Annotated in this window: 62 protein-coding genes; 37 read left to right on the top strand and 25 right to left on the bottom strand. The window is 33.6% G+C overall.

Annotation, left to right across the window (positions count from 1 at the left end; genetic code table 11):
* Window positions 1-432: DUF2520 domain-containing protein (locus NTX22_15115; protein MCX6151853.1), on the top strand; the 432-nt coding region annotated here is incomplete at its 5' end.
* Here NTX22_15115 and NTX22_15110 read toward each other — a convergent pair.
* From NTX22_15110 to NTX22_15095, 4 genes are all read right to left on the bottom strand, one after another.
* Window positions 406-1,080, bottom strand: a complete 675-nt coding sequence (locus NTX22_15110) for an esterase (GenBank protein MCX6151852.1) — start codon at window positions 1,078-1,080, stop codon at window positions 406-408. The two genes, NTX22_15115 and NTX22_15110, sit on opposite strands and share 27 nt — an antisense overlap.
* A 226-nt stretch (window positions 1,081-1,306) precedes the next feature.
* Window positions 1,307-2,452 (bottom strand): PEGA domain-containing protein, encoded by a 1,146-nt coding sequence (locus NTX22_15105; GenBank protein ID MCX6151851.1) that lies wholly within the window; start codon window positions 2,450-2,452, stop codon window positions 1,307-1,309.
* A 65-nt stretch (window positions 2,453-2,517) separates the two neighbouring features.
* Window positions 2,518-3,273 (bottom strand): PEGA domain-containing protein, encoded by a 756-nt coding sequence (locus NTX22_15100; GenBank protein MCX6151850.1) that lies wholly within the window; start codon window positions 3,271-3,273, stop codon window positions 2,518-2,520.
* Between the two features lie 24 nt (window positions 3,274-3,297).
* Window positions 3,298-3,777, bottom strand: coding sequence for a hypothetical protein (locus NTX22_15095; GenBank protein MCX6151849.1), 480 nt, complete (start codon window positions 3,775-3,777; stop codon window positions 3,298-3,300).
* Between the two features lie 198 nt (window positions 3,778-3,975).
* Between NTX22_15095 and NTX22_15090 the strand changes: the two genes are divergently transcribed.
* Both NTX22_15090 and NTX22_15085 read left to right on the top strand, forming a co-directional pair.
* The gene (locus tag NTX22_15090) at window positions 3,976-5,499 is read left to right on the top strand and encodes a glycine--tRNA ligase (protein ID MCX6151848.1); all 1,524 of its coding nucleotides are present in this window, start codon (window positions 3,976-3,978) and stop codon (window positions 5,497-5,499) included.
* Between the two features lie 110 nt (window positions 5,500-5,609).
* The gene (locus tag NTX22_15085) at window positions 5,610-6,749 is read left to right on the top strand and encodes a hypothetical protein (GenBank protein MCX6151847.1); all 1,140 of its coding nucleotides are present in this window, start codon (window positions 5,610-5,612) and stop codon (window positions 6,747-6,749) included.
* 78 nt (window positions 6,750-6,827) lie between these two features.
* Here the strand turns inward: NTX22_15085 and porQ are convergent, their stop codons facing one another.
* On the bottom strand, window positions 6,828-7,766 hold the full coding sequence (gene porQ / locus NTX22_15080; GenBank protein MCX6151846.1) for a type IX secretion system protein PorQ: 939 nt from the start codon (window positions 7,764-7,766) through the stop codon (window positions 6,828-6,830).
* Window positions 7,767-7,944: 178 nt separating this feature from the next.
* On the opposite strand from porQ, the gene htpX reads away from it, so the two are divergent.
* From htpX to NTX22_15010, 14 genes are all read left to right on the top strand, one after another.
* Window positions 7,945-8,793 carry a zinc metalloprotease HtpX gene (gene htpX / locus NTX22_15075; protein MCX6151845.1) on the top strand — a complete coding sequence of 283 codons (849 nt, stop codon included), beginning with the start codon at window positions 7,945-7,947 and terminating at the stop codon, window positions 8,791-8,793.
* 255 nt (window positions 8,794-9,048) lie between these two features.
* Window positions 9,049-10,329, top strand: coding sequence for a Glu/Leu/Phe/Val dehydrogenase (locus tag NTX22_15070; GenBank protein ID MCX6151844.1), 1,281 nt, complete (start codon window positions 9,049-9,051; stop codon window positions 10,327-10,329).
* Window positions 10,322-11,068, top strand: a complete 747-nt coding sequence (locus NTX22_15065; protein ID MCX6151843.1) for a hypothetical protein — start codon at window positions 10,322-10,324, stop codon at window positions 11,066-11,068. The genes NTX22_15070 and NTX22_15065 overlap by 8 nt, the downstream gene beginning before the upstream one ends.
* 192 nt (window positions 11,069-11,260) lie before the next feature.
* Window positions 11,261-12,031, top strand: coding sequence for an outer membrane protein assembly factor BamD (gene bamD, locus NTX22_15060; GenBank protein MCX6151842.1), 771 nt, complete (start codon window positions 11,261-11,263; stop codon window positions 12,029-12,031).
* A complete protein-coding gene (locus NTX22_15055) occupies window positions 12,012-12,494 on the top strand; it encodes an acyl-CoA thioesterase (protein MCX6151841.1) in 483 nt (160 codons plus the stop codon). Before bamD ends, NTX22_15055 begins: the two co-directional genes overlap by 20 nt.
* Window positions 12,495-12,526: 32 nt before the next feature.
* On the top strand, window positions 12,527-14,671 hold the full coding sequence (locus tag NTX22_15050) for a VCBS repeat-containing protein (GenBank protein ID MCX6151840.1): 2,145 nt from the start codon (window positions 12,527-12,529) through the stop codon (window positions 14,669-14,671).
* Window positions 14,668-16,365, top strand: a complete 1,698-nt coding sequence (locus NTX22_15045) for a hypothetical protein (protein MCX6151839.1) — start codon at window positions 14,668-14,670, stop codon at window positions 16,363-16,365. The genes NTX22_15050 and NTX22_15045 overlap by 4 nt, the downstream gene beginning before the upstream one ends.
* Window positions 16,358-16,987, top strand: coding sequence for an ABC transporter ATP-binding protein (locus tag NTX22_15040; GenBank protein ID MCX6151838.1), 630 nt, complete (start codon window positions 16,358-16,360; stop codon window positions 16,985-16,987). The genes NTX22_15045 and NTX22_15040 overlap by 8 nt, the downstream gene beginning before the upstream one ends.
* Before the next feature lie 91 nt (window positions 16,988-17,078).
* Window positions 17,079-17,738, top strand: coding sequence for a heme exporter protein CcmB (locus NTX22_15035; protein ID MCX6151837.1), 660 nt, complete (start codon window positions 17,079-17,081; stop codon window positions 17,736-17,738).
* 34 nt (window positions 17,739-17,772) lie between these two features.
* Window positions 17,773-18,498, top strand: a complete 726-nt coding sequence (gene ccsA, locus NTX22_15030) for a cytochrome c biogenesis protein CcsA (GenBank protein MCX6151836.1) — start codon at window positions 17,773-17,775, stop codon at window positions 18,496-18,498.
* A 138-nt stretch (window positions 18,499-18,636) separates the two neighbouring features.
* Window positions 18,637-18,789, top strand: a complete 153-nt coding sequence (locus NTX22_15025; GenBank protein ID MCX6151835.1) for a CcmD family protein — start codon at window positions 18,637-18,639, stop codon at window positions 18,787-18,789.
* Window positions 18,789-19,181 (top strand): cytochrome c maturation protein CcmE, encoded by a 393-nt coding sequence (locus NTX22_15020; protein MCX6151834.1) that lies wholly within the window; start codon window positions 18,789-18,791, stop codon window positions 19,179-19,181. The genes NTX22_15025 and NTX22_15020 overlap by 1 nt, the downstream gene beginning before the upstream one ends.
* A 14-nt stretch (window positions 19,182-19,195) precedes the next feature.
* Window positions 19,196-21,592 carry a cytochrome c biogenesis protein CcsA gene (ccsA, locus tag NTX22_15015; protein MCX6151833.1) on the top strand — a complete coding sequence of 799 codons (2,397 nt, stop codon included), beginning with the start codon at window positions 19,196-19,198 and terminating at the stop codon, window positions 21,590-21,592.
* A 171-nt stretch (window positions 21,593-21,763) separates the two neighbouring features.
* On the top strand, window positions 21,764-24,199 hold the full coding sequence (locus tag NTX22_15010) for a phosphodiester glycosidase family protein (protein ID MCX6151832.1): 2,436 nt from the start codon (window positions 21,764-21,766) through the stop codon (window positions 24,197-24,199).
* 78 nt (window positions 24,200-24,277) lie between these two features.
* Here the strand turns inward: NTX22_15010 and NTX22_15005 are convergent, their stop codons facing one another.
* Window positions 24,278-24,859, bottom strand: a complete 582-nt coding sequence (locus NTX22_15005; protein ID MCX6151831.1) for a DJ-1/PfpI family protein — start codon at window positions 24,857-24,859, stop codon at window positions 24,278-24,280.
* A gap of 182 nt (window positions 24,860-25,041) precedes the next feature.
* On the bottom strand, window positions 25,042-26,415 hold the full coding sequence (locus tag NTX22_15000; GenBank protein MCX6151830.1) for a tryptophanase: 1,374 nt from the start codon (window positions 26,413-26,415) through the stop codon (window positions 25,042-25,044).
* Between the two features lie 181 nt (window positions 26,416-26,596).
* Here NTX22_15000 and NTX22_14995 point away from each other — a divergent pair, with 181 nt between their 5' ends.
* Window positions 26,597-27,424 carry a YIP1 family protein gene (locus tag NTX22_14995; GenBank protein MCX6151829.1) on the top strand — a complete coding sequence of 276 codons (828 nt, stop codon included), beginning with the start codon at window positions 26,597-26,599 and terminating at the stop codon, window positions 27,422-27,424.
* A 405-nt stretch (window positions 27,425-27,829) separates the two neighbouring features.
* Here the strand turns inward: NTX22_14995 and priA are convergent, their stop codons facing one another.
* From priA to lysA, 4 genes are all read right to left on the bottom strand, one after another.
* Window positions 27,830-30,295 (bottom strand): primosomal protein N', encoded by a 2,466-nt coding sequence (priA, locus tag NTX22_14990; GenBank protein MCX6151828.1) that lies wholly within the window; start codon window positions 30,293-30,295, stop codon window positions 27,830-27,832.
* A gap of 136 nt (window positions 30,296-30,431) precedes the next feature.
* Window positions 30,432-30,977, bottom strand: a complete 546-nt coding sequence (locus NTX22_14985; protein ID MCX6151827.1) for a hypothetical protein — start codon at window positions 30,975-30,977, stop codon at window positions 30,432-30,434.
* A gap of 111 nt (window positions 30,978-31,088) precedes the next feature.
* Window positions 31,089-32,141, bottom strand: coding sequence for an LD-carboxypeptidase (locus tag NTX22_14980; GenBank protein ID MCX6151826.1), 1,053 nt, complete (start codon window positions 32,139-32,141; stop codon window positions 31,089-31,091).
* A gap of 79 nt (window positions 32,142-32,220) precedes the next feature.
* Entirely contained in the window at window positions 32,221-33,495 is a 1,275-nt protein-coding gene (gene lysA, locus NTX22_14975) for a diaminopimelate decarboxylase (GenBank protein ID MCX6151825.1), read from the bottom strand.
* 304 nt (window positions 33,496-33,799) lie between these two features.
* Between lysA and leuS the strand changes: the two genes are divergently transcribed.
* The 5 genes from leuS to fbp all read left to right on the top strand — a co-directional run bounded on the left by leuS (window position 33,800) and on the right by fbp (window position 42,544).
* A complete protein-coding gene (gene leuS / locus NTX22_14970) occupies window positions 33,800-36,268 on the top strand; it encodes a leucine--tRNA ligase (protein MCX6151824.1) in 2,469 nt (822 codons plus the stop codon).
* 71 nt (window positions 36,269-36,339) lie between these two features.
* On the top strand, window positions 36,340-37,617 hold the full coding sequence (gene serS, locus NTX22_14965; protein MCX6151823.1) for a serine--tRNA ligase: 1,278 nt from the start codon (window positions 36,340-36,342) through the stop codon (window positions 37,615-37,617).
* Window positions 37,618-37,761: 144 nt separating this feature from the next.
* A complete protein-coding gene (locus NTX22_14960; GenBank protein MCX6151822.1) occupies window positions 37,762-39,510 on the top strand; it encodes an ABC transporter ATP-binding protein in 1,749 nt (582 codons plus the stop codon).
* 133 nt (window positions 39,511-39,643) lie between these two features.
* The gene (locus tag NTX22_14955; protein MCX6151821.1) at window positions 39,644-41,437 is read left to right on the top strand and encodes an ABC transporter ATP-binding protein; all 1,794 of its coding nucleotides are present in this window, start codon (window positions 39,644-39,646) and stop codon (window positions 41,435-41,437) included.
* Between the two features lie 105 nt (window positions 41,438-41,542).
* On the top strand, window positions 41,543-42,544 hold the full coding sequence (gene fbp / locus NTX22_14950) for a class 1 fructose-bisphosphatase (protein ID MCX6151820.1): 1,002 nt from the start codon (window positions 41,543-41,545) through the stop codon (window positions 42,542-42,544).
* 43 nt (window positions 42,545-42,587) lie between these two features.
* Here fbp and NTX22_14945 read toward each other — a convergent pair whose 3' ends face one another.
* Window positions 42,588-42,863 (bottom strand): hypothetical protein, encoded by a 276-nt coding sequence (locus NTX22_14945; protein MCX6151819.1) that lies wholly within the window; start codon window positions 42,861-42,863, stop codon window positions 42,588-42,590.
* A 207-nt stretch (window positions 42,864-43,070) separates the two neighbouring features.
* Here NTX22_14945 and NTX22_14940 point away from each other — a divergent pair, with 207 nt between their 5' ends.
* The 5 genes from NTX22_14940 (at window position 43,071) to NTX22_14920 (ending at window position 49,623) form a co-directional block, all read left to right on the top strand.
* Window positions 43,071-44,051, top strand: a complete 981-nt coding sequence (locus tag NTX22_14940; GenBank protein ID MCX6151818.1) for a glycosyltransferase family 9 protein — start codon at window positions 43,071-43,073, stop codon at window positions 44,049-44,051.
* Window positions 44,048-45,325, top strand: a complete 1,278-nt coding sequence (locus NTX22_14935) for a 3-deoxy-D-manno-octulosonic acid transferase (GenBank protein ID MCX6151817.1) — start codon at window positions 44,048-44,050, stop codon at window positions 45,323-45,325. The genes NTX22_14940 and NTX22_14935 overlap by 4 nt, the downstream gene beginning before the upstream one ends.
* 216 nt (window positions 45,326-45,541) lie before the next feature.
* Window positions 45,542-48,397, top strand: coding sequence for a PAS domain-containing protein (locus tag NTX22_14930; GenBank protein MCX6151816.1), 2,856 nt, complete (start codon window positions 45,542-45,544; stop codon window positions 48,395-48,397).
* The gene (locus NTX22_14925; GenBank protein ID MCX6151815.1) at window positions 48,394-49,023 is read left to right on the top strand and encodes a response regulator transcription factor; all 630 of its coding nucleotides are present in this window, start codon (window positions 48,394-48,396) and stop codon (window positions 49,021-49,023) included. Before NTX22_14930 ends, NTX22_14925 begins: the two co-directional genes overlap by 4 nt.
* 246 nt (window positions 49,024-49,269) lie before the next feature.
* Window positions 49,270-49,623: a response regulator transcription factor gene (locus tag NTX22_14920; GenBank protein ID MCX6151814.1), complete on the top strand. Its 354-nt coding sequence runs from the start codon at window positions 49,270-49,272 to the stop codon at window positions 49,621-49,623.
* 13 nt (window positions 49,624-49,636) lie between these two features.
* Here the strand turns inward: NTX22_14920 and NTX22_14915 are convergent, their stop codons facing one another.
* The 4 genes from NTX22_14915 to NTX22_14900 all read right to left on the bottom strand — a co-directional run bounded on the left by NTX22_14915 (window position 49,637) and on the right by NTX22_14900 (window position 56,155).
* Window positions 49,637-51,094 (bottom strand): PEGA domain-containing protein, encoded by a 1,458-nt coding sequence (locus tag NTX22_14915; GenBank protein MCX6151813.1) that lies wholly within the window; start codon window positions 51,092-51,094, stop codon window positions 49,637-49,639.
* 69 nt (window positions 51,095-51,163) lie between these two features.
* Entirely contained in the window at window positions 51,164-52,408 is a 1,245-nt protein-coding gene (locus tag NTX22_14910) for a DUF4249 family protein (protein ID MCX6151812.1), read from the bottom strand.
* Window positions 52,405-54,630 carry a TonB-dependent receptor gene (locus NTX22_14905; GenBank protein MCX6151811.1) on the bottom strand — a complete coding sequence of 742 codons (2,226 nt, stop codon included), beginning with the start codon at window positions 54,628-54,630 and terminating at the stop codon, window positions 52,405-52,407. Before NTX22_14905 ends, NTX22_14910 begins: the two co-directional genes overlap by 4 nt.
* Window positions 54,631-54,703: 73 nt before the next feature.
* Window positions 54,704-56,155, bottom strand: coding sequence for a PEGA domain-containing protein (locus tag NTX22_14900; GenBank protein MCX6151810.1), 1,452 nt, complete (start codon window positions 56,153-56,155; stop codon window positions 54,704-54,706).
* 242 nt (window positions 56,156-56,397) lie between these two features.
* On the opposite strand from NTX22_14900, the gene NTX22_14895 reads away from it, so the two are divergent.
* Entirely contained in the window at window positions 56,398-57,405 is a 1,008-nt protein-coding gene (locus tag NTX22_14895; protein ID MCX6151809.1) for a DUF4249 family protein, read from the top strand.
* A 114-nt stretch (window positions 57,406-57,519) separates the two neighbouring features.
* Here NTX22_14895 and NTX22_14890 read toward each other — a convergent pair whose 3' ends face one another.
* Together NTX22_14890 and NTX22_14885 are read right to left on the bottom strand one after the other, a co-directional pair.
* Window positions 57,520-59,022 (bottom strand): PEGA domain-containing protein, encoded by a 1,503-nt coding sequence (locus NTX22_14890; GenBank protein ID MCX6151808.1) that lies wholly within the window; start codon window positions 59,020-59,022, stop codon window positions 57,520-57,522.
* Window positions 59,023-59,119: 97 nt separating this feature from the next.
* Window positions 59,120-61,405, bottom strand: coding sequence for a M20/M25/M40 family metallo-hydrolase (locus tag NTX22_14885; protein ID MCX6151807.1), 2,286 nt, complete (start codon window positions 61,403-61,405; stop codon window positions 59,120-59,122).
* A gap of 488 nt (window positions 61,406-61,893) precedes the next feature.
* On the opposite strand from NTX22_14885, the gene NTX22_14880 reads away from it, so the two are divergent.
* The gene (locus NTX22_14880; protein MCX6151806.1) at window positions 61,894-65,283 is read left to right on the top strand and encodes a PAS domain S-box protein; all 3,390 of its coding nucleotides are present in this window, start codon (window positions 61,894-61,896) and stop codon (window positions 65,281-65,283) included.
* Window positions 65,284-65,373: 90 nt separating this feature from the next.
* On the opposite strand, the gene NTX22_14875 is transcribed toward NTX22_14880, so the two are convergent.
* The 4 genes from NTX22_14875 to NTX22_14860 form a co-directional block, all read right to left on the bottom strand.
* Window positions 65,374-65,973: a M15 family metallopeptidase gene (locus NTX22_14875; protein ID MCX6151805.1), complete on the bottom strand. Its 600-nt coding sequence runs from the start codon at window positions 65,971-65,973 to the stop codon at window positions 65,374-65,376.
* An 89-nt stretch (window positions 65,974-66,062) separates the two neighbouring features.
* The gene (locus NTX22_14870; protein MCX6151804.1) at window positions 66,063-68,168 is read right to left on the bottom strand and encodes an alpha-amylase family glycosyl hydrolase; all 2,106 of its coding nucleotides are present in this window, start codon (window positions 68,166-68,168) and stop codon (window positions 66,063-66,065) included.
* 335 nt (window positions 68,169-68,503) lie between these two features.
* Window positions 68,504-70,507: a M1 family metallopeptidase gene (locus NTX22_14865; protein MCX6151803.1), complete on the bottom strand. Its 2,004-nt coding sequence runs from the start codon at window positions 70,505-70,507 to the stop codon at window positions 68,504-68,506.
* A 19-nt stretch (window positions 70,508-70,526) separates the two neighbouring features.
* Window positions 70,527-71,180: a class I SAM-dependent methyltransferase gene (locus tag NTX22_14860; GenBank protein ID MCX6151802.1), complete on the bottom strand. Its 654-nt coding sequence runs from the start codon at window positions 71,178-71,180 to the stop codon at window positions 70,527-70,529.
* Between the two features lie 245 nt (window positions 71,181-71,425).
* On the opposite strand from NTX22_14860, the gene NTX22_14855 reads away from it, so the two are divergent.
* From NTX22_14855 to NTX22_14830, 6 genes are all read left to right on the top strand, one after another.
* Entirely contained in the window at window positions 71,426-72,547 is a 1,122-nt protein-coding gene (locus NTX22_14855; GenBank protein MCX6151801.1) for a sodium ion-translocating decarboxylase subunit beta, read from the top strand.
* A 127-nt stretch (window positions 72,548-72,674) separates the two neighbouring features.
* Entirely contained in the window at window positions 72,675-72,830 is a 156-nt protein-coding gene (locus NTX22_14850) for an OadG-related small transporter subunit (protein MCX6151800.1), read from the top strand.
* Window positions 72,831-73,020: 190 nt separating this feature from the next.
* Window positions 73,021-73,293, top strand: coding sequence for a type II toxin-antitoxin system Phd/YefM family antitoxin (locus NTX22_14845; GenBank protein MCX6151799.1), 273 nt, complete (start codon window positions 73,021-73,023; stop codon window positions 73,291-73,293).
* 2 nt (window positions 73,294-73,295) lie between these two features.
* Window positions 73,296-73,619 (top strand): type II toxin-antitoxin system RelE/ParE family toxin, encoded by a 324-nt coding sequence (locus NTX22_14840; GenBank protein ID MCX6151798.1) that lies wholly within the window; start codon window positions 73,296-73,298, stop codon window positions 73,617-73,619.
* 271 nt (window positions 73,620-73,890) lie between these two features.
* On the top strand, window positions 73,891-74,715 hold the full coding sequence (locus NTX22_14835; protein ID MCX6151797.1) for a polysaccharide deacetylase family protein: 825 nt from the start codon (window positions 73,891-73,893) through the stop codon (window positions 74,713-74,715).
* Window positions 74,716-75,167: 452 nt separating this feature from the next.
* Entirely contained in the window at window positions 75,168-77,171 is a 2,004-nt protein-coding gene (locus NTX22_14830) for an amidohydrolase family protein (GenBank protein ID MCX6151796.1), read from the top strand.
* Window positions 77,172-77,260: 89 nt separating this feature from the next.
* Here NTX22_14830 and malQ read toward each other — a convergent pair whose 3' ends face one another.
* Entirely contained in the window at window positions 77,261-78,793 is a 1,533-nt protein-coding gene (malQ, locus tag NTX22_14825) for a 4-alpha-glucanotransferase (protein ID MCX6151795.1), read from the bottom strand.
* 386 nt (window positions 78,794-79,179) lie between these two features.
* Here malQ and NTX22_14820 point away from each other — a divergent pair, with 386 nt between their 5' ends.
* Window positions 79,180-82,755, top strand: a complete 3,576-nt coding sequence (locus NTX22_14820; GenBank protein ID MCX6151794.1) for a vitamin B12-dependent ribonucleotide reductase — start codon at window positions 79,180-79,182, stop codon at window positions 82,753-82,755.
* 53 nt (window positions 82,756-82,808) lie between these two features.
* Here NTX22_14820 and NTX22_14815 read toward each other — a convergent pair whose 3' ends face one another.
* Complete coding sequence (locus NTX22_14815) at window positions 82,809-84,632, bottom strand: long-chain fatty acid--CoA ligase (GenBank protein ID MCX6151793.1); 1,824 nt, start codon at window positions 84,630-84,632, stop codon at window positions 82,809-82,811.
* A 305-nt stretch (window positions 84,633-84,937) separates the two neighbouring features.
* A complete protein-coding gene (locus NTX22_14810) occupies window positions 84,938-86,377 on the bottom strand; it encodes an FAD-binding oxidoreductase (GenBank protein ID MCX6151792.1) in 1,440 nt (479 codons plus the stop codon).
* Between the last annotated feature and the right edge of the window lie 290 nt (window positions 86,378-86,667).

Raw genomic sequence — 86,667 nt, 5'->3', positions numbered from 1 at the left:
CCAACTTATTTAATTCTTTTTCATCCAATTTTAATCGTGGACGACTACTTTTTCTGGACATATTTACTCCTTTTCTTTTCAGAAGTAAATATAACTCTTTTATTTCTATTTGTAAAGCTATTTGTGAAACGTTATACTAGTTTTGAATTGATGAAACCAATAATTGAAACCACAGTTAGAAATGCAGGTAAGAATGGAGTGGCAAAATCATTATCGGGTCCAATTGACCGCGGCGATATTGAAACAATTAAACAGCACATTAACGCTTTGAAAAAATTTAAAGGTAATAAATTATTGCTGCCAAATTATATTTATCAATCTTTAATGCTTTTAAATGTTGCGGAAGAAAAATATGGAAAGTTAAATCCTGAGCAAGTAAAAATAAAAAGTCTGCTAATCAAGCAGTTAAATCTTTTCTTTCATCCTTTCTAAATAAAACAGAAACATTTGTTTCCACCAATGCCAATCACCACCGGTTTGTAGACGAACATCCAACCAATGTGGAATCTCCTTTTCTTTAAGAATGCCAGATAGGCGATAGTTTTCATTTAAATTTTCATCCCACTCACCAGTACCAAGGATAATTTCCATATTTTTAATTTTATCGAGGTTCCAAGGATCATTCAAGTTGGGTAAATAGTCGGGTGGATTATTGAAATAGCAATTTTCATCATAGTAACCAAAAATAAATTGTTTTATATCGAATGAACTTCCGATGCAAACAAGAGAATTAACCAAATCAGGATGGCGGAATGCGATATTTGCCGCATGGTAACCACCAAATCCGCAACCGGCAAGCAAAACTTTTTTGTAACCGGTTTCATGCTCCGCAAAAGCAATTACATCATAAAGAATTAAATTCTCGTAACCATTATGGGTTTTAACTCTATCGGATGGATGAATAGAATGGTTGAACCAACTATCACTATCAATTCCATCTGGGCAATAAATCTTAAATACACCTGCGTCTATCAGAAGAGAGATTGAATCAATCAAACCAAAGTCTTTGTTTTGATAATATCTTCCTTTTGCCGATGGGAATAAAATTACAGGAAATCCTCCATACCCAAATACAAGCATTTCGAAATCCCTGCTTAAGTACATTGAATTCCATTTATAGTATTCTTCTTTCAATGTTAACCTTGTATTAATAGCAGTTGAATGAACACTGGAAAATTACTAGTCTTCAAATCTTGAGATTAATATAAAGATTTTTTAGTGGATTTCAATCTTCAACATATCTTCATCAACTAAACAAAAAAGGCTGCCCGATTGGACAGCCTTAATTAAAATATCAAAAATAATTTTAGAAACGTTTATCATCAACAGTCTTGTTGTAAATCCCTTGAATTTCAATCCATGCCGGTGACTCGACAATACTACTTACTGCAACAATTTTTATCTTGGAATAATGATGGTCAGCATCATATACAAAGACATAATTAGTTTCTGTATCTGTCATAGTAGTACTCCAGTTACCATCTTTGGTTGAAGAACTAACATTATCAGTCAAATTAGTGTTTGCCCCAACTTTGAAAAATGTATTACGTGTAGCAGAACTTCTAACTTCGTGCACAGAAAAAGTTGAATTGGTATAATAGAAAATATCTATTATCGCACTTGAGCTGGAAGCTGTTGCTCCGGTTGATAGTTGTAATCCACTTGGTTTGTCTGCACCTGTACCATATGTTTCCCAAAGTCTAACGGGACCAAATGAAACCGTTACAAGACTTATTGTTAATACAACATTTTTAGTTGCTTTTTGCCCGGCAATAACTGTTACAGAAACTATAGTATCTTTATAACCATCAAGTTTTAAAGTTACTTGATATGAACCGGCTGTTAAACTAACTACGCTATCCGGGGTATTCCCTTTGTTTTGATTGTTGATCCAAATTTGAGCGCCTGCAGGAATAGAAGTAACATAAATGCTACTTGGTAAAAAATTAAAGTAGATGTTTGTTATTTTATTTCTATTTACATCTACAAAACGTGAAAAATCATGTTGTCCTTGAAGTTTTAGAGTAACTTTGTAATTCCCCTCAATTAAATAATTAAGAGTATCAGGGGTTACTTTACCAGTCGTACTGTCATTTAATAATATTTCTGCTCCCAATGGATCAGAATTGACAAAGATTTTACCCAAATCCGAATTAAAATCAACATAGGCTGTTGACTTTAAACCCGCTTTTACACTTACAGATAAATTCATTTCTAGATTTTTATATTTAAATTTTACGTCATAAGAATCTGGCGATAAGTTTGTGATACTATCAGGGGTTACTTTACTAGTAAATGTGTCTTGCAAAAATATTTGAGTTCCTTGAGGTCTTGAATCAAAAAAAATAGAACCATTCGGTAAAGCTTCATGTACCTCAATAACTTTTTCTTTACAACTTATTATCAAAAAGGATAATGAAAGTATTGAAACGTAAATTATTAGTTTCATCATTCTTGAACACCAGTTGAAATGTAAGCCGTGAATCTCTTCACGGCTTATAAATTTATCTATAAATTTTAAAATCTTTTATCATCAACGGTTTGGTTATATATCCACTGAACTTCTACCCAAGCAGGAACGCCAATAGTTCCACCTCCAATAGAAGTAATTATTATTTTGGAATAATGTTTATCTTGATCATATAAAAACACGTAATTCCCAAGTAAGTCAGACATTTTATTATCCCAAGTTCCATCTTTCGCAGGTGATGCAAGTTTATCGTTCAAGTTTGTTGAATTACCCAATTTAAAGTAAGTACTGCGAGTTAAACTAGTACCATTATTAGCACTTCTCAATTCGTGAACGGTAAATGAAGAATTGGTGTAATAATACAAATCAACTTTATCTTTATTAGTACTACTTATGCCAAATGCTTCACCTGTTGATAATACTAAACCGCTTGGTTGGTTGGCGTTGGTACCTGTTGTTTCCCAAATTCTAACGGGACCAAATGAAACCGTTACAAGACTTATTGTTAATACAACATTTTTAGTTGCTTTTTGCCCGGCAATAACTGTTACAGAAACTGTAGTATCTTTATAACCATCAAGTTTTAAAGTTACTTGATATAAACCGGCTGTTAAACTAACTACGCTATCCGGAGTATTCCCCTTGTTTTGATTGTTGATCCAAATTTGAGCGCCTGTAGGAATTGAAGTAACGTAAATACTGCCAGTAGTTGGTGTTTCCGGATTGTTTGTTGTAGTATCCGTACATGAATAGAACAGAAATCCAACAAGTAAAATTATTGGAATTAATATTTGCTTTTTCATATTTAACCTTTTTTGTTAGTAATTTTATTTCTTTGTTAAACTAAAAGAATAATTCTTTTTGTCAGCATTCATAGTAAATGTACCGGTAAGCTTTTTAAAGTCCTCTGATACTTTAGCTGAGTATACACCCATATATCTACTGTGTAGCAGATCTTTCATTGAGACTTTCATCTTCTCTAGATTCAATTTACCATTTAATTCTTGGTTGATTATTTCTTTATATCTGATAGTAATCTTTCCACTAAATTCAACGCTATCCTGTTTTATTATCTCCAATGTAGTAGCCCGGCTATCAAAAACTCCGGTCCACTTTCCAACTAAATCAGGGTAAACAACTTTTGGTTCTTCAACTGGTTTTGGTTCTTCTACAACAGGTGCTACCTGCGTTGGTTTTTCCACTGGCTTCTCAGGTTCTTTTTTACACCCCAAAAAGGTAGTAAGATAAATACCAACTACTAGTACAAATAAAAACTTGAATACCTTGCTATAAATATTTTTTTGCATATGTTCCCTCTTAATAGATTTTATAATGATTGGTTGTGTAAAATATAAACTTTTTTTAGCTAACATTCTATAAAAAGTATCTCTTCAATTTGAAAGAATTAGTCAATCCTGTTAAATAGATTTGGTTGCTTAACCTTATGGCAATGTTAAAAGTTCAAAACATAAAAATTATTTTTGTTATATTTATTCCACTAAATTATGGAGGATTTTAAAATCGAAAAGCAGAACAAATCAAAGAATGATGTTCTTGATAAAATAGTTTCTCTTGCAAAACGGAAAGGATTTGTTTTCCAATCAAGCGAGATTTATGGAGGATTAAACGGTTGTTGGGATTACGGTCCTTTGGGTGTGGAATTGCTGAAAAATATTAAAGAAGAATGGTGGAAAGCAATGACATACCGTGAGGATGTGGAAGGAATTGATGCATCCATTCTTATGCACCCGCGTGTTTGGGAAGCTTCTGGGCATGTTGAAAACTTTACAGATCCGATGGTAGATTGCAAACAGTGCAAAGCCCGCTTCCGTCTTGATACTTTAGCTGAAGGAATAGCCGATAAGAAAAAAGAAAAAGTAATTAAAGAATTATCTGATGCTTTAAAAGATGATCAAAATCTTGCAGGAGAGTTAAACCACTTTTTAGTTGATGATTCACTTTCGTTGAATGAAAAATTCAATTCAATTTTAGAGGATAAAGAATTAACTACAACAATGCTTTCTAAATTAAACTGCCCACAATGTGGCAATGCTGGCACCTTTACATCTGCACGTCAATTCAATTTAATGTTTAAGACCTTCATCGGTCCGGTTGAAGAAAGTGGATCTGTTGTTTATCTTCGTCCTGAAACTGCGCAGGGAATTTTTGTGAACTTTTTGAATGTTCAGGGTTCAAGCAGGCAAAAACTTCCTTTCGGAATTGCACAAATTGGTAAAGCGTTCAGGAATGAAATTAACACAAAGAATTTCCTTTTCCGTACACGCGAGTTTGAACAAATGGAAATGCAGTTTTTTGTTAAACCTGTTGATGATAAAAAGTGGTATGATCAATGGAAAGAAACAAGAATCAGTTGGTTTAAATCACTTGGAATGAATCCTGAAAAACTTCGTTTTCACGATCATCCAAAAGATAAGCTTGCGCATTATGCAAAAGAAGCAACTGACATTGAATATCTCTTTCCTTTTGGCTGGGGTGAGATTGAGGGAATTCATAACCGGACTGATTTTGACCTGAGCAGACACCAGGAATTTTCCGGTAAATCATTAAAATATTTTGATGAAGAAGCAAAAGAAAAGTTCATCCCATTTATTATAGAAACATCTGCGGGCGCAAGCCGTTCATTTATGGCGTTTTTGGTTGATGCTTATTATGAAGAAATGGTAAATGATGAAATGCGATCAGTTTTAAAATTTCATCCACGGTTAGCACCAATAAAAACTGCAATCCTTCCATTAGTTAACAAAGATGGGATGCCGGAGATAGCACATAAAATTGAAGCCGATCTGCGTCCATTCTTAAGAGTTTTTTATGATGATAAAGGAGCGATTGGAAGAAGATACAGAAGGATGGATGAAGTAGGAACTCCGTTTGCTATTACGATTGATACGCAAACACTTGAAGATCAAACCGTAACTATCAGAGAACGAGATACTATGCTGCAGGAAAGAATTGCAATCAATTCACTCTTGAATTACTTGCTTGAAAAATTAAAATATAAATCACTTTAAAGTGGCAAGAAAAAACTTAACCGCAAAGTACGCTGAGTTAGCGCAGAGATCGCAAAGAAAAATAAACCTGGTTTTTTTACACAAATCAGGTTTTTTATTTTGGAGAAAGATTGAGAAATAAATTCACATACTTTTTTTTGATAATAGCTTTCACAAGTTCTTTTGCTCAGTCAAAACAATTCGATTCCATTGTGGATAAAGGGATTAAGGAAATTTACAACATCAATTTTGATGAAGCAGATAAAACTTTTAAAGAACTTATCGCAGATTATCCCCAACACCCTGCTGGGAAATTTTTCCTTGCAATGATAGATTGGTGGAAAATTCTTCTTGATCTTAATAACGAAAGTTATGATGACATTTTCTTTGCAAAACTTGAAGATGAAATCTTCTTATGTGATGAAATTCTAAAGAAGTATCCGGACAATGTTGATGCCCTGTTTTTCAAAGGGGGTTCAATTGGTTTTAGAGGGCGACTGCGTGCAATAAGAGAAAGCTGGATTAAGGCAGCCGATGATGGACGCGAAGCAATTCCGATTGTGCAAAGAGCATCCAAACTTGATCCAAATAATATTGATGTGCAGCTTGGTTTTGGTATTTATAATTATTACGCGGCAGTTATTCCGGAAGATTTTCCAATCATCAAACCATTGATGATCTTTTTTCCTAAAGGTGATAAAGAAAAAGGGATAAAAGAATTGACTCTTGTAGCCGAGAAAGGAAAGTATGCAAGGATTGAATCCAAATATTTTCTAATGACTCTTTATTATCATTATGAAAACGATAACCAAAAAGCTTTGGAATATGCGAACCAATTGTCGAGCGAGTTTCCGGATAATCCTCTGTTCAAACGTTATGTTGGAAGAATTTCTGTACGATTAGGCGATTACACAAAAGCCAACCAAATTTTTTCTGATGTTTATGATAAATGCGTTAAAAAATATTTTGGTTATAATGATCTTTCAAAAAGAGAAGCAACTTATTATCTTGGCTACTACAAAAAAATGGTTGGAAATACAGATTCAGCAATAGTTTTTTTTAAAGAATGCGCAGACATTTCGAAAAAAATAGACAAAGACGAGGAATCGGGATTTAGAATAAACGCAACTTTATATTTGGGAATGCTCAATGATCAAATCGGGCAACGTGATAAAGCAGTTTCATATTACAATGAATGCTTAGAAATGCGCGACTATTCGAGTTCACATGACAGTGCAAAAAGATATTTAGAAAAACCTTTTGGAAAATGAAGTTAATTGTTGAAAAAAAAATGAATTTAAGAATATAGAATATTTTTCCATCAACCATCAAACATCAATTATTTTACACTAAAAAACAGTTGTAATTCCAACTCTATTAAGTGAACCTACTGGACCAAGTGAAGAATAAGAATAATCAAAATTGTAACCGCTGATAACTGCTCCAACTCCAACATGAAAACCTGCTAAACCGGCAGTTGTACCAATCTTAAGATCTTTTCTTTTTTCATTATCAAAACCTAAACGCAAACGTAATACTTTGCTTAAATTAAACTCAGTGCCAATTGTAAATGCTTTAAATCTATCAAAAAATTTATCCTGATCGTCATTCAACCTGTTGATGCTTAAATACAACCTTACTGGTAGCCTTTCTAATCTTTTCGATACACCTACTCTTATATCAAGCGGTAAATTCTCTTTTGCATTAATATAAGAAGTTAGTTGCGATCCAATATTAAGAATTGAAAATCCAAAGTTTAATAATTGGTTAGGAATTATATATTGTAAACCAACATCAACTCCAATTGCGGTGGAATAATACTTTTCGATTCCCGAATAAATAAATTTTGCATTAGCACCATAATAGAAATTTTCATCTAACTTATTTCCATAACCCAAAACAAAAGCTACTTCACCAGCGCCAAATTCGTTTGTCTTAACTGCATCTTCTGTATAACCCTGGAAGGAGCCATAGCTGATATATTCAATCCCTGCAGAAAATCTACCAAGCCCTTCAATTTCCCTGGAGAGTGCAAGACTTGCAAGATTAATATCCAATAAGTGTTTTACAAAAGAAAATGAAACCGGCATTCCCTCTAAAGAGTTTATTCCCGCAGGATTGTAGAACATTACATTAGGATCATCCGAATTAGAAACAAAGCTTCCGGCTAATGCAGCAGCACGCGGACTCATATCCATTCTTAAAAACTCAAAAGTATTTTGGCTGAAAATTTTACCCGTAAAGAGAATTAAAATTAAGACTAAACTAATGCACCGGTATTTTTTCATTATTCTCCTCAATTTTGGTGTTCATTTTAAGTATTAAAAGGAATAAGCGCAAGGCTAAATATTATTCCGGTTCTGGAAACAAATATAAATAATTTTGTGTTAAATAAATCGAATGCGGGAATATTGACCGCTGATAATTAAATAATTATGTTTATGTGCAACAAATTATGGATTTAAGATGAACACTTTTAGAACAGTATTTTTAATGACGTTAATGATGGTGCTCCTTCTTTTTGTTGGAGAATTGCTTGGTGGAAGTTCAGGAATGATGATTGCTTTTCTAATATCTCTTGTAATGAATTTTGGCTCCTACTGGTTTTCTGATAAAATTGTTTTGATGATGTATCATGCAAAACAAGTAAATGAAAGTGAGTTTCCTAAACTTTACAGCACTGTTAGAAGGCTTAGCCAGTTTGCACAATTACCAATGCCAAAAGTTTATGTAATGGAAAATCCTGCTCCAAACGCATTTGCAACTGGCAGAAATCCAGAGCATGCTGCAGTTGCAGTTACAACTGGTATACTAAATATTTTAAGTGAAGATGAGCTATCAGGTGTGCTTGCTCATGAATTAGCTCATGTAAAGCATCGTGACATTTTGCTTGGAACAATAACAGCTACACTGGTTGGCACAATTACGTATGTAGCACATATGGCACAATGGGCAGCAATATTTGGTGGTGGAAGAGATAGAGATAACGGCAGTGGTTTAGGGGATTTAGCTTTGATTATTGTTGCTCCTATTGCAGCAATGTTAATTCAACTTTCAATTTCACGTTCAAGGGAATTTGCGGCTGACGCTGGTGGAGCTGCAATATCCGGTCAACCTTTATCACTGGCTTCTGCTTTAAACAAGCTTTCTAAAGTAAATGAACGATTACCAATGAAAAATGCCGAACCAGCAACTGCTCATATGTTTATTGTCAGTCCATTTTCCAGAAAATCTTTATTTAGGATATTTTCAACTCATCCTCCAATTGAAGAAAGAATTAAACGGTTGCAGGAAATTGCTTCTGGTTCAATGTAATTCTTAAATGAGTTTTTGTAGAAGCGGGAATAGTTCAAAATTCCTGCTTTTATTTTGTATCACACTGAATTGTTTATGTGGAATTTTATTTTATTTTTAATAATAGGTTTATAATTTAATTTTTCTTAACCGATAAACAGTAACCTTAAAATATGATTCAAAAATTGAATCAATACTTCGCAATATCAGACTTTAATTTGCATGCCAAACGGTTAACCCGCTTATCATCCCAAAATAATTTGAAAGTTATATTTTATGATAAACAATTATAAAGAACCTGCACCAATAACAGATAAAGAAAATCCATTCGAATCAATGATGGAACGGTTTGAGTTAGCCGCAAAAATCATTGGTCTGGATGATGGCTCGTATCAATATCTGAAGACACCAACTAAACAAATCATTATTTCCATCCCCACAATAATGGATAGTGGAAAGCTGAAAGTTTTTGAAGGTTATCGTGTTATTCATAATGATATTCTTGGTCCTTCAAAAGGTGGAATACGATATGCGCCGGATGTAAACCTGAATGAAATTAAAGCACTTGCAGCCTGGATGACCTGGAAATGTGCTATTGCAAATATTCCATTTGGAGGAGCAAAAGGTGGCATTATTTGCGATCCAGGTAAATTAAGCAACGGCGAGTTGGAAAGACTTACAAGAAGATTTACAGCCAGTTTGCTGGATGTATTCGGTCCAGACAAAGATATCCCTGCTCCTGATATGAACACGAATGAACAAATTATGGCGTGGATAATGGATACTTACAGCATGCACGCTAAGAGCACTTCTACTGCTGTTGTTACAGGTAAACCACTAATCCTTGGTGGCTCATTAGGGCGAAGAGAAGCCACTGGTAGAGGTGTTATGATTGTTTCTATGGCAGCTTTAAAAAAATTAAATATCGATCCCCAAAATGCCTCTGCAGTTATACAAGGATTTGGAAACGTAGGTTCTGTTTCTGCTGATCTTATGGCAGAAAAAGGAATTAAAATTATTGGAATAAGTGATATAGATGGCGGAATATTTAATCCGAGCGGGTTAGATGTTAAGAAAGTTTTAGTTCACTATAACAACAACAAAACACTTAAAGATTTTCCGGATTCTGACTCTATTGGTAATGATGAACTTCTTGAACTAAAATGTGATGTTTTAGTTCCGGCAGCTAAAGAAGATCAAATAACCAAAAACAATGCTTCTAAACTAAACTGTAAAATTATTTCCGAAGGTGCCAACGGACCAACTACTGCCAAGGCAGATCCAATCCTGCAAGATAAAGGGATTTTAGTAATCCCGGATATTTTAGCTAATGCAGGCGGAGTAACTGTTTCTTATTTTGAGTGGGTGCAGGATAGAAGTGGTTATTTCTGGTCGCTGGATAAAGTAAACCAAAGATTAGAAAGATTAATGCACGAAGCTTTTGATAACGTTTATTATCATGCGGAAAAATATCATGAATCTTTACGGATTGGGGCTTACATTCTTGCAATTGACAAAGTAGCAAAAACATTAAAAATTCGTGGAATATATGCTTGATCATTTAATTAAAAATTACACTTCAGGTAATGAAGGCAACGGAGAACTTGTCTGCCGACAGGCAAGAACGGAGAACTTGTCTGCCGACAGGCAAGAACGGAAAACTTGTCTGCTGACAAGCAAGATCGGAAACTCTTTAAAATCACACGTTCATTTATTTTTATTGTTTGCTCTGTTAATTCCAAACTTATCTATTGCGCAGGTTAAAGATAACTTATTCATTTTTTACAGTCTGATTGATTCGTCAGTAAATAGAGTTGTAAACTCACTTCCACTTGATTCAAGGGAAATCTTTATTAAAACAAATTTGCAAAACAACTACTCTGTTTTTGCCGGCAGTATCCTAACTGGTTTTAAAAATAGTGATAGAATTATTTCGCTTGAAGACGATAAACAAAAAACAAGCGTGCAATACACTATTGATAATGCAAAAGTAACCTACCCGGAAATCTTTCGGGAAAGCTTTTTAGGGAGTTTTATGGTTGTAAGAAAAATCTCCCTTAATGGAAATTATTTTATAGGAAAATCTGGCGTTTTGCAAAAATCAGAATCCTTTTCCTTTACAAGTATTGATAGTGTGGATTACGACAGTTTTGGAAATATTGAATCGCAGAATATTCCATTTACTCAAGGTGAAAAGCCAGGTGAACCATTTTTCTCTAGCCTTTGGGAACCCGTGGTTGCAATTGGGGCAGCGGCAGCAATTATTTATCTTTTCTTTTCCATAAGAAGTAAATAGAACAAATCTTATTTACTGGTGTATAAGAAATTCATTTACAAAATTGGTTGAAGTAAAGTTGAAAATTTGTGAATTGTAGAATCAGCTTTTTAAACTTCAAAAAATTTCCAATTGATAAACTATTGCCTTTGATGATGAAGTGAATTTCTTTAATTTTAACAAGAATTTTTAAGTAAACTAACTAAATAAAATATGAAAAAAATCCTGATTCCTTTTTTATTTTCTATTATACTCTGGGGCTGCTCCTCAAGTATTAACACAACAAATCTTACGGCAGATGAATATTTCAAATACGCCAAAACTCTTTTTGATGATGAGGATTACCTGCAATGCGTCCAGGAATTTCAATCAATCTTGCTGCAATTTCCAGGTAATGCCATAGCAGATGATGCACAATATTATCTGGCTGAAAGCCACTTTAAAAAAGGAGAATATATTTTAGCCGCTTATGAATATAGCCGACTGATTAAAGATATGCCGGCAAGTGAATATTTACCACAAGCTCAGTTTATGTTGGCTCAGTCTTATTTTGAATTATCACCACGTTACCAGCTTGATCAACGATATACTAAAAAAGCGATTGAGGAATTTCAGGCGTTTATTGATTTCTTTCCTACAAATGCAAAAGTAGCAGAAGCTGAAAAAATGATAAAAGACTTGAATGATAAATTAGCCGAGAAAGAATTTAATACAGCAGTAATTTATGAAAAGTTAGAGTACTGGAAAGCTTCCATTTACTATTACACTGTTGTTACAGAAACTTATCACGACTCTAAATATTGTTCCCAAGCGATGTATAATAAGATTAAATTGTTTGCAAATTTAAATGATAATATGAATGCTTTGAAAGAAATTTCCGCTTTTATTCAAAAATTTCCTACTGACTCAAAAGCTGAGGAGATAAAAAAACTTCAGGAAGCGCTAACAAAAAGTACAGTATCGAATGACACCATTAAAGGGTAAAAAAGTAAAAGATTCGATTGTAACGATGACAGAATTAGTTTTGCCTAATCACACAAATCAATTAGGTAATTTATTGGGCGGACAGTTGATGCACTGGATTGATATATGCGCCGCACTTTGTGCCGCCAAACAGAATAACAGGATTTGCGTTACGGCTTCTGTTGATAAAATAGATTTTCATCATCCAATAAAACTTGGTGATGCAGTTACCTTAGTTGGCTCGGTTAATCGTGTATTTAATACTTCGATGGAAATTGGAGTAAAAGTATTTGCAGAATGCTTTAGAAAAGGAACAAGAGTTCATACAAATACAGCTTACTTAACTTTTGTTTCGGTTGATGAAAATGGTAATCCAGTGAAAGCAATCCCGGCTATTCCATCAACAAAAGATGAAAAGAGACGATTCCAGGAAGCCATGAACCGTAGAAATCTGAGACTAAAAATTTTAAAAGGTAAAAAATAATTTTCTTCTTTACTCTTATTTGAAATAACAAATTGTTTAAATTGTTCAAAGTAAAAATTAAAAATCTAATAAAATATTTTACCTTATTTACTTTTCTATTAACATTACCCGGTTTTATCTTCCCGCAGATTCCAATAAACGGATTTTGCAAATATGAAAGTTTTAATGCCGATACAAGTTATAAGGGAATTTTTTCACTCAACTTCAATAATGATTCTTACAGCGACCTGGTTCTTTTTGGATCGGGGAATAATATTATAACTTACCATGGAGATCCAAAACTCAAATTTGCAAAACCAAAAGCATCCTCAATTCCAATAGAAATATCTGCAATAAAATCCATCAATAGAAAATTGATTGGTAATTTATTCGTTTCAATCTCTAGAAAAAACAGAAGAATTGCTTTAATGGAGTTTTCGGCTGCTGCAAATGCCCGGATTTTAAATGAAAAAAAACTGGAGTCCTACCCAGAAAATATCAGCGTGGCAGATGTAAATAAAAACGGCATAGAAGAAATTTTAGTAAGTGGTAGTTCGTTTGAGGGATTATCCCTCTTTAAATTATCTGAAAACAAATTAATTGAAAAAAAAATCGTTAATAAAGGATTATTCACTTCGGCAAATTTTGTTGATCTGAACAATGATGGTTATTTCGATATAGCAGCGGTAGATTTGCTTGCAAATTCATTAAAGTTCTATTTTAATATTGGTTCAAGCGGATTTAAGGAAATTAGAACAATTAAAATTACAGGAAAAATTTCTGCGCTTCAATCAACTGATTTTAATCTGGATGGTTACCAGGATTTAATTGTTACTACCGTAAACGAAATCCAAATATTACTTGGCGATGCATATTCATCATATAATAAAATAATTTATGTCCCAACTTCTAAACCAGCAAATAAAATTTTAACTGCTGATTTTAACGGTGATGGTTTTATTGATATTGCTTATTTGAATGTTACCAATTCCGTTGTTTCGATTTTATTTGCCAAAGACCATGAATTATTTTTTCCAGAATTAACTTATTTAAAGAAAAATTATTTAGTTGATATTATCCCTTTTTACAGCAGGTTTGTTAATGGAATTCTTGCTTACAGCAGTTTGGGAAAATTATATCTGTTAGATAGAATGAAAATAATTTCCGACAGCACTCAAATTGCTTTAGGTTCTTCAATTTATGGAATAAACTATTTTGACAGTGGTAACGACAAGATTTTTGATTTATGTTATTTTGATAAAGACAATATTACTTTGAATCTTTTAATCAGAAATTCATCAGGCATACCTGCAAAAGCATTGATTATAAAGCTACAAGAAAATTTTAAAAATCTTGTAATTGATGATGTTGACGCACTAAGAAAAACGTTTTATTGTTTTACTAAAGGAAAAAGATTTATAGAAATTTTCTCTGTTGATTTCAGATCTAATTTAGTTATTGAAGATAAAATTTATACGATTGGACCAATAAACGATTTAACGATTCAAAAAAACGATGGCGAAGAAAAAGCCAGTATATTTGTCCTGTCAAATCGGGATGGCGAACTTGGGCTTTCAATTTTAACTTATAAAGATTTCCGATACTCTTCTTCAAATTCCACTAAACTTGCTTTTAATGTTATTGATGCCAAATTAGTACTCGAAAATCCATTGGCAATTTTTTATTGGGAAAAAGGACAAAAGTCAATTACTTTTAGCAAGCTGATTATAAACAATGATTTAAAACCCGAATCCTTTGCATTTAAGTTCTCCATACCGGATATTGATTTTAAGAATATTACACTTTTAACCGGAGATATTTTTAATCGGGATAAAATTGACGCAATAAGTTTTATAACAAAAAAATCGGGCAAAGTTGGTGTATTGTCTTTTGGTAATTCAACTTACAAAATAAATTTGGATAAGCAATTCTCCGATTTGCATATTGAAGATGAGTCCAGCGTTAGACTTGGCGAAATTAGATATAATGGATTGAACAAACTTACAGCATTTAATGATAAGCAAGAATTTGTTACCAAGATAGACATCATTTACAAGAAACGGCTTCTTTTACCATCAAAGCTGGTAAGCATTAAAAATTTGGAAAGTTTTTTTATAAAGAATATGAATTTAAAAAAATATCACCTGGTTTATATTGACAATTCTGAAAATTGTATAACCATTAAAGAGCTTACGTGAAAAAAGTTTTTTTAACAATAATTATTCTTTTTATTAGTTTTGAAATTATTTTCTCACAAAGTAAAATTCAATCCAACCTGGATTCAGTCTTTTCAAAATATATAAGTCAAAGAACTAAAATTCACGAAATAAAAAGACCAATTTTAGAAAGTTCAGTAGAAGAAACTAACAAATGTGGTACAGGATTAGTTAATGAATTAAGGTTCAACTTTCATAATTTATCCGAAAACCAAAGAGCCATTTTACGCCCACTTATTGTAAGACAGAATTTACAGCAAAGTATAATATCAGCTTCCGGTTTTTTCCGAATCCATTTCGATACAATAGGTTTGAATACCCCCAAATATTTTACTAATCTATCACCTTATGAAAATGCAAAACAAATTGCTATAGCTTTTGATTCATCTTATTCTTTTGAAGTTGGATATTTACAGTATCCTCCTCCTCCTAAAGATAATGGTGAAGGCGGTGATGATTTATTTGATATTTATATTATCGAATATAATGGTTATGGTGAAACAGATTTTGAAAATGCTATTGGTAAAAGCATTTTTACTTCATATATACTAATAGATAATGATTTTTCTAATTCAGATCCTGTCGTTACTTATGGTATTAATGGAGCTCTTGTTACAGCAGCACATGAACTTCACCATGCTATTCAGGGGGGAAACTATAAATTTGATCTCCAGGATAGATATTTTCATGAAATGACCTCTACTTCAATGGAAGAATTTGTATTTGATAGTGTAAATGATTATTACCAATATCTCAGAGTATATTTTAATAATCCGCAAAGATCATTTTCACAACCGAAGGATGACGGTTACAGTTTAGCGATTTGGAATATTTATCTAAAAGAAAAGTTTGGTGACATAGGTTTTGAAATAATAAAACACCAGTGGGAGTTATATAAACAAGACCGGGCACTAACAGCAATAAATCAAAGTCTGGCAGAACATCAAACTTCATTTAAACATGAACTTAATACATTTGGAATCTGGTGCTACTTTACAAAAAAAAGAAAAATTGATGGAAAATATTTTAAGGAAGGAGCAAGTTATGGCCCTATTAGCTCTACCTATAAAATAAACTTTCCTTCATCACAGCCACCATGGACAGTAACCACTAAACCGCTTTCTAATAATTATCTTGAAATACTTTGTAACAATGGTACTTATATCGACACGATTTATTCATTGATTACAAATGGTGATTTTACATCCGGATTAAATTCACCGGGCAGCGATTTCCAATCAAAATTTTGGATTTATAACTTTAATGCCGATGGAAGTAAACATATTGCGAATAGTTATTATTCCAAATTTGAAGCAGACAATAAAGATGATTATACCGAGACAAACATATTTAATAATTTTCTAACTGATACCACATATTATTACGATGTTATCGATTTTGCATTCCCTAATCCTTTCAGTTACAGAAAATACTCCATGATAAATTTACCTGTTGAAAATAATATAGATAATATGGCAAATTATTACATTTACTCTATAGATATGAATCTTGTATATAAAAATACAGGTACGATAATGAAAATACGAGATAAATTCGTTATGCAATGGACTGGGCTTGATAATAAGAATAAAAGGCTCCCTTCCGGTGTCTATATTTATGTTACTGATTCCGTAGACAAAATCAAAAAAGGTAAATTAGTAATCTTTAATGAATAATTATTTTCTAACTGGCGAAAACATTACCAAAACATTTGGAAGACGAATCGTTTTTAAGAACGTGAATTTTTCTTATTCTACCAATGGCATATGGGGAATTGCAGGCAAAAATGGTTCAGGAAAATCTACCCTGGTTAAAATTATAGCTGGAATAATCTCCCCAACCAAAGGAAAGATTACTCATAAAGTAAACGAAAAAGAAATTGAAAGTGAAGCGATGCACGATTATATTGGATTTGTTTCTCCTTATCTTGTTTTGTATGATGAGTTCACAGCCCAGGAAAATTTGGAATATTCTGCAAAAATAAGAGGGATAAATTTTAATAAGGAAAAAGTTGATTCATTGCTTAATGAATTTCTGCTTTATGACAGGCGGAATGATTTATTAAAAGGTTATTCATCTGGAATGAAACAACGCATCAAATTTATTTTTGCACTTATGCACTCACCACCATTATTAGTGCTGGATGAGCCGACATCGAACCTGGATATACCAGGAAAAGAATCTGTGTATAAAATAATTAAAGCTGAATCCGAAACTTCAATTGTTATTATTGCATCAAATGAGGAAAGCGATTTGGCACTTTGCAATGATAAAATTCAATTAGAAGATTATAAATAATTGTTTCATTGTTAAATTGCTAAATTGTTATTGATAAACACTTAGCAACATTATTGTGTTACACAATTTCAAATGAAGCTAACAAGTTAATATGAAAGCATACGCACTTTTTAAAAAAGATTTTCATTCGGAAGTTAGAACACGCTACGCAATTAATGCTTTGGCAATGTTCATATTGGTTACCATAAGCGTTATTCTTTTTTCAATAGGAACTGAAAAAATATCCGAATATCTTACCGGCGGATTGCTTTGGGTGGTAATTTTCTTTTCTGCAATGTCTGGTCTTTCCCGTGCTTTTGTTTCAGAGGAAGAAAGAGGAACAACGTTAACTCTCCAGCTAATTGCATCACCAAATACAGTTTATTCCGGTAAACTGCTTTTCAATCTAATTCTTGTTTTTGCAATGAACATCGTGATTGCCATTTTGTACTCGCTTCTATTCGAGGCATTTATAATAAAAAATCTAACTTTATTTTTATTTGCTTTTGTACTCGGTAATTTTGGGATAGCGGCTGCATCAACAATTATTGCAGCAATTATAGCAAAAGCTGGTTCCAAGGGAACTTTATACCCGGTTTTATCATTTCCAATTCTATTACCATTAATTTTAATTCTTCTTGAGCTAACAAAATTTTCAATGGATGGTAATTCAGTAGGCGATTCAATGGTAGAGCTGGCAGTGTTATTTTGTTATGATGTTGTAATTCTCACTGCTTCATTTTTACTATTCGATTTTATTTGGAAAGATTAGTATCTTATAATCAAATTAACATTAGAAAAACAATATGATCTGGAAAATAATCTTATTTGTATTGATGGTGTTTGTTGCAATAGCTGGAATATCTTTCCCGATTGTTGAACATCCAACAGCATGGTATCAATTCCCTATCATCCCGGGTTTAGAGGAAAAGGCAAAAATAATTTTCTTTCACGTTCCTACAGCCTGGCTTACGGTGGTAGCATTTTTTGTTTCACTCATTTATGGAATCCGTTATTTAAAAAATAGAAATATGGATGACGATGCCAAAGCTTATGCGGCAGCACAAATTGGAATTATATTTTGCATCCTTGCTACAGTTACCGGTTCAATTTGGGCAAAATTTAACTGGGGCACATTCTGGAATTGGGATCCTCGCGAAACAAGCATTTTCATTTTACTTTTAATATATGGCGCTTTTTTCGCTCTGCGGTCTGCAATCGAGCAGGAAGATAAGAAAGCTACTTTGTCATCAGTTTATTTAATTATTTCTTTTTTAACAGTGCCATTTTTCATTTTTATTATGCCAAGGATAATGATTGGATTGCATCCCGGTTCTTTAGAAATTGATGCAGCCACAGGTAAAATTGTTAAAAGCGCAAGTCCAGTTGTGGATTTTAAGATGAATGCGAATATGCGTCTGGTTTTTTTTACATCACTTTTTGCTTTCACAATTTTGTTTTTCTGGATGTGGGTACTTAACTACAAATCGATCATCTTTAAAGATAAACTTGAACAAAAAGCGGTAGGATGAGAAAAGATGGAAGATGTATGATGGAAGATGGAAATAAACAATAGAAATTTTGAACACGAGTCAACAATTTCTAATCTCCAGTTATAAAAATATTATTCAATTATAAATTATCAATTATAAATTAACAACGGTGTTACCTTGGAAGGATTAGTTAGCTTTTTAGAAAAAAATTCAATCTACATTGTCCTTTTTATTGTCCTTGTAGTTTGGACAGGAATATTCATATTTTTACTCAGTCTTGATAAGCGAATTAAGCATGTTGAGAAGGAAATTAAAGGAGAAAAACAGTAATGAAAAATAAATATATCTTCGGGGGAATAATTATAGTTGTCTTTCTTTCACTTATGGTGTATTTGTTTACCCAAACTAATATTGAATACGAAAGCAATTTCAGTGTAGTTCAAGCTAAAGGAAAAACATTCAAAGCTACCGGAAGCTGGGTTCGTGAAAGAAATTATGAACTCGATCATGCAAAGAAAACTTTCACCTTCTATATGAAAGATGCCCAGGGAAAGGAAATGAAAGTTATTTACAATGGCTCTATTCCTAATAATTTTGAAACAGCTACAAGCGTGGTTGTTACCGGTAAATATAAAGATGGTTGTTTCCACGCAACAGATGTTTTAACTAAATGTCCATCCAAATACGAGGGGAAGCCCCAAATTAAAACCAGCAGCTTATAGCGAAAGGAGCTTTTATGGTTGGAAGTATTTTACTTACTCTGGCATTAATTGCTAGTGTATTATCTTCTGTTATGTATTTTCTTAATTACCGTGGGTATAATAACACACTAAATATTGCCAGAATCAGTTATCATGCAATGGCAATTTTTGTAATTGTTGCGGCAACTCTTTTACTACATGCAGTTTTAACTCACCAGTACCAATATAAATATGTTTATGATTATAGCGGAAGCGGTCTTCCACTTGGATTGCTGATTTCTACTTTCTATGCTGGGCAGGAAGGAAGTTTTTTTCTTTGGACTTTATTTACCGTAATTGTTGGCGTTGTACTTCAACAATACTCTTCTAAACGCAGCGATTTAGAACCAAGATTGATGGCAGTCTTTACTCTGTCAGCAGCATTCCTTTTAACTATGATTTCTCCATTGTTAAAAAATCCATTTGCTTACATTTGGATGGAAGAAAGTTTTATCAGCACAAAAAATATAAGCCCATCAATTTTAAGTTTACCATTCATACAAAGTTTTTTGTTTACAGATAACACGAATGGACAGGCTTTTGTTAAAATGGGACCACAACTGCATGCTATTTTAGTTAACAGCGGAATCGCAATAAAAGATTTTATAATCCAGGGGAAAGGATTAAATCCTTTATTACAGAATTTCTGGATGCAAATTCATCCACCGATGTTATTTACTGGTTTTTCAATGTCAACAGTTCCCTTTGCTTTTGCAATTGCAGCATTAATGAAAAACGATTATAAGGAATGGGTTAAGCAAGCAATGCCGTGGGTGCTCTCTGGAACAATGATCCTTGGATTTGCAATAATGCTTGGTGGTTATTGGGCGTATGGAGTTTTAGGTTGGGGTGGTTACTGGGGCTGGGATCCTGTGGAAAACTCAAGTCTGGTTCCCTGGCTTGTTGGTGTTGCATCTGTTCATACTTTGCTGGTTCAGAAAAAAAGTTTAAGCAAAACTGGTAATGACGGAATTGGTGAATTCGCTAAAACTAATTTGCTGCTTTGTATTTTAACTTATGTTCTCGTTCTTTACAGCACATTCCTTACAAGAAGCGGAATTCTTGGTGATGCTTCTGTTCATTCATTTACAGATCCTGGTTACACAGTTTATTTATTTCTCATAATTTTCATCAGCACATTTACCTTAATTGGAATTGCAATGATGATTTACCGATGGAAATTTTTAAGCAAGCAAACTGAGCAATATAAAAATCTTCTTAACCGCGAACTTGCTTTGTTTACCGGTGCCGTAACCATAATGGCTTCAGCATTAATTGTTTTGGTTGGTACCTCGGCTCCAATCTTTGGAAGTGCAGTAGAAACAAAATTTTATAATGAACTTAATCTGCCTATTGCAATTATTATTGGAATTCTAAATGGCTTCAGTCTTCTTTTAAAATGGAAATTTACTGATGGAAAAGATATACTTAAGAAATCAGTTTTTTCTGTATCGGCTGCTGTTATTCTTACACTTCTAATTATTATTATTGGCGGCATTAACGGCGTTATGATGTTCATCTTAACGCTTACAACATCATTCGCTCTTTTTGTAAATCTGGAAATTGCATATAAAATTGTCCGTGGTAATATCAGAATGATTGGACCTTATGTTGCGCACATTGGAATTGCTGTTTTTTTGCTTGGAATTGTTGGAACTGCACACTTTTCTGAAAAGGTTGCAGTTAAGTTACCAAAAGGTCAGCCGCAGGAAGCTTTTGGTTACACTCTTACATTCAATGGATATGAGCCTTTTGATGAAGGACAAAAATATAAATTCAATATTGAAGTTAAAAAAGGGAACTCTTCATCTGTTGTTTCGCCGGTTATGTTTGTAAGCGCATTTAACAACAGTCTTATGCGCGAGCCTGATATACTAAAAAAATTAACAAAGGATTTGTATATCGAACCAACAAGTTTTGAAGACGGGACTGAATCCAAGGGCAGCCCGATTACTTTAGAAAAAGGTGGTTCAACAACATTTGAAGGAAGTAAAATTTCCTTTGAAAGTTTTGATTTTCCGAAAGAAGCTATGAGCACAATGATGGCTGGCGGCGATTTTCAAATAGGTGCAAAATTGAAGGTTGAGTTCAATAACCAATCTAAAGATATTGAAGTATTTATGAAAAGCACTAAGGGTCAAAGAGAATTCATTCCTATAGAAATTGCAGAAGCTAATTTGAAAGTTGATATGACAAACTTAGAAGCGGGCGGTAAAGTTAGTCTTATTTTATCCAAGTTAAATGGTGAACAAACAAACGTAACACCAAATGAAACTTTAATGGTTGAAGCAAGCGTAAAACCTTTTATAAACTTGGTTTGGCTTGGAGTTATTTTTACTGCCATGGGATTTTTTATTTCTGCGATTAGAAGAGCAAAAGAATCAAATCAATAATGATCATTTTCTATAAAAAGCGGAGTAGATTTACTCCGCTTTCATTTCCAGCTCATAAATTGTTTTTATTTTAGTTTTTATTACCACAATAACCGAATAATTATTATTTTTCACAGCGGTTTACATTAACAGTAGATCATTCTTGTATTTACAATTATTTGGAGTTATGCAATGTTCAAATTTAACCTCAAACTTCTTTTTCTTTTATCTTCAATTTTCTGCTTCCAGTATAATATTTTTGCTCAGGATAGTACTATTGTTGGTCCTGGTGTAATCTATTATCACGATCAGATTATTGAAGGTGGACCATGGAATTTTGATATTTTAAAAATTGATTTAAAAAATCCCTTTTTAAAACTTGAATCTGTTAAAGCCAAGGATAATCTTTTTTCTTTTGAAACAATGTCCTCTGCATCTAAAAGATATGACAAAGAAGGACATAAAATTGTTGGAGCAATTAACGGAGATTTTTACAATACCGCTACCGGAGAACCAACAAACATCCAAATAATTGATGGGCAGTTGATTTATAAACCTATAAACCGCGTGGCATTTGCAATGGATGAATTCAAACATCCTTTGCTGGAAACATTTAACTATAGCGCTTCCCTATTAGTCACTAAAGATTCTTCTGTAAGCATTGCTAACTTAAATCAACTTTTTGAATCCGGCAAAGCAACCCTGTATAATTCTTTTTTCGGAAGTTCAACACATTCACCAAAAGGCACAAATGAAATAACAATTCAGCCAATAAATGGTTGGGTTGTTAATGATACAATGGAATGTATTGTAACCAAGGCAGATACAAATGGTAATTCGTCAATTCAAAAAACATATTCGGTTATTTCCGGAAGCGGACAAGCTGGTAAATATTTAGCCAAAGCAAATGTCGGCGACACGCTAAAATTAATCATTCTAATTAAACCTGCTCTATATAAACTTATGCAAGCTGTTGGTGGAAATGTAAAATTAGTTACTAATGGTATTCCAAACAGTGAAAATGGAGACAGGCATCCCAGAACAGCAGTTGGCTTTTCTAAAGATTCTCTTACAATTTATTTTATTACTGTTGATGGACGACAGCCCGGTTGGTCAGTTGGAATGTCTTACTATGAACTTGGGAAATATATGAAAGATAAATGGAATGTTTACCAGGGAATAAATTTGGATGGCGGAGGTTCTACAACAATGGTGGTTCGAGGTGCACTCAAAAATAAACCATCAGATGGAGGTGGTGAAAGAACGGTTGCTAATGGAGTTTTTATTGTTAGCACAGCACCAACCGGTCCCCTTGCACATGTTGTAATATCTCCAAAAAAAGTTTTTGTTATAAAAGGGGGAAACATAAAATTTTCTGCTTCAGCATACGATGAATATTATAATCCATTAAGTACATCAGGTAGTTCAATTACCTGGAGTTGCGATCATCAACTTGGTTCAATTGATGCTACGGGAAATTTATCCACAACGGATTCCTCCGCTAATGGCTATGTTTTTGTCCAACTTAATTCAATTAAAGATTCAGTATTAGTTCATATCTCATCTATAACAAAAATTATTTTAACGCCAGATCCGGTTGTTCTTCAAATCGGACAGGTTCAGGAAATGCTCCCAAGTGCGTTCGATTCATATGGCAACAGTGTGCAAATTTCAAAAGCAAATTATGAATGGACATTAACTGGAGATATAGGAACAATTACAAACAGCGGGATTTTTACTGCAGAAAAAACAGGCGAAGGAAAAATTATTGCGAAATACGAGGAAGCTGCTGATACTGTAGATGTAAAGATTGGTGTTGAACAATATTTTATTCTAGATGACTTTTCGGGCGCAAGAACTTATACAATTTCCGGGACCAAAATAAATTTAAGCGAATGTTCATTTAGTTTTGATAACAGCAAATATGTTTCTGTTCCAATGAGCGGTAAATTAGAATATTCCCTGGCAACCGGCGGAACAACTAATTTAAACCTGGGCTGTGATATTCCAATCTCCGGAACCCCGGAAGCAATTGGTATTAATGTTTATGGTGATGGAAAAGGTCATTGGCTTAGATGTGAACTAAAGGATAAGAATAATAATAAATTCTTGTTGGATTTAACTTCTGCAACGCCCGGAATTGATTGGACTGATAGATGGGAATATTTGGAAGTACCACTTGATAAGGCGATTCCAAGCTGGGCTAACCCAAGTGCAACTTTAACTTTCCCAATTTCGGTTCTCCGCATCTATCTTGCAGAAACCAGCGATCTTAAGAAAGATAAAGGAACTCTCTTTTTTGATGATTTGAAAGTTCATTTTATTTCAACTGATGTTAAAGGTGATAAAGACAACTTGCTTCCTGAAAAATTCGGACTGAAACAGAATTACCCAAATCCTTTTAACCCGAATACAATAATTGAATACTCCGTTCCACAATATGCTGAAGTGGAGCTTGCCGTTTATGATATTCTTGGTAAGAAGGTTGAATCTCTTATTAAGAAAGAACATTCACCTGGAATTTATAAAATTGAATGGGATGCATCCAAGCATTCATCCGGAGTTTACCTGTACAAATTAATTGCAGGTGATTTATCATTCTCTAAAAAAATGCAATTAGTAAAATGAATATCTGATGTGAATCCATCTTTGGATAAATAAAAATTAATAATTTCCCCCTCCAATAAGGAGGAGGAAATTATTTTCTTACAACTCTATCTTTGTTCCAAGTACTTCTAAGAATTTGGCAATCCAGTCCGGATGCGCTGGCCAGGCTGGTGCGGTTACAAGATTACCATCCACAAATGCTTTATCAACTGGAATGTTTTGAAATTTCCCACCAGCTTCAGTAACTTCTGGTCCAACTGCCGGATAAGCTGAGCAGCTTTTACCAGATAATACTCCCGCTGCAGCAAGAATTTGAGGACCATGACAAATTGCCGCAATCGGTTTTTTAGCGTTTGCAAAATGCTTTACTATATCTAACACTTTGGTATTCAATCGAAGATACTCTGGTGCGCGTCCACCAGGAATTACCAATGCATCATAATCTTCTGCTTTAACTGATTCAAAGGTTGCGTTTAAAACAAAATTGTGCCCCGGTTTTTCACTGTATGTCTGGTCTCCTTCAAAATCGTGAATTGCAGTTCTAACTTTGTCACCAGCTTTTTTATCCGGACAAACAGCATCTACTTTGTGCCCAACCATAAGTAACATTTGAAAAGGAACCATAACTTCGTAGTCCTCTACAAAGTCGCCAACCAACATTAAGATTTTCTTTGCGCCCATAATGAACTCCTTTTTTGTTTGTAATTCAATAATTTATACCAAAGAAATTATAACTTGTTGCAATCTTGGTTACTAATCTGCTTAGAAAATTAAAAAGATTTTAATCAAACGCAAGGTATGGTGTTAACTAAATTTTTTCTTCTTCCGACTTTTTACTTTCAACTTTTTACCTTTTAATCTACTCACTTTACCATCTCAAACTTTGCTGTAAAGTGCCGGAGCATCGGAGCTTCATAAATAATTTTGTAGCCTTTTAGTCTTGCTCTTTTCTTGTAAACATCAATTACAACTTCCGAAACATAATCAATATGACTCTGAGTATAAACGCGGCGAGGAATTGCTAACCGCACCAATTCCATTGCTGGAGGAATTAACTTTCCGTTTTGATCATACTTACCAAACATTACGCTTCCAATTTCAACTGAACGAATTCCTCCTTCAATATAAAGCTCGCTAACAATTGCCTGACCGGGAAATTTTTCGGGTGGTACATTAGGTAAAAATCTTTTTGCATCAATATAAATTGCATGTCCGCCCGGTGGTTCGATGATAGGCACACCAGCATTCACTAATTTATCACCAAGATATTCTACACTACGAACCCGGTATTGAAGATAGTTCTCATCGAGCACTTCCTCCAAACCCTGAGCTATAGCTTCCAGATCTCTCCCCGCTAATCCACCATATGTTGGAAAGCCTTCGGTTACAATTAAAAGATTTCTGCAGCTCATTGCAAGAGAATCATCATTCATTGCAAGGAAACCGCCTATATTTGCCAATCCATCTTTCTTTGCGCTCATTGTTACGCCATCAGCATAAGAAAAAATTTCCTGGGCAATTTCTAAAATTGATTTATCCTTATAACCAGTTTCCCTCTTTTTTATAAAGTAAGCATTCTCAGCAAACCTGCAGGCATCTATAAAAAGCGGAATACCATATTTATTACAAACATCTTTTACTTCTTTTATATTTTGAATGGAGACTGGCTGCCCGCCACCGGAATTGTTTGTAATTGTAATCATACAAAGAGGAATGTTATCTCTTCCCTTTTCAACAATAAATTTTTCAAGTGCAACAGTATCCATGTTTCCCTTAAAATCAGCCCGTATTTCCGGATGTTTGCCAACTTCAACAATAAAATCATCTGCTTCTGCTCCGGTGAATTCTATATTCGCTCTCGTAGTATCAAAGTGTGTATTGTTTGGAAAGTATTTACCCGGTTTTCCAACAATAGAAAACAATATTTTTTCAGCTGCTCTTCCCTGGTGTGTTGGAATTACAAATTTCATCCCTGTAATTTTTTTTACCATTGCTTCAAAGCGGTAAAAACTTTTTGAACCAGCATATGCTTCATCGCCCTCCATAATCCCGCTCCACTGCTTCGCACTCATAGCAGAAGTGCCACTGTCTGTTAGCAAATCAATCAAAACATCATCGGCGTGAATAAGGAATGGATTATAGCCAGCTTCTTTTATAATTACTTCTCGTTCTGCTTTGGTCGTAAATCTAATTGGTTCAACCGATTTAATTTTGAACGGCTCAATTATTGTCTTCATATCTTTCCTAAATTGTTTACAAGAAAATTACTCGTTTACATTTTGATTGGCAAGCTGGGTCTATTTGACAAAAAAATATTATTAATTTTAATTCCCAAAGATGAAATAAATTCTTATTTTGCTTCACGAGTAATTCATCTTCATAAAAAAAATCTTTTTAATAACATAAGTGGAGATTAAAATGGACGAAAATTACAATCCGGAGATTCCTACTTCAGCACCAGATGAGCAGGAAGAACAGGAATTAAGCCACACAGATAAGATGACTGGCATTTTTACAGAGCCGTCAAAAACTTTTGAAAAGGTTGCCAAATTCCCACCGAGAACTAAAGACTGGTTTATTCCAGTAATGTTAATGGTAGTTATTGCAATCCTTGCCAACTTTTTTATGATGAGCAATCCTGCCATCAAACAAGAAGCTATGGATAAGCAGATTAAAACAGTTGAAAAAAGTTTTGATGATGCTGTAGCTAAAGGGCAAATGACCCAAGAACAAGCTGATGAACAAATGGAGAATGTAAGGAATCGAATGGAAGGTGGCACGGGTGCAGCGATGATGGCAATTCAAGCTGTTTCTACAATTGTTATTTTGTTCATTGTTTTCTTTATTGTTTCACTTATCTATTTGCTGGTTGGTAAGTCTGTCTTAAAAGGAGAAGGTGCATATGCTTCGGCAATGGTAGCAAACGCTTTACCTTATTATATAAGTATAATTACAATTATTATCACAACTATAATTTCATTTCTTATGAACAAATTAGTTGTTGGATTAAGCATTGCTTCAATAATGGGAATGGACAAATCAACATACACTGGATTTCTTTTAGGAAAAGTTGATCCATTAACAATTTGGGCATTATATGTTACTGGTGTTGGTATTGCAAAGATGTTTAATTCGCAAGATGTAAAAAAGAGTTTGATTACTGTTTACTCAATTTGGATAGTTTGGGGATTGATTACTTTCTTTATTGCTAAAGCAGTACCGTTTTTAAGTTTTCTAAACATGTAAATATTAAAAAATGCGACTCTCTTTTAGAGAGTCGCACTAATTTCAATCAGATTGTGGAGTTAAAAATATATAGTTCTTCCCCTCTTAGAATCGTTATACTAAACGAAACAACCTTTAGAAGAAATAATATTTTGAAATTTAATTGAATGGCTGCTCAATTTACACTTTCAGTAGGAAAGCTATTGGTACAATTTTGTAGCCTTTCTAATTTAAATATATAATCGAATGTTGTTGAAATAAGTTTAGATCAAGTTTTTAAGCACCAAATTCCAAATAACAAACAAATAACAATTTTCAAACATCAAACTCCTTAAAGAGGTTGCTTGGATATTAGTATTACTTGTTTAAAATTTATTTGGGAATTGGGATTTGGAAATTGGAAATTGGAAATTATTATTTGGTTTTTCAAACAATACTTTGCGGATCAATATCAAAATACAACTTTACATTTCTGTAACGGGATTTTTGTTTATACTGAATAAAAGAATTTAGAACAGCATTCCGAAGATAAGCTCCACCGGGATCTATTTTTCTATCACTCTTAATCAAAATATGAAAGCGATAATTCTTCTTCAGCTTTGCAATTATTGCTGGTAATGGTGAGGTTATTCGTAATCCTTTTTTATATTGAAGGAGATGATTATAGAAATCATTTATGGCACCTTTTGCATTGTCTTCATTTTCATCTTTAGATTCAATTAAGCAAATTCTTGTAAATGGTGGATAACCCATTTGCTCTCTTAACAAAATTTCTTTTTGATAGAATCCTTCATAATCATTAGCTAAAACTTTTTGAAGAACAAAATGTTTTTCATTTTGCGTTTGGATTAAGACTTCACCTGCTGTTTTACTTCTACCGGATCTTCCTGCAACTTGAGTAAGCAGTTGAAAAGTTCTTTCATCTGCCCGAAAATCAGGCATCCATAAACTTGTTTCGGCAGAAATTACACCAACCAAAGTTACGTTCGAAAAATCAAGTCCCTTAGAAACCATTTGCGTTCCCACAAGAATATCAATTTCACCTTTGCGGAATCGGTTCAGTATCAATCCAAGCTCTCCTTTTTTTGAAATTGAATCAGAATCGATTCTTTCTATCCGCGCATCTGGAAAATAGAAATCTAATTCATCTTCTACGCGCTGAGTTCCAATTCCAAAATATCTTATACTTAACGAACCGCAATTTGTACAAGCGTTAGGTACTGGTTTTATAAAGCCGCAATAGTGGCATTGCAATGTATTTTTGTTTATGTGAAAAACCATAGGAACTGAACAATCTTTGCAGGTTTCAATCTCACCGCAATCCTCGCAATACACATTGGTTGCAAATCCCCTTCTGTTTTGAAGAATGATTACTCCTTCTTTCTTTTTCAATCGCAATGCAATTTCATCAAGCAAAAGTTTGGAAAAAATATTCTCCATCCGTTTCTTTTTCTTCTCGATAAGAACATTAACTAATTTTATTACCGGCAGATTTGCATCATCTACCCGTTCCTTTAACTCAAGAATTTTATATTTCCCAGTTCTTACGTTGTACATACTTTCTACTGACGGTGTAGCAGAACCCAGAACGATTGGGCAATTAGAAATTTTTGCCCTTACAACAGCAGCATCCCGTGCCTGGTATTTTGGTACAAGATCATATTGCTTGTAACTTGAGTCGTGCTCTTCATCCACTACAATAAGACCAATATTTTCCAATGGGGCAAATAATGCTGAGCGAGCGCCAACAACAATTTTGTATTCACCAGAAATTATTTTTCTCCAGGTGTCATATCTTTCACCATAAGACATGCGGCTGTGAACAACTGCGATTTGATTTCCAAAACTGTTATAAAGCCGGGATGTAATTTGTGGCGTAAGAGATATTTCCGGAACAAGGATCAAAACATTTTTTCCTAATGCCAAAGTTTTTTTTGCAAGTTCGATATAAACCTGGGTTTTACCACTGCCGGTTATGCCGTGTAGTAAGTAAGGGGCAAACGTACTTGGATTTATATTAACAGTAACTTCATCAATTATTTTTTGCTGCTGGGTTGTCAGATTGAAATTCTTAAAATCTTCCGAATAAGTTTCTTCAAATTTCCTATCGATTTCTTTGTCAAAAACTTCAACTAATTCTTTCTGAACAAGGCTATCAACAGAAGATTGTGAAGCTTTAGTTTTTTTCAGAAGTTCACTTAATGCAATCGCCTCACTTTTTTTTGAAATCAATTCGAGAAGAACGACAACTTGCTTAGGTGAGCGCCCTTCGATTTCGGGGATGAATTCATAAACTTCATCTAAAGTTTTTGCAAGTTTTACATATTTAACTTTCTTAATTCCAACTTTAGCTTTAGCCAATTCACTAAGGATTGTAAGTGTTCCTTGCTTTTCTAATTCCCGTAAAGCGGAATAAATATTTTTTTTCTTAATCACTTTTTGCAGATAATCTAAATTAACAACTTCCCTTTCTGCAAGTACAGAAAGTATTTTTGCTTTTATTGATTTTTGATTTTTTTCCAACAGAAGTAATTCCTGGCAAATAATTTTATCGCCAACAATTTTTTTCTTTGTCTCTACTTCTATTCCATACGGAACCGCATTTCTTAAAGCTTCGCCCAATGAGCTCAGATAATAATCTGATACCCATTCGTAGAATTTAAGTGAATCCTTTGTAAAGATTTCAGTTGTATCAAGAATATCCTGAATCGGTTTAATAATTTCTTTAACATCAGTAGTTGGAGAAAGATTGATTATAAATCCGGTTAGAATCCGTTTGCCAAATGGCGCAACTGCCCGAACACCAACCTTTGCAAGATCAATCAGGTCATCAGGAATGGAATACGTGAATGTATTTCTAAATGGAAGAGGGAAAACAATTTCTGCGTACATTTTAAAAAAAAGTCCGGTTATCCGGGAATGAAATAAGTAGAAAAATAATTTTTTATCATCGCTCTTAAATTTTAATGAGAGAAGTATATTGGAAAACCTTGCCTTTTACTTCGACCTAAACAGTTCGAAGAAACAATTAATCATTTCCTTTAGAATAAAACTCAGCTAATGATTTTGTCTTTGTTCCTTCTGTTGGTTCAATCAGGATTTCAAACTTCAATGGATTAATTGACTCATCCCAAAGAATTCTTTTGTATTTAGCCGATTTAATAACTTCTCCATTTGTTGCAACAACGCTGTCATCAAGAGCAAGTGTTAAATAGTAAAATCCTTCTTCATAGGATAAATTTTCCACATCGCTAAGTTTAGTAAAATAGTAAACAGCTTTTCCATTCAACTGTTCTTTTTCCATAATCAATTCTCTGGATGTGATAGTCTTGCCTTCTGCTTTCATATCTTTTATAAATTTATCACTCTTTAGCATATAATCGAAAAGATTATTCTTATCTTCCTCAAATTCCTGGTCATTAGTGGCATCAGATCGGATATTATTATACCAGACAGTAGCTGTGCCTGGACCAGATTTGTTCACATCTACAATGTAAACTATTTTGTGCCCGATTAAACAACCGGATAAAGTCGCGAATAAAACAAACAAAGAGAAGACCGATAAAATTTTCATAACTTCCCCGCTAATTTAAATTTTACTTAAAAACTAAAAGAAGTTTAACAAATTTATTTTTGGCAAACAAGACTTTTAATTACGGATTGCAGTTTTCCAATTGCTAACTTTCTAATGAACTGCTGTTTCAAGCAACGTAAGAGTCTGATCATCAACATTTAGTTGGGCAGTAACTCCTAATGGTAATGTAAATTTATTAGTTATGTGTCCAAAAGACATTCCGTAAAGAACTGGAATTCCAAGATTAAAGAGTCTATCAAACAAAACTTCCGTTAATGAAAAAGAAGAATTAAATTCCGCATTTTTTTCTTTTGGTTCGCACTTTTCAAATACACCAAGAGCTATTCCCGCAGCTTTAGAAAATTTTCCTGCTTGAATCATTTGTGTTAGCATCCTATCTACCCGGTATGGTTCTTCCCCTACTTCCTCAAGAAAAATTATTTTACCAGAAGTATCGATATCATACTCAGTTCCGATCATTGATACTACGATAGATAAATTACCACCAACCATTTTACCAGTGGCTTTTCCGCTCCTTATTACTGCAGATTTTCTGCTAATGTTATTCTCATTTTCATCTTTGGCATTCCAAAGAATTAATTCTGAAGAAGGATTTAATAACACATCAGCAAAATTTTGTTTGGAAAAATTGTTGAAGGTGGAAATTCCTACAGGTCCATGAAAAGTTACCAAACCTGTTTTCTGAAAAATCGCATACAACAAAGCGGTTATATCACTATAACCAATAATTATTTTCGGATTCTGTTTGATCGTTTGATAATCAATTAGATGAAGAATTCTTGCACAGCCATATCCTCCGCGTGCACAAATAATTCCGCTTACATCCTTACGATTGAACATTTCATTTATTTCAGATGCTCTCCTCTCATCAGTGCCGGCAAGGTAGCCGTGCTTTGCTAAAATATCATTCCGATAAACGACTTTGAATCCAAGTGCTTCCAGATTCTTAACAGATTCATTTAACTCATCCTCTGTTATATTGCTTCCCGGTGCTATTAGTCCAACAGTATCACCAAATTTTAATTTTGGGGGTTTGATGATATTTTCGTTTGGATTAACAAATGAATTTGCAAATGCTTCTTTGTACAAAAAAGGAAATGTTGAGGCAATTGAAACTGCCGTTAAAAATTTTCTACGATGCATAATGGTAAATTTCAATTATTGAATGATCAGGAAAACCTATTACATTATTCCAATATTCCATTTCTATTATAAAATTAAATTATGTATGAAGCTCATCAATAATTTTTTCATCCCAAAGCAAATGTTCAAAAGATTCTCTGCTTCTGGAAATAAAAAATCTGTCACCATCTACAATTACTTCTGGTGGTCTCCTTCGTGCATTATAATTTGACGACATAACCATCCCATAAGCCCCGGCAGACAGCACGGCAAGTTTCTCTCCTTCGATGCATTCGGTTATTGTTCTATCCTTTGCCAAAAAATCGCCGCTCTCACAGACTGGTCCGACCACATCCACGATAATATCTTTTCTGTCGTTTATCTTAACAGGTTGAATATGATGATATGCGCCGTACAAAGTTGGTCTTAATAATTCGGTCATCGCAGCATCAACTATAAAGAAAATTTTATTTCTGTTTTGTTTTATATACTGAATTTCAGCCACAAGAATTCCAGCATTTGCCGTTAAAAAACGTCCTGGTTCAAATAGTATTTCGCAATCAAGTTGAAGCAGGATTTCTTTAACTCTTTCGCTTAGCTTAAAAAGTGAAAAGAAATTTTCTTCCTTATACATAACGCCCATTCCACCACCAATATCAAAATGCTGTAATGGAATTCCGGACAATTTCAATTTCTTAAAAAGTTCCGCCATCTTTTCAATTGCTTCTACAAATGGTTCGATGGATGTAATCTGTGAACCAATGTGCATATCAATTCCGCAAAGGCGAATGTTTTTGAGTTTTGAACATTCAAGAAATATTTCTTCTGCTTTTGATGAATCGATCCCGAATTTATTTTCTGCCAATCCTGTAGAGATATAAGGATGAGTCTTTGCATCAACATTGGGATTTATCCGGATAGCAACTGGAGCGGTTTTTTTCATCTCACCGGCAATCTTGTCAATCAAATTCGTTTCACTTAATGATTCAGCTTTAATTAATTTAACCCCGTGTTGCAATGCCATCTTAATTTCTTCAGCAGTTTTTCCAACACCCGAGAATAAAATCTTATTTGGAGTTGCACCAGCTTTTAATGCTCTGTATAATTCGCCGCCAGAATTAACATCAACTCCAGAACCTTGATCGAGAAGTATTTTAATAACATTGAGATTAAAATTTGATTTTATCGCAAAGAAAATGTTATGATTAATCCCTACAAATGCTTTATCAAATTCTTTGTATTGGTTAACCAGATAATTCTTGCTGTAAATAAAAACCGGAGTTCCAACAGTTTCAGCAATTTCTTCAACTGATTTTTGTTCACAGTAAAGTTTTTTTTCTTTATAGTGAAATGAGCCTAATTCCAATAAATTCATTTTATATCAAACAGTTTGTGATAGAAAGTTTTGTGTAAAAATAGAGTAATTGTGTAAGAAAATAAAGCTCATCAACACTTTATTTTAAGATAAGGGTAAATGAAAGAAATTGATTGAAGGAAAGTTGCTGTAATTCACTCTTAAGAAAAAGAGATTATGGCAATCCAATAAAATAGTTTTGTACATTTCTCAATTTTCAATTCGGAAATTTTGCCGGGTAACTGCTAAAACCGATCCTGGCTTGATAAACCAATCCTTTTTCGATAAGTTTAAACCTAATTTTTCACAAAATGATTGTAAATTTATGCGTTATCCTCACCACGAAATTGAAAAGAAATGGCAAGCTTACTGGACTTACAATAATGTTCACAAAACTGATCTGACTAAGTTAGAGAAAAAACTTTACTGCCTTGTAATGTTCATATATCCTTCAGGAGCAAAGCTTCACATTGGACATTGGTATAATTACGGTCCAACGGATTCCTGGGCACGTTTTAAAAAATTAAAAGGTTATAACGTATTTGAACCTATGGGTTATGATGCTTTCGGTTTGCCGGCAGAAAACTATGCAATAAAAACCGGCGTTCATCCTTACGATAGTACAATGAAAAATATTGAAGACATCCACGTTCAACTAAAACATATGGGTTGTATGTATGATTGGGATGCTGAATTGATGACCTGCCTACCTGAATATTACAAATGGAACCAGTGGCTATTTCTTCAGATGTATAAAAAAGGATTAGCTTACAGAAAAAAAGCACCGGTAAATTGGTGTCCTTCCTGCCAAACTGTTTTGGCTAACGAACAGGTACTTGCAAATGGTACCTGCGAACGATGCGGAACTTTAGTTATTCAAAAAAATCTTACCCAGTGGTTCTTTAAAATAACAGATTATGCAGATGAGCTTTTACGGGATTTAGATAAAATTGATTGGCCCGAGAAAACCAAATTAATGCAGAAGAACTGGATTGGTAGAAGCGTTGGAACAAATGTTAAATTTAAGATTGATGGTTTTGATGATGAGATTACTGTTTTTACAACCAGACCGGACACTCTCTACGGTGTAACTTATGTTGTACTTGCACCGGAACATCCACTTGTAGATAAACTTACTGCCCCAGCAAATAAAAAATTAGTTGATGAATACAAAGAATCGATTAAATCTTTAACAGAAATAGAAAGAACATCAACTGTAAAAGAAAAAACCGGAGTGCCAATAGGTGTAAACGCTATTAATCCTGTTAATGGCGAAAGTGTGCCGATCTGGATTGCAGATTATGCACTTGCTACTTACGGTACCGGCTGCGTTATGGCTGTTCCTGCACACGATGAACGTGATTTTGAATTTGCCAAAAAATTTAATTTGCCAATACGAAAAGTAATTTTAGAAAAAGGTAAAAATCCCGAAGAAGAATTAACTGAAGCTTTTGTTGAAGCAGGTGCAATGATAAACTCAGGAAGTTTTAACGGATTAAACTCTGATGATGGAATTGAAAAAATTTCCGATTATCTTGAACAAAATAATTTAGGAAAGCGGAAAGTAAATTATCGTTTACGCGATTGGCTAATTTCGCGTCAGCGTTATTGGGGAACACCTATTCCGATTATCCATTGTGAAAAGTGTGGTGAAGTTCCGGTAAGTGAAAACGAATTACCTGTTGAACTTCCATACCAGGTTGAATTTAAGCGAGAAGGACAATCGCCTTTAACTACGAATAAAAGTTTTATGGATGTAAAATGTCCAAAGTGCGGTGGTGAAGCGCATAGAGATCCGGATACGATGGATACATTTGTCGATTCTTCCTGGTACTATTTCCGTTACTTAAATCCAAACTTCAAAGAAAAGATGTTCGACGTGGATTTAGGTAACCAATGGATTCCGGTTGATATGTATGTTGGCGGTGCAGAACATGCAACCATGCACTTGCTTTATGCCAGATTCATCCACAAATTTCTCCGCGACATTGGAATGACGAACAGCAATGAGCCATTTTCCACCTTGATACACCAGGGCACAATTACAAATCAAGGCGCAAAGATGTCAAAATCGAAAGGTAATGTTGTTAACCCTGATATATTTATTGAGAAATATGGAGCTGATGTTTTTCGTCTTTATATGATGTTTATGGGTCCATACGATCTTGGCGGCGATTGGAACGATCATGGCATTGTTGGTATTGATCGTTTTGTTCAACGCTCCTTTGATTTATTTACTAAGTTTGAAGGAATAATAAAGAATAATTTTGTCTTAGAAAAATTTGAAATTGCTGCTTTGAATGAAGATGAAAAACTCGTCTACAGAAAAATAAATCAAACCATCCGCAAGTTTGATGAAGAGATTGATAACTTCAGATTTAACACAGCAGTTGCTTCTTTAATGGAATTAATGAACGAGCTGCTAAAGAATCTTGAAAAATGCAATCCATCTTTACAGGCGTACACATTGGAAAGATTTGCTGCAATGCTTGCACCAATTGCGCCGCATCTTGGCGAAGAATGCTGGAAATTAATTGGAAATGACAAATCAATCTTTGAAGCACCAAAAAGTTTTCAACCTGATGAAGCAGCATTGGTTGAAGATAAAGTTACTATTGCAGTCCAGATTAATGGAAAACTACGGGCGACGCTTGAAGTACCGAATAACAGTGAGCAATCGTTCGTTAAGGAAATTGCCTTTAATGAAGAATCAGTTAAACGCCACACAGATGGAAAAACAGTTGTTAAAGAAATCTTTGTAAAGAATAAGATTTATAATATTGTAGTAAAGTAGAATTCAGAATACAGAAAACAGAATTCAGAATTGAAAGCTCTGATTTCTATCATTATAAATAGAAGGAATTTATGTTAGACTTAAAACTCATTCGTGAAAATCCGGAACTTGCTAAGCAAGGAATAGAAAATAAAAATGAAAAGAATAGAATTGATGAAGTTGTAGCTTTAGATGAGAAACGCAGACAACTAATAATTCAAACCGATGAATTAAAAGCGAAGAGAAATCAAGTTTCGCAACAAGTTGGGCAGATGAAAAAATCTGGTCAGGATGCTTCCGCTGTTATTGCTGAGATGAAGTTGGTTGGTGATAAAATTTCAGAATTCGATTCTCAGTTAAAAAATGTTGAAGAAGAGTTGACCAACATTTTGATGTACCTCCCAAACCTCCCTCATTCTTCTGTTCCCGTTGGAAAAACAGCGGAACAAAATGTTGAAGTAAGACGATGGATGCCGGAAGGATTCTCTTTTGAAAATATTGAGAAGAAACAAGATCATGTAACTCTTGGTAAAAAATTAAATATTTTAGATTTCGAACGCGGAGCTAAAATTACCGGAAGTGGTTTTCCTGTTTACAAAGGAAAAGGTGCTACATTGGAACGTTCATTAATTAATTTTATGCTCGATTATCATATCAAGAAACATGGCTATACAGAAATTTTTCCTCCATTCCTTGTAAACCGCGCTTCAATGGAAGGTACGGGACAATTGCCCAAAATGGCTGATGATATGTACACAATTGGGCTGGATGATCTCTTCCCTATTCCAACTGCAGAAGTACCCATTACAAACTTGCATCGCAATGAAATACTTGAAGAGAAAGATTTACCGGTTTGTTACGTTGGCTATTCTGCGTGCTTTAGAAGAGAAGCTGGTTCTTATGGTAAAGAGTCTAAAGGATTTCTGCGCGTTCATCAATTTAATAAAGTTGAGATGGTAAAATTTGTAAAACCAGAAACCTCTTTTGATGAATTGGAAAAATTAGTAAACGATGCAGAGGATATTCTAAAAGCATTGCAGATTCCTTATAGAATATTATTGCTTTGCACCGGCGATCTAAGTTTTTCTGCAGCAAAATGTTATGATATTGAAACCTGGTCGCCAGCAGAGAATCGATGGCTGGAAGCTTCTTCTTGCAGTAACTTTGAGAATTTTCAGGCAAGACGTGCAAATATCCGCTACAGAAGAGAAGACACAAAGAAACCCGAATTCGTTCACACACTCAATGGCTCTGGTTTAGCTACCAGCAGACTGATGGTTTCATTGTTAGAAAATTACCAGACTTTAGATGGAAAAATTACTGTACCAAAGGTTCTCCAAAAATACACGGAATTTAATTTTATAGATTAAAAGTGAATTTAATCTTCGCTTAACTGGGCTTTAATCAAGTCCAGTTTTAGTTTTAAAGATATATTTCTTATTATTTTATTACATACGCAACTTTTAACTATCTTTTTTAGTTTTAATTTTGATAAATATTTATATCTTTAATATATGAGCAGTCTTCTTTCATTAAAAAAATATTTCATTCGATACAAAAAGAAACTCCTGTGGGGTTTTCTATTTATTCTTATTTCAAATCTAACAGCAGTTTATGTTCCATTGCTGTTAAAAGACAGCATAAATGCACTTCAGCAAAAAGTGGAAAATTCTGTCTTAGTAAGATATGCTTTACTGATTGTTGCAACATCGTTGATAAGTGGAATATTCAGATATCTAATTCGCCAGACAATTATAGTTGTTTCCCGCGAGATGGAATTTGATATACGACAGGATTTCTGGGAGCATATTCAAAAACTTCCAATGCGCTATTTCCAGAATACTTCCACTGGAAACATTATGGCGCATGCTACAAATGATATAAATGCTATAAGAATGTTTATTGGACCAGCTGTTATGTATTCAATAGACACTGGGATAAGATTAGTAATCGTTTTATTCATTATGTTTTCACTAAGCACAAGCTTAACTCTTTATTCCCTTGTTCCCCTTCCGATGCTTTCTTACCTGGTTTATAAACTTGGGAATCAAATTCATATTAAGTTTAATGCTATACAGGCAAAGTTTGCTGACTTAACGACAAAAGCTCAGGAAAATTTTTCCGGAATTAGAGTAATCAAATCGTATGTACGTGAAGAAAATGAAATAAAAGAATTTAAAAGTGAAAGCCTGGATTATCTTAAAAAGAATATGGAAATGGTTAAAATTCAAGCGCTGTTTCAACCAGCATTGTTTTTAGTAACTGGTACTTCAATTATTCTTGTAATCTGGTTAGGCGGTATAAAGGTAATTAATGGTGAACTTCGGCTTGGAGACATTTCAGCATTTGTAATTTATCTTAGTATGCTTATCTGGCCAATGATTGCTGTTGGATGGGTAACAAATATTATTCAGCAAGCCGCAGCAAGTATGAAAAGATTGAATAATATACTAAATGAGAAATATGAAATTGATGACACAGAAAGAACTGATTCTGATTTAAAAAGTATTAAAGGAAAAATTGAATTCAGGAATGTTTCATTCAAATATCTTCCGCATCTTCCAAACGTTCTTAATAATATTAGTTTTGAAATTCCTGAGGGCAGCACTGTAGCATTAGTTGGACAAACAGGTGTTGGTAAAACATCGCTTATAAATTTAATTCCACGATTGTATGATGTTACTGAAGGTGAAATTTTTATAGATGGGAGAAATGTTAAAGAAATTCCGCTTGATGTTTTAAGAAAACAAATTGGTATTGTTCCGCAGGAAACATTTTTATTCTCAGATACTTTGGCAAACAACATTGCATACGGATTGAATGAAACAAAAATGGAATTAGTTGAGAGTGTTTCCAAAATAGCACAATTAAATAAAGATGTTGATTCCTTTCCTAAAAAATACGAGACGATCCTTGGTGAGCGAGGCATTACTCTTTCTGGCGGACAAAAGCAAAGAACATCACTGGCAAGAGCATTGGCAATAGATCCAGCTATTTTAATTCTTGATGATTCATTTTCTGCTGTTGATACTCATACTGAGGAAGAAATCTTAAATATGCTCCACGCTTTTATGAAGGATAGAACAAGCATAATTATTAGCCATAGAATTTCCACCGTAAAAGATGCTGATAGGATTTTTGTGCTTGAAGATGGAATGATTGCTGAACAAGGCACTCACTCAGAATTGGTTGAACAAAACGGAATTTATGCCGATTTGCATTACAAACAATTACTCGAAAAGGAACTGGAAGAAATCAATTGATGGTTGATGTAAGATGGTTGAAGGATGCTGGAAAAATGAGGATTGATATTTTAAGATTTGCATTTTTCGTTTGACTTTTGACGTTTGACAATTGTTTTTTAATGAATGATAATTTTATAAAAATAATATAAATATGTCCCAAGATTATAAAACTGACGATGAGATTTTAGGTAAAGCATACGATTCCAAGTTGATGAAAAGACTTTTAAGTTATGTTAGACCTTACAAAAAGTATGTAATCCTTGCTATACTGTTAAATGTTGTTGTTGCAGCGCTTGGACCACTTAGACCTTACTTAACAAAAATAGCCATTGATGACAGCATTAAGAATAAAGATTATCATGGTTTGCTTTTAATAACTCTTGGTTTAATTGGTTCACTCGTTCTTCAGTCTATAATCCAGTACTACCTTACATATTACACTGAATATATGGGGCAAAAAATAATTTATGATTTGCGGACTAAAATATTTGCTCATATTCAAAAACTTTCACTCAAATTCTTTGATAAAACACCAATCGGAAGATTAGTAACCAGAGTTACAAACGATGTGGAATCATTAAATGAAATGTTTTCTTCCGGTATCGTTATGGTCTTTAGTGATTTGTTCATTATAGTATGGATTTTTGGTTTTATGTTTTTTATGGATTGGCAGTTAGCTTTAGTTACATTATCAGTATTGCCAGTTCTGTTTTATGGTACATTCCTTTTCAGAAAAAAAGTAAGAGATACCTATCGCGATGTAAGATTTCACCTTGCCAGGTTAAACTCATATATGCAGGAACATGTTACCGGAATGAACGTTGTTCAGATTTTTAATAAACAAAAGGATGAGCTTCAAAAATTCTCTTCGATTAATAATGATCATACTCAGGCTAACATAAAATCAATTTTTTATTATGCTGTTTTCTTTCCGGGAGTTGAATTTCTAAGTTCTATCGCATTTGCTCTGATCATTTGGTATGGCGGCGGTCAAATTGTTCAGGGATATATGACAATTGGAGTTTTATTTGCATTCATACAATACACAGAAATGTTTTTCAGACCAATCCGGGATCTTTCTGAAAAATATAATATAATGCAAACAGCAATGGCTTCTTCAGAAAGAATTTTTAAATTGTTAGACAATAATACTTTTGTACTTAATCCTGAAACTCCGGTTCAAATTAAAAAAGTAACTGGTGAGGTGGAATTTAAGAATGTTTGGTTTGCATATAATTCAGAAAACTATATTTTAAAAAATGTTTCTTTCAAAATAAATCCAGGTGAAACAATAGCAATTGTAGGCGCCACAGGTGCTGGCAAAACAAGCCTAATAAATATTCTAACCCGATTTTATGACATCAACAAAGGACAAATACTTGTTGATGGAGTTGACATTAAGACAGTTGATAAAAGAGAACTCAGGAAATATATATCTATCGTTTTACAGGATGTTTTTCTTTTTTCCGGTACAATTAAATCCAACATTAGCTTGAACAATCCTGACATTACTGAAGAAACAATTATTGAAGCAGCAAAAAATGTTGGCGCTCATAAATTCATAATGTCCTTGCCAGATCAATACAACGAAGTTGTAAAAGAAAAAGGTGCGACTTTAAGTGTGGGACAAAAGCAGTTACTTTCATTTGCAAGAGCGCTTGCTTATAATCCGCAAATTCTTATTCTTGATGAAGCAACTTCAAGCGTGGATACTGAAACTGAAATTTTAATTCAACAGGCAATTGAAAAACTTTTGGTGGGAAGAACGGCAATTGTAATTGCCCACCGGTTATCAACCATCCAGAATGCTGATAATATAATTGTAATGCACAAAGGTGAATTGCGTGAAATGGGTAATCATCAGGAATTACTTGCTAAGAAAGGTATTTACTATAAATTGTATCAACTTCAGTATAAAGATCAGGAAATTTCAAAAACAGCATAATTACTTTTTATATTTTTGTAGGGGTTCATCTGAAAACTAATCAAACCAAATTTGGAATAAAATTACATCGTTAAATTTAATTAGAGCGAATATATCATGAGATTTATGACATTGGAACGTCATATTTTGGAACAGCAGAAGTTGCATCCCAAAGCAACTGGAGAGCTTTCAGCATTGCTTTCCGATTTAATTCTTGCAGCAAAAGTTATTTCACTGGAAGTTAATAAAGCCGGATTGGTAAATATTCTTGGTTACACTGGTAACAGTAATATCCATGGCGAACAAGTTAAAAAATTAGATATCTTTGCCCACGACATGCTTTATAAAGCGATGGATCACGGTGGACATTTATGCGTAATGGCTTCGGAAGAAGAAGAAAATATTATCCACATTCCACCAAAATTTAAACGAGGAAAATACTTAATGCTTTTCGATCCGCTGGATGGATCATCAAATATTGATGCAAACATTAGCATCGGAACTATATTTTCTGTTTATAAAAGAATTACACCGGATGACGGAAATGCCGGAACAATTGAAGACTGTCTTCAAAGCGGATTTAAGCAAGAAGTTGCTGGTTACATTCTTTATGGCTCAAGCACAATTTTGGTGTACACCGCTGGTCACAGAGTGCATGGATTTACTTTGGACCCTGCTGTTGGAGAATTTCTGCTTTCACATGAAAATATTCAAATTCCTAAGAAAGGGAAAATTTATTCAATCAATGAAGGAAATTACAAATACTGGCATCCGGGTTTGAAAATATATATCAAGTACCTGCAGGAAGAAGACAAAGAAACTGAAAGACCTTATGCCTCACGTTATATCGGTTCAATGTGTGCAGACATTCATCGCAATCTTCTTTATGGTGGAATCTTTATGTATCCAGCGGATTCCAGAAATCCAAAAGGGAAATTGCGTTTAATGTATGAATGCAACCCAATGGCATTTATTGTTGAGAATGCTGGCGGCAAAGCTTCGGATGGTTGTAAGAGAATCTTAGATATTCAACCAAAATCACTGCATGAAAGAACCCCGATTTTTATAGGAAGTGAATTTGATGTTAAAATGGTAGAAAAATTTCTGGCAATGGGCGAATCAAAATAAAAATAGAAATACCTTTATTTTATATAAGCACTACTGGATAGTTTTATTTTTCCACGAGTTTTGCATTAACTAATTCTTCATTTAATTTTTGGGCAAGTTCCTTTGGAGAAACTTCTACAATTTTAATCTTAGTAGATTTAACAAGAATCTCAGGATTATCCCCTTCCCCTTTTACAAATTTATAAAGGCAATAACCTAACCGGTTTCTGTCATTTGGAACAGGAATGTTTCCAGATAATTTTTCAACAATATTATATACTTTTTTTTCAGTTGTATCTTCTGAAAATTTCTTAGTTGATGGAGGTGGTAATGATGTCATTTAATTTCCTTTCACTTTAAAATTGCTTCCTAAAAATAATTAACTGTTGCTTAAACTACAATTAACTTTTATTGGAAGGACAATTCTTATTTAACTAAATTTACCGTTGAAATAAATGTTGAAAGTTGAAATGAAGTCAGAAAAGCAAAGATTCAGTCACATTATTCTCATTCGCACATTTCTTTAGAACAGGTTTTGGAAATTAAATTGAATAAACCGAAAAGAATTTTAATTATTCGTTTAAGCTCACTTGGTGATATTCTATTATCAACTCCGTTGGTACGATCATTAAAAAATCAATGGAATACAGAGATTGATTTTTTGCTGCGCATGGAATACCGGGATGTTTATTCTAATAGTCCGCACATTTCAGATCTCTTCCTTTATGAAAATCAAAATGATGAAAGATTGGTGAAAGAACTGAAAAGTAAAAAATATGATTTAATTATTGATCTTCAGAACAATTTGCGCAGTAATAAAATTGTAAGAACTCTTGGAATTGAATCAGTGCGATTCCACAAAAAAACAATTGATAAATTTCTTCTGGTTAAGTTTAAAATAAACAGGATGACGGATTTGCCTCCGATACCCATCCGATATGCTAATACAGTATCTCAATTTGAATTAGATGATTTAGGACTTGAAATATTTCTTCCAAATAATCTTCCGCAAAAAATAAGAAAGAAAGATAATTATATTGGTCTCTGTCCTGGATCTAAACATTTTACAAAAATGTGGCCTGCGGAATATTTTATTCAATTGGGAATTGCACTTTCAAAAAATGGATATAAAATAGCATTGTTTGGTGGCAAAGATGACAAAGTAATTTGTGAAAAAATCGCAAAAAAAATTCCTTCTTCAATTAATTTAAGCAATGAAAACCATTTGCTTCAAACAGCAACAGAGATGAAAAATTGCAAAGCGGTTATATGTAACGATTCCGGTCTTACACATCTGGCTTGCGCTCTTAAAGTTCCGGTTGTAATGATAATGGGATCCACAGTTAAAGAATTTGGTTTCATTCCATATAAAAACAAAAATTTAATTTTAGAGAACAATTCATTATCTTGCAGACCTTGTTCTCATATAGGAAGAAAAGATTGCCCGAAGAAACATTTTAAATGTATGATTGATCTTACACCAGAATACACTTTAAAAATGATTAATGATTTTTTAATTACAATATGAAAAAAATTTGGTTTTTAATATATAACGGAATATTTATTCCTCTGCTTTTTGTAGGACTTCAAATTGGTTCCTTGTTTAATCCCAAAATAAGGAAAGGAATTAGAGATAGGAAAAGATTGTATGAAGATTTGGTTCTTGCATTAATTGCCTTGGATAAAAAAAAGAAACTTATATGGTTCCATTCATCTTCGATGGGAGAATTTGAGCAGGCGAAACCAATAATCCAGCAGCTTAAGGCTGAAAGAGAAGTAAATATTTTAGCTACATTTTTTTCACCTTCGGGATATGAAAACTCTAAGAATTACCCTTTTGCAGATGTTGTTTCTTACATTCCATTTGATACTCCTTCTCTGGCAAAAAGATTTATTAAGACTGTCCAACCCGATTTAGCAATTATAATGCGTTATGATATCTGGCCAAATTTTATTTGGGCAATGAAAGAAAGCAATATTCCCTGTCTTTTAGTCGATGCAACTATGCGAAGCGATTCAAGCCGGAAACTCCCAATTTCTAAAAGTTTTCACAAATCTCTTTACAAGGATTTAACTAAAATCCTAACTGTATCAGAAACTGATTTAAATAATTTTAAAGATTTTAATATTCCAGATAATAAAATCAGTTCTGTTGGAGATACGCGGTTTGACCGGGTATTTCAAAAAAGTATTGCCGCAAAAGAAAAAAAATTATTTAAGGAAGAATTGTTTAAAGGTAAAAAAATATTTGTTATGGGCAGTTCCTGGGAATCAGATGAAGAAATTTTTATCCCCGCCTTTCTTAAATTGATAGAATACCAAACAGATATTGTTTTGTTCTTAGTCCCTCACGAACCAACGATTCAACGTTTGGAAAAATTGGAGAACCAGTTTGCAGGAAAAATTTTATCAATAAGATTTTCTTATTTGAACGAATACATAAATGAAAAAATAGTTATCATCGATTCTATTGGCATATTATTGACTCTTTACTATTATGCGCAAGTTGCGTTTGTTGGAGGTAGTTTTAAGCAAGGTATTCACAATGTTCTGGAACCAGCAGTTTATGGTATTCCGGTTCTGTTTGGCCCAAAAATAGAAAATTCGCAGGAAGCACAAAAGCTGGTTGCGTTGGGTGGAGCAAAAACTATCAAAACTAAAAGTCAGGCTTACCGTACACTAAGAAATCTTTTTAGTAATAATGATATGCGCAAGGAAATGGGCTGTGTTGCTTATCGATATGTAAATGACAATACTGGAGCAACAAATAAGATTCTGAAAGAAATCTATAAGTTCTTTTAATACCAGAAAAAATAATCTTCTTAAACTTTTCTTCTTTCTTTCTTGTTTGAATAATATTCTAATGACTTATTTCAAATCATATTCAACAATTAATAATTTTAATCAGGATGATTATTACTCTTAATTTGATTAAAATTCAGGTAAACAGTTTGTTTAATTAAGTAAAAGGAAAAATCAATTAAAAAATCTCTAAATCCTTCAAAAGATAAATTGAAATTGAAAAAGAATTTTTTCAATTCAAATAAAAATATCGATTTCGATATTCTAAAAGACAGATTCTTTTCTGTTTCTCACGAGTTATTCTTGATATCCGGATTCGATGGGTCAATTAAATTAATTAACGATGAAGTAGAATCTATTCTTGGTTATTCTACTGAAGAAATAATTAAAATTCATTATCAGGATTTGATTCATCCTGAAGATTTAACATCAGCAAATAAAGCGCTTAAGAATTTAGGAATTGGAAAAGCAACTGAAGGACAAGAATTTAGGATAAAATGTAAAAATGGTAAATATAAATGGATATATTGGAATGCAACAGTTTATGCCGAGCAAAAATTAATTCTTTCAATTGGAATTGATATAACCTCCCGAAAAGAAACTGAAGAAGAACTTCGCTTATTAGAATCGTTAGTATTTGCATTTAATGAAATTGGAAATCTAAAAGAATCATTAAACATTACGTTAAGGGAAATATGCAGGTTTACAGGTTGGCCTTTTGGAGAAGCCTGGATGCTTAATGAAATCAGCAATTCTTTAATAAAAATTTCTACCTGGCATATCAATTCAGAAGCAATAATGGAATTTGCAGAAAGCACAAAAGATTACAAAGGAATACCCGGGGAAGGTATTGTTGGTAATGCCTGGACAGCAAAATCCCCAGTTTGGATTGAGGATTTATCGCAAGAAAATAATTTTAAGCGAGCATCTTTTATTAAAGAGACCGGCTTAAATTCATACCTGATAATTCCAATACTTAACAACCAGGAAGTTGTTGCTGCGCTTGCTTTCTTCCAGTTTGGTAGTAATCCAATAAATCATTGGTTACTAAAATTACTTACAACAATAACACAACATCTCGCATCGTTAATTGAACATAAAAAAGTTGAAGAAAGGTTAATAGAAAAAGAAATCCTATTAAATGAAATAGAAGAAATAACACATTCTGGACATTGGGAAATAGATTATAGAAAGGAAAGTTTCTTCTGGTCAGACGGATTATTTTCAATTTATGGTATTCAGCCCACGGCAAATATTAATATTGAAACTATATCTAATTCAATACATCCGGCTGACCGTGACAAGTTACTACAAATCCTTGAACGAGTTCTGAAAGAGAAAACATCGTTTGTTGTTGAATTTAAAATCATCAGATCAGATGGAAGTATTCGCGATTTAATTTCGAGAGGTGACACGTTAAGACAGGAAGATGGCACTATTATTAAAATGGTTGGAATTACTCAGGATATAACAGCCCAGAAAAAAATTAATGCAGAACTTCAGAAGACCGAAATTTACTTTAGATCCTTAATTGAAAATGACTTCGACATAAAAACAATTATTAACAGAAACGGGTATTTTAAATTTGTTAGTCCATCCGCTGAATTTGTTTTAGGATACAAACCGGAGGAACTTAATGGCTCTAAAGTTTTCCAGTACATTCATCCTGAAGATCTTCCATTATTTATAGCTAACATAAGAAATTTGTTGCATATCGATTATAATAAAACAATTCTTGAATTCAGGTTTAGAAAGAAAGATGGAAATTACTGCCACTTTGAAAGTATAATAAAGAATTTACTTACCGTTCCACAAATAGAAGGAATAATTGTAAATTCAAAAGACATTTCAACAAAAAAGAATGATGAAGTTACAATTAGAACTTTGATGGACGTTAGCAAAAAGCTAAACTCAGAACTCGATGTAGATCAAATTATTGATATCCTGGTTACTGAAGGAATTAAATTGGTAGATGCCGAACATGGTGTTGCTGGTTTAAGAATTGAGGAAGGTTTTGTAAGTAAAAAATATTTTAAGAATAAAGCTCCATTCAATTTTGAATATATTTGGCAACCGCATGAAGGATTAGCAGGTAAAGTACTTGAGACAAAATTACCATATATAACAAATAGCGCAGATAGCGATCCTTTCAGCTTAAAAAGTATTGTTTATAAATTTAAAATCCAGACTTCGGTTTGTCTTCCAATTATTGATTCGCAAAAGGAAGTAATTGGTTTTCTGAAAATAGATAACAAAAATGATAGTAATGGTTTTAATAATCAGGATGTAGAAAAATTAATTTCTCTTGCACAAATTGCTGCCATAGCAATTCAAAATGCACTTGCTTTCCAGAAAATCCAAACTGCAGAAATTCAACTTAACAACTCAAGACAACAATTAAGAAGGCTATCCGCTCACTTACAATCTGCAAGAGAAGAAGAACGAACCAGAATTGCCCGGGAAATCCATGATGAATTGGGGCAATCACTTACTGGAATTAAGATGGACATCGCCTGGTTTGAGAAAAAATACAAAAGCACAGAAACAAGCGATCAATTACTTATTGATAAACTTGGTTCAATGTCTCAGCTTATCGATTCAACAATTAACACAGTACGGAAAATATCTTCTGAACTTAGACCGGGTGTATTGGATTACCTTGGGCTTCCCGCAGCAATTGAATGGCAGGCGCAGGATTTTCAAAACAGGACTGGTATAATTTGTAAAATTAAATCCTTACCGGAGGAATTAAAGATCCCACAGAATAGGATTACTGCAATTTTTCGTATTTTCCAGGAAACACTTACAAATGTTGCCCGCCACGCACAGGCAAGTGAAGTTGAAATTAGATTAGATGTGAATGAAAATTTTATTGTTTTGGAAATTAAAGATAACGGCAGAGGCATTACAGAAAGCGAAATACAAAACACAAAATCTTTAGGTTTGCTTGGAATGCATGAAAGAGCTGAATTGCTTGAAGGTGAATTTAAAATTTTGGGATCTGAATCTGGGACAAATGTAATTGTTAAAATTCCTTCTTATAACATCAATAATGATTATGAGGAAATATGATTAAGGTACTTATCGGTGATGACCATGCTATTATCCGCTCCGGATTAAAACAAATTCTTTCGGAAGAGCATAATACCTTTATATGTGGTGAAGCTGAAAATGGTCAGATTGTATTGGATAAAATATTCAAAGAAAGCTGGGATATTGTAATACTGGACATATCTATGCCGGGTATGAACGGAATAGAGATTCTTAAAGAAATTAAAAAGCATAAACCTAAACTTCCGGTATTGGTGCTAACAGTTCATCCTGGTGATCAATTTGCATTAAGATGTATAAAAGCTGGCGCTTCCGGCTACCTTACTAAAGATAGTGCTCCTGAAGAATTAATTACTGCAATTAAAAAAATTATTGATGGCAGAAAATATATCAACAGTCAATTAGCTGAGTTATTAGCAGCTGATTTTGAACGGGATTCTACCAAGCCGCTGCACGAAAATTTATCCGATAGAGAATTTGAAGTTATGAGGTTGATGGCTTCTGGTAAAACTGCAAAACAAATTGCCGAGGAATTATCTCTTAGCGTAAAAACAGTAAGCACATACCGGGCAAGATTGCTTGAAAAGATGGGATTAAAAACAAATTCTGCACTAACCAGGTACGCACTACAAAATAAATTAGTATAAAAATATTTTGTAAGATTTTGTCTTACAGAAAAAGGGTGATTTTTCTTACATAAAATCCAATGTAATTGGCTTGGAACTTAACAGGTTAATTCTTATCGTATAAATAGAACAAAGTAGTGCAGTAAGAAAGTTTTTGATCAAAATCTTTAAAAGAATTTAGAAAATTTACAGTACAAATGAATTATTGAATAATTAGGTTTTATTATGGAGAATATATTTGGCAATTCTCAGAAAGGAATAAAATTTATGAACGTATTTATATCCGATGATTCGCCAATTGTACGTGTTAGACTTGCACACATTTTTGATGAAGTTAAAGGAATTAATATTATTGGCGAAGCCAAAAATGTACAGGAATCTATCGATTTAATTAATCAGCTTAAACCTGATGTAGTAATCCTGGATATTAGCATGCCCGGAGGCAGCGGTATTGATGTTCTGAAAAATATAAAGAATAATAATCACTCTATTAAAGTTATTATTCTTACAAATTATCCTTATCCGCAGTATAAAAAAATTTGTATGGATAATGGAGCAGATTACTTCTTAGATAAATCAAATGAGTTCAATAAAGTTGTTGATATTTTTAAAGAAATATAATTTCTCTTTCTATCTATCTCTTGTTTTTGAATTTTAATAATCCATCGGCACTTGTTCCAATCCATTTATATCCACCATTATCCACTGCAATTGAATTTACAATGTTATTATGTATTGGTGAGTTTGAACCATTAAAAATATCGCGATAAATAAATCTGCCTTCAATAAGTCCCATTCCGTTGTTATAAGAACCGATCCAAAGATAATTATGGCTATCCGGAACAATGCAAGAAAGTCTGTCACTAAAACTACCGGAATACAAAGACCAGCCTTTTACTTCGTCATATTTAAATATGCCACCGGAATATAAACCGAATGAAGTAAATCCTCCCCAAACATTTCCTAATCCATCTGTTGCCAACGCTGTTACTATAATTGGGATATTTGCATTGACATCATTAAATTTTTGCCATTCTTTACCATCATATTTAGCAACACCACTCATTGCTGTACCAACCCAATAGTTCCCTTTTTGATCAACTGTAAAAGCTGTAATTATATTGCTGGGTATACCTGAATTTGAAGTATTATAAACCTTCCAGTTTACTCCATCAAATACAACAATACCTTTATCGTAGGTTCCGATACATAAGTTTCCATTCAAATCTGTTGCTAAAGTAATAATCATATTGGAAGGTAATCCGGAATTATAAGTATCATAGGTAGTCCAATTAGAACCATCAAATTTAACCAAGCCAAAGTTCGAAGTTCCAAACCACTTGTTGTCTTGCGGATCGATATAAATAACACTGATTCGATTTTCCGGTAATGGAGAATTGCTTGTATTATAAATTGTCCAGTTTTTATCATCGAAAGTAGCAATTCCAGCACCATCCGTAGCTATCCACTTAACGTTATTTTTATCAACTGATATACTTGTAATTGTATTGGAAGGCAACGGACAATTACCTTTTTTATATGCAACCCAAACGGCTGTATCTGCCAGTGCCCTAAAAACAGTTGTTGTCATCTGACTTTGAACACCGACTGTTAGAGTATCTTCCCAATATCTTTCTTTAAATAATTTAATTTTATAGCTGCCTGGTAAAAGATTTTTAATTGTTGCTGGAGTTACTTTTCCGGTGTTTTCTGAATTAATAAAAACAGCAACACCAACTGGCCAGGATGTTACTGCAATTTCTCCGCACATTAAAGGATTTGTTGTAAAGTCAATGGCAAGATTAGTTTTAATTTTTTCATTAACTGATACTTTGAATACAGAATCGCGCCAGCCTTTTAAGCGAAGGGTAATCCTGTAATCTCCAGATTCTAACCAACGAATGCTGTCAGACGTAAATTTACCAGTATTTTTTCCATTAAGATATATTGCAGCTTTAGTGGGATTGGATTCTACAAATAAATAACCGGTATGTATAATAGGATCCTCTGGACTAACAGACACTTCTTTATTACAGGAGACAGCAATAATTGCTGAAATGAATAGAGATAGAAAGTAAAGACTTTTTTTCATATTTTTTTTGCGATAGACAATTTTAAATTCTGTTACACCGTTTAATAAAATTAAATCGGCATTATATTTTTAATCAAATCCATACCTGTAACCAAATGATTTAACATATTTTTCCTTAAATGTAACATTGATGATCTGTTTTAAATATGAGGCAAAAATGCCAAATCCGCCAGTAACATTTGAATAATCACTTTCATCAATCCGTACAGAAAAATCATCCAGGTAACCATGTATTGATGAATAATAATTTGAAAGCGGCTTATCAAAAACTAACAATTCATATTCTGCCTTCTTTAATTCAAATTTACTTTTATCAGTTTCACCCTTGGAAATTTCTTTCATGGCAGAATCGAGCGCTGAATTTTCAAAAGTTATAGCTGAATTTTTTGTAATTGATGGAAAGACAGGAAGATCCTGATCTCCAATTCTATTATAAGTAATAGGAACTTCTTTATTGTACCATGTAATTGTTGAACCTTCCCTGATTGTATAAGTAAATCTGAATCTTGATAAATAATAAATTCCAGTACCTGTACTTTTCCAGGCAAAAGTGTAATTCGGTTTGTCTGCTGAAGGAATCATTCTGTCTACCGAATCAATACTTATCTTTGCTGGAATTTTTGTTAATGATGATAAACTTCTTCCGTTAGTCAATTCAGCCTTAACTTCAACATATTTATCATCACCGGGTTTAAAGTTTTTTAAATAATAATAATAGACCGGACTTTTATAGCGTGATGTATCATTCCGTGCGATTGTTGTATCCCTCATTGTATAAACATCTGAATCATACCAGATTTTTATATCAGCATCTTTAATAGCCGGATCAATTTCATTCTCATAAGGATCAACTCCGTTGACAGTATAGCTATGTGTTAACACAGCAATTTGATAGGAAGTATCTCCGCGTACAATGAAGTTTAAAATATATCTATCCCTAAAAGGTGCTTTTGGATTCACATTCTCTTCGCAGGAAGACAAAAAGAGTGAACAAAGAGATAGAACTAAAATTAATATATAAAATGGTTGATGCTTGATTATTGATTGTTTATGAAATAAATATTTTTTACTTAATGATTTTATTTTTTTATAGGGCGATAACAGTGAATGATCTTCCATTTCCGCATTCCTCAATCCCATTTCCCTCGTCCCTTGTCCCATTTCCCTCGTCACTTGTCCCCTGTCTCTCGACCCTTGTCCCATTTCCCTCGTCCCTTGTCCCCTTTCTCTCGTCCCTTGTCCCCTGTCTCTCGACCCTTGTCCCATTTCCCTCGTCCCTTGTCCCCTTTCCCTTTTTATATCTTCTACTTTCATAAATCCACCCTTATAGAAGCTGTTGGTAAAAATGGAAGCATATTAACTCTTTTTCCGGTATCTCTTTCAAAATAGAAAATATTTTTTCTGTCATAAACGTTTATAACACTTGCACTGAAAGAAAAGTTTGTAAAAAACAATCTGAACTTCTTGGATAAACTTAAATCGAGCCTGTGATAATATGGCAGCCTGCCCAGATTTTTATCTGCCAGAATTTTATACGGTTGATAAGATTCGTATAAAAACCATTGGGAATATAAATCATCGAAATAAAGTTTATCATAAAATCCTTCAATCTGCGTAAACGGTTGACCCGAACTTAAAACCCACACACCACTTATATTCCAATCGTTGCCTAAATTATAATTTGCGCTAAAAGTTAATTGATGCCTGTAATCGTAACGCGGATAGTAGAGCCACTTGTTCGTTTCGCGATAAGCCCAGCTAAGAGAGTACGAAAGCATTGCTGTTACTCTTTGCTCCTGAAGCTGAAACATAAACTCTGCTCCGTATGATTCTCCTTTACTTGGAATTAAGTCCGGATCCTCTGCGCTAACTTTTTCCTTATTCAATTCTGTTACGTTTCTTAGTAATTTGTAATATGCCTCAACATTGAATAAAAGATTTTCTGTTAGGTTAACATCAGCGCCAACAACATAATGAATTGCCGATGGAGCAGTCAAATAGTCCGGAACAATTATCCAAGGTTCAAAGAGTGAAATGATATCGTTGTCATCAGAAAGAGTTACCATCTCCTGCGAATAAATTCCCCAGGCAACTTTAAGTGAAAGCAAAGGACTGATATTAAACTTTGCATTCAATCTTGGTTCGAACCGTGAATTATTATTACTTGCAAGTGGTGCCGCATTTATTCTAACACCAGCGTCCGCAACAAACTCATCAAAGCGAAGAAGCCGGTATTTTCCATAAACAAAAATGCTCGCTCCAAAATCGCTGATGGTGGTTCTTACATTCCGTAAGTTTTCAAAGTAATAGTCTGTTTTAAAAGATTTTATTGAGTATCCAACTCGCAGTTCGTCACGGCTATCGTAGATGTAATTAAAATCCATTTTTAAGGTTATGTCATCAACTTTATTTTTTCTTGGGAGAGCGCTGCTTTGGTTAGGAAAAACTTCTGCATTAAAACCGCTCCAGGAAAGTGTAAGCTCGGAGTAAAGAGGACTTTCCCACGCCTGAAACCAATTTGCTCCAAAGATGTTATTGGTCCAGCTAAAATCTTCTTTAAGTTTATTATCATTTTTTAAACGGTCTTTGCTGGTAAAACCAAACACAGAAACTCTGGTTAATGTTTTATCATCATTCGTAGAGTAATTTGCTTTGAAAGAAAAATCATAGAAATCGAACGGTGCATCTTTGTAGTTGGTGAATTTCTTTAGAACATTATCGAACAAACTTTTTCTACCGGTAATAATAAATGATCCGTTTGGAATTGGTCCTTCAACTGAAGCTTTGGTTGTAAGAAAGCTTAAATTGGCAGAACCAGTATAGCGGTTTCGGTTTCCGTTTTTTGTTACAAGATTTAATACAGAAGATAACCGTTCACCAAACTCTGCTGTGTAGCCGCCTTTATAAAACTCAACTACGTTAATCATTTCAGGATCGATAACGCTGAACAACCCCATCGCGTGGAAAGGATTGTAAACCGAAACACCATTGAGCAGAACCAGATTCTGATCGCTTGAACCGCCGCGCACATAATAACGTGCAGAAACATCGCCTGTGGATTTTACACCCGGTATAAGCTGAAGCGAACGCATTACATCGGTCTCTACACCTTTTGGTAAAAGCTCTAATTCCTTTATCGTCATTCTTTGCAAACCAAGATCTGTTTCTTTCTCTCTCGATATTCTTTTGCCAACCGCTTCAATTTCATCCAATTGATAATTAGTTGGAACGAGCGAAATTGTAATTTGAGTAATCTTTCCAGTTGTAAGATTTATTGGAATTCTTTTGATTCTGTACCCAACGTGAGTAATCTTAACAACAAAATCTTTTTTTGCGGGAATGGAAGGAAGAGTAAAATTACCATTCAGATCAGATGCAATTCCAAGTTTTGTTCCTTCAATCAGGATATTAACGTATGCAAGCGATTCACCGCTGGTGGAATCTTCTACTGTACCACGGAGAGTGCCTGTTTGAGCAGACACAAATCCAGTGATGGTAATGAATAGAAGTATGAGAACATGTATGTTATTATTCATATCAATTAATATAAAAATTTAACGCAAAGTTAGTTAAAAGAGGGTAAACAGAAAAATTTATTCGGATTTATTTTCATCTGAAGTTCTTAAACTTTACCAAACCACCACCATATGTTCCAATCCATTTGTACATATTTTTATCTATGGCGATTGCATTAACTCCATCAGCATTAATTGGTGAATTATACTTATTAAAAATGCCTTTAAAACCAATGTTATTAAACAATAAACCAAAACCGTTTAAACTTGAACCCATCCAAACATGATTAAATTTATCCACTGAGATAGTTGTAATATCGCTGTTAAAAATATTATCCAAAAGTTTAAACTCATTATTTATCAAAATAGCAATACCATTTGACCCCATATAAATTGTACCTATATAAAGTTCACCTAAAACTCCGACTGCAAGTGCAGATATTCTATTTGGAATTGAAGAATTAGTTGAATTATAAAAAACAGATTTTCCTTCCGGTTTGAAATTGACCAAGCCCTCTCTTGTCCCTATCCAAATATTAGTATCGATAATAGCAATAGATGATATATAATTTGATGGCAAATCAGAATTATCTATGTCATATGCCTTCCAACTGTTACTGTTAAAAACTGCAACTCCTTTATTGTAAGTACCAATCCAAAGGTTACCATTTTTATCTTTGGTTAGCGCTGTTATCATGTCCGCTGGTAAGCCCGAATTGTTTTTGTCATAGATTGTCCAGCTATTATTATAAAATTTTACAAGACCAGCACTTGTCGTTCCTATCCATATATTGTCTTCATCGTCAATATATAAAACATTTATTCTGTTATCAGGCAATGGTGAATTATCAGTAGCGTAAATTATCCAGTCTTTTTCATCGAACACTGCAAGCCCTCCACCGTCTGTTCCAATCCATTTTAAATTATTCTTATCTACAGCTATGCTTAGGATATAACTGGAAGGCAATCCTGAATTGGATGTCTTAAAATTTACCCAAACAGTTGTATCTACTAATACTTTGTAAATTGATGTTATAGCTTGGCTTTGAACGGTAACATCAATACTATCATCCAGGTAACGATCCTTTTTAAATTTAACCTTATATTCACCAGGGAATAAATTACTTATTTGATATGGTGTTTTCTTCCCTAAAGCTGAGTCATTAAGAAATATATCTGCATCAGTTGGATGAGTTTTACAATCAATATAACCACACATTGCTAAGTTTTTAGTAAAATCAAAAAAAAAGTTTAATCTTTCACTTTCAATAATATTCAATTGAAGTGTTGAATCTTTCCATCCTGTAAGTCTAAGAGTTACTGTTTGCTTTCCAGCTTCCAACCATCGCAAACTATCAGGTGTAACTTTGCCAGTATTTCGTCCATTCAAATAAATTTTTGCATAATTAGGATTCGATTCAATATAAACGAAACCTGTATGTATAGGTTCTTCAGGAGGACTAACTGAAACTTCTTTGTTGCAGGAGAGGATAAGAGCAACTACAAAAATTGTTATGTACTTTAATTTTATATTGAAGCTCTTCATTGGTTCATATTGTAGTTTTTTTATAAATCCCATAAACATATTAATACATGGATAAATCTTAGTCAACCTATTTTTTACGTATAGCAATATAATTTAATTATGATTGAGGTTTGCATCCGGTTTGAATATTCCATTATATGCAATTTATCGTTTTATTGGTCTGTCAGCTTAGTTTTTGATTTCGCAATAATTTCTTTATTACTAATTCCTTTTTTGCTATTTTTAAAACAAAGAGATGGGTTATGAAAAAAAATCTTCCCTTATTTATAATTGCAATAACTTTATCATTTTTAAACATTTCCTGCGAGGAAAATTTTAGTCCTAAAGAAGATTTTAAAGAAAGAAATATTCTTTACTGTATTATAGCCGTTGATCAATATTTATACTACCCGTTGTATCCTATTGTAATGCTAACAAAAACTTATGATAACCCGACTTACACGCCACCAAAAGATAACAAAACTGCACCATCCATATCCGGAGCACAAATTCGCTTGAAGATAAATGGAATTGGCAATGGATACAGCTTTTTGGAAGACACGCTGGATTCCAGAGAATTTAAACCTTATATGCCGGAGATTTACTATAAATTAGCAGATGCAGCAGGATTAACTTTAACATACGGCGCTGCTCTTTCTTTGTCTATAACACTTCCAGATGGAAAAATCCTTGAAGCAAAAACCAGAATTCCTTCATCAAAAGGTTTTGAATATTCATATCCCTTCTATCACGGAATTACTACTTTGATTGATCAATGGCGATGGGGAAAAAGTTGGATTATTTCATGGAATGCACAAGAAGGAAACCTATACTTTCCTAAATTAATTATGTACTATACAAAAAATTCTATACCACCACCGAAAAATTCTTTTATAATAGAAATTCCGATGCGTTATATAAAGAAGGCTAATGGAAATCTCCCTGTTTATCCATCTTATAGTCGCGAATCTTCAGTTAGCTACGATTATTCTGCAATTGATTCTTTAATGGTACAAATTTCTGCGGGCGATCCGGATAAATCTGATTATTTAATTGATATTGTTAAGTTTGAATTGCTTGAATTTGATTACAATCTTTCCAATTATTACTCCAGCCTCAACGGTTATTTGGATGATTACTCAATCAGGTTAGATGAATCAACTTACACAAACGTATCTGGTGGAATAGGAATTTTGGGTACCTCTCTGATTTCTAGTGAGTATTTCTTTTTTGATAAGAAATATGTTGAATCATTTGGTTATAAAAATTAACTAAAAAAATGAGTTCTAATTTTTATTTAGATAAATATTACGATTATATAAGCTGCATTGTGATTATAAAACTAAGTCATATATCTCAATTTTGGGTGATTGTCAACCGAAAAATTATCTATAATTTTTATACTTGATCAATCCATTGCCGCCGGTTCCTATCCATTTGTACATTTCTTTATCCACTGCAATTGTGTTTACCATGTTTGAGGTAATTGGTGAATTGTGTTTATTAAAAACATCCCTGAACACAAATCTTCCATTGATAAGTCCAAATCCGTTTATCGCTGAACCAGCCCAAATATAATTATACTTATCAATGGTTAATGTAGAAATATCAATATAATTTGATTGAATTAATGTCCAACTGCCCGCTTCGTATTTAGATAATCCACCTGGAATTTGGCTTCCTAAATCATAAAGAAATCCGGCATATAGAATACCATTATTATCGATTGCTAATGACGAACAAATATTTGATGGAGGTAAATCTGCATTTGCTGAATTATAAACTGTCCAATTGTTACCATCATATTTTACTATGCCACTTCTATCGGTTCCAATCCATAAGGTTCCATCTCTATCGAATATTATTGCTGAAATAAAATTACTTGGCAAACCGGAATTAGTTGTATTAAAAACTTCCCAATCGTTTCCTCTAAGAACAGCCACACCTTTATTATAGGTACCTATCCATAGATTATTATTCTCATCAGAAGTAATTGCTGTTATCATATCCCCGGGTAAACCAGAATTAGCGGAATTGTAAATGGTCCAGTTAATACCATCAAATTTTACTAAGCCATAATTTGTAGTTCCAATCCATTTGTTATTGTTTTTATCTAAATACAAAGCATTTATTCTATTATCAGGCAAGGGCGAATTTGATTTATTGTAATTTGTCCATTCCTTTCCATTAAATGAAGCAAATCCATTGTCATCAGTTCCTATCCATATTATATTTTCATTGTCTATGGCAGCATTAAGAATAAAATTAGAAGGAATTGAGCTATTAGATTTATTATAAGCGACCCACACAGCAGTATCAGCTAATACACGGTAAATTGAAGTTATTTTTTGGCTTTCCACTTTTACAGTTAGAGTATCAAACCAATATCTATCTTTATGGAAACCAAGATTGTAATAGCCGGGCAGTAAATTATAGATTGTATAAGGCGTGGTTTTTCGCAAATCCTTGCCATCCAAAAAAATTTGTCCTCCAACAGGATGAGTTTTGCACTCAATTGCACCAAACATTGCTGGATTATATGAAAAATCAATATTAAAGTTTTGTCTTTGTTGCTCTTTTACATTAACAATGAATGCGCTGTCTTTCCATCCTTCTAACCTTAAAAATATTTTATATATCCCTTCTTTAAGCCAGCGGATACTATCGGGAGTAAACTTTCCGGTATTTCTATTCTCTAAAAATATTTTCGCGTGCGTTGGATTCGATGCGATAAAAATTATTCCAGTATGAACCGGTTCTTCTGGTGGATCAACTGTTATTTCTTTGTTGCAGGAAAAGAAAAACAATAATGAAATTATTAGTAAATGTATCTTTAAATACTTCATGTTTAAAACTAAAAACAACTGCCAGTTGTTATTAAATACCAAGCTTGTGAGATTCCATATTTAACACAAAGATCTGTTTTTGTTGGTTCTCCTTTAAGTTATTCTAATAAAGTTGAAAGTAAAAGACCGTTGATTAAAATTATTTTATCACTAACATTTTCTTAGTTGAAACAAAATTACCTGTCCTAAGCTGGTAGAAATAAATACCACTTGAAAATCCCGCTGAGCGAGAACTTGCATTAAATTCTACTCGATAACGACCTGCTGGCTTTTCTTCATTTACTAATGTTGCTACTTCTCTTCCCAGAACATCATAAACTTTAAGTACTACAAATCCTGCCGCTGGAATTTGATAATGTATTGTTGTCGAAGGATTGAATGGATTGGGATAATTCTGATATAAAAAATATTCCGCAGGGACAACTTTTTCTTCTTTACGTTCTACTCCGGTCGCTTCATTAAACTTATTTAACATTATGTTTTGCACAAGTTCTTTTGCTTGTTCCTGGTTCATATAATAAAGAGGAAAGCTAAGTGTTATTACTTTGTAATCGCTGCCAAGATATTCTACTCCTACCGGCAATCCTTTCATACTGCCCTTTGATGATGCTGAATCATATTTAGTATCATAATTATATATTTCTTTGCCACCAGGAGCAGCCGAAATACTCTCAATATTTAATAAATGATATTTTAAATTAGCTGCCGTTTTGGTTGTATCAACTTCTAACAAATTATAACTCAGATCAATTGGCTTTGCACTAAAAAAGAGTGTATTTGGCTTTCTTTCCATATGCTTTATCTTGAAGACATCGTACATGAAATCTCCCACATTGTAGTCTGCTTCATAAAAAATATTGCTTACCAAGGCTTTTGAAGGGAGAAAACTATCAAACAATAATTTCCCACCAGCTTCTAAATATTTTTTAATATCCTCACTATTTTTAAATGCAAGCAAATTTACATCATCATTGCCATGCCATAGAATCGAAGAGAACGCCCCGAGATCTGATAAAGTAACATATCCATCTTTAACAATATCAAAATCCTTTTTGTTAAAATTATAGAGCAATTGACTATAAAAAGTATCAACTTGTGCATCTGATGGATTAGTTAATGCACCTGTACCATCTTTGGTTTCATCAACTACTAGGATTCCTTGGTCTAAAGAAATTGCTCTTGCTTTTACTATTTTATTAAAATTACTTTCTCTGCCCATACTATCAACCGCTTTAACTTCATAAAAATAATAGATTCCATTTTGTGCAGTATCATCTAAATATGATGTATCTTTAATTACTTCTGTGTTTAATTTTATTTTTTCCCCTTGTAGAGCTAATCCTCTGTAAATGTTAAATCCATTAACTCTGGTTTCACTATAAGGTCTCCACTGTAATTCTATTTTGTACAATTTTGGTCTAGCGATTAAAATATATATAGGCTTGGGAAGCAAATTTGACTCTATTGCCGATATTAATGTAGCACAAATAATTTTAATTATTTCCGTACAATATTCCATATTATAATTTTCAACAAGATCATTGGAGGAATGATATAATGTTCCGTTGAATTGATCTTCCATAAAATCAATTGTCGGTATTTTGTTACTAAAAAACTCTCCGTTATCAGCACTCACTATATCAGTTTTACTTATTACATTAAGAACTGATACTCCTTGTACAGTAAATTCTGAAAGATTTTTATAAAATAAAAAGTCACTGGGATTGTAAAAAATCTGTACAGCACTATTTTTTAAAGGTAAAGTTGAGTTAGCAATCATATCACTATTTATTGCTAAAATAACTTTCTTCCCTTGTCCAAGAATTTTATCTGCAAAGCATTTGCTGCCAGAAGGGTGACACAATTCTTCACCATCATATGCAATAAATTTAATTGTTGCATTGGGTTTATACCCTTTTTCCATTATTACCCGCGCACACTCAAGGACAGATGAAACACCGCTTGCGTTATCATCGGCGCCGGGAGCGCTTATCATTGGATCTGCACCCTTGTTGTTCATTGAATCATAATGCCCGCCAATAACAAATACCTCATTTGAATCAACGGTTCCCTTTAAAGTAGCAACGATATTCTTTTGCAAGGCCGGAATATTATATGTTCCTAAAACCAAACCTGTACACGTATCAATTTCAACGTCAGTAAGCCCAAAGCTTTTAAATTTGTTTACTAACCAATTAACCACTGAGTCTTTATTTGGAGCTATGACCATACGTGTTTTAAAATCCTGCAATGACTGAATATAGCTTCTGATTGAATCACTGTTTATCTCAGAAACTATACTTGTAATAAGTGAATCTGTAGATAGTGAATTGGAAGATTTACTAAATATCGGATTTGTTTGTGAAGCAATAAATCCTGCTAAAAGCAAATGAAGACAAAATACTTTTATGGTAATAGCTTTCATTTCATCCCTGCGTTTATTTTCAAAAGCAATTTATAACAATCGTTTTATAAACACAATTAAATCAGTTTTAACTTTAATCTTATTTATCGTGTGATAAAATGTTTTACTCACAATTATTTAATAAACAATGTTTTTTATTTCTAGAAAATTTCAGCTTTGTCTTTGGTGGGAAATTACTCATAAATGAATGTCACTAACAAAGGTTGCATTTATTTCATTTATCATTTTTACTGAATTAGTATAGAATTTCATCAATACTTCAAAAAGTGTTATTTACAGTTGAGCCAAAGTAGAAATTATAAACCATCTAAATCTAAGCACCCCAAACAACATAGGAGCGCATTTCTTTAAACCAAAATGTAAGCATCGCGATAATTTTTCTTTCAAATTTCTTCTCTTTGCAAATTCTTTTTTACTAATTCCTCTTAAATAAATTTCTTATATTCAACCTGAAAGAATTTTTGAGTTTATAAAACATTTTAAAATCTATGCAAAAAGAAACCAACCAGAATAATCTGGTAGAAGAATTTGCTCAAATTATAGAAAAAGCTCCAATTGGGATTTTATATTTCAATTCAAATTGGGAAATCAAACATATCAATGAAAATCTTTACAGCTTTGGTATACTTGATAAAAAGGAATCCGGTTCACTACTTGGCAAAAACTTGCTGGAAACTAAATCCATCAATTCCTTAAAGATAAAAGATGAATTATTAGGACTTGCTGAAGGAATATTTTTTGAAAAGGAAATTAAAAGTGTAAAAACAATCGGCGGTGGAGAAATTTCAATAATCGTAAAGGGCGCGACGCTTAATGAAAATGAAATTTTCAGCGGTGGAATTCTTGTAATTGAAGATTTACGTGTTACTGCAGATGCCCGCCAGGATAACCTGTTTAAGAATGATGCTTTTGAAAAAACACTTAAGGAGTATTGCGATTTCTTTTTTATAACCGATGCTAACTTTAATATCAAATATATTTCATCAAACGAGTTGGGGAAAAAGTTATTTGCCGACAAGGAAATAATAAACAATAATATAACTGATCTTTTCCAGGCTGCTTCTATTCAAAATGTTAAGCAGGCTATTGACAAATATTCAACAGAAAATCGGCCTGTTGTAGAAAACCTGCCACTGGACCAAAATGGAAACACTCTAACTTTACAATTAAAAATCCTACCATATAAACCTGCAAGAAAAAGTACTCAGCTTCTTTTTATAATGATAAAGGACATTTCTTTAGAAATTTTAGAAAGGAAAAAACACGAAGGAGAACTTGAAGAGTTAAAGCGATACCAAATAATTACATCATCAGTTTCTGATGCACTAATTGGTCTTGATTTAAATGGCAACATTAATTTCTGGAACAAATCAGCCGAATTATTATTCGACCACTCGCGCAGCGAGGTTTATGGAAAATTTATTGGAAAGGTAATTAAAGCATTCAATAAAAAGTATTTTGATGGCATTGTGGTAGAAATTGAAACGGGCGTTCCTTGGCAAAGTGAATTAAAGACTAAAAATAAGCAAGGCAAGGATGAACACATTGCTGTTAAAGTAATGTTAATGGTAGAAGAAAATTTCAAATCGATTGTTATGCTTTGCTCTAATGTAACTGAACGCATTGAAATCGAAAAGGAACTTAGAACTTCAGAGGAAAGATTTCGTAATATTGTTCTTAATGCAAATGAATTTATCTGTAATATGGATTTAGATGGCAAAATTATTTTTGCAAATCCCAGCTTTATTAAAATGTTTGAATATGAAGAGGCAGAACTCCGCTTCAAATTCTTTAAGGATCTGCTTGATGAATCATTTGATATTTTTAAATATTTCAACCTTGATGATTTTCTAAAGCCACAAGCTAAACCGATAGAATTACCGTGCATAGCTAAATCCGGAAAGAAGTTTTTCATCTTAGCAAATTTTTCACCGGTTTTTGACTATAGTAACCAGCTAAAATATTTTAACGGAATTTTTTCGGACATTACAGAAAAGAAAGAAGTTGAAAGACATTTATTAATGATTCGTTCCGTTTACGAAGCCTCCCGCGATGGTATTTCTGTTGAAGTTAATAAAAAAATAATTTTAGTGAATAATTCCTTTGCTAAAATTTTTGGGTATGAAAGTGCCGATCAAATAAGCGGTATGAACCCTTTAGAATTGGTAGCCGAAGATGATCGACCACGTATTGCATCTTATATTGGATTAAGAGAATCGAGAGAAGAAGCGCCAACAAATTTTGAATTTATTGGTAAAAGAAAAGATGGTACTGTTTTTTTTGTGGGTACCTCCGTTACTACGTATGAATCGGAATCCAATATTTATATTGTTTCTGTTTGCAGAGATGTTACTGAAAGGAAACGTGCCCAGGAAGCATTGAGGGATTCAGAGGAAAAGTACAGAAGTATTACTGAAAATATAGAAGACTTTTTATGGACCGCGGAAAGAATTGGCGATAGACTACGAAGTGTTTTTTATACATCAACTATAGAAAAGGTAACTGGCTACAAACAAGAACAATTCATCCGCGATTCTAAATTATGGTTTAAAATTATTTATCCGAATGATTCTGAATTTGTAAAGAACAAACTAAAGCTGCTGTTAAGCGATTCTGCAAGATTTTCCGATGAAATTGAATTTAGAATTGTAAATAGAATTGGAAACATCGTTTGGGTTAGAAATAAAATTAATGTAAAGCGTGATATTGATGGTAAGCCATCTAAAATTTATGGGTTAGTGAGCGATATTTCTTTAAGTAAAAAAGCAGAAGAAGATTTGAAGAAATCTGCCTTGCAGCTAAAAGAATTGAATGATGCAAAGGATAAATTTATTTCAATAATATCTCACGATATACGTACTCCATTTAGTTCAATCCTCGGATTTACAGAAATACTCCAAAGTGAAAAAAATATTTCTGAAGTGGAGAGAAATCAATATATAGGTCATATCCAGACATCCTCTAATAATATGTTAGCGTTGGTTAATTCTCTTTTAGATTGGACAAGGTTACAAACCGGAAGAGTTAAATTTGAACCCGAGAGATTGAATGCAAATGATATTGTTGAGAAGGCAATTAATATTGTTCAGGGAATTGCACTTAAAAAACAAATTATGATTCAATCCTTAGTTAAACAAAACGTATTTATTCACGCGGATGCTGATCTGCTACTTCAGGTTTTCAATAACCTTCTTTCCAATGCTATCAAGTTTACCAAAAATGGTGGGGATATTGTCATCTCTGCACATCCTAATCTAAGTCAAAATCAAATCCAATTTATTGTTAAAGATTCTGGAACCGGAATTCAGAAAGAAAACATAGAGAAACTCTTTAAAGTTGAGACAAAATATACAACAAATGGTACTGCCGGCGAACATGGAAGTGGTTTAGGATTATCGATTGTCCACGATATTGTTGAAAAGCATGGCGGTAAAATTTGGGTGGAAAGTGAATACGGAAGAAGTTCTGAATTTAATTTTACTATTCCGGTTGCCGCTGTTAATATTCTTTTAGTTGATGATAACAAAACTGATAGATTACTCTACACAAAAATCCTGAAGAATATTATTCCTGCATACAGAATTGATGTTGCTAATAACGGCAGAGAAGCTTTTGCAATACTTTTGCAGGCAACACCGGCTTTAATAATAACTGATCATAAGATGCCGGAGATGAGCGGTTACGATTTGGTAAAGAAAATTATGGTTTCTGATATTAAAGGCAAACCACCTGTAATAGTTTTAAGTGCTGATATAAACAAAAATATTACGGAAGAATACCGACAAATTGGAGTTGAATTTATCTTCCAGAAACCGGTTAATCTTAGCAGCCTTAGAACAGCAATTGAAAAGTCATTAAGGAAAGCGCTGTTTAGTTAATTATGAATTACGAATTTTTAATTACGAATTAAAAATTTAATAATTGAGTTTTACTTTAAATTAGGAAGAAATGGGAAGTCGTGAACCTTTTCATTTTATTTCAACATCCAGAATAGAAAATCTTGACCAACCTTTAAAATCATAGTGCCACCATTCTGTACGCATTGGTTCGAATCCAAACTTTATCATTGCAACTTCTAATATCTTTCTGTTCTTTTTTACCAGTTCCGGTAAATCCAGGTAATCGCGGTTAGCTTTTTTAGTAAAATCATCATAAGGTGTACCCATATCAATTTCATTACCCAGGGAATCAATAAGAGTAAGGTCTACAGCAGCGCCACGGTTATGCCGCGAGCCTTTAGCCGGGTTTGCAACATAATCTTCATTTGGCATAATAGCCCACATTTTTTTCTGAACTGAAAGCGGACGGTAGCAATCAAATATTTTTAAGCGAAGATTAAAATTTTTAACAAGATATTTTTGCACTTCAGACAATTTTTTACCAACAATTTTTCTTAAATATACTTTGGGTGTTGGATAAAGGATTTTGCCAGTAAAATTATTAATTGTTGCATACTTTACATCTGTAGCAATTGTTGAATCGATGCTTCCGAGAAAAACAATTGCTGTATCACTTTGTGAATAAAGAGGAATTGCAGAGACAAACAGGAATAGAAAAAGTAGCTTCATAATTTATCACCTAAACTTTGTTTTCTTATTTATCACTTTAGGCTCTTCAAAAGGAATGAACCACAAAGTTGAAACTAAAATAGTGGGATTTATTTTTTAATTAAAACATACCCATCTTTTGGCTGGAGTGTAATTGTTTTTAGAATTTTTCCTAAAGAAACTATACCAGCTTTTTCTGGATTAACTAAAATATCCCACTCACCTTCTGGCAGATCAAACCTAACTTCCGTTTTATTCTCGGAATTTAATAATACTAAAAATTCAGTTCCTTCATATTTTATTGAATATCCCAAAGCAAAAGGTTTTCCTTTCAACTCAATAAATTTTACATCTTCATAATTTGCTCTTCTGAAAGCAGTATATTTTTTTCTAAGCTCAATTAAACCTTTGTAATAATTAACCAAATCTCTGTTCAAATCCGCATGGTTAAAGTTTAGATAGTTGGTTTCATTATCTTTATTGTAAGAGTTGTGATCAATTGTTCCTTTTAAGGAATCCTTAACTTCTAAAGTTGTAGGAATTACTTTGCTGCGGGCATATTCCTGTCCTTCATCAATCATTGTAATTCCCTGGGAAGTAAAGAGAAAAAGTGAAGCAAGTTTATTCAACTTCAATTGAAGCGGAGAAAGTGCTGCATTCTTTTCCACATCTTTAATTTTTATATCCGGTTTTACTTCACCCGTTCCAATCCGGATAAAATCACCAAGTGTATAACCATCGTGGCTTTCTAAATAATTTACAGAATGTTCTTTTTGCTGAAAAAGTCCAAGTTTATCTTTAACTAATGTTCCGTTCACATAACTTTTAATTCTGTCAGCATTATTGTTACCATACCATTTTCCAAATATCCAGCCTTGTCCGTTGTTTGGATTTTCTCCTTTAACACCATTCCTTATCTGATCATTCCAGCTTCCCCATCCTCTTAAAGAAAATCCGGCAGGATCATATCCGCCACCCCAGGGTTCGCAAACAAAAACTACATTTGGATTTACTTTTTTAGCTTCGCGGATTATTTCCTCGATTGTTTCCCAATCAATTAATTTTCCTAAATCAAATCTAAATCCATCTATGTGATATTCTTTCATCCAATACAAAATGCTTTCAATTATCATTCGCCGAGCCATTGGTCTTTCAGTTTTAATATCATTTCCGCAGCCACTTTCTGATTTGTAATTTCCTTTATCATCAAAACGGAAATAATATTTGGAATCTATCTCCTTCAAATTACCAAGTTCAAATTCTGAAAGATGATTGTAAACAACATCCATCATAACACTAATGCCTTCCTTGTGGAAAGCTTTAACCATGTCCTTAAATTGCGTTACTGCCTTTGCTTCTTTTCCCATCCAGGTATTCCATTGAAGTTCCTTCCAATCCTCCGCATAGTAAGCTGCTGGGGCAAAGAAAGAAGCGGTCATATATCCCCAATAATTTCTTTCGTAGGGATTCCAGGCGTTATATTTTCCAGCTAAATGCTTCTTGTAAGGAATTTCAATGTTGGCAAATTCCTGGGAAGGTAAAAGTTCAACTGAATTTACTCCGAGAGATTTTATGTAGTTAATTCCACCTTTACCTTCTTTTTCAACTAAACCTTTGTAAGTACCGGGTTGGTTAGATCCAGATGAAGAATGTGCTGTAAGATCTTTGATGTGCATTTCATAAATAATTAAATCGCGCCAATCTTGTTGAATCCATTCATCGCCTTCCCAGTTATAATCCCCTTCTTTAACAACAATTGCTCTGCGTGGACTTAGATAAGTATTAAAAGTAGCCACAGCTTTAGCATAAGGATCGAGCGCTATAGTTTTACTGTTTTCTTTACCAGCTTCGTCAGTTACTTTAAATCCATAGAAAAGTCCATAATGTTCGCCATCAAAAACAAATTCCCAAACACCATCTTTATCCATTTGCATTAAAAATTCTTTACCAACTTCCTGTTCTGGTTTTTCAAATGTAGCAAGAATAATTTTTTTTGCATTTGGAGCGAATAATCTAAAATACGTTTTCCCTTCATCAACAAAAGAGCCGAGTCTTTTATTAGAATAGAATCTATTTAAATCTGTCTGAAGAAGTTCTTTGGATTCAGCAAGAGTTAAAACTTCCTGCTTGTTATCATCACTTATAAACAATATTGCACCTTCATTGTTAGAAAACCAAAGTAAAAGGAAATTTAGAATTATAAAAACTACTTTCATTATTTCACTCTGCATTTTTATGATAGCAACTTAGCAAATAAAATTCAAAGGGAAAAGATGGCTTCACTTTCTAAATTTATAATTTCTAACTTTATTGTCGAAAAAAATCAATCAGTATTGAGGTAAATTAATGGGAGAAATAAATCCACAATCTTCAGTATCAACTTTCTAACTTCTACTTCCCAGTTTCCAGTTTCTAATTTCCAATTTCCGGTTTCTAATTTCCAGTTTCTAATTTCCAGTTCCTAATTTCCAATTTCTAATTTCCAATTTCTAATTTCAAATTTCTAATTTCAAATTATTAAACATTCTAGGCAGCCATCTGAAATTTACTATCATCTAACCAGCATCATCTTTTTAACGCTAATAAAGCTGCCTGCCTGCCTTCCGGTAGGCAATGCTTTTAATTGATAAAGATAAACTCCGGAAGTTAATCCATAATTATCAGGATTAAATTCAATCTCATAATTGCCAGAAGGTTTTATTTCGTTAACCAAAGTTGCTATTTCGTTGCCGAGAATATCGAAAATTTTTAATTGAACTGAAAATGCAGATTGCACTCCACCAGATGGAATTGAATAGCGAATTAAAGTAGTTGGATTAAATGGATTTGGAAAATTCTGTTTTAATTCAAAAATTGTGGGGATACTGCCCGGTTCTGTTTCAGTAATAACATTTGAGTTTTTCATAATCCAATTATTTGGATCGAAAGATAAGGAATTTGGCATTCCAGCAATTTGAAGCTCAAAAGTTTGATTTTGCAAATCGTTGAACAATGTAATCAATGTATCTCCCACTGGAGTATTTATTTTTATTTGAATAGGCATTGTAAAAAAAGTTGGAGTGGAATTGGAAGTTTGATTGATAGTAAGTTTTATTTTATACAAATTATTTCCCAAAGCTGAATAATACCAACTTGCATTATATTCCGGAAAGTTCTCACCATAGATCCATTCACCAAAAAAATATTCCAGAGACTTTCCATAAATTGATTCAGCAACTGCCTGGAAATCTTCCGTAACTGCAACACCATAAGCAACTGATGGAGTAGAAGCATACGTTTTAAGGATTCTGAAAAAAACAGAATCGCCAACAATTCCTCTAAGCATATGCAAAACTAATCCGCCTTTAGAATAACTTTTCCTTGGATCAAAAATTTGGGATATGGTACTAATATTTTGAAGATATATTGAACCAACGGCTGGTTTCGCCCAATCCATTTCACTTACAATGTAACTATTATAACTATTCCTACCGTATTTAGCCTCAGTATAAATTCCTTCTGCATAAGTTGCAAAGCCTTCGTTAAGCCAAATGTTTTCCCAATCCTTGCAAGTTATTTTATCACCAAACCATTGATGAGAAAGTTCGTGAGCAATCAAAGATTCACCAAAACTACCTACGGATGCAATTGTTTGATGTTCCATTCCTCCGCCAAAACCACATTGTGCATGCCCGTATTTTTCATCAAGCCATGGATAGTCACCAAATTTTTCTGAAAATATTCTTAGCATATCAATTGTTTTTTTAAGCGCAGCAACATTACCGGCGTTGTAAGACTCCGGATAAATATAATGTACAACCAACATGGAATCGGTTGGTGAATATTTAAAGTAATCTTTAATTTCCACATAGTTAGACATAGCAATAGAAATTAAGTAGTTGGCAATCGGATACCGGTTTTTCCATTTATAAGTTGTTGTTCCATCACCATTGTCTATAACAGATTCCAGTGTACCATTTGAAATCGATCTAAAAAAATTGGTGCTTGTAATCCACACGTCAGAAGAGTCCGCTTTATCAGCAGGAGTATCTTTACTGGGCCACCACTCTTTAGCTCCATACGGTTCACTTAAAGACCAAACAACCTCTTTATTGTTATATGTATCATAAAATTCAAAGCTTCCAAATCCAGTTGAACTAGGTGTACCATGATAATAAACAACAACAGAGAATTTATTGCCGGAGTTATAAATTGTAACTAAATTAATTTCAAGGTTATCCTGGTTGTGTGTAAATGATAATTTTCGTCCTTTGGAAAGAACCGAATCCACATTTAGATAATTTGAGAGATCTAAAGAAATAGAATCCAATCCGTTGATAACACTACGCCCTGCTATTGTTACTTCTCCCTTTAACTCCCGTTTAGAGTAAAGAATATTTAGATTCAGTTTATAGTAAGTAACATCAAAGTTAGAATCACCGGGGTAATTTATTTTTTGTGTCTTAAATAAATTTTGATGTTGTGCGCGTTCCGATTTAAATAAATGCTCTTTAATATCCTGGGCGTTTACACCAACAAACAAAACAAGAAATAAAAATAAAACATGCTTTAGCATAAACAACCTCAAAAATATATTAAGCAATTTTTTTAATTACAGCTTCAATAGAATATTCTCCATCGCTGTGTAAGTTAGGATCAGTGATTGTATTTCCTTCTTTGCACTCTTTTATATAAACAATTTCATAATCAGAAATAGTTCTTTTAATTAAGGGTAATAATCCGATTGTATCGGGAAGTTCTTCCTCATCAATCATAAAAAAGTGAAAGTGGTTAGGATTAAATCGGGATGGTAATTTTTTCTTCTTCTCATATAAATCGCGATGAGGAATATACAAGATTAGAAAACCATTTCTTTTTAAAATGCGCCACCAATTTTTCAGAGCAATCCCCGGATCAATCAAATGTTCTAATGTATGCGAGGAATAAACGAAATCGTATTTATTATTCTCAACTCCTGACAGATATTGTGCATCGCCATGCTCAAAATCCCAAACATCAACATCCTGTACAATTGGATCTCCACCGTAACCTATATCAATGCCTTTCCCTTTGCAAAACAAATCAAAGAATTTTTCTTTTTCTCTTCTGCCTTTAGCTTTAGATGTTTCTGCGGGATTGAAAGGACGCCCGCCATTTAAATATTTCTTTTTCAGATATGAATGATAAATATCTCTGCCAATATTCCATATTGGTGTTGGAGTAATTTTATAAAGTAATTCAACCATCATAATTTTTAATATTGTTTAACGTACAATTAAAATATATGGTATTACATACAACAACTCAAACCAAAACAATTTCTAAAATTAACCGCTTCCATTCCAAAACATTTATTTTAAATTCTGTTATGATAATCCAATATTTTTTTTCTAATTTTACAACCAAAATTATAGACATACATTGTTAAATTATTCTCTTCTAATACAACAATATTTTGCAAATCTTAAAAATTATTTCATCAACGGAGATTATTATGAGTGAGTTATTTATTGGAATTACATCGATTACCTGGCAGCAAATAGTTATGATGCTTATCGGAAGTTTGTTAATCTACCTGGCAATTTCTAAGGAATATGAACCTGCGCTGCTTCTACCAATTGGATTTGGAGCAATACTTGCAAATATACCTTTCTCCGCCGCAATAGATCAGATGAACGGAGGAGAAAAAGTTGAAGGAATTCTAAATATATTTTTCAGAGCTGGAATTTTAACTGAAATATTTCCGCTTTTAATTTTTGTTGCAGTTGGGGCAATGATAGATTTTTCTCCATTACTTAAAAAACCTTATTTGCTTTTATTCGGCGCTGCAGCACAATTTGGCATTTTCTTTACAATGATGGCTGCAACACTTTTCGGTTTCAGTTTAAAACAAGCTGCTTCAATAGGAATAATTGGTGCGGCTGATGGACCAACTTCTATTTATGTTGCAACTCGTTTTGCAAAAGATTTACTTGGACCAATTTCTGTTGCCGCTTATTCTTACATGGCTCTGGTTCCAATAATCCAACCACCAGTGATAAGAGCTTTAACTTCTAAAAAGGAACGATTAATTAAAATGGAAAGTCACGCAAAAAGTGTTTCCAAAACTGTGCTGATTATTTTTCCTATTATTGTTACCATATTTTCTGGAATTATAGCACCTTCTTCCGCTGCATTGATTGGCTTTTTAATGTTTGGAAATCTTATCCGTGAGTGCGGAGTGCTGAACAAACTTTCTTTATCTGCACAAAATGAATTGGCAAGTCTTGTTACTATTCTGCTCGGAATTACTATTGCAGCAACAATGACTGCGGATAAATTTCTTCAACCGCAGACTTTGATAATTATTTCTTTAGGTTTGGTCGCATTTATTTTTGATACCGCAGGTGGAGTTTTGTTTGCAAAATTCTTAAATCTTTTCCTTAAGAAGAAATTAAACCCGATGATTGGCGCAGCCGGTATTTCTGCATTCCCGATGTCTGCAAGAGTTATTCATAATATGGGACAGGAAGAAGACCCGTTTAACTATTTGCTTATGCACGCAGTAAGCGCAAATGTTGCGGGACAAATAGGCTCCGTTATTGCCGGCGGATTGATTTTAGCTTTGGTGGTTTAGGGAAGATAAACGTCAAACGGCAAACGTCAGATGAAAGAAGAAAAGAGGGATTTGGGTCTTAATGTTTGGGATTTGGAAAATGTAAAGGATAGTCGATGAATAATAAAATTATAAATTAGGAGATAAAATGTTTACTCAGGAAGTTATAAATACATTTTGGAATGCGCTGATAATTACAGGAAAAGGAATGACTGGAATTTTTATCTTTATGGGAATATTTTATTTAACAATTAAACTGCTGGATAAATTGTTTCCACAAGAGATTGAAAAAACAAAAGAATAGTAAGAAAAACAAGTCTGCTTTGTTAAATGATGTTTCTTTGTTGATGAGGGAAAGAAAAGTTAGTTGAAGATTGTTTTAAATAACTGTTCCGGCAGTGTTGCATTTTAACAGAACACGTCATTATATGGCTAAAATTAATTTGAAAATATGAAATTGGAAGACTATATTTGGTCTAAAAAAGGACTGCGTTATGAGAATGAGTGAAGCGGTAAAATCAATTAGTTACTTAAAGGCTAATGCCGCTAATATGATTGAGGAAATCAATAAGAACCAAAAAACCTTTGTTATTACTCAAAATGGTGAAGCAAAAGTAATCGTTCAAGACATAAAAGTTTATGAAAAAACTCAAGAGACTTTGGCAATGTTAAAATTATTAGCAATGACTCGTGATAAAAGTAAAGGAGCTAAAGGAATTAAAGACACATTTACTGAACTACGGAATGAATTGAAATCTAATCAATAAGTATGAAATATAAAGTTATTATTGATCCCCAAGCAAAACTAGATCTTAAAGAGATATTAAACTACGTTGCTATAAACGATAGTTTTCAATCTGCTAATAAACTTTTAAATGCTTTGGAAGAAACTTGTTTCAAACTAGAAAAATTTCCTGAGCGGGGGCATATTCCACCTGAATTGAGACCTACTGGAATTAAAAAATATTTAGAAATCCATTATAAACCTTACCGAATAATCTACGAAATCGAAAAAGATTTAATATACATTCATTGTGTAATTGATGGCAGAAGAAATATCCAGGAAATCTTAAGTAATAGATTTTTAAGATAGAAACGCCACATAATACTTAACTCAAAACTAACTGCTTCAGGCTGGTGGAATATTTGCAGTTTGTCCTTTATGTTATCGGCGTATTCTTCGTTTTTCATTGGCTCTTTGAATTGATAAATTAGAATACTCTTAGAAAACAAACACATTTAAGTTTATAAATACGCAGCCGATTTTGTTTATTAGATTAAATAGGTTTTTAACATTACCATTTAAAAGAAGGAACTTTCGTTTTTATAGTCAACACCGTTATAAATATCTAACAAGGAATTATATGAGATTAATCGTTTTAGTTATCCTAATTAGTTTTTGTTCTTCATCATTCAGCCAAAACAAGGAAGTCTGTTTTACATTTGATGATTTACCAGTCGCTACAATAAGTTTCAAAAGTATCCCTTTTCAAAAAATGGTACTGAATAAATTATTGCTTGCATTAAATAAGCATAAAATTCCAGCTATAGGATTTGTTAACGAAAAAAAACTTTATAGTAATAACCAACTGGATACCCAAAAAGTTAATTTGGTAAAGCTATGGCTGAATGCTGGAATGGATATAGGCAATCATTCTTTTTCACACTTCGATTATCATAAAACTTCCAGTAAAAAATACTTTGATGATATAATAAAAGGTGAAATTATAACAAAAAAGTTAATGGCGGAATTTGGCAGATCACCAAAATATTTCAGACATCCATTTTTACATGTTGGCGAAACCAAAGAAAGAGCTGATTCTTTACATACATGTCTTAAAAATTCAGGTTATGAAGAAGCTCCTGTAACAATAGATAATTCCGATTGGATTTTCTCACTTGCATATGATAGCGCAATGGTAAAAAAAGATACACTTCTTATGAAGAAAATTGGGGTTACTTACATCAATTACATGGAAATGAAATTAAAGTACTTTGAGAATCAAGCTCTAAAATTATTTGGACGTAATATTAAACAGATCTTGTTATTGCATTCGAATGGTATTAATGCGGATTATCTTGATGACCTTGCAGCAATGTACATCAAGAATAACTACGAATTTATTCAATTAAAAAATGCCTTAAGTGATGAAGCATATTTAACAAACATAACCGTATATCGTAATTGAGGAATATCATGGCTAGATCGCTGGGCTTTATCTAAAGGTAAGAAAGGAGAATTTTTTAAAGATGAACCAACAACACCTGAGTACATTATGAAATTAGCAAAAGTTGATCAGGAATAACTATTCTTGATTAATATGTCAGACATAAATCATAACCAGTTGTTCAGCATAAAATTAAATTATTACTGAAGAAGAAATAAAATTCAATTACGTAAGCTAAGCTCATTTTAAAAACATTAAACTAATTTTTGTATTTTAACAACGGTAAGTTACTCTTTAAGGTAATTTACTTTAGAAAGCATTTTTAATACTACAAGCATCATTCATAAAACTGTTATTGCTGTTTTTGTCTTTGGTTTTTTCAACATGTATGTACCTGAAAAATTTTGTAAAAAATAGATCGATTTTTTAGAAAAAAATTAGTCCGTTATTTCAAATCATTTAAGGAGGATACCATGAAGGCACTAATACCAATTTCAATTGGATTGTTTTTTTATTTAATCTTCTTTACCTGCTCCACATTGTTATTTGCAGAGGAAGCTGATCTGATTCTTTTTAATGGAAAAGTAATTACTGTTGATAGTCAAGATCAAATCTTCCAGGCTGTTGCAATTAAGGATGGTAAAATTCTAAGTGTGGGGAGCGATCTGGAAATCTTACAATTGGCAGGAGCAAGGTGTGCACTGATAGACTTGAAAGGTAAAACTGTAACACCAGGCTTGATCGATTCTCATTATCACCTGATGTATTATGGACAGCAATTTTGGGACGGTTATCTTAACATCCGCCATCCGGAAGTTGCTTCTAAGGCTGATCTTCTGAAAGTTGTTGGCGATAGAGCAAAACTTTTAAATCCTGGTGAATGGATTTCCGGGAATCAAGGATTTCATTTACTTGCTGATGAAACACTTGACCGATGGGATTTAGATAAAGTGGCGCCTAATAATCCTATTTATATTCGGCATGGAAGTGGTCAATATTGTGTGGTCAATTCGAAAGCGTTAGACATAGCCGGTATAGATAGAAACACACCCAATCCTCATAGCAGTCTAATTGCTCACGATAGTCTTGGCGAACCAACAGGTGTATTATCACATTACCCGGCTGAAAATTTAGTGGCAAAGTTTGCTACCGGTTATGGTGATCGGACCGAAGAACAAAAAATAGAAGATATTGATCGTGGACAGGAACTTTGTTTTCAAGCTGGTTATACATCTGTTCAGGATGTAATCGTAGGTAGTTACTCAGATATCCAGCTCTATAAAAAATATGCTGAAAGCGGAAAACTTAAAGTGCGGCTGTATGCTTTACTGTACATCAATACAGAGGAACAAGCAAATTATGCTGCACATAATTATCTGCCGTTCAGCACCGGGCGTTTTTCGTTTAGTGGTTGGAAACTTGCTATGGATGGCGGTTTTGCTGCCAAAACTACTTTAATGTATGATAAAAGTTTGTATGCTTCAGGTTTATCTTATCCCTACTTTGCCCAGGATGAGTTTAACCGCATCGTACAAACTTTGCATAACACCGGTCTCCAGGTTGCAGTTCATGTTTCGGGTGATGAAGGAATTGATATGACACTAACAGCTTTCGAGGAAGCCATAAAAACAAATCCCCGTCCAGATCCTCGCCATCGGATTGAACATGGAATATTTCCCTCAACAGACGTGTTGGCGAGGATGAAAAATTCAAATATTATTCTCTCTACTCAACCCCAATGGATGGCTTGGCATGGAGACGGTTATGCCCAAGCAACGAATGAAGCAACAATGAAACTGATGCTCCCTTTAAAAACCATGCTCAATGAAAGCATTCCCATTGCTTTCGGATGTGATGTGCCTGCTTCAATCTACCAGGAACCCAAATGGGCTTTCTATGGTGCAGTAACCCGTCGTTCACAATCAGGCACAATAATAGACCCCGAACAAAAACTTACGGTACAGGAAGCATTACGCATACACACGATGGGATCGGCATATGCCGGTTTTGCAGAGGCAACAACCGGATCTCTGGAACCAGGAAAATTTGCAGATCTTGTTATCTGGTCCCGTGATTTGTACACCGTAAGTCCATCAGAAATGATCAATCTGGCTGCAGAGATGACAATTGTTAACGGAGAAATTGTTTTTGATGATGGGAAAAATCCAGTAACCGCTATTGGTATAGAAAACAACCAACGGAATAAGCCGGAGCGTTTTCAACTTTTACAGAATTTTCCTAATCCGTTTAATCCGTCAACCAAAATCAGTTATTATCTTCCTGAAACATCGATAATTTCAATTTCGATATTTGATATGTTGGGAAGAGAAGTAGTAAAGCTTGTCAATGAGGAAAAGAAAAATGCTGGAACATATGAATTAATTTTTGATGCTTCTCAAATTCCAAGCGGAACATATTTTTATCAATTAAAAACAGAAAAAGTATTAGCAACCAATAAAATGCAGTTGATAAAATAAAAGTACATTTAAGCTTTACCGGATAATGGATGCCTGATATGAAATACAAGTTTACGTCTATCAGGCATCCAAAGTTCAATATTTAAAAATCAATTCTCTACATCAATTACAGTTTCTTCTTTTGGCTTTGGAGGGCGTTCGTACATTATTGTCATCTCTTTATAAATCTTGATTAGATCTTTTGGTATCTGATCCCAGGTAAACCTCCAGGTCCAATTACCACCAAGAGTTCCGGGGAAATTCATTCTCGCTTCGGTTCCTAAATTCAACATATCCTGCATTGGAATAACAACAATATTAGCAACCGATGCATAAGCAGAACTAATCAACACCTGACAAATTTCTTCACCATAGTAATTCAAATATTTTTGGGCAAAGGAATACATGTCCGTTCCATCGTGTTTTGCTTTTTCAAAAAAAGCGCGGGTAGTGTCATTATCGTGTGAACCGGTATGAACAACGCAATTTTTAATATGATTATGCGGCAGGAATTTACTTTCCATTCCAGTTCCAAATGCAAACTGAAGAATTTTAATTCCCGGGAAATTAAACTTATCTCTCAACTTCTCAACAGATTTTGTTATTACACCCAAATCTTCGGCGATGATAGGAACCTCACCAAGGTATTTTACAATTGTACTGAAAAACTTTTCGCCGGGCGCTTTTACCCATCTTCCTGTAATAGCAGTTGGTGCATCACCAGGAATTTCCCAATATGCATCAAATCCTCTGAAATGATCAATTCGAATTATATCCATTACATCTAAAAGTTTGGTAATTCTTTTTCGCCACCATTGGAAATCATCCTTTTCCATTTCATTCCACTTGTAAAGCGGATTTCCCCAAAGTTGCCCAGTTGCACTAAAATAATCCGGCGGTACACCAGCAACAAATTGGAGTTTACCTTTATCATCAACTGTGAATAAATTTTTATTTGCCCATAAGTCAGCACTGTCATAAGCAATAAAGATCGGCAGATCACCAATGATTTTAATTCCCTTATTGTTGGCAAATTCTTTTACTGCTTTCCACTGCTTAAAGAAATTGAATTGAACGAATTTTTGAAAATTTACTTCATCAGATAATTTTTCTTTCCATTCATTTACAGCATTTCCCTTTCTAAAAGCAATTTCCTTAGCCCACTTAGTCCAAACAACTCCACCGTGGTAACTTTTTGCAGCCATAAACAATGCGTAATCTTCCAGCCAATCTTCGTTAGCTTCGCAAAATATCTTGAACTCATTCTTCAACTTTTTTTCACTTTTCTTAAAGTTTAGATAGGCTTTATTCAGCAATGAATATTTGTAATCAATCACTTTACCAAAATCAATTTCTACTGGATTGAATTCAGGAATAACTTGCAAATCATCCTCTTTAAGCAGATTTTCTTTTAGTAAAACCTGAGGACTAATCAACAATGGATTACCGGCAAATGCAGAAAAGCATTGATAAGGCGAATCCCCATATCCGGTTGGACCTAATGGAAATACCTGCCACAATTTTTGTCCTGTTGCAACTAAGAAATTAACAAAATTAAAAGCTTCCTCGCCAAGGTCACCTATTCCAAACTTTCCAGGTAAAGAAGTAGGATGAAGTAGTATTCCTGCAGAACGCTCTATCATTATTCACTCCATTTTTTTTGTGTAAATATATGGAATAAGAAAGAGTCATTCAAAATCTAATTTGAAAGAATTCTTAGACAGAATGGAAAATTTTCTGGAAAGTTCCCGAGTTTTCTTTTTAAAAAAAATATTTCGAGAATATCCACAAAAATATTTTTTAAATAAATTTTTTGTTTCAAAAAAATATTTTATCTTAAGCCTAAACAAAATGAAAGATTCCCATCAAAAAAAATCTTATGACACAAAATTTTCTTTTACAAATATATTTTTCATTTGCTATTGTTATTTCAAAAAAAAATGTTATAATAATTTATTCTTAGAAGACGAACAACTACTTGCTGATTTTCGATTCAGCATTCATATAGATAAAGTTTGAGGAGATTTTAATGAAAATAGATCGAGTATTTACTAAAGCAGGAGAAGATCCATTATCCACAATTGAGTTTTCCATCCGTATTTCTGAAATAAAAAATCCAGATGGCTCAATAGTTTTTAAGATGGAAGATGTTAAAGTTCCTACTTCCTGGTCGCAAGTTGCAACAGACATAATTGCTCAAAAATATTTTCGCAAAGCTGGTATTCCCAAACTGCTGATTAAGCTTAATGAAGATGGTATACCGGACTGGCTTCAATCTTCTAAGGCAGATGAAGAAATGTTAAAGCAGCTTCCGGAAAAAGATAGATTTACAAGCGAAACTGATGCGCGACAAGTATTTACCAGGCTTGCTGGATGCTGGACTTATTGGGGCTGGAAAGCCGGTTACTTTGATTCTGAAGATGATGCTCATACTTTTATGGATGAAACCATATTTATGCTCGCTAACCAAATGGCAGCACCAAACAGCCCACAATGGTTTAACACCGGTTTGCATTGGGCTTACGGAATTTCCGGACCATCTCAAGGTCATTATTATGTGGATTATCAAACTGGAAAACTTACGGCTTCTACAGACGCTTATACTCATCCTCAGCCACATGCATGTTTCATTCAATCAGTTAAAGATGATCTTGTAAATGAAAATGGCATTATGGATTTATGGATTCGCGAAGCAAGATTATTTAAGTACGGTTCAGGAACAGGTACAAATTTCTCAAACATTCGTGGTGTGAACGAACCTTTAAGCGGTGGTGGTAAATCTTCCGGATTAATGTCATTCTTAAAAATCGGTGATCGTTCTGCCGGTGCAATCAAATCTGGTGGCACTACTCGTCGTGCAGCTAAAATGGTTACTCTGGATATGGATCATCCGGACATTGAAGAATTTATTAATTGGAAATCTATTGAAGAACAAAAAGTAGCTTCACTTGTTACCGGTTCAAAAATTTGCAATTATCATTTAAATAGAATAATCCAGTCCTGCTACGAAGAGCACCCGGAAAATGATAGATTCAATAAAAAGTTAAATCAAAAATTAAAGCAAGCTGTTCTTGATGCTCGGAAAGCGATGGTTCCGGATAATTATATTGAAAGAGTAATTCATTTAGCAAAACTTGGATTCACTTCCATTGAATTTCCGGTATACGATACAGATTGGAACTCAGATTCATATGTAACTGTGTCTGGTCAGAACTCCAACAATTCCATTCGCGTAACCAACCAATTTATGCGCGCAGTTATTACCGATAATGACTGGAATTTATATTGGAGAGTTGAAAAGAAGAGTGCCGAAAAAGAAAATAGAGAACCTAAACCTTGTAAAACCTTACTTGCAAGAGATCTTTGGGATGATATTGCATATGCAGCCTGGTCGTGTGCGGATCCTGGTTTACAATTTCATACAACCATTAACGAATGGCACACCTGTATTGCTGATGGAGAAATTCGTGCTTCCAATCCTTGCAGTGAATATATGTTTATGGATGACACAGCTTGCAATCTTGCATCGCTTAATCTTGTAAAATTTTATGATGTAGATTCATATAAATTCGATATAGCATCATACCGCCACGCTACCAGGATTTGGACAATAATACTTGAGATTAGTGTTTTGATGGCTCAATTCCCCAGCAAAGAAATTGCACAAAAAAGTTATGAGTACAGAACACTCGGACTTGGATATGCAAATCTTGGTTCTCTTTTAATGTTACAGGGAATTCCATACGACAGTGATTCTGCCATTGCAATTTGTGGTGCACTCTCTGCAATAATTAATATGACTGCTTATGCTACTTCAGCGGAGATGGCAAAAGAATTAGGTTCCTTTTCTTCATATGAAAGAAATAAAGTATCAATGCTTCGGGTAATTCGTAACCATCGCAGAGCAGCGTATAACGTTCCTAAAGATGAATACGAAGGGCTTTCAATTTTTCCGGTAGGTATTAATCCTAAAGATTGCCCATCTGATTTGTTGGAAGCGGCGCATGAGGATGCGGATAAAGCTTTGGACTTAGGAACAAGTTATGGTTTTAGAAATGCCCAGGTAACAGTAATTGCTCCAACTGGAACAATAGGATTGGTAATGGATTGCGATACTACCGGTATTGAGCCGGACTTTGCACTGGTTAAATTTAAAAAACTTGCTGGCGGTGGATATTTTAAAATTATTAATCAATCCATACCTCCAGCTCTAAAAAGATTGGGATACAATCAAGAACAGATAAATGAAATAATTAAGTATGGCAAAGGCGCCGGCAGTTTAAAAAATTGCCCTAACATTAATTATGAATCACTTAAAGCGAAAGGTTTTACTGATGACGTTCTTGAAAAAATTGAAGCAATTCTTCCATCAGTATTTGAAATTAGTTTTGCATTTAACAAATTTATTATTGGCGAAGAATTTTGCATTAAGAAATTAGACTTTACAAAAGAGCAATTGAATGCCTGGGATTTTGATATGCTTTCTTTGCTCGGATTTTCTAAACAGGAAATTGCAACAGCGAATGATTACGTATGCGGTGCAATGACAATTGAAGGTGCTCCCTTCTTAAAGCATGAGCATTACCCTGTCTTCGACTGTGCGAACAAATGCGGTAAGAGAGGAACAAGGTTCATTAAAGCTAATGCACATATAAAGATGATGGGGGCGGCTCAACCATTTATTTCCGGAGCAATTTCTAAAACTATCAACTTACCAAATCATGCTTCAATTGATGACATTAAAAATGCTTATATGGAATCCTGGAAACTTGGATTGAAGGCAAATGCGTTGTACAGAGATGGCTCCAAACTTTCTCAACCGCTTAATACAATTGCAGTTGAAGAATATGAAAGCATAATTGAAGATAAAGCTTCCAACGATATTGTTAAGATTGCTGAAAGAATTATTCATCGTTACATTGCAAAGAGAAGAAGATTACCGGATAGAAGAACCGGCTACACACAAAAAGCTAAAATCAACGGGCAATCAGTTTATATCAGAACGGGTGAATATGACAACGGACAGCTTGGTGAAATATTCATAGACATGCATCGTGAAGGAGCAGCATTCAGAAGTTTGCTTAACTGTTTTGCCATTTCTATTTCACTTGGATTGCAACACGGCGTACCGCTTGAAGAATTTATTGATGCATTTGTATTCACTAGGTTTGAACCAAGCGGAATTGTAAATGGAAACGAAAAAATTAAAATGGCAACTTCGGTAATCGATTATATTTTTCGCGAACTTGCCGTAACGTATTTAAGCAGAAATGATCTTGCCCACGTGCCTTCAGATGGAATGAATAACAAAACAACACGCGATACAATAAGCGGAATATCGAATGACGAATACGTGAGCGAAGAAGTTATTAGTGAAAAAATGATCGAACTGGATAGAACGGATGCAAAAACTTTCAAGTCAAAAACTGAATTGAAAATAAAACCATTAGCCAAAGTATACAATCCCGAAGGAGAAAAAATTAAGCAGGCGCGGGAAAAAGGTTACACGGGAGATGTTTGTTCGGAGTGCGGAAGCATAACAATGGTTAGGAATGGAACGTGTTTAAAATGTATGACTTGCGGTTCAACTTCAGGCTGCAGCTAAACTTAATTTAACTGTTAATCGAAAGGGGCTTTAAGCCCCTTTTCATTTATTAATTATTTCTCCAAACTCTTATACATTTCATCAATTAAGCTGCCATATCTTTCTTCAATTACTTTTCTTTTCAATTTCAGAGTTGGAGTTATTTCTCCTGTTTCCAATGTAAATGGTTTATCTAACAGAACAAATTTCCTAACTCTCTCAAAATTAGCAAGCTGCTTCTGAAATTGTTCCAGATCTTTTTGAATTAAATCATAAATTTCTTTCTTGTCAGATAAATCTTCAATACTGGAATAAGGAATATTATTCGAATCAGCATATTCTTTAATTGCCTCAAAATCTGGAACGATAAGCGCACTTAAAAACATTCTTCTATCGCCGATCAGAACAAACTGATCAATATATTTACTGCCAAGAAAAAGATTTTCAATTGGAGTTGGAGCAATGTATTTTCCAGTTGATGTTTTGAAGAGATGCTTCTTTCTATCGGTAATCATCAGGAATCCTTCGGCATCAAACACACCAATATCTCCGGTGTACAACCAACCATCTTTTAAAACAGCATCCGTTTCTTTTTTATTTTTGTAATATCCCTGCATAATATTTGGACCGCGGGCAAGTATTTCTCCATCAGACGCAATTTTTACTTCAACACCTGGAAAAATTTTTCCAACAGTTCCATATTTGTAATCATCAACTCTGTTTGCAGCAATTACAGGGGATGATTCAGTTAACCCATAACCTTCAATAATTGTAATGCCAACTGCTTCAAAAAATTCACCCAATTCTCTTGGTAATGCGGCACCACCGGAAACAAAAAATCTTAGTTTTCCACCAGTCTTTTCGCGTAATTTTTTAAAAACTAAAGTGTCTGCACCTTTATGCTTTATAGATAACGCTAAAGAAACTTTATCTGCTTTTTTAGCCTGAGCATATTCTCTACCAATCTTAATAGCCCAATTAAATATTTTTTGTTTTTTCTCCGGCTGACTATCAACATTCTTTTTTATTTTACTGTAAATTCTTTCGAACAACCTTGGAACAGTTGTAATAATAGTTGGTTTCGCTTCTATCATATTTTGCGCAACTGCTTCAATGCTTTCTGCATACGCGATACCTGCCCCGGCAGAAAAAGCTGAATAATATCCAGCCATTCGCTCAAATATATGGCATAATGGTAGGAATGAAAGGAAAAGATCATCCTTAGAAAAAGGAATTGCTTCTGTTGCAGCTAATACATTGGAAACAATATTCTTATGAGTTAGCATTACTCCTTTTGGTTCGCCGGTAGTTCCTGAAGTATAAATAATGGTACATAGATCATCTTCCTTTGCAAGTTTCAAATTTTCTTTAAAGAGGAACGGTTTATTTTTTCTGAATTCTTTTCCTCTTTCCTGAACTTCCTTAAAAGTGTACAAGTTAGGTTCGCCGGAAAGCATATCTTTTTCATTTAGAATTATAATGAACTTTAGATACTTACAATTCTTTTTGATCTTTAAAATTTTATTTAACTGAAATTTATTCGAGGCAATGATACCAATTGATTCCGAATTATTTAATATAAATTCAACTGTATCAGATGTTAAGGATGGATAAAGCGGTACATCAACGGCACCCAATCCGATGATTGCCATATCTGAGTACACCCATTCCGGACGGTTTTCTGAAATGATTGCAATTTTATCATCACGTTTTATCCCAAGCGTTGATAATCCAAGAGCAAATATTTCTGTTTCCTCTCCAAATTGTGCGTAACTAATTCCTTTCCATTCATTACCGGATTTATATTTCATTAATGGATGTTCAGCAACTTTACTATACTCTTCGCTAAGTATAACAAACAATTCGGGAATTGTTTTAAATGGTCTAATTACAGGCATTTTTTCTCCAAATATTGTGTGGAAAATACTTGACTAATTATAAAAATGAAAGAATACAAAATGTGTTTACTTGAAACTCTTAAAAAGTTAATTCTGATGTGCAAATATAGAAACAAATGTGATTAATTGGCTAACAATATAGCATTCAATATAATTTAAAATAATGGGATGAATCTTTGGGCGGATTAAACAATTAAAGTAATTGGAGAAATAACAGGCAGGTATTATTCCCTGCCTGATTTTTAATTGATATTCTAATACAATTTATTCAGCTTGGAAGAAATAGAATCTGAACTTGTTCATATTTATTCATCGTCTTCCACATATTCATAGGTTGGTGAAATATTTTGATTAATGCTGAAAAAATTATTCGGATCATATTTAATTTTTATTTCAACAAGTTTATTATAATTAGAACCGTAAGCATTATGAACCCGATCCTGCTCTTCCTGTGTAAGGAAGTTTACATATACACCACCTGTGGCATAAGGAGTAACAGCCTGGTAAAGTCCCCGTGCCCAGGCAATGCATGCTTCATCTTTAGCTGAATCTTCCCATCTTCCATGTACATTCATAATATATTGTGCATCACGGTGAGTATAAGCGGTCGCATCAATTGGAATTTTACTTACTTTACCACCAAGCTGTGCCATAGCAATCTCAGTTTGTGGGTCCGGTATTTTACGCGCGTATTCAATCAGTGTATCAATAAGTCCATCACTTAATTCCAGAAAGTCATGAGACTTCCAGTAATTACGCATTCCAGGTGTTAGCAAAGGATCAAGCACTGTCTGCCAATTTTTATATTGCATCGGTCCAATTATATCTGCCAGAGGTCTACCGTATGACCTTAGAGGTTTGGCAATTCGTTCCCCTTGTTCAACTTTTCCGGAATAACAAACTGCAAGTGCAAGAATTTCTTTTCCATGCCATTCTGGTGCAAGAAAAGGTAAAGGAGGCGCTTTTCTTAATACAAACCAACAAACAAAATCATCAGGAGTAGATTTAATAAAATCGCGATAAAATCGGAGTGTATCCCTTGCAGCATTAATTGGATGAATAATTAATCCAGCAAGTACTTCTGGTCCAACATTGTGTAATTGGAATTCAAAAGAAGTTACAATTCCAAAATTTCCACCCCCACCCCTGATAGCCCAAAACAAATCTGAATTTTCAGATTTGCTGGCTTTAATTAATTTACCTGAAACAGTAACGACTTCAACTGAAATTAGATTATCGATTGATAACCCATACTTTCTGCTCAACCATCCAAAACCACCACCAAGAGTAAGCCCCGCAACACCAGTAGTTGAATTAATTCCTAACGGAGTTGCAAAACCGAATAATTGAGCTTCATGATCAAAATCTCCTAAAGTTGCTCCAGCTTCAACCCGAGCTGTTTTGGATGACGCATCAATCCTTACGGATTTCATTAATGAAAGATCAATTACAAGACCTCCATCGCAAATTGCATTTCCAGCAATATTATGCCCGCCTCCTCTAACTGCCACTATTAAATTATTATTCCTTGCAAAATTTACTGAATGAATTATATCAGATACACCCGAGCTTCTTACAATCAGAGAGGGATATTTGTCAATCATTGCATTCCAAATTTTTCGGGTAGAATTGTAACTATCATCCCCGGGTCTGATTAATTGCCCGCGCAATGCTGATTTAAATTCTTCAATTTTTGCTTCATCTAAAATAGAACCACTTTTTGTTTGTACTTTCCTGTTATTCATATATGCATTCCTTTCATGTTAGTTGATACATATATATTTATCACTTTTCAATTTATAGTCAAGGGCAATTTTTGTGGGACTATAGAGGAGTTAAAAGTATTTTATAAACATGAAACATTTAATATTTAATTGCACCAAAATCCAATTCAATTATTAACTCACCTTACGCAAAGAGAAAGAAAGGTATTAAATTTCTGGTGACAAAAATCAGAGGTATGCGATGAAAAAAGAACTCTTAGAACTGTACACAGATTATTTAATGAGTTCATTTTCTTATACGACAGCCACGG

The organism is Ignavibacteriales bacterium, from assembly GCA_026390815.1.
In the GTDB taxonomy this organism is placed as follows: domain Bacteria; phylum Bacteroidota; class Ignavibacteria; order Ignavibacteriales; family SURF-24; genus JAPLFH01.
Note: the sequence above shows the minus strand (reverse complement) of the source record. Positions and strands in the feature narration are given on the sequence as shown.

What these genes read in the sequence shown, in the direction of transcription:
- fbp (MCX6151820.1), top strand. Translation starts at nt 41,543, where the DNA reads ATGACATTGGAACGTCATATTTTGGAACAGCAGAAGTTGCATCCCAAA.
- NTX22_15110 (MCX6151852.1), bottom strand. Translation starts at nt 1,080, where the DNA reads ATGCTTGTATTTGGGTATGGAGGATTTCCTGTAATTTTATTCCCATCG.
- NTX22_14820 (MCX6151794.1), top strand. Translation starts at nt 79,180, where the DNA reads ATGAAAATAGATCGAGTATTTACTAAAGCAGGAGAAGATCCATTATCC.
- NTX22_14925 (MCX6151815.1), top strand. Translation starts at nt 48,394, where the DNA reads ATGATTAAGGTACTTATCGGTGATGACCATGCTATTATCCGCTCCGGA.
- NTX22_14895 (MCX6151809.1), top strand. Translation starts at nt 56,398, where the DNA reads ATGAAAAAAAATCTTCCCTTATTTATAATTGCAATAACTTTATCATTT.
- NTX22_14905 (MCX6151811.1), bottom strand. Translation starts at nt 54,630, where the DNA reads ATGAATAATAACATACATGTTCTCATACTTCTATTCATTACCATCACT.
- serS (MCX6151823.1), top strand. Translation starts at nt 36,340, where the DNA reads ATGTTAGACTTAAAACTCATTCGTGAAAATCCGGAACTTGCTAAGCAA.
- NTX22_14945 (MCX6151819.1), bottom strand. Translation starts at nt 42,863, where the DNA reads ATGACATCATTACCACCTCCATCAACTAAGAAATTTTCAGAAGATACA.
- priA (MCX6151828.1), bottom strand. Translation starts at nt 30,295, where the DNA reads ATGTACGCAGAAATTGTTTTCCCTCTTCCATTTAGAAATACATTCACG.
- NTX22_14850 (MCX6151800.1), top strand. Translation starts at nt 72,675, where the DNA reads ATGTTTACTCAGGAAGTTATAAATACATTTTGGAATGCGCTGATAATT.
- NTX22_15100 (MCX6151850.1), bottom strand. Translation starts at nt 3,273, where the DNA reads ATGAAAAAGCAAATATTAATTCCAATAATTTTACTTGTTGGATTTCTG.
- NTX22_14880 (MCX6151806.1), top strand. Translation starts at nt 61,894, where the DNA reads ATGCAAAAAGAAACCAACCAGAATAATCTGGTAGAAGAATTTGCTCAA.
- NTX22_15095 (MCX6151849.1), bottom strand. Translation starts at nt 3,777, where the DNA reads ATGCAAAAAAATATTTATAGCAAGGTATTCAAGTTTTTATTTGTACTA.
- porQ (MCX6151846.1), bottom strand. Translation starts at nt 7,766, where the DNA reads ATGAAAAAATACCGGTGCATTAGTTTAGTCTTAATTTTAATTCTCTTT.
- NTX22_14835 (MCX6151797.1), top strand. Translation starts at nt 73,891, where the DNA reads ATGAGATTAATCGTTTTAGTTATCCTAATTAGTTTTTGTTCTTCATCA.
- NTX22_14845 (MCX6151799.1), top strand. Translation starts at nt 73,021, where the DNA reads ATGAGAATGAGTGAAGCGGTAAAATCAATTAGTTACTTAAAGGCTAAT.
- NTX22_15070 (MCX6151844.1), top strand. Translation starts at nt 9,049, where the DNA reads ATGATAAACAATTATAAAGAACCTGCACCAATAACAGATAAAGAAAAT.
- NTX22_15105 (MCX6151851.1), bottom strand. Translation starts at nt 2,452, where the DNA reads ATGATGAAACTAATAATTTACGTTTCAATACTTTCATTATCCTTTTTG.
- NTX22_15090 (MCX6151848.1), top strand. Translation starts at nt 3,976, where the DNA reads ATGGAGGATTTTAAAATCGAAAAGCAGAACAAATCAAAGAATGATGTT.
- NTX22_14875 (MCX6151805.1), bottom strand. Translation starts at nt 65,973, where the DNA reads ATGAAGCTACTTTTTCTATTCCTGTTTGTCTCTGCAATTCCTCTTTAT.
- NTX22_14900 (MCX6151810.1), bottom strand. Translation starts at nt 56,155, where the DNA reads ATGAAGAGCTTCAATATAAAATTAAAGTACATAACAATTTTTGTAGTT.
- lysA (MCX6151825.1), bottom strand. Translation starts at nt 33,495, where the DNA reads ATGAATTTATTGGAATTAGGCTCATTTCACTATAAAGAAAAAAAACTT.
- NTX22_15035 (MCX6151837.1), top strand. Translation starts at nt 17,079, where the DNA reads ATGAAAGCATACGCACTTTTTAAAAAAGATTTTCATTCGGAAGTTAGA.
- NTX22_14830 (MCX6151796.1), top strand. Translation starts at nt 75,168, where the DNA reads ATGAAGGCACTAATACCAATTTCAATTGGATTGTTTTTTTATTTAATC.
- NTX22_14855 (MCX6151801.1), top strand. Translation starts at nt 71,426, where the DNA reads ATGAGTGAGTTATTTATTGGAATTACATCGATTACCTGGCAGCAAATA.
- NTX22_15055 (MCX6151841.1), top strand. Translation starts at nt 12,012, where the DNA reads ATGACACCATTAAAGGGTAAAAAAGTAAAAGATTCGATTGTAACGATG.
- NTX22_14810 (MCX6151792.1), bottom strand. Translation starts at nt 86,377, where the DNA reads ATGAATAACAGGAAAGTACAAACAAAAAGTGGTTCTATTTTAGATGAA.
- NTX22_15005 (MCX6151831.1), bottom strand. Translation starts at nt 24,859, where the DNA reads ATGGGCGCAAAGAAAATCTTAATGTTGGTTGGCGACTTTGTAGAGGAC.
- NTX22_14865 (MCX6151803.1), bottom strand. Translation starts at nt 70,507, where the DNA reads ATGCTAAAGCATGTTTTATTTTTATTTCTTGTTTTGTTTGTTGGTGTA.
- NTX22_14885 (MCX6151807.1), bottom strand. Translation starts at nt 61,405, where the DNA reads ATGAAAGCTATTACCATAAAAGTATTTTGTCTTCATTTGCTTTTAGCA.
- NTX22_14860 (MCX6151802.1), bottom strand. Translation starts at nt 71,180, where the DNA reads ATGATGGTTGAATTACTTTATAAAATTACTCCAACACCAATATGGAAT.
- NTX22_14815 (MCX6151793.1), bottom strand. Translation starts at nt 84,632, where the DNA reads ATGCCTGTAATTAGACCATTTAAAACAATTCCCGAATTGTTTGTTATA.
- bamD (MCX6151842.1), top strand. Translation starts at nt 11,261, where the DNA reads ATGAAAAAAATCCTGATTCCTTTTTTATTTTCTATTATACTCTGGGGC.
- NTX22_15020 (MCX6151834.1), top strand. Translation starts at nt 18,789, where the DNA reads ATGAAAAATAAATATATCTTCGGGGGAATAATTATAGTTGTCTTTCTT.
- NTX22_14960 (MCX6151822.1), top strand. Translation starts at nt 37,762, where the DNA reads ATGAGCAGTCTTCTTTCATTAAAAAAATATTTCATTCGATACAAAAAG.
- ccsA (MCX6151833.1), top strand. Translation starts at nt 19,196, where the DNA reads ATGGTTGGAAGTATTTTACTTACTCTGGCATTAATTGCTAGTGTATTA.
- ccsA (MCX6151836.1), top strand. Translation starts at nt 17,773, where the DNA reads ATGATCTGGAAAATAATCTTATTTGTATTGATGGTGTTTGTTGCAATA.
- htpX (MCX6151845.1), top strand. Translation starts at nt 7,945, where the DNA reads ATGAACACTTTTAGAACAGTATTTTTAATGACGTTAATGATGGTGCTC.
- NTX22_15040 (MCX6151838.1), top strand. Translation starts at nt 16,358, where the DNA reads ATGAATAATTATTTTCTAACTGGCGAAAACATTACCAAAACATTTGGA.
- NTX22_14915 (MCX6151813.1), bottom strand. Translation starts at nt 51,094, where the DNA reads ATGAAAAAAAGTCTTTACTTTCTATCTCTATTCATTTCAGCAATTATT.
- NTX22_14935 (MCX6151817.1), top strand. Translation starts at nt 44,048, where the DNA reads ATGAAAAAAATTTGGTTTTTAATATATAACGGAATATTTATTCCTCTG.
- leuS (MCX6151824.1), top strand. Translation starts at nt 33,800, where the DNA reads ATGCGTTATCCTCACCACGAAATTGAAAAGAAATGGCAAGCTTACTGG.
- NTX22_14870 (MCX6151804.1), bottom strand. Translation starts at nt 68,168, where the DNA reads ATGAAAGTAGTTTTTATAATTCTAAATTTCCTTTTACTTTGGTTTTCT.
- NTX22_14980 (MCX6151826.1), bottom strand. Translation starts at nt 32,141, where the DNA reads ATGCATCGTAGAAAATTTTTAACGGCAGTTTCAATTGCCTCAACATTT.
- NTX22_14840 (MCX6151798.1), top strand. Translation starts at nt 73,296, where the DNA reads ATGAAATATAAAGTTATTATTGATCCCCAAGCAAAACTAGATCTTAAA.
- NTX22_14985 (MCX6151827.1), bottom strand. Translation starts at nt 30,977, where the DNA reads ATGAAAATTTTATCGGTCTTCTCTTTGTTTGTTTTATTCGCGACTTTA.
- NTX22_14910 (MCX6151812.1), bottom strand. Translation starts at nt 52,408, where the DNA reads ATGAAAGTAGAAGATATAAAAAGGGAAAGGGGACAAGGGACGAGGGAA.
- NTX22_14995 (MCX6151829.1), top strand. Translation starts at nt 26,597, where the DNA reads ATGGACGAAAATTACAATCCGGAGATTCCTACTTCAGCACCAGATGAG.
- NTX22_15010 (MCX6151832.1), top strand. Translation starts at nt 21,764, where the DNA reads ATGTTCAAATTTAACCTCAAACTTCTTTTTCTTTTATCTTCAATTTTC.
- malQ (MCX6151795.1), bottom strand. Translation starts at nt 78,793, where the DNA reads ATGATAGAGCGTTCTGCAGGAATACTACTTCATCCTACTTCTTTACCT.
- NTX22_15065 (MCX6151843.1), top strand. Translation starts at nt 10,322, where the DNA reads ATGCTTGATCATTTAATTAAAAATTACACTTCAGGTAATGAAGGCAAC.
- NTX22_15000 (MCX6151830.1), bottom strand. Translation starts at nt 26,415, where the DNA reads ATGAAGACAATAATTGAGCCGTTCAAAATTAAATCGGTTGAACCAATT.
- NTX22_14955 (MCX6151821.1), top strand. Translation starts at nt 39,644, where the DNA reads ATGTCCCAAGATTATAAAACTGACGATGAGATTTTAGGTAAAGCATAC.
- NTX22_14920 (MCX6151814.1), top strand. Translation starts at nt 49,270, where the DNA reads ATGAACGTATTTATATCCGATGATTCGCCAATTGTACGTGTTAGACTT.